At 69.5% G+C, this 96207-nt stretch carries 89 protein-coding genes, 1 tRNA gene and 4 pseudogenes; 49 read left to right on the top strand and 45 right to left on the bottom strand.

Annotated elements, in window-relative coordinates; genetic code table 11:
• The first annotated feature begins 293 nt into the window (after positions 1 to 293).
• The 4 genes from ABZV91_RS05740 to ABZV91_RS05755 all read left to right on the top strand — a co-directional run bounded on the left by ABZV91_RS05740 (position 294) and on the right by ABZV91_RS05755 (position 3929).
• Positions 294 to 977 carry a TetR/AcrR family transcriptional regulator gene (locus tag ABZV91_RS05740; RefSeq protein ID WP_355235954.1) on the top strand — a complete coding sequence of 228 codons (684 nt, stop codon included), beginning with the start codon at positions 294 to 296 and terminating at the stop codon, positions 975 to 977.
• Positions 974 to 1855, top strand: a complete 882-nt coding sequence (locus ABZV91_RS05745; RefSeq protein ID WP_355235957.1) for an alpha/beta hydrolase — start codon at positions 974 to 976, stop codon at positions 1853 to 1855. Before ABZV91_RS05740 ends, ABZV91_RS05745 begins: the two co-directional genes overlap by 4 nt.
• A 56-nt stretch (positions 1856 to 1911) precedes the next feature.
• A complete protein-coding gene (locus tag ABZV91_RS05750; RefSeq protein ID WP_355235959.1) occupies positions 1912 to 2232 on the top strand; it encodes a hypothetical protein in 321 nt (106 codons plus the stop codon).
• A gap of 236 nt (positions 2233 to 2468) precedes the next feature.
• The gene (locus ABZV91_RS05755; protein WP_355235962.1) at positions 2469 to 3929 is read left to right on the top strand and encodes a DHA2 family efflux MFS transporter permease subunit; all 1461 of its coding nucleotides are present in this window, start codon (positions 2469 to 2471) and stop codon (positions 3927 to 3929) included.
• A 65-nt stretch (positions 3930 to 3994) separates the two neighbouring features.
• On the opposite strand, the gene ABZV91_RS05760 is transcribed toward ABZV91_RS05755, so the two are convergent.
• On the bottom strand, positions 3995 to 4582 hold the full coding sequence (locus ABZV91_RS05760; protein WP_355235965.1) for a DUF308 domain-containing protein: 588 nt from the start codon (positions 4580 to 4582) through the stop codon (positions 3995 to 3997).
• A gap of 104 nt (positions 4583 to 4686) precedes the next feature.
• Positions 4687 to 4950, bottom strand: a complete 264-nt coding sequence (locus ABZV91_RS05765; protein WP_355235968.1) for a hypothetical protein — start codon at positions 4948 to 4950, stop codon at positions 4687 to 4689.
• 462 nt (positions 4951 to 5412) lie between these two features.
• Between ABZV91_RS05765 and ABZV91_RS05770 the strand changes: the two genes are divergently transcribed.
• Positions 5413 to 6627 (top strand): phospholipase D-like domain-containing protein, encoded by a 1215-nt coding sequence (locus tag ABZV91_RS05770; protein WP_355235971.1) that lies wholly within the window; start codon positions 5413 to 5415, stop codon positions 6625 to 6627.
• Positions 6628 to 6912: 285 nt separating this feature from the next.
• Positions 6913 to 7434, top strand: coding sequence for an STAS domain-containing protein (locus ABZV91_RS05775; RefSeq protein WP_355235974.1), 522 nt, complete (start codon positions 6913 to 6915; stop codon positions 7432 to 7434).
• Positions 7435 to 7759: 325 nt separating this feature from the next.
• Here ABZV91_RS05775 and ABZV91_RS05780 read toward each other — a convergent pair whose 3' ends face one another.
• From ABZV91_RS05780 to ABZV91_RS05810, 7 genes are all read right to left on the bottom strand, one after another.
• A complete protein-coding gene (locus ABZV91_RS05780) occupies positions 7760 to 8338 on the bottom strand; it encodes a pyridoxamine 5'-phosphate oxidase family protein (protein WP_355236203.1) in 579 nt (192 codons plus the stop codon).
• Positions 8339 to 8420: 82 nt separating this feature from the next.
• Entirely contained in the window at positions 8421 to 9464 is a 1044-nt protein-coding gene (locus ABZV91_RS05785; RefSeq protein ID WP_355235977.1) for an NAD(P)/FAD-dependent oxidoreductase, read from the bottom strand.
• Positions 9465 to 9632: 168 nt separating this feature from the next.
• Positions 9633 to 10619, bottom strand: coding sequence for a glycine betaine ABC transporter substrate-binding protein (locus tag ABZV91_RS05790; protein ID WP_355235980.1), 987 nt, complete (start codon positions 10617 to 10619; stop codon positions 9633 to 9635).
• Positions 10616 to 11353, bottom strand: coding sequence for an ABC transporter permease (locus tag ABZV91_RS05795; RefSeq protein WP_355235983.1), 738 nt, complete (start codon positions 11351 to 11353; stop codon positions 10616 to 10618). The genes ABZV91_RS05790 and ABZV91_RS05795 overlap by 4 nt, the downstream gene beginning before the upstream one ends.
• Positions 11350 to 12636: an ATP-binding cassette domain-containing protein gene (locus tag ABZV91_RS05800; protein ID WP_355235986.1), complete on the bottom strand. Its 1287-nt coding sequence runs from the start codon at positions 12634 to 12636 to the stop codon at positions 11350 to 11352. The genes ABZV91_RS05795 and ABZV91_RS05800 overlap by 4 nt, the downstream gene beginning before the upstream one ends.
• A 64-nt stretch (positions 12637 to 12700) precedes the next feature.
• Positions 12701 to 13345 carry an ABC transporter permease subunit gene (locus tag ABZV91_RS05805; protein ID WP_355235989.1) on the bottom strand — a complete coding sequence of 215 codons (645 nt, stop codon included), beginning with the start codon at positions 13343 to 13345 and terminating at the stop codon, positions 12701 to 12703.
• A gap of 393 nt (positions 13346 to 13738) precedes the next feature.
• Positions 13739 to 14674, bottom strand: coding sequence for a TauD/TfdA family dioxygenase (locus ABZV91_RS05810; protein WP_355235992.1), 936 nt, complete (start codon positions 14672 to 14674; stop codon positions 13739 to 13741).
• A gap of 294 nt (positions 14675 to 14968) precedes the next feature.
• On the opposite strand from ABZV91_RS05810, the gene ABZV91_RS05815 reads away from it, so the two are divergent.
• Together ABZV91_RS05815 and ABZV91_RS05820 are read left to right on the top strand one after the other, a co-directional pair.
• On the top strand, positions 14969 to 16465 hold the full coding sequence (locus ABZV91_RS05815; RefSeq protein ID WP_355235995.1) for an aldehyde dehydrogenase family protein: 1497 nt from the start codon (positions 14969 to 14971) through the stop codon (positions 16463 to 16465).
• Between the two features lie 124 nt (positions 16466 to 16589).
• A complete protein-coding gene (locus ABZV91_RS05820; protein ID WP_355235998.1) occupies positions 16590 to 17483 on the top strand; it encodes an SAM-dependent methyltransferase in 894 nt (297 codons plus the stop codon).
• Positions 17484 to 17795: 312 nt separating this feature from the next.
• Here ABZV91_RS05820 and ABZV91_RS05825 read toward each other — a convergent pair whose 3' ends face one another.
• Positions 17796 to 18650: an oxygenase MpaB family protein gene (locus ABZV91_RS05825; RefSeq protein WP_355236001.1), complete on the bottom strand. Its 855-nt coding sequence runs from the start codon at positions 18648 to 18650 to the stop codon at positions 17796 to 17798.
• Between the two features lie 222 nt (positions 18651 to 18872).
• On the opposite strand from ABZV91_RS05825, the pseudogene ABZV91_RS05830 reads away from it, so the two are divergent.
• Positions 18873 to 20222, top strand: a pseudogene (locus ABZV91_RS05830) (AMP-binding protein); the annotation flags it as partial.
• Between the two features lie 21 nt (positions 20223 to 20243).
• On the opposite strand, the pseudogene ABZV91_RS05835 reads toward ABZV91_RS05830, so the two are convergent.
• Positions 20244 to 20960: pseudogene (locus ABZV91_RS05835) on the bottom strand (lysophospholipid acyltransferase family protein).
• A 46-nt stretch (positions 20961 to 21006) separates the two neighbouring features.
• Between ABZV91_RS05835 and ABZV91_RS05840 the strand changes: the two are divergent.
• Entirely contained in the window at positions 21007 to 21231 is a 225-nt protein-coding gene (locus ABZV91_RS05840; RefSeq protein WP_355236221.1) for a hypothetical protein, read from the top strand.
• Between the two features lie 142 nt (positions 21232 to 21373).
• Here the strand turns inward: ABZV91_RS05840 and ABZV91_RS05845 are convergent, their stop codons facing one another.
• Positions 21374 to 22951: a long-chain-fatty-acid--CoA ligase gene (locus ABZV91_RS05845; RefSeq protein WP_355236004.1), complete on the bottom strand. Its 1578-nt coding sequence runs from the start codon at positions 22949 to 22951 to the stop codon at positions 21374 to 21376.
• Between the two features lie 101 nt (positions 22952 to 23052).
• Positions 23053 to 23679 carry a maleylpyruvate isomerase family mycothiol-dependent enzyme gene (locus tag ABZV91_RS05850; RefSeq protein WP_355236007.1) on the bottom strand — a complete coding sequence of 209 codons (627 nt, stop codon included), beginning with the start codon at positions 23677 to 23679 and terminating at the stop codon, positions 23053 to 23055.
• Positions 23680 to 23749: 70 nt separating this feature from the next.
• Here ABZV91_RS05850 and ABZV91_RS05855 point away from each other — a divergent pair, with 70 nt between their 5' ends.
• On the top strand, positions 23750 to 24676 hold the full coding sequence (locus ABZV91_RS05855) for a MerR family transcriptional regulator (RefSeq protein ID WP_355236009.1): 927 nt from the start codon (positions 23750 to 23752) through the stop codon (positions 24674 to 24676).
• Positions 24677 to 24792: 116 nt separating this feature from the next.
• Here ABZV91_RS05855 and ABZV91_RS05860 read toward each other — a convergent pair whose 3' ends face one another.
• The gene (locus ABZV91_RS05860) at positions 24793 to 25254 is read right to left on the bottom strand and encodes an SRPBCC family protein (protein WP_355236012.1); all 462 of its coding nucleotides are present in this window, start codon (positions 25252 to 25254) and stop codon (positions 24793 to 24795) included.
• Between the two features lie 210 nt (positions 25255 to 25464).
• Here ABZV91_RS05860 and ABZV91_RS05865 point away from each other — a divergent pair, with 210 nt between their 5' ends.
• Positions 25465 to 25611, top strand: coding sequence for a hypothetical protein (locus tag ABZV91_RS05865; protein ID WP_355236015.1), 147 nt, complete (start codon positions 25465 to 25467; stop codon positions 25609 to 25611).
• Between the two features lie 24 nt (positions 25612 to 25635).
• Here ABZV91_RS05865 and ABZV91_RS05870 read toward each other — a convergent pair whose 3' ends face one another.
• The gene (locus ABZV91_RS05870; protein WP_355236018.1) at positions 25636 to 27126 is read right to left on the bottom strand and encodes a sugar transferase; all 1491 of its coding nucleotides are present in this window, start codon (positions 27124 to 27126) and stop codon (positions 25636 to 25638) included.
• A gap of 426 nt (positions 27127 to 27552) precedes the next feature.
• Between ABZV91_RS05870 and ABZV91_RS05875 the strand changes: the two genes are divergently transcribed.
• From ABZV91_RS05875 to ABZV91_RS05890, 4 genes are read left to right on the top strand one after another with little or no spacing between them, the layout of a single operon-like run.
• Positions 27553 to 28800 (top strand): class I SAM-dependent methyltransferase, encoded by a 1248-nt coding sequence (locus ABZV91_RS05875; protein WP_355236021.1) that lies wholly within the window; start codon positions 27553 to 27555, stop codon positions 28798 to 28800.
• Positions 28797 to 29579, top strand: coding sequence for a glucose-1-phosphate cytidylyltransferase (locus tag ABZV91_RS05880; RefSeq protein ID WP_355236024.1), 783 nt, complete (start codon positions 28797 to 28799; stop codon positions 29577 to 29579). Before ABZV91_RS05875 ends, ABZV91_RS05880 begins: the two co-directional genes overlap by 4 nt.
• Positions 29576 to 30226 (top strand): PIG-L family deacetylase, encoded by a 651-nt coding sequence (locus ABZV91_RS05885; protein ID WP_355236027.1) that lies wholly within the window; start codon positions 29576 to 29578, stop codon positions 30224 to 30226. Before ABZV91_RS05880 ends, ABZV91_RS05885 begins: the two co-directional genes overlap by 4 nt.
• A 2-nt stretch (positions 30227 to 30228) precedes the next feature.
• Complete coding sequence (locus tag ABZV91_RS05890) at positions 30229 to 31257, top strand: SDR family oxidoreductase (RefSeq protein ID WP_355236030.1); 1029 nt, start codon at positions 30229 to 30231, stop codon at positions 31255 to 31257.
• Here the strand turns inward: ABZV91_RS05890 and rfbC are convergent.
• Entirely contained in the window at positions 31241 to 31804 is a 564-nt protein-coding gene (gene rfbC / locus ABZV91_RS05895) for a dTDP-4-dehydrorhamnose 3,5-epimerase (RefSeq protein ID WP_355236033.1), read from the bottom strand. The two genes, ABZV91_RS05890 and rfbC, sit on opposite strands and share 17 nt — an antisense overlap.
• Before the next feature lie 14 nt (positions 31805 to 31818).
• On the opposite strand from rfbC, the gene ABZV91_RS05900 reads away from it, so the two are divergent.
• The 19 genes and pseudogenes from ABZV91_RS05900 (at position 31819) to ABZV91_RS05990 (ending at position 53637) form a co-directional block, all read left to right on the top strand.
• Complete coding sequence (locus tag ABZV91_RS05900; protein ID WP_355236036.1) at positions 31819 to 32982, top strand: methyltransferase domain-containing protein; 1164 nt, start codon at positions 31819 to 31821, stop codon at positions 32980 to 32982.
• A gap of 169 nt (positions 32983 to 33151) precedes the next feature.
• A complete protein-coding gene (locus ABZV91_RS05905) occupies positions 33152 to 33988 on the top strand; it encodes a glycosyltransferase (RefSeq protein WP_355236039.1) in 837 nt (278 codons plus the stop codon).
• A gap of 29 nt (positions 33989 to 34017) precedes the next feature.
• Positions 34018 to 35070 (top strand): glycosyltransferase family 4 protein, encoded by a 1053-nt coding sequence (locus tag ABZV91_RS05910; RefSeq protein ID WP_355236206.1) that lies wholly within the window; start codon positions 34018 to 34020, stop codon positions 35068 to 35070.
• Positions 35067 to 36218, top strand: a complete 1152-nt coding sequence (locus ABZV91_RS05915; protein ID WP_355236042.1) for a glycosyltransferase family 4 protein — start codon at positions 35067 to 35069, stop codon at positions 36216 to 36218. Before ABZV91_RS05910 ends, ABZV91_RS05915 begins: the two co-directional genes overlap by 4 nt.
• The gene (locus ABZV91_RS05920; protein WP_355236045.1) at positions 36218 to 37690 is read left to right on the top strand and encodes a lipopolysaccharide biosynthesis protein; all 1473 of its coding nucleotides are present in this window, start codon (positions 36218 to 36220) and stop codon (positions 37688 to 37690) included. Before ABZV91_RS05915 ends, ABZV91_RS05920 begins: the two co-directional genes overlap by 1 nt.
• Positions 37687 to 38691 (top strand): glycosyltransferase, encoded by a 1005-nt coding sequence (locus ABZV91_RS05925; protein WP_355236048.1) that lies wholly within the window; start codon positions 37687 to 37689, stop codon positions 38689 to 38691. The genes ABZV91_RS05920 and ABZV91_RS05925 overlap by 4 nt, the downstream gene beginning before the upstream one ends.
• Positions 38692 to 38718: 27 nt before the next feature.
• A complete protein-coding gene (locus ABZV91_RS05930; RefSeq protein ID WP_355236051.1) occupies positions 38719 to 40137 on the top strand; it encodes a hypothetical protein in 1419 nt (472 codons plus the stop codon).
• Positions 40134 to 41603: a protein tyrosine kinase gene (locus ABZV91_RS05935; protein ID WP_355236054.1), complete on the top strand. Its 1470-nt coding sequence runs from the start codon at positions 40134 to 40136 to the stop codon at positions 41601 to 41603. Before ABZV91_RS05930 ends, ABZV91_RS05935 begins: the two co-directional genes overlap by 4 nt.
• Positions 41600 to 42979 (top strand): glycosyl hydrolase family 28-related protein, encoded by a 1380-nt coding sequence (locus tag ABZV91_RS05940; RefSeq protein WP_355236057.1) that lies wholly within the window; start codon positions 41600 to 41602, stop codon positions 42977 to 42979. The genes ABZV91_RS05935 and ABZV91_RS05940 overlap by 4 nt, the downstream gene beginning before the upstream one ends.
• Position 42980: 1 nt before the next feature.
• Positions 42981 to 43535 carry a YdcF family protein gene (locus tag ABZV91_RS05945; RefSeq protein WP_355236060.1) on the top strand — a complete coding sequence of 185 codons (555 nt, stop codon included), beginning with the start codon at positions 42981 to 42983 and terminating at the stop codon, positions 43533 to 43535.
• 20 nt (positions 43536 to 43555) lie between these two features.
• On the top strand, positions 43556 to 44887 hold the full coding sequence (locus ABZV91_RS05950) for a glutamate-1-semialdehyde 2,1-aminomutase (RefSeq protein ID WP_355236209.1): 1332 nt from the start codon (positions 43556 to 43558) through the stop codon (positions 44885 to 44887).
• 77 nt (positions 44888 to 44964) lie between these two features.
• Positions 44965 to 46053: pseudogene (locus ABZV91_RS05955) on the top strand (glycosyltransferase); the annotation flags it as partial.
• Between the two features lie 180 nt (positions 46054 to 46233).
• Positions 46234 to 46720, top strand: a pseudogene (locus ABZV91_RS05960) (IS481 family transposase); the annotation flags it as partial.
• A gap of 735 nt (positions 46721 to 47455) precedes the next feature.
• Positions 47456 to 48433: an ornithine cyclodeaminase gene (locus tag ABZV91_RS05965; protein WP_355236063.1), complete on the top strand. Its 978-nt coding sequence runs from the start codon at positions 47456 to 47458 to the stop codon at positions 48431 to 48433.
• Positions 48424 to 49770 carry a Y4yA family PLP-dependent enzyme gene (locus tag ABZV91_RS05970; RefSeq protein ID WP_355236066.1) on the top strand — a complete coding sequence of 449 codons (1347 nt, stop codon included), beginning with the start codon at positions 48424 to 48426 and terminating at the stop codon, positions 49768 to 49770. Before ABZV91_RS05965 ends, ABZV91_RS05970 begins: the two co-directional genes overlap by 10 nt.
• A complete protein-coding gene (locus ABZV91_RS05975) occupies positions 49767 to 50837 on the top strand; it encodes a cysteine synthase family protein (protein WP_355236069.1) in 1071 nt (356 codons plus the stop codon). The genes ABZV91_RS05970 and ABZV91_RS05975 overlap by 4 nt, the downstream gene beginning before the upstream one ends.
• Positions 50838 to 50844: 7 nt before the next feature.
• Positions 50845 to 52248 (top strand): MATE family efflux transporter, encoded by a 1404-nt coding sequence (locus tag ABZV91_RS05980; RefSeq protein WP_355236072.1) that lies wholly within the window; start codon positions 50845 to 50847, stop codon positions 52246 to 52248.
• A gap of 336 nt (positions 52249 to 52584) precedes the next feature.
• Positions 52585 to 52797: a hypothetical protein gene (locus ABZV91_RS05985; protein WP_355236075.1), complete on the top strand. Its 213-nt coding sequence runs from the start codon at positions 52585 to 52587 to the stop codon at positions 52795 to 52797.
• Positions 52798 to 52968: 171 nt separating this feature from the next.
• Positions 52969 to 53637: a hypothetical protein gene (locus ABZV91_RS05990; RefSeq protein ID WP_355236078.1), complete on the top strand. Its 669-nt coding sequence runs from the start codon at positions 52969 to 52971 to the stop codon at positions 53635 to 53637.
• A gap of 19 nt (positions 53638 to 53656) precedes the next feature.
• Here the strand turns inward: ABZV91_RS05990 and ABZV91_RS05995 are convergent, their stop codons facing one another.
• Positions 53657 to 53890, bottom strand: coding sequence for a hypothetical protein (locus tag ABZV91_RS05995; RefSeq protein ID WP_355236081.1), 234 nt, complete (start codon positions 53888 to 53890; stop codon positions 53657 to 53659).
• 18 nt (positions 53891 to 53908) lie between these two features.
• On the opposite strand from ABZV91_RS05995, the gene ABZV91_RS06000 reads away from it, so the two are divergent.
• Entirely contained in the window at positions 53909 to 54565 is a 657-nt protein-coding gene (locus ABZV91_RS06000; RefSeq protein ID WP_355236084.1) for a hypothetical protein, read from the top strand.
• Positions 54566 to 54610: 45 nt separating this feature from the next.
• Here ABZV91_RS06000 and ABZV91_RS06005 read toward each other — a convergent pair whose 3' ends face one another.
• Together ABZV91_RS06005 and ABZV91_RS06010 are read right to left on the bottom strand one after the other, a co-directional pair.
• Positions 54611 to 54937 (bottom strand): Lsr2 family protein, encoded by a 327-nt coding sequence (locus ABZV91_RS06005; protein WP_355236087.1) that lies wholly within the window; start codon positions 54935 to 54937, stop codon positions 54611 to 54613.
• 292 nt (positions 54938 to 55229) lie between these two features.
• Positions 55230 to 55604, bottom strand: a complete 375-nt coding sequence (locus ABZV91_RS06010) for a hypothetical protein (RefSeq protein ID WP_355236090.1) — start codon at positions 55602 to 55604, stop codon at positions 55230 to 55232.
• A gap of 67 nt (positions 55605 to 55671) precedes the next feature.
• On the opposite strand from ABZV91_RS06010, the gene ABZV91_RS06015 reads away from it, so the two are divergent.
• The gene (locus tag ABZV91_RS06015) at positions 55672 to 56640 is read left to right on the top strand and encodes an ADP-ribosylglycohydrolase family protein (RefSeq protein ID WP_355236093.1); all 969 of its coding nucleotides are present in this window, start codon (positions 55672 to 55674) and stop codon (positions 56638 to 56640) included.
• An 81-nt stretch (positions 56641 to 56721) separates the two neighbouring features.
• Here the strand turns inward: ABZV91_RS06015 and ABZV91_RS06020 are convergent, their stop codons facing one another.
• On the bottom strand, positions 56722 to 57075 hold the full coding sequence (locus ABZV91_RS06020; RefSeq protein ID WP_355236212.1) for a UBP-type zinc finger domain-containing protein: 354 nt from the start codon (positions 57073 to 57075) through the stop codon (positions 56722 to 56724).
• A 339-nt stretch (positions 57076 to 57414) separates the two neighbouring features.
• Here ABZV91_RS06020 and ABZV91_RS06025 point away from each other — a divergent pair, with 339 nt between their 5' ends.
• On the top strand, positions 57415 to 58791 hold the full coding sequence (locus ABZV91_RS06025; protein ID WP_355236097.1) for a cytochrome P450: 1377 nt from the start codon (positions 57415 to 57417) through the stop codon (positions 58789 to 58791).
• 50 nt (positions 58792 to 58841) lie between these two features.
• Here ABZV91_RS06025 and ABZV91_RS06030 read toward each other — a convergent pair whose 3' ends face one another.
• On the bottom strand, positions 58842 to 59249 hold the full coding sequence (locus ABZV91_RS06030) for a four-helix bundle copper-binding protein (protein ID WP_355236100.1): 408 nt from the start codon (positions 59247 to 59249) through the stop codon (positions 58842 to 58844).
• Positions 59250 to 59366: 117 nt separating this feature from the next.
• The gene (locus tag ABZV91_RS06035) at positions 59367 to 60314 is read right to left on the bottom strand and encodes an AraC family transcriptional regulator (protein ID WP_355236103.1); all 948 of its coding nucleotides are present in this window, start codon (positions 60312 to 60314) and stop codon (positions 59367 to 59369) included.
• Between the two features lie 466 nt (positions 60315 to 60780).
• Between ABZV91_RS06035 and ABZV91_RS06040 the strand changes: the two genes are divergently transcribed.
• Complete coding sequence (locus ABZV91_RS06040; RefSeq protein WP_355236107.1) at positions 60781 to 61602, top strand: SigB/SigF/SigG family RNA polymerase sigma factor; 822 nt, start codon at positions 60781 to 60783, stop codon at positions 61600 to 61602.
• 67 nt (positions 61603 to 61669) lie between these two features.
• Here the strand turns inward: ABZV91_RS06040 and ABZV91_RS06045 are convergent, their stop codons facing one another.
• Both ABZV91_RS06045 and ABZV91_RS06050 read right to left on the bottom strand, forming a co-directional pair.
• Positions 61670 to 62506, bottom strand: a complete 837-nt coding sequence (locus ABZV91_RS06045) for a mycofactocin-coupled SDR family oxidoreductase (protein ID WP_355236110.1) — start codon at positions 62504 to 62506, stop codon at positions 61670 to 61672.
• 298 nt (positions 62507 to 62804) lie between these two features.
• A complete protein-coding gene (locus ABZV91_RS06050; RefSeq protein ID WP_355236215.1) occupies positions 62805 to 63362 on the bottom strand; it encodes a helix-turn-helix domain-containing protein in 558 nt (185 codons plus the stop codon).
• Positions 63363 to 63641: 279 nt separating this feature from the next.
• Here ABZV91_RS06050 and ABZV91_RS06055 point away from each other — a divergent pair, with 279 nt between their 5' ends.
• Positions 63642 to 64937, top strand: coding sequence for a cytochrome P450 (locus ABZV91_RS06055; RefSeq protein ID WP_355236113.1), 1296 nt, complete (start codon positions 63642 to 63644; stop codon positions 64935 to 64937).
• Positions 64938 to 64959: 22 nt separating this feature from the next.
• A complete protein-coding gene (locus tag ABZV91_RS06060) occupies positions 64960 to 65373 on the top strand; it encodes a nuclear transport factor 2 family protein (RefSeq protein ID WP_355236116.1) in 414 nt (137 codons plus the stop codon).
• A gap of 90 nt (positions 65374 to 65463) precedes the next feature.
• Here the strand turns inward: ABZV91_RS06060 and ABZV91_RS06065 are convergent, their stop codons facing one another.
• From ABZV91_RS06065 to ABZV91_RS06085, 5 genes are read right to left on the bottom strand one after another with little or no spacing between them, the layout of a single operon-like run.
• Complete coding sequence (locus ABZV91_RS06065; RefSeq protein WP_355236119.1) at positions 65464 to 65931, bottom strand: OsmC family protein; 468 nt, start codon at positions 65929 to 65931, stop codon at positions 65464 to 65466.
• Between the two features lie 17 nt (positions 65932 to 65948).
• A complete protein-coding gene (locus tag ABZV91_RS06070; RefSeq protein WP_355236122.1) occupies positions 65949 to 67298 on the bottom strand; it encodes an LLM class flavin-dependent oxidoreductase in 1350 nt (449 codons plus the stop codon).
• Positions 67299 to 67326: 28 nt separating this feature from the next.
• Positions 67327 to 68397 (bottom strand): NrtA/SsuA/CpmA family ABC transporter substrate-binding protein, encoded by a 1071-nt coding sequence (locus ABZV91_RS06075; RefSeq protein ID WP_355236125.1) that lies wholly within the window; start codon positions 68395 to 68397, stop codon positions 67327 to 67329.
• Positions 68394 to 69149 carry an ABC transporter ATP-binding protein gene (locus tag ABZV91_RS06080; protein WP_355236128.1) on the bottom strand — a complete coding sequence of 252 codons (756 nt, stop codon included), beginning with the start codon at positions 69147 to 69149 and terminating at the stop codon, positions 68394 to 68396. Before ABZV91_RS06080 ends, ABZV91_RS06075 begins: the two co-directional genes overlap by 4 nt.
• Positions 69146 to 69982, bottom strand: coding sequence for an ABC transporter permease subunit (locus ABZV91_RS06085; RefSeq protein ID WP_355236130.1), 837 nt, complete (start codon positions 69980 to 69982; stop codon positions 69146 to 69148). The genes ABZV91_RS06080 and ABZV91_RS06085 overlap by 4 nt, the downstream gene beginning before the upstream one ends.
• A 177-nt stretch (positions 69983 to 70159) precedes the next feature.
• Between ABZV91_RS06085 and ABZV91_RS06090 the strand changes: the two genes are divergently transcribed.
• Entirely contained in the window at positions 70160 to 70795 is a 636-nt protein-coding gene (locus tag ABZV91_RS06090) for a GntR family transcriptional regulator (protein WP_355236133.1), read from the top strand.
• 168 nt (positions 70796 to 70963) lie between these two features.
• On the opposite strand, the gene ABZV91_RS06095 is transcribed toward ABZV91_RS06090, so the two are convergent.
• The 3 genes from ABZV91_RS06095 to ABZV91_RS06105 form a co-directional block, all read right to left on the bottom strand.
• Entirely contained in the window at positions 70964 to 72142 is a 1179-nt protein-coding gene (locus ABZV91_RS06095; RefSeq protein ID WP_355236136.1) for a hydroxylase, read from the bottom strand.
• Between the two features lie 161 nt (positions 72143 to 72303).
• Positions 72304 to 73146, bottom strand: a complete 843-nt coding sequence (locus ABZV91_RS06100) for an IclR family transcriptional regulator (protein WP_355236138.1) — start codon at positions 73144 to 73146, stop codon at positions 72304 to 72306.
• A gap of 186 nt (positions 73147 to 73332) precedes the next feature.
• A complete protein-coding gene (locus ABZV91_RS06105; RefSeq protein WP_355236141.1) occupies positions 73333 to 74094 on the bottom strand; it encodes an SDR family oxidoreductase in 762 nt (253 codons plus the stop codon).
• A gap of 185 nt (positions 74095 to 74279) precedes the next feature.
• On the opposite strand from ABZV91_RS06105, the gene ABZV91_RS06110 reads away from it, so the two are divergent.
• On the top strand, positions 74280 to 75944 hold the full coding sequence (locus ABZV91_RS06110) for a class I adenylate-forming enzyme family protein (protein WP_355236144.1): 1665 nt from the start codon (positions 74280 to 74282) through the stop codon (positions 75942 to 75944).
• Here ABZV91_RS06110 and ABZV91_RS06115 read toward each other — a convergent pair.
• Positions 75934 to 76554, bottom strand: coding sequence for a TetR family transcriptional regulator (locus ABZV91_RS06115; protein ID WP_355236147.1), 621 nt, complete (start codon positions 76552 to 76554; stop codon positions 75934 to 75936). The genes ABZV91_RS06110 and ABZV91_RS06115 overlap by 11 nt on opposite strands.
• Before the next feature lie 270 nt (positions 76555 to 76824).
• Here ABZV91_RS06115 and ABZV91_RS06120 point away from each other — a divergent pair, with 270 nt between their 5' ends.
• A complete protein-coding gene (locus ABZV91_RS06120; protein ID WP_355236150.1) occupies positions 76825 to 77667 on the top strand; it encodes a mycofactocin-coupled SDR family oxidoreductase in 843 nt (280 codons plus the stop codon).
• Between the two features lie 328 nt (positions 77668 to 77995).
• Here ABZV91_RS06120 and ABZV91_RS06125 read toward each other — a convergent pair whose 3' ends face one another.
• Together ABZV91_RS06125 and ABZV91_RS06130 are read right to left on the bottom strand one after the other, a co-directional pair.
• Positions 77996 to 78562 carry a hypothetical protein gene (locus ABZV91_RS06125; RefSeq protein WP_355236153.1) on the bottom strand — a complete coding sequence of 189 codons (567 nt, stop codon included), beginning with the start codon at positions 78560 to 78562 and terminating at the stop codon, positions 77996 to 77998.
• Positions 78563 to 78954: 392 nt separating this feature from the next.
• On the bottom strand, positions 78955 to 79602 hold the full coding sequence (locus ABZV91_RS06130; protein ID WP_355236156.1) for a TetR family transcriptional regulator: 648 nt from the start codon (positions 79600 to 79602) through the stop codon (positions 78955 to 78957).
• A gap of 61 nt (positions 79603 to 79663) precedes the next feature.
• Here ABZV91_RS06130 and ABZV91_RS06135 point away from each other — a divergent pair, with 61 nt between their 5' ends.
• Positions 79664 to 80611: a TIGR03564 family F420-dependent LLM class oxidoreductase gene (locus tag ABZV91_RS06135; protein ID WP_355236159.1), complete on the top strand. Its 948-nt coding sequence runs from the start codon at positions 79664 to 79666 to the stop codon at positions 80609 to 80611.
• Between the two features lie 298 nt (positions 80612 to 80909).
• Here ABZV91_RS06135 and ABZV91_RS06140 read toward each other — a convergent pair whose 3' ends face one another.
• The 7 genes from ABZV91_RS06140 to ABZV91_RS06170 all read right to left on the bottom strand — a co-directional run bounded on the left by ABZV91_RS06140 (position 80910) and on the right by ABZV91_RS06170 (position 90920).
• A complete protein-coding gene (locus ABZV91_RS06140) occupies positions 80910 to 82247 on the bottom strand; it encodes an NAD(P)/FAD-dependent oxidoreductase (RefSeq protein WP_355236162.1) in 1338 nt (445 codons plus the stop codon).
• Between the two features lie 86 nt (positions 82248 to 82333).
• Positions 82334 to 83620, bottom strand: a complete 1287-nt coding sequence (locus ABZV91_RS06145; protein WP_355236165.1) for a hypothetical protein — start codon at positions 83618 to 83620, stop codon at positions 82334 to 82336.
• Positions 83621 to 83725: 105 nt separating this feature from the next.
• Positions 83726 to 84673: an alpha/beta hydrolase gene (locus tag ABZV91_RS06150; protein WP_355236168.1), complete on the bottom strand. Its 948-nt coding sequence runs from the start codon at positions 84671 to 84673 to the stop codon at positions 83726 to 83728.
• Positions 84660 to 86681 carry a CocE/NonD family hydrolase gene (locus ABZV91_RS06155; RefSeq protein ID WP_355236171.1) on the bottom strand — a complete coding sequence of 674 codons (2022 nt, stop codon included), beginning with the start codon at positions 86679 to 86681 and terminating at the stop codon, positions 84660 to 84662. Before ABZV91_RS06155 ends, ABZV91_RS06150 begins: the two co-directional genes overlap by 14 nt.
• Before the next feature lie 209 nt (positions 86682 to 86890).
• Positions 86891 to 89041 (bottom strand): catalase, encoded by a 2151-nt coding sequence (locus ABZV91_RS06160; RefSeq protein WP_355236173.1) that lies wholly within the window; start codon positions 89039 to 89041, stop codon positions 86891 to 86893.
• A 176-nt stretch (positions 89042 to 89217) separates the two neighbouring features.
• Entirely contained in the window at positions 89218 to 89826 is a 609-nt protein-coding gene (locus ABZV91_RS06165; protein ID WP_355236176.1) for a LysE family translocator, read from the bottom strand.
• Between the two features lie 338 nt (positions 89827 to 90164).
• Positions 90165 to 90920 carry a MerR family transcriptional regulator gene (locus tag ABZV91_RS06170; RefSeq protein WP_355236179.1) on the bottom strand — a complete coding sequence of 252 codons (756 nt, stop codon included), beginning with the start codon at positions 90918 to 90920 and terminating at the stop codon, positions 90165 to 90167.
• Positions 90921 to 90947: 27 nt separating this feature from the next.
• On the opposite strand from ABZV91_RS06170, the gene ABZV91_RS06175 reads away from it, so the two are divergent.
• Complete coding sequence (locus ABZV91_RS06175; RefSeq protein ID WP_355236182.1) at positions 90948 to 91418, top strand: DUF6194 family protein; 471 nt, start codon at positions 90948 to 90950, stop codon at positions 91416 to 91418.
• 897 nt (positions 91419 to 92315) lie between these two features.
• Positions 92316 to 92389: transfer RNA gene (locus ABZV91_RS06180), tRNA-Pro, on the top strand.
• A gap of 99 nt (positions 92390 to 92488) precedes the next feature.
• On the opposite strand, the gene ABZV91_RS06185 is transcribed toward ABZV91_RS06180, so the two are convergent.
• Together ABZV91_RS06185 and ABZV91_RS06190 are read right to left on the bottom strand one after the other, a co-directional pair.
• Positions 92489 to 93742, bottom strand: a complete 1254-nt coding sequence (locus ABZV91_RS06185) for a hypothetical protein (RefSeq protein WP_355236184.1) — start codon at positions 93740 to 93742, stop codon at positions 92489 to 92491.
• Positions 93743 to 93982: 240 nt separating this feature from the next.
• Positions 93983 to 94426 (bottom strand): helix-turn-helix domain-containing protein, encoded by a 444-nt coding sequence (locus ABZV91_RS06190; protein WP_355236186.1) that lies wholly within the window; start codon positions 94424 to 94426, stop codon positions 93983 to 93985.
• Between the two features lie 716 nt (positions 94427 to 95142).
• Here ABZV91_RS06190 and ABZV91_RS06195 point away from each other — a divergent pair.
• Both ABZV91_RS06195 and ABZV91_RS06200 read left to right on the top strand, forming a co-directional pair.
• Positions 95143 to 95595, top strand: coding sequence for a hypothetical protein (locus tag ABZV91_RS06195; RefSeq protein ID WP_355236189.1), 453 nt, complete (start codon positions 95143 to 95145; stop codon positions 95593 to 95595).
• A 64-nt stretch (positions 95596 to 95659) separates the two neighbouring features.
• Positions 95660 to 96010 (top strand): AAA family ATPase, encoded by a 351-nt coding sequence (locus ABZV91_RS06200; RefSeq protein WP_355236192.1) that lies wholly within the window; start codon positions 95660 to 95662, stop codon positions 96008 to 96010.
• 26 nt (positions 96011 to 96036) lie between these two features.
• On the opposite strand, the gene ABZV91_RS06205 is transcribed toward ABZV91_RS06200, so the two are convergent.
• Positions 96037 to 96207, bottom strand: a 171-nt coding sequence (locus ABZV91_RS06205; protein WP_355236218.1) for an integrase core domain-containing protein, incomplete at its 5' end; no start/stop codon positions are given.

A 96207-nucleotide genomic window follows, 5' to 3' on the forward strand; every position in this document is an offset into this window, starting at 1 on the left:
GGCGTCGGCCCCGCTTTCGTAGCCATCGGCGACCCCTCTCGGACATCGCTCCCGTCGCTGTATTCATCGAATCCCCGCCCCTGGCACACAGAAGGCTACCGGCATCCGGTTGCCCGCGGGAGTGACCGGGCGTGCCCCGAAACCGCGTAGCGACCGTCCCCGGTGCCCTGCTTCGAAACGGTCGGCATCCTGTTGGCAATTCCGGGTCGGCACAGTCGGCATATCGATTCTCAGCCCGCAGCGGGTACTTTAGTGACCAGATTGCGAATTTTGGTCACTACAGTAGGAGTTATATGCCCCGCCCCCTGGTCCCCGACCGGCGCGGAAAGATCCTGACCGCGGCCGCCGATCTGATCCTCGAAACCGGCTGGCCGCACACCACGGTCGCGGATATCGCCGAACGCGCCGGTATCGGCAAGGGCGCCGTCTACCGCGAGTTCGCCGACAAAGCGGCCATCCTGGACGCCGTCCTCGGCCGCAGCATGCGCCGGATGACCGCACGGGTTCACCAACAGGTACTCGACGCCGACGGCGTGGTCGATCTACCCGCCGTGTACCGGTTCGGCGTGGAGGCGCTGCTGTCCGAACCGCTCATGCGTGCGCTGTATCTGGGCGACGACGCGGTCCTCGGCGAACACGTCCGCGGGGTCACCGACCAGCGTTACGCCGTGCGTTTCGGCTGGCTCGCCGAGTACATCGAACGACTGCAACGTGCCGGAGTGGTCGTGGACACCGTGCCGAGCGAGACCATCACCCGAATGCTCGGCTTCTTCACCGTCGGCCTGATCAACGCCCCGGGTGTCCTCGACGCGGGGAGCCCGGCGGAGTTCGGCGATGTCGTCGCACTCTTCGCGGATCTGACGGGACGCGGACTGGCCGGCCGCGGGCCGGTGGACGCCGCCGCGGCCCGCCGCGCCCAGCTCACCTTGCTCGATCAACTGTCGGATCAACTCGCTCGGCCGGGGGACCCCCGATGACCATCACCGCTTTCGCCTCTCATACCGACCTCGTCGTTCGCGGCGGCCCGGTCCGCCACTACCGATCCGGCGACCACGGTAGTCCCGTGTTGCTCCTGCACGGCGGTATGCTCGACACCGCCGAAGGCGTCTGGCGCGATGTCGCGCACCGCCTCGCAGCGAGTTACCAGGTCCATGCGATCGACCTGCCCCGGCACGGGGCCAGCAGACCATGGCACGGCCGCCTGGACCGCGGGTTCTTCGACGACTTCCTCGACGACCTGCTCGAGCAACTGGCGCTCCCCCGGGTAGCGCTCATCGGATTGTCGCTCGGGGGCGGGCTCGGTGTCGGATACGCCCTGCGCCACCCCGAACGAGTCTCGGCATTAGTCGCGATCGGACCGGGCGGTATCGGCGCGAAGCGGCGGGCCCAGTTCGTCACCTGGGCGATGATCAATACACCCGGACTGTTGAAACTCACGAGCAAATACCTCGCCGGTAGCCCGAAAACACTTCGGAAGTCCATGATCGGCAGCCTCACCGCCGGAGTGGATACACCCGGCTTCGACACGATTGTCGACCAGGTCCTCGCCGAAGCGCACGCCAAGGCCCGGTACGGCGAACCCGCGCTCGACGACTGGATGGTCGACGCGTACGGCCCCTGGAGCATGCGGCTGAACTATCTCACCGAACTACCCGGTCTCGAGGTGCCCAGCCTCTGGATTCGCGGCGAACACGACACACTGGTCGGCCATACCGAGCTCGCCGCCGCCGCCACGGCGGCACCCGGCGGGGAGCTCGTCACGCTACCCGGTGCCGGTCATATCGTCACGTATGACCAGCCGGCCGAATTCGTGCGCGTGGCCGAACAATTCCTCGGTCGAATCGAACACCGGTGAACCGACCCCCGGTGGCAATTCCGGATCGGAACCGGAGCCCGGCTACGATTCGGCACATGAAACACGAAAAATATTCTCTCGCAGCTTTTCTCGCAATCGCCGCAGTCACCGCGACCGCTCCCGCCGCGACCGCTTTTCCCACCGGATCGGCCGGTTTCGGTGACGGCCGGGAAGTGGTGATCGTCGACAACACCCTGGAATTGTCCGATCTCGATGCCTGCTGGGCGAGCGGTTTCGCGCGTGATATCCGGTTCGACAACCGCAGCACTCGCGATTTCCGCGTCTACAACTCCCCGGACTGCAGCGGCGCACCCGTGGCGACGGTCCCGGCGGGGCGTACCGCGACCCACTACGGCTGGTCGGCTTCCGCTCGATAATCGTCCCCCCGGACGCGGTCCCGGGCCGCCGGAGCCCGGGTACCGCGGGGCCGATATCCGAACCATCTACCGCACCCGCCGAGAACCCCGCACGAATACGCGGGCGCTCGTCTTTCGGCTGTCGCTTTTCTCACACCGGATTGACCTCAATATTAATTGAGGTTACAGGCTTTCGGCAGGGTCCTCCGACCCGGCGCCACCGACGCGCCGACCCACCCGCACCGAAAGCCAGGGCAATGATCACCACCGAGACGACACCGCCGCCACCGGCCGACACCCGCAATCCGCTGACCATCGCACTGGTTCTCGTGGTCGGAGCGATCATGGCGACACTCGATCAGACCATCGTCAATGTCGCCATCAACAAACTGTCCGTGCAGTTCCACGCCGGTCTGAGCACGATCCAGTGGGTGGCCACCGGGTATTCGCTCGCGCTCGGCGCGGTGGTGCCGGCCTCGGCATGGCTGGTCGGCCGTTTCGGGGCGAAAAGGCTGTATCTGGCCGCGGTCGCCCTCTTCGCGGGCGGCTCGGCGCTGGCCGGGCTGGCCTGGAACATCGAGTCGCTGATCGCGCTCCGTGTCGTGCAGGGCGCGAGCGGCGGACTGCTGATGCCGGTGGCGATGACGATCCTGCTGCGCGCCGCGGGCCCGGAGAGGCTGGGCCGCGCGATGAGCACACTGGGACTGGCCGTGCTGGTCGGCCCGCTGCTGGGCCCGGTGATCGGCGGCTACCTCATCGACGAGGTGTCGTGGCGGTGGATGTTCTTCATCAATCTGCCACTGGGCGCACTGGTTCTGCTCCTGGCGGCGAAGATGCTGCCCGGCGATACACCGGAACCGCCGCGCGCTCTGGATGTCGTCGGCCTGCTACTGATGTCACCGGGGCTGGCGCTGCTGATCTACGGAGTCACCGCCGCGGGTGAACACGCCGGTTTCACCACCCCGGCGGTATGGGCACCCCTCGTCGTGGGCGGCGGGCTCGTGGCCGCGTTCGTGCGCCGCTCACTGACCATTCCGGTGCCACTGCTGGATCTGCGGGTGCTCGGCCATCGGACCACCGGCACGGCGGCCGCGCTGCTGGCGCTGTTCGCGAGCGGCTACTTCGGATCGATGCTGCTGCTGCCCCTCTACTTCCAGGTGGTGCGCGGCGAATCGGCCCTGGTGGCCGGTGCGCTGGGCATTCCGTTCGCGCTGGCATCGGGGGCAACCATGCAGGTGGCGGGCAGGCTGATCGACCGGATTCCGCCCGGTCGCTATCTGCCGGGCTCGATCTCGCTGGCGCTCGCCGGTTTCGTGCTGTTCGTGATCCAGCTCGACGCGAACGCGCCGTACTGGTCTCTCGCCGCCACCATGCTGCTGATGGGCGCGGGCGGTGGCGGCACCATGATGCCGGTGCTGACGACCGCGACCCGGCCGTTGCACCGGGACCAGCAGCCCGCGGGATCGACGGTGCTGAACATGATCAGCACCACCGCACTCGCCCTCGGCACCGCGGCGACATCGGTGACCCTGGCCGCATTACTACCGGCGGACGGCGGGCTGCAGGCCGTGCACAGCATGGACCCGGCGCAGCGGGCCGCGCTGACTCCCGCCTTGGCGGAAGCCTTCCGGCACACCTACCTGATCGCCCCGGTAATGATCGCGCTGGCCCTGATCCCCGCGCTGCTGCTGCCCCGGCGCCGGGCAGTAGGGCGGTGAGCACCGGCCCGGCCGTATCCGGCAGGCCGCGGTAGCGATTGCCGAACGATTGCCGCAGGGCGAGATCAGAGGACATTCGGCGTGGCCTTCGCCCGGCCACGCACCTGGAACGCACCGATGACCTCCACGACACCCGTGAAGATCAACCACCAACCGGCCACCAGGGTCAGGACCGCGACGGAGTTGAACGGCCAGACGATCAACATCCCACCGCCGATCAGCAGCACGATGCCGAAGAAGACGTTCCAACCGCGCCCGGAGGTACCCGAGGGCGCGTCGGCGGCGGCGACCAGCACCGTGACACCGCGGAACATCCAGCCGATACCGATCCACAGGGCCATCAGCAGAATCGCATCGCCGAGATGGCGTAGCGCGAAGAAACCCAGGATGAACGACAGCACCGCGCTGACGATCAACATGGCCCGCCAGCCGCCCGACACGTGACCACCGAACGCGGCGACCAATTGGAAGACGCCCGAAACCAGCAGGTAGATACCGAACAGTACGGCCAGGACCACGATCGTCGGACCGGGCCAGACCAGCACCATCACACCGACGACCACCGACACCACGCCGATGACCAACATCGCCTGCCACGCGCTGCGGGCCAGTTGATGCAACGGCCCCTCGTACTGCGTATCGCTGGATGTCATACAGGCATGATATGACGCCACCGGACGATTGCTGATGATTCGCCGGAAACGAAACGCTACGGTGACGACCTGACCGGCACGGACCGTCCACTCACCCGCGAGTCCTACAGGCCGGGCGGCCGGTGGTGCGGATTCGGCCGGAGCCGATGGGAGGCCGCCAGCCGCTGCCGGTGATATTCGAGATCGTCCTCGTCGTGTCGGACCCCGCGGGCGACGGCGATGCCGAAGTAGACCGCTTCCCGGCGCAACCGGTGGCGCATGAGCTGGGCGAGCACGATATCGTCACCTCCACCGTCGATCCGTCCGCGCGGGGCAGCGGCGCCACGACCTCCGGGACGGCGCGCGCGGCGGTGGCGATCCCGTGGCACCACTCCACCTCCCGCGGGTCGCGCCGCGGCGATCCGATTCGCACGACCACCTCACCCACACGGTATGCGGCCGATTCCTCGCCACCGTGGAGTCGTTCGCTGTCGCCTTCGTACCCCCAGGACGCGGCGACCGCGGCCCGGATGTCCTCGGTGAGCGGCAGATCGATGTAGACCACACTCTCACTACTACCGGGTGGGCCGACCGGCCGTCGGCTCGGCCCCGGACCGCACCGGCCCGGCGGGCACGCGCGACCGGGAACCCACACCGGGCCTGGATGTGATTCCCGTCGGCGGCGATACTTCGCCGAAGTGATCGGGTATCGCCCGCGTAGGTGGTTCCGCGCACCTGTGATCACCCCAGGGCACCGCGTAGCGGAGGCAGTACCACCGGTTAAGGTCGGAGCACACCGGGAAGCGCCCCTGCCGGGTGCGGGCGGTGGTGTGCAGGCAGAGGAGTTCATCGTGACCAGTACCAGAGATCTGCGCGAGCCGGCCGAGTCGGCGCCGCCATCAGCGGAGTCCCCCACCGCGGCGGTCCGGATGCGCAGGCGACTGGAACGGCTCCTCGGGGTCGCCGCCACCGAGGGGAACGCGCTGGTCGCGCTCCGCAACGGCGACGAGATCTTCCCGGCGATGCTGGGCGCCATCCGGGACGCCGAGCACACCGTCGACATGATGACCTTCGTCTACTGGCAGGGCGATATCGCTCGCCAGTTCGCCTATGCGCTCGCCGAGCGCGCCGAGGCCGGCCTCCGGGTGCGACTGCTGCTGGACGGTTTCGGCAGCCGGTCGATCGAGAAAGACCTGCTGACACTCATGGAACGCGCGGGCGTCCAGGTCGCCTGGTTCCGGAGACCGTTGTCCCTGTCGCCGCTCAAGCAGAACCACCGGTGTCACCGCAAAGTGCTCGTCGTCGACGAACGGACCGCGTTCACCGGCGGAGTGGGCATTGCCGAGGAGTGGTGCGGCGACGCGCGCAACGAGCACGAATGGCGCGACACCCATGTGCGGATCGAGGGCCCGGCGGTGGACGGCGTCGCGGCCGCCTTCGCGCAGAACTGGGCGGAATGCCACGACGCCCTGTTCGACGAGCGGGACCGCTTCGCACCACAGCAGCACCACGGTTCGGCGGTCGTCCAGGTGGTTCGCGGGTCGGCGAGCCTCGGCTGGCAGGATATGCAGACCCTGCTGCGGGTGGTCATCGAATCGGCCGAGCAGCGGCTGCGGCTGGCCACGGCCTACTTCTCGCCGGACGCCTACTTCATCGAACTCCTCTGCGCCGCCGCGCGACGCGGGGTGGAGGTCGAGATCCTGTTGCCCGGCCCGCACACCGATAAACGCGTCTGCCAGCTGGCCGGGCAGCATTTCTACAGCGACCTGCTCGCCTGCGGGGTGACGATCCTGCAATACCAACCGACGATGATGCACGCCAAGGTCATCACGGTCGACGGGATCGCGGCCCTGGTGGGATCGACGAACTTCAACCGGCGCTCCCTGGACCACGACGAGGAGATGATGCTCGTGGTCCTGGACGAACAGTTCACCGCCACGCTCGACGAGCATTTCGACGCCGACGCGGCGGTCAGCGAACTGATCGAGGAAACACGCTGGCAGCGCCGATCGCTCACGCAGCGCGTCCGGGAGGTCGCGATGTGGCCGATCCGCCGATACCTGTGAGGCACCCACCGGCGACTCGCGAACACAGCCAGGAAACGAAGGCAGTGGCTTCGCTTCCGGACCGGCTCCGTCGGGGCGGAGGCCGGACCAGTAGGCGGCCCGGCCCGGCCGGAACGCGGTCGGTATCGCACAGCGGGTAGGTCCACGAAACGAAGAGTTCGGCGGGGGCACTGCCGCTACCGGCCTGGACGCCTAGGCTGCGAGGGGGGTCATGAGCCGGCGTTGAGAGCACAGGGCCGCTCCCATCAGGACGCGCCACGCGTCCCGAGCCGATTCGAGTGCAGTATGAACCGTCCCTATGCTCACCGCCCGCCGCCTTCCGCCTCGGCACCCTGGCGGTCGCCTCGTGATCAGCTGAGTTTCCGGGTCCGCCGCCGTGGGGACGTCGTCCTGCTGGCCGTCCGTGGGCAGGCGGATGCCTTCACGCTGGCGTTGTGGCGGCAGCAGGTGCGTGCCGCCGCCGATACGGTGACCACGTCCAGGGGTGCGCTCGTCGTCGACGCCACCCGACTCGATTTCCTGTCGGTGCGCAGCCTCGCCGCGCTGTCCGAGGCGGCGCGGGAATACCGGCGCGACGGGATCGAGATCTTCCTGGTCACCGCCGAGCTGGCCATCGCCCGGATAGCCCGCGCCGATACCCGCACCGCGCGGTTGCCGGTGCGCTCGACGGTGGTGAGCGCGCTGACCGCCGTTCACCTCCGGGACCGGACCCCAGAGGTGGTTTCGGAGAAACCGGGGAAGGAGCGGACGCGCGACCTGACCGGCCCGGGCGCCACCCCGGCCGCAGCGATCGCCCGGACGCCCTGACGGACGTCCGGGCCCGGCCCGGCGCGGTGATCGGCCACCACCCCCCGCCGGCGTCACGGCTGCGGCGTGCAACCGATGCCTCACCCGTGGTGCCCGCATCGGATACCGCCGCGCGCAGGCTCGCCGGACCGTGACCCGCCACCTTGGGGGGCGAGATCCGCCCGGGCCGGTGCGGTGAACCTCCCGGCAGGGCAACTACTTCACCGCGGGAGGTGTCCTCCGGCCGCATTCCGGGTCGACCGGGCTCGCCCGGACGGCGCACCGCCGCAGGAGCGGGGCACGCGGGGTTCGGACGAGCGTGTCACCGCGGGAAGCGCGTCCTGGTTCAGCGTGGCACCTGGGAGGGCACCGGGTGGTCGAGGTCCAGCGCCGGTAGTCCGTCGATACTGTGGCCGTTGTCCCCGGTGATCCGGCGCGCGAACTTCTCGTCCGGTTGCCGGGCGTGGTGTGCGTCCAGTACCGGCTGTTCGCCGACGAGTTCGTAATACGGGACGGCGTACCCGCACGAATCGGCGATACGGTCGACGGCCACCACGATCACCGCCCGGATCCCCGGATGCCCGAGACCGAAATGCTCTCGGAGACCGGCGAACTCCGGATCGTCGGGACGCACGACCCGGCCGGTCCCGTACAGGCGCAGGATCCGGGAGTTGCGGGTGAAGGAACAGAACATGAGGGTGATCCGCCCGTTCTCGCGCAGATGCGAGATGGTTTCGACGCCGCTGCCGAACAGATCGAGGTAGGCCACCGTGTGATCGTCGAGGACGGCGAAGGTGTCCTGGTATCCCTTCGGCGACAGATTGACCCGCCCGCCGTCCGCCGGCGCCGTCGCGACGAAGAACATCGCCTGCGCTTCGATGAACTGTCGCAGTGGCCCGTCCAGCTGCGAAAACTCCTTGGCCATGGCTTCCTCACCGTCGATCGCCTGTGTTCTCAGCGTATCGACGAGACCGACGGTCACGAGGTGAGAAACCTCTCGGCTTCGATCACCCGCGCATTCTGCGGGCCACCCGGGCGCGCTCCTCGGCTATCGCGCGGCGGCGGGCGATCATGGCCTCGGCCGGAGAGCCACCACCGACGATCGCGTGGTGCACCGCTTCGATGTCCTCGATACCTTCTCGCGCGCCCACGCCGGCCGCGGGTGTGATGGCGTGGTCCGCGTCGCCGACCAGGATCACCGGAGCGACGGGCACCGCCGCGGTCCCGAGTGCGACATTGCGCGCATTGGAAACATGGACCTGTTCGGTGGCCGCGACCAGTGTCGCGGTCTGTTCCCGCACGGAGCGGGGTGCCGCCTCCACCACCGCCTCGGCCCAGCGCCGCACCGGAACGATCCCGGTATCGGCGACCGGCAGCGGTTCCCGTTCGATGCGCAGGAACCACAGCGCCGAATCCGCCCCGGGCCGCCAGATATGGCCGAAGGTGGCCGCCGGGCGGGTGCCGGCGGCCGACTCGGCATCGAAGTGCAGGACGAACGGGTCGGTGGGGCATTCGACCGGGGTCGCGGTCATTCCGTAGATCACCACATCTCCCGCGTACTCCGGGGTCCGGCCGGGTTCGGTGCCCGCGCGCGCCACCGAGTCGATACCGTCGGCACCGATCACCAGATCCCGCGCCGTCACGGTGCGGTCGCCGATACGCAGGGTGGTGTGCCCGGTCGTGGCGTCGACCACCACCTCGGCGACCGGGCTGCCGTAGCTGATCTCGGCGCCCGCGTGTACCGCGAACCGTTTCAGCACGGCGATCAGATCGCTGCGCAACCAGAACCGGTGTCCCTCGCTGGGCCGCCGGCGCGTCACACCGTCATCGGGGGTGTATCGCAGTTCACTCAGCGGGTACGAGGCCGCGTGCAGTTCCGCCTCCGGCACGCCCAGCGAGATGAGACTGCGGTGGCCCCGGCCGTCGAGGATCAGGAACGCGCCACCCCCACCGCCGTTGCGCTGCTCGTAGACCGTCACCGGCCGCCCGGCCCTCGCCAGCGAGCCGGCCAGCGCGGTACCGGCGATTCCGCTTCCCAGGATGGTGATCATCGGATCTCCTTCGGCGAGTGGACGCGCACGTAACCGATCGGTGGGCGGCAGCCGACCGCTGCCACTCTCCGCCGGGTGATACTCGGGGTCCCGCTCCTACACCCGCTCGGACACAGGCGGGCATTCGGTCTCCGGTGGCCAACATACAAGACGGGCAACGCATCCGGTCTACTCGACGAGGTTCTCGCTCTTCAACCAGTCGTAGGCCACATCGGCGGGATCCTCGCCGTCGATATCGACCCGGCCGTTGAGGTCCTGCATCAGATCATCGGTCAGACGTTCGGAGATCGTGGCGAGCAATGGCGCCAGCTGCGGGTAGCGGTCGATGATCTCGCCACGGACGACCGCTGTGCCGCTGTAGGGCAGGAAGAATTTCCGGTCGTCGTCGAGCACGACCAGGTCCAGGTTCTTCACCCGGCCGTCGGTGGTGTAGATCATGCCGAAATTGCAGGGCGCGCTCTTGGCCGTCGCCGTGTAGACGACGCCGGCGTCCATCCGCGTGACGTTACCCGCCGGAACTCCGTTGGGGTCGTTGTAGGGAATCCCGTACTTCTGCAGCATCGGAATGAAACCGTCGGAGCGACTGAAGAATTCGTCGTCGACGCAGAACGTCCGATCCCCGACGGGAAGCGCCGCGACCTCGGACAGCGATGTCACGCCCAGCCGTTCGGCGGTGGGAGTCGACGCGCCGAACGCGTAGGTGTCGTTGAAATTGGCAGGGGGCATCCACTCCAGGTCGTAGTCGCGCTTCTCGATATCGTGGACGCGCTGCCACAGTTCCCGGGGATCGGAAATGGTCTCGGTCTGGTTGTGGTAATTGACCCAGCCGGTACCCGTGTACTCCCAGAGGATATCGGCGTCGCCGTTGAGCTGGGCCTGACGGGAAGAGGCCGAGCCCGGCGCCCCGGTGAGATCGGTGACCTGCGCACCGGCGGCGGCGAGATAGGTCGCGGTGATCTTGCCCAGCAGCACCCCCTCGGTGAAGCTCTTCGAGGTCACCACCAGCTTCGCCCCGTCCAGCGGTCGCTGCCCGTCCGGCAGGCGCGCGTCGTGGAAGGTGCCCGAAGAACTCACCAGGCCACAGCCGGCGAGTAGCGAGATGGCCGCGAGGAGAACGGAGACCGTGGTGGCCAGTCGTGCCGGTGCCGGACTCATGCCACACCTCGCGGGGTCGCGGCCAGTTCGACGAGTCGGCCCAGCCAGTCGATGGTCAAAGCCAGGAGTCCGACCAGGATCGCGCCGGAGATGAGCAGTTTGGGCAGGAACAGCGTGACTCCGGTGGTGATCAGGGTGCCGAGGCTGGTGGCGCCGATGAATGTGCTCAACGTGGCGGTGCCGACCAGGATGACCAGCGCGGTGCGCACACCGTTGAGGATCACCGGCACCGCCAGCGGTAGTTCCACCTGGAGCAGGGTCCGGGCGCCGGAGTAGCCGATTCCGCGGGATGCCTCGATGGTGCGCTGATCCACCTGGCGCAGTCCGACGATCGTGTTCTGCAGAATCGGCAGCACGGCGTAGACGACGAGACCGACGATCGCCGTGCGGAATCCGGTGCCCAGCCAGAAGGTGAACAGCACGAGCAGGCCGACGGCGGGCGCGGCCTGACCGATATTGGCGATATTCACCGCGATCGGCTCGAACCGCTTCAGCGCGGGCCGGGTCAGCGCGATACCCAGCGGAATGGCGATCACCACCACGATGACCGTGGCCACCACGGTGAGTTCGATATGCGCGACGATCGTGTTGCGCAGATTCTCCCAGCCCAGCGAGGCCTGCTCGGTCGCGGTGAACGTCGTCGAGCGGTACCACAGCAGGTATCCGATGCCGATGACCGCGATGATGAGCGGTTCGAACCACACATCGAGCGGGAGCCGGCGTAGCCGTTTCACGACTGCTCGACCGATCCGGGTTCGTCGTCTGCGGCGACCACCGGAGTCGGCGCCGGATCGGTGCCGTCGACGTAGGTCACATAGGAGGCGTCCGGCTCGTCGGCGCGGGCCTCGGCGAGCTTGTCCCGGATCAGCTCGGTCACCGAGTCGATGCTCAGCGAGCCGACCACCGCGCCCCGTCCGTCGGTGACCAGCGCGGCGCCCTGGCTGGTCGCGAGCATGGCGTCGAGCGCGTCGTTGAGGGTCGAGGAGCGCGCGACCACCGGCAACCGCCGATCGAGGAAATCGGAGACCTCGGGCTTGGTCTCCAGTTCGGTGAGCGTCGGCCAGGATCGCGGCCGCCCGGCGGCGTCCACCACGACCACCCAGCTGTGCCCGGCAGCTTTCGCGCGGTCGATCACCGCCGGCGCGGATTCGCCGATACGGGCGGTGACCACCTTGTCGGACGGCACATCACGGACCCGCGAGACGGTCAGATACGCCAGTTTCGCACCGGAACCGACGAATTCCTCCACGAACGGTGTGGCCGGATCGGTGAGAATGTCCTCCGGGCTCGCGTACTGCTCCACATGCCCGCCCTCGGAGAGGATGAGCACCTTGTCGCCGAGTTTGGTGGCCTCTTCGAAATCGTGGGTGACGATCACGATGGTCTTGCCCAGTTCGTGCTGGATCGCGATGAGGCTGTCCTGCAGGCGGGCCCGGGTGATCGGGTCGACCGCGCCGAACGGCTCGTCCATCAGCAGCACCGGTGGATCGGCCGCGAGGGCGCGCGCCACACCGACGCGCTGCTGCTGGCCGCCGGACATATCCTTCGGGAGCCGGTCGGCGAAGGTGGCGGGGTCGAGGCCGACCAGATCGAGCAGGTATTCGGTGCGTTCGGCGATCCGCTTCTTGTCCCAGCCGAGCACCCGCGGGATGGCGCCCACGTTCTTGGCGACCGACCAGTGCGGGAACAACCCACCGGACTGGATGACATAGCCGATCGACTGCCGCAGCTTGTCGGGGTCCTCGCGGGTGACATCGCGACCGTCGATGAAGATCCGGCCCTCGGTGGGTTCGATCAACCGGTTGATCATCTTGAGGGTGGTCGTCTTCCCACAGCCCGAAGGCCCGACGAACGCGACGATCTCGCCGGCGGGGATGTCGAGGTCGAGGCGTTCGACCGCGGGCTTGCGCTGACCCTTGAACCGCTTCACGACCGAGTCCAGCGTGATCGAGGCGCCGGTGACCGTGCGCTCGGTTGTCGCCGTGGCCGTATCGCTATCGGTCACATCGCCGGTCATGGGGCCTCCTTCGAAGCGAATTCATGCGGTCCGCGGAGACCGGAACGAAGGCGAAGGTATCGCATTACGACAGTCCCTTCGCGATCGTGAGGCGTCCGAGCAGGACGAGGAGCGCGTCGAAGACCAACGCGATGATGACGATGAGAATCGTCCCGGTGAGCGCCATTTCGAGGGCGTTGGCCCCACCGAGCCGGGACAACCCGTTGAAGATCAGCGAGCCGAGTCCCGGGCCGAGCACATAGGCGACGATGGCCGCGACACCGACGATCATCTGGGTGGATACTCTGATCCCGGTGAGAATCACCGGCCAGGCGATGGGCAGTTCCACGGTGAGCAGAATGCGCAACCGCGAAAAGCCTATTCCCCGGGCGGATTCGACGACCGAGGCCGGTACCGACCGCAAACCGACAATGGCGTTGCCGATCACCGGCAGGGCGGCGAAGAAGGCCAGCATGATGAAAGACGGGACGACGCCGAGTCCGAAGGGCACCAGCAGCAGCGCCAGCAGCGCCAGCGAGGGGATCGTCAGCGCGACCCGGCTCGAGGTCAGCGAAAGGGCCGACAGCAGCGGCAACCGGTAGACCGCGACGGCGATGAGGACGGCGACGACGGTCCCGGCCAGGACCGTCTGGAACGCCAAGGAGGCATGCTGATACGTCAGGAACGTCAGCAGCTCCCCCCGACCTCGGATATAGCTCCACAAATTCACGGGATTCCCATCGTCGGCCGGAAATCGTTCGGCGCCCATCCGTGCGGAGTCATCGGACGCGCGAGCTGTAAAAGGTTAATCGATACCACCCGGTCGAATAGGGAAGGCGCGCGACGGAAACGACGCCCCGCCGCCACCACCGTGCGTGTCCGGGACCGCTACCGGCGGCGATACGAGACGGCGCCGCGTTGTCCAGGGTTTCACTCACCGGGAATCCACAACAATCGCGGCGGTGCGCGGCCGAACGGGAAGACATTCGGCGTACCGGTGATCCGCCGCGACCTCCCGGGCCGGCCGATGTCACCGGACCGGATATCGGGCGACGTCCGCGGCCGATACCGTAAATACTGTGCGGCAACGTCATTCGGCGACCGTCCGGCCGGGCGAGCGCGGTTACGCCGCGCGGGCCGGTGCGCCGACCGCCGAATAGTATTCGGCGTCGCCGGAGATCACGGTGCTGCGTCTCCCGTCGACTCCCACCGGGATATCACCGGCCAGTGTGATCCGGGTCAGCCGGCGGTGTTCGGCGCCGTTGTAGTCGTCGATCGCGTAGTGCTGGGTGGCCCGGTTGTCCCAGATCGCGACGTCGCCCAGCGCCCAGTTCCAGCGAGTGGTGTGCTCCAGGCGGGTGATCCGGTCCTGGAACAGCCGGAACAGCGCCTGCGATTCGGTGCCGGACAGGCCCACGAACCGCTGCACGAATCCGCCGAGCAACAGGGCCCGCTCCCCGGTCTCCGGGTGCACCTCCACCACCGGGTGCTCGGTCTCGAAATAGCTCGACTCGAATTCGCGCCGGTAGGCGGTGGCGCCCTCGTCGGGGTTGTCCTCGGCGGTCGCGGCGTAGTCGTAGAGATTCGTGTGCCGCGCCCGCAGGGTCTCGGCCAGCAGCCGCAGCGGCTCGGGCAGCGAGTCGTACGCGGCGACAGTGGAGGCCCAGGTGGTCGACCCGCCGTAGCTCGGCAGAACGACCGCGCGCAGGATGGACGCCTTCGGCACCCGGTCGACGAAGGTGACATCGGTGTGCCAGCTGTTCGAACGGCCGTGGCGCGAATCGATGGCCAGGCTCTTCACCCCGGCCGATCGGACAGTCGGATGCGGGGTCGTCGGGGTGCCGAGCAATTCCGCGAACTCGTACTGCCCGTCCTCGGTGAGGTGGTCCTGGCCGCGGAAGAAGATCACCTTGTGTTCGGCCAGCGCCGCGCGGATGCCGGCGACGGCCTCCGGGGACAGGTCGCCGCCGAGCCGGACCCCGTCGATCCGCGCGCCGATATGGGTACCGAGCTTGGTCACCTGCACGGTGGTAGCAGTGTCCACAGTGTCGACGGGCATATCCGGGGCCTCTCGCTCGAATCGGACGATCGAGTCGGATGAAACCAGCGCGGGACCGCCGCGACCAGGGTTTCGGTCACCGGGATCGCAATGGACAACCCTGCGGCGAACCGGCCGCCGCCCCTGCCGGGGAAGACCGCGCACCCGGTCGGACCGTCCCCTGCGGCACCCACCGCACCACCCGGCCGGGCCGACGGCCCATAGAATGCGGGCCGCGGGCGGCGGCAGCCGTCGCCCGGTGCGCACCCCGCCGGCGAACTCCGTCTGTGCCCGGAAGGAGAGGGAGATATCGAGATGATCCTCGCCGAGGAGCCGCTGTTCAGCGCGCCCCACCTCTATGTCGACGGACAGTGGGTCGAACCGGTCGCGGGCGGGATCCGGGAGATCCGCGATCCGGCGGACGGCGCGGTGATCGCCACCGTCGGTGAGGGGGACGCGGCGGATGCGCGGCGTGCGGTCGGCGCGGCCCGGGCCGCGTTCGCCACGGGCGGGTGGCCGAGGACTCCGGTCGCGGAGCGGGCCGCGCTACTGCTGCGCACGGCGGAACTGCTCGCCGAGTATCGCGACCCGATCGCCCGCATCGAGACCCTCGACACCGGCAAGACGCTGCGGGAGAGTCATCTCGATATCGACGACGTCATCGCGGTGTTCCGGTACTACGCGCAACTCGCCGGCACAAGCGGCGACCGGCTGGTCGATACCGGTGATCCGGTGGTGATCAGCCGTATCGTCCGGGAACCGGTGGGAGTGTGCGCCCTCATCACGCCGTGGAATTATCCGCTGCTGCAGATGTCGTGGAAGATCGCCCCCGCGCTGGCGGCCGGCTGCACGGTGGTCGCCAAACCCAGCGAGGTCACTCCACTGAGCACGATCGCCCTGGTACGTCTGCTGGAGCAGGCGGGAGTGCCGCCGGGCGTGGTGAACCTGGTACCGGGTGCGGGACCGGTGGTGGGGTCGGCGCTCACCGGTACCCCCGAGATCGATGCGATCTCCTTCACCGGCGGTGCCGCCACCGGGGCGGCCATCGCCGCGCGGGCCGCCCCGCACATCACCCGGGTGGCCCTCGAACTGGGCGGTAAGAATCCGCATATCGTCTTCGCCGACGCGGACCGCGACAGCGCGATCGACGCCGTACTGACCGGTGCCTTCCTGCATTCGGGTCAGGTGTGCTCGGCCGGTACCCGGCTCATCGTGGAAAAGTCGATCGCCGACGAGTTCGTCGCCGAACTCGCCCGGCGCGCCGCCGGAATCCGGGTCGGGCCCGGGATCGATCCCGACTCGCAGACCGGACCGCTCGTCTCCCCGGAGCATCGCGCCGCGGTGGAGGCCCGGGTGGCGGACGGTCTGGCCGAAGGCGCGGTCCTGGTGGCCGGGGGTAACCGGCCGGACGACCCAGGGTTGGCCGCCGGTAGCTACTACCTGCCCACCGTGCTGGACCGCTGCCGGCGCGATATGCGGATCGTCCAGGAGGAGACCTTCGGCCCGGTACTCACCGTGGAGCGGTTCGCCACCGAGGCCGAGGCCGTCGAACTCGGCAACGACACGTCCTACGGCCTCGCGGCCGGCGTACGTACCGACGACGCGGCCCGCGGTGAACGGATGGCCCGCGCGCTCCGGCACGGCACGGTGTGGCTCAACGATTTCGGCCCCTACACCCCCGCGGCCGAATGGGGCGGATTCGGTCGTTCCGGTATCGGCCGGGAACTCGGTCCGAGCGGCCTGGCCGAATACCAGGAGATCAAGCACATCTGGCACAACACCGCCCCGGGAGTGGGCGGCTGGTTCGCCTGAATCCCGGTGCGGCCGGATCCGGTATGTGGCGCCGTGCCGCGCGAGGATCGTGGCAGGTCGAGCCCGGCCCTCGACACTCGCGCGGGTCCCGCGACAACCCCGGAAGCCGTCTTAAGCTGACACCGTGACCACTTCCGGTTCCTCCTCCAGCGGGCCCGGCGAACCCGGACCCGTGGCTCCCACGGGCGTCGGCCGCACCGCACTGATGGTGGCCGCCGCGCGGGCCGCCGAGTCGGCACGCGCGGATCATCTGTTCGTCGACCCCTACGCCGCCGATTTCCTGGCCGCCGCCGGAGGCGAGGAGTTCGCCGGCGGCACCGACGCGGCCAGGATGTGGGATTCGTTCAGCAGCTACCTGCCCATCCGCACCCGTTTCTTCGACGACTACATCCTCGATGCCACCCGCACCGTAGGGCAGGTCGTGATCGTCGCGGCCGGACTGGACACCCGGGCCTTCCGGCTTCCGCTGCCGCCGGAGGTCGTCGTATACGAGCTGGACACCCCGGAGATGCTCACCTTCAAACAACAGGTCCTCGACGCGCGGGGCGCGCGTCCCGCCGCCCGTCGCGTGACGGTGCCGGCGGACCTGCGCGAGGACTGGGGCGGCCCGCTGCTCGCGGCCGGGTTCGACCCGGACGCTCCCGCGGCGTGGCTGGTGGAGGGACTGCTCAGCTACCTGAGCCCCGAGCACAACGACCGGTTGCTGGCCGGGATCAGCGATCGATCCGCCGCCGGGAGCCGACTGTCGATCGAGTACCTGCACGTGGACGCGGTCGCGCTCATGGCCGCGGCGGCGGCCGGCGAATCCGGGGCGGAGATCACCGCCATGTGGCAGGGCGGCGGCGTCGCCGAGCCCGTCCAGCCCTGGCTGGCCCGGCACGGCTGGGACGCGGAGGTCTCCGACACCTACGAGCGCGCCGCCGCCTACCACCGCGACCTCCCCACGCTCGGCGACACCGTCATGGAGCGTTTCGCCGAGGCGGCCCGCAACGGGCTGGTCACCGCCCGGCGACGCTGACGGTCCGGCCGGGCCGACACCGGACGCCCGACCGCGGCACCCGAGGCGGTGCCGATCCGACCGAAGGGATTGGACACGGCTGTCGCCGGTCCGGGTCGATCCGGCGGCGGCGCGCGCACCACCGCACCGGCCACTGCCGCGGTCACCGGCCCGGCGCCGCCTCCCAGAACAGCGAAACGCTCTGACAGTTACGGCCTTCCACCGTCGGCCACCCGCGCGAGCAGCGCACAGCCGGCGAGCCCTACGCCTGTCCGATGCGGGCGCGGGCGCTGCACGGTGTGCCGGGGTCGATCCGCCCAGCGGCTGACCGGCTCAGACCAGCGGCTTGCCCAGCGCCCGGCGCCGCCGCATATCGGCCAGGTGCTTGTCCAGCGGGTACATCCGCCAGCGCTCGGGGCCGAGCCGCATCACGGTGCCGATCCCGCGCATGATCAGCTCGAACGCGCGTTGCCGCCGCGGGCTCCAGGCCAGCTCCAGTTCGTCCCGGTACCGCTGGGGCAGGAAGCCGGTGGTGAAGAAGCGGTTGACGGGCCGCAGCAGCACCCGCTCGAGACGCCCGTACGGACCGAGATCCACCACCTGCTCCCGCAGATAGCGCTTCACTTCGTCGTCGATCGAGAGCTGCGCGGATCTGCGCTCCCAGTATTCGGCGAACGCGGCTCGATCGGGCGGCCACATCTCCGGGCGCATCTGCAGCGTGGTCCCGAATCTGCTCGACTCCCGGTACAGCGCGTCGGCGTACTCGGTGTCGAGCGGACCGTACAGGTATTCCAGCGAATCGACGACGCCGCGATAGATGCAGGCGGCGACCCCCAGCTGCAATTCCGGGTCGAACGCGTTGTATTTCACCGCGCTACCCGGCTGTGACCGGACCTGGCGGTGCGAGGTGTCGGTCGCCTCGCGGTAGGCGGCGCGTTCCTCGTCGGTGCCCAGCATGGCCACCGCGAGGTAGGTCAGCGTCGTCCGGCCGCGTTTGCGTGGATGCAGATCGAACCGGCCGCTGTGCACGGTGCTCTCGACGACACCGCGGCCCACCGGCGCCTGGCTCAGCTGCATCACGACATTGGCCGGGCCTCCGAGCAACGCGGCGGGGCCGGCCAGATATTTGCGGCGTGCCACCTCCTCGGGCAGGTCGGCGCTCGAAACAGGTGACACCGGGCGCGACATAGGACCTCCATGCAAGAATGATAGAAATTGCCTTTCTTTCTCTCACAGAGTAGCGCGCGGATGTGAATCGGCGCTACGCGGTCCGCACAACTCGCACGACCGGAGATCGCGCGATAAGTGAACGCCAATTCTGCTGTTGGGCTACCCTTGCCGAACCCCTCGGCCCCGGCGGCGCGCGCCGTCACCGCCCCGGTCGGACTGTTCCACTCCTGGAGGTGACCCATGCCGACGAACCTGCCCGCACCGCGCGCGGCGCTGCGTTCGGTGACCGAATCGCTGGGCGCGGTGAGCGTGCTGCGCCGACGCGGAATGCTCGATCCGACGCGCCCCGGCGAACTGCTCCGCACGATCCGCGACGCGCGGATACACGGGCCGTTCGTGACGGTGCTACGGGCCGCGACCCGGCGCGACGGCTCGGCCGACGCCCTCGTCGACGATCGTGGCGCGCTCACCTTCGACGAGCTCGACGCGCAGTCCAATGCGCTCGCACGCGGCCTCGCCGCGAACGGTATCGGCGCCGATTCCGTGGTGGCGGCGCTGTGCCGGGACCACCGCGGCATGGTCCTGACCCTGCTGGCGGCGGGCAAACTGGGCGCTCGCGTCGTCCTGATGAACACCGGGTTCGCCGGGCCGCAGCTCGCCGATGTCGCCCGGCGTGAGAAGGTCGGCGCGCTCCTGCTCGACGCCGAGTTCACCGGTCTGCTCGCGGCGATCCCGGCGGCTACCCCGCGTTTCCTCACCTGGGGCGAATCCGGTGACACCACCACGATCGACGCCTTGATCGCGGCGCACTCCACCGCGGCGACCACGCCGCCGCCGCATCCGGGTAGCACCGTGATCCTGACCAGTGGCACCACCGGCACACCCAAAGGCGCACCGAGGGACAAGGTTTCGCCGCTCCAGTCGGCCCAGTTCCTCGATCGGATCCCGATCCCCCGCGACGATACGATGGTGATGGCCGCGCCGATCTTCCACGGCACCGGACTCTCCCAGTTCGCCCTCGGCTGGGCACTCGGCAACCGGATCGTGTTCCGGCAGGGCCGGTTCGACCCGCGCGCCACCCTTTCCGCCGTCGCCGCCCATCGCGCCGCGAGCCTGGTCGTGGTGCCGACGATGTTGCAGCGCATCATCGACCTCGGCCCCGAGGTGCTCGCCGAGTACGACACCTCCTCGTTGCGGGTCGTCTTCTCCGCCGGCTCGCCGGTCTCCCCGGACCTGAGCCGCCGGACCGCGGAGGCGTTCGGTGACGTGCTCTACAACCTGTACGCCTCCACCGAGGTGGCCGTCGCGGCGGTGGCGACGCCGGAGGATATGCGGGAGGCACCGGGCACGGTAGGCAAGCCGCCGGTCGGCTGCCGCGTCGCCCTCTACGACGAGTAGCGCAACCGGATCACCGAGCCCGGGACCGTGGGCACCATTTTCGTGTCCAGCGGACTGAGCTTCGGCGGATATACCGACGGGCGGCACAAGGAGATCGTCGACGGCCTGCTGTCGAGTGGCGATGTCGGGCATTTCGACGCCGCGGGGCGGCTGTTCATCGACGGCCGGGACGACGACATGATCGTCTCCGGGATGCGCCCCGGGCACGGCACATCACGCCGCCAGGTCGTGGTCCACGCTGCGGCGGGCGTACTCGTCGACATACTGCCGGCCGGTCCGGGCGGCGAGGGTCCGCATCAGCGCGTCGGTCGCCCGCCGGGCCCCGTGCGGTCCCGCGGCCCGGTGCCCGGTCATATCGAGTGCGGGCAGGATCTCCAGCGTGACCCGGCGGCGCCACCACGCACGGCCCGGCTCGGGACCGGTGCCGGTGATCGCCACCGGGAGCAGCGGCACCCCCGTGGTCATCGCGACCCGGGCCGCGCCGGTATGCCCGCGGTAGAGCCGGCCGTCCGGCGATCGCGTCCCTTCGGGATGGACACCCCAGACGCCGCCGCGTTCGATGATGCCGATCGCGGCGGTGAGCGCGGGCGCGGCGCTGGGCCCGCCTCGCCGATCCACGCGGATCTGGCCCACCCCTTGGAAGAACCATCACTGGAGCAGGCCCGAGAGGCCGGGGCGATCGAAATACTCGGATTTGGCCAGGAAGAACACCTGGCGGCGCAGCGCGCGGGTGAGGTAGAAGGAGTCCAGCACCGCCAGGTGGTTGGCGGCGACGATGTAAGGGCCGCGCCGCGGGAGGTGTTCGCGTCCTTTCACCTCCGGCCGACCGAGCAGCCAGAGCGCCGGCCCGATCAAGACATACCGGCACAGGCGGTAACAGACCGCACTCCACAGAGACATAGACATAGACATAGACATAGACATAGACATTGTCCGGCACGATCTGCTCGAGGGCTCCGGCGCCGGCCTGCGCTCGGTGTCCACACCCCTGTTCGATCGGCTGCTGACCCGGGTGCGGACCGCCCACCCGGCCCGCGACCCGCTCACCACCGCCACGGCGCTGTGGGCGGGCGTGCACGGTATCGCCCGCCGTCCTGTCCACCACCGGCGCGCTCACCCTGGCCGCTCCCGGCGTGGATATCGACGAACTGATCCGCCGGATGGTGCGGGACGCGCTCGGATGACCCCCGCCGCGGCGTGATCCGGAGACCCCGCCGCGGCCGCGATCAGTCCGACCGGGTCATCCGGAACTCCGCGCGCTCCCCATACGAGCAGGCCGTTAGACGAGCAGGCGCATCGGCGTCGGACCGCGTGGACAGAGCATCGGTGCTCGCCGCGAAGCGTCAGGGCGGCGGGGTGGGCGCCGCATACTTCGCGCGGAGTTCGGTTTTGAGCACCTTGCCGCTGGCATTGCGCGGGAGTTCGGCGACCACCGCGATCTGCCGGGGACATTTGTAGCCGGCCAGTCGCGTCCGGGCGAAGGCCTCGATCTCCGCGGCGGTGGGCGGGGCGGCGGGGTCGGCCGGTACGAGGACCGCCAGCGGTGTCTCACCCCAGGTGCTATCCGGCACCCCGATCAATGCGATATCGGCGACCGCGGGATGCCCGGCCAGCACGTTCTCCACCTCGGCGCAGTAGATGTTCTCGCCACCCGAGATGATCATGTCCTTCTTCCGGTCGACCACGTACAGGTAGCCGTCCTCGTCCTGGCGTACCAGATCACCGGAGTGGAACCAGCCGCCGGCGAAGGCCTCCGCCGTCGCCTCCGGTTTGTTCCAGTACTCCCGCATCACCGTCGGTCCGCGATAGACGATCTCACCGACCTCGCCCGGCGCGACATCGTTCATCTCGTCGTCGACGATCCGGGCCTCGACGTTGAGGATGGGGGTGCCGATCGAACCGATCTTGCGGAGGGCGTCCTCCCCACGCAGCGTGCAGGTGACCGGACTGCATTCGGTCTGCCCGAACGCGGTGGACACCGAGGCCTGCGGGAAGGTTTCGATCAGCGTGCGCAGCAGGGTCGTCGACGCCGGGGCGGCACCCCAGGAGATCTGCCGCAGCGCGGACAGGTCGTGGTCCGCGATCCCCGGGAGCGCGCAGATCGCCTGCCATTGCGCCGGGACGAAGAAACAGCTGGAGACCCGTTCACGCGCCAGCAGTTCGACCGAAGCCGCCGGATCGAAACCACCGGAGGGGGTGATCACGAAGGTGCCGCCGGGCAGCAGGCACGTCAGGTAGCTCGACAGACCCGCGATATGGAACAGCGGTGCCCCGTTCAGCGCGACCCGGTCGTCACCGGAAACGCCCTGGTGCAGGGCGACGCTGAAGGCGTGCAGCAGCAGGTTGTCGTGGGTCAGTACCGCGCCCTTGGGGCGGCCGGTGGTACCCGAGGTGTACATGATGTACGCCGGATCTCGCTCGTCCACGGCCGCTGCCGCGAACTCGGGGTCCGCGTCGCGCAGCGCCGTCTCGTAGTCCTCCCCCGCGTCGTCACCGCCGCCCCCGATCACCAGACAGGACCGCAACTTCGGCGCCTCCCGGCGGGCCTCGGTCAGTACGGTGGCGAACCGCGCGTCCACCACGGCCACCTCGGCACCGGAATCCGCCAGCAGGTAGGCGATCTCCCCGGCCACCAGCCGGAAATTGATGGGCACCCCGATCGCTCCGAGCCGGTTCGGTGCGAGAAATGCTTCCACGATCTCCATCGAGTTGAGGCCGAGCACGGCGACCCGATCCCCCGGGCCGACACCGCGGGCCCGCAAGGCATCGGCCAGCCGGGAGACGCGCTCGTCCAGTTCCCGGTAGCTTCGGGAGCCGCCGGCGAACCGCAGAGCCGAAGTGTCCGAGATCTTGCGGGCATGCCGCGCCAGCTGCTCACCGGCGGTCATTCCTCGGGATATCGGGTGTGAACTACTGGCCATGGCGGGCTCCACATTCCGGGTCGATCGAAGCGAAGCGTACGCCGGTCACGCCGCGCCCGTACCGCATTCGCCGGACCGGCCCGGACCGCCGTTCTCCTCGATCAGGCCGACGCAGGCCGGCCCACCGAATCCACCGCTGTCCGGCCGGTGACCAGCAGCAGTAACTCGGCGATCGGCGCGGACACCGGAGCGCCGGCGCCGGCCGACCACTCCGTGTCCGTGGCGATCAGACGCTGACCGGCCAGTACCTGCCGCGCGCGAAACGGCCGCCCCATCCGCCACACCCGCTCGACCGACCACCGCGCCGCGTCCACCGGCATCTCGCGCCGGATCCCGAGTGGGACCGCGATGTCCTGTCCGTGGACCAGCAGATCCATCAGCCGATCCAGGGCTGTGGTACCCACCGGCGTGTGACGCAGTTCGGCCACGGCACGCAGTTCGGCGACGAGGGCCTCGGATGATCGGTTGTTCGCGGCGCGGACAGCGGTCGCGAAACTCATCCGGTCCAGGTTCCCCCGGGCCCGGAGCAGTTCCCACAGTATTTCGCCGACTCCGGCACGTGAGGTGAGCAGGATATGGGCCACCACCTCGCGGATCCGCCACCCGTCACACCACGATTGCCGATCCCACTGCTGTTCGGTCAACCCGTCCAGCAGATCCGCCAGACTCCTGCGTTCCGCGGCAACGGCCGCCCAGACCTGTTCGTCGGAAACGATCTCGGTGCTCACTGTCCTACCTCCTGTGCTCGATCGCCTCCGATACCGTAGGAACTCCACCCGGGTGGAGGTTCCAGTAGAAGTGACTCAGATCACAGCACCGCGCGGCGCGGTGACCATCGGAGAAGCGTCGCGGCGCACCGGCGTCCCCGTCCGGACCATCCGGTTCTACTGCGACGAGGGACTGCTGCCGGCCCACCGCACCGGCGGCGGCCACCGGGTCTTCACCGGGGACGCTCTCACCCGGCTGACGTCGATCCGGCGGTTGCGCGCTGTCGGACTGGGCCTGGCCGCGATCGCCGCCGTACTCACCGACGAGGACGCCACGCGCGGCGCCGTGGCCGCCGAGCGGGTCGCGGTGGAGGCCGAACTCCAGGCGCTGGCGTGGCGGCACGCGGCGCTGCTCGCGCTCGAACAGACCGGCGACGAGGACCGTACGCAGGTGCTCGCACGGCTTGCCGGGGTGGCCGAACGGGGTGCGGCCCGCGATGTACTCGTCGGATTCTGGCGCCGCGTCCTGGTCGCGATGCCACCCGGTCTCTTCGACGAGTTCGTGGCGATGGACATACCGGTGGCGCCGACGGCGCCCAGCCCCGGTCATGTCCTGGCGGTCGCCGAGCTGGCCGAGCTGGCACGGACCCCGGAGCTGGGGCGGGAGATATCGCGTCAGCTGTGGCTGTCCGACCGCGAGTCGATCCGCGACGAGCGGGCACTTGTCGCGGAGTTGGCCCCCGCGCACACGGGCGCCGCGCAGCGTGTACTGGCCGGCTCGGACCCCGGCCCCGGGCCGGAGCTGGACCTGTTCGTCGCCGCCCACGCCGCGGCCCGGGGCCGCCGGGACACTCCCTCCTTCCGCCGCCGCTTGGCGGCCGAGGCCACCGGCCACTACACGGTCAGCCGGTACTGGGCGCTGACCGCCGCCGCGCTCGGCACCCCGCACACCACCGGCGCCACGCAGGATTGGCTGCACACCGCGCTCCACCGCTCACTCGAGCCGCGCGACGGATGACCGGAACGGCCCGTGGCCGGGACCTCACGATTCGACGCTTCGGCACGGGCCGACAGCACCGCGCCGCACGAATCCGGTGGTTCGCGCGGCGCGGTACAGGACGGAGCGGACAGGCGTCAGTTGCCCGGACGCGGAACATCGCCGCGCCAGCTCCCGGTCTCCTGGGGCCGGGATTCGATGAATTCCTTGAAACGTTCCAGATCACCCTTGACCCGGCGATCCAGTACGCCCAGCTTGTCGGCGGCGCTCTCGGCGAAACCCTCCGGATCGATATCCATCTGAGTGATCACCCGGGTGGTCGAATCATCGATCCGGTGGAATGTCACGACACCGGCGTGCTCGGGACCGCTGTCCGAACGCCAGGCGACCCGCTCCTCCGGATGCTGCTCGGTGATGGTCGCATCGAATTCGCGATCGGCGGGGCCGATCTTGATCTTCCAATGCGTATGCGTGTCGTCGATCTGGTCGACCCGTTCCACGCCCTCCATGAAGTTCGGGAACGACTCGAACTGCGTCCACTGGTTGTACACGGTGCGAATCGGCACCTTGACCTCGGTCGACGCGGTAACAGTGCTCATGGGACAACAACCTCCCTCGGGTCCGGTGACCGCCGCGGCCGCGCTTCGGCCGCACCGGCCGGCCGGACAGTCGGCTTCGGTACATCGAGCGGCTACCCGGGCCCCGGCGGCACAAACACCGCCACCGGAGCTCGATTCGGCGGATTGGCCGGGCGGATTCGGGGAAACCGGATTTCGACAGGTACACAAACTCTTTCGAGGAGGTGGACCGTGAGCACCGTCGCCACGACACACAGGAACCACCGGCCGGCCGCCGTTACCACCGTTCGGTCCGGGCGTCCGGGGTCCGCGCGCTCACTACTGATCGCCTGGATGGCTCTCATGGCGTTCGTCAGCCTGGCACTGGCCCTGCTCTGACCGACCCGGCACCTGCGGGCCGGATCAGTAGGCGCCGTCGCCCCTGGCCACGGCCCGCAGGGTGCGGGCGATGATGCGCAGGTCCAGCAGCATGGACCAGTTCTCCACATAGGAGATGTCCAGCTCCACCGATTCCTCGGGGGACAGATCCGAACGGCCGCTGACCTGCCACAGTCCGGTGATCCCGGGCCGCACCAGCAACCGGCGCCGCATTACGCCGTCGTAGGAGTGGACCTCGCGGCGAACCTGCGGCCGCGGCCCTACCACGCTCATATCGCGGAACAGCACATTGAAGAACTGCGGCAGTTCGTCGAGGCTGTACCGGCGCAGGAACCGGCCCACCGGGGTCACCCGCGGATCGTCCTTCAGTTTGAAGAACAGCGGGTTGCCGCCGTGGGCACTGATCAGGGACGGGGCTTCCCGGTCGGCCCGCACGTACATACTGCGGAACTTGATCATCCGGAAGGGCTTTCCATCCATCCCGATCCGCTCCGACAGATAGAACACCGGCCCGGCACTGGTGAATTTGACGGCGGCGGCCAGCACCAGCAGTAACGGCGCGATGGCGGTGAGGACCAGGGCGGAGAAGCACAAATCGAACACCGCTTTGCCGAACGAGAGCGCCCGATCGTATTGGGGCCGTTCGATATGCAGCATCGGGATACCGGCCAGCACCTGGCTCGACATCCGGGTACCGGAGATGTCCACGATGCCGGGGGCGACGATGAGTTCGGTGCCGAACGCGTCGAGGTCCCACGCCAGCCGGCGGATATCGCGCGGGCCGAGCCGGTCGGTGGCCATGACGACGACGGTATCGGCGCCGCTGCGGCGTACCGCGCTGCGCACCGAGCGGTCGTTGCCGACAATGGGAATATCGCGCTGCCCGACGCGCAATGCGGCGGGTTCGTCGAGTGCGTCACCGGTGGGAGTGCAGACCCCGACGACGTGATAGCCGTGCAACTCCTGTGCGGACAGCGCGGCGGCGACCGCACGAGCGGCTTCCGGGCTGCCGACGACCAGGACCGAGCGGCGATAGCGACCGAGCGCTCGGCGCCGCGCCGCGTGTGCGCGCCACAGCGCCCGGGTCGACATCAGGCCCAGCAGACCGAGCGGGAGCGTTATCACCAGGTGGGCGTGCGCGATATCGACGCGCAGGATCAGCGAGACGATCGCGATCGTGCCGAACAGCTGAAGGGTGGCCGAGAGCAGTCGGCGGTATTCGTCGGCGCCGGCACCCACAGTATGGGGGGAACGCGAGCCGTTCCAGCCCAGGAGAATCGACCATCCGGCGGCGATGCCGAGCGTGAGGGCGGTGGTGCGCGGCTCGAATTCCCAGCCCAGGGAGTACCCGGGCGCGATGCTGAACAGTTGCCCACACAGGGCCGCGACAGTGACAACTGCGATATCCGTCCGGGCGAGCCGGCGGATATATCCGGCGCGCCAGGAGTCCCGGTCACCGGGATTCGGCAGGTGCAAATCGACAGCGCCACCGGCCACACGGAGATCCAGAACCATGAAACGTACCCGCTTGCACTTCGAACGACCGTGCCTCGGCTGCCGTGCGCGACAGCAGACCACACGCTTTTTCCAGGAATACCGGCATTCATGACAAGAAGGCCGGGCCATTCTTGTTGCAGAAGTATTGCCCCCATCGACACCGGGCACAAGTGCCGGAATCGAAATCCCCACCGAAGACAGTTCCACGCCGGCGCCGAATACCGGGAGAGGGCCTATTTCGGTTCTCCACCATCGCTATTCGGTCACCAATCGTTACATGGTTTGCCTAATATTTGCTACAGGTCACTTCAGCGCGAAAGTCCGCCCGGACCGTGTCGCAGATGTGCCGGATTGGTGCTATTTTTTCGTCGATCGGCAGAGAGAAGATGCTTCTCGGGGCTGCGGGGCGCCGCCGATGTAGTTGACCGTTCGAGTGGAGCCCGAGTGCATTGTCGTTTGTGTGAGTCGTCCCGGCTGGCCAGTGTCGTCGACCTGGGTGCGACACCTCCTTGCGAGAGTTTCCTCTCCGAGGATCAGCTAAACCTGCCGGAAGCCACCTATCCGCTGCATCTCCGGGTGTGCGCGGAGTGTCTCCTACTGCAGATTCCCGCGCTCGTCACGCCCGAGGAGACGTTCACCGAATACGCCTATTTCTCCTCGTACTCCGAGTCCTGGTTGCGGCACGCGCGCGAGTTCACCAGCGCGGCAGTGGACCGGCTGGGCCTGGGCCCGGACTCGTTCGTGGTGGAGGTCGCGAGCAACGACGGCTACCTGCTGCGCAATATCGTGGCGGCAGGAATCCCCTGCCTGGGCATCGAGCCCTCGGCGAACGTCGGCGCGGCCGCGCGGACGGCCGGAGTGCCGACGCTGACCGAGTTCCTGACCGAGGACTCGGCCCGGCGGGTGCGCGCCGAATACGGTGCCGCGCACCTGGTGGTCGCGAACAACGTGTACGCCCACATCCCGGACCTGCGCGGTTTCACCCGCGCGCTGCGCACGCTGGTCGCCGAGGACGGCTGGATCTCGATCGAGGTGCACCACGCGCTGAACCTCGTGCGGCACGGTCAGTTCGACACCATCTATCACGAGCACTTCCAGTACTACACTCTCGCCTCCGCGCAGCGGGCGCTGGCAACGGCCGGGCTGGCGGTCGCGGATGTGGAAACACTGCCGACCCACGGCGGATCGCTGCGTATCTGGGCGCGTCCCGAGGCCGTCGCCGAACCGTCGCCGCGGGTGGCGGAACTGCTGGCGATCGAAGCGGATACCGGTCTGCACTCGCTCGACGGCTACCGATCCCTGCGCGATCAGGCCGAACAGGTACGGCAGGATCTACTGCGCTTCCTGCTCGACCAGAAGGCGGCCGGACGACGGGTGGTCGGTTACGGCGCGCCCGGTAAGGGCAACACCCTGCTCAACTACTGCGGTATCCGCCCCGACCTCCTCGAGTACACGGTGGACCGCAATCCCTACAAGCACGGCCGGTACACCCCGGGCACCCGCGTACCGATCCATCCCCCGGAGCGGATCGATGCCGACCGGCCCGATTTCGTGCTGGTGCTGCCGTGGAATCTGGAAACCGAGCTCACGGCGCAACTGCGTCATATCGAGGAATGGGGTGGGCAACTGGTGTTCCCGCTGCCCACCGTGCGGGTGGTCGCGCCGAGTCCGGTGGAGGTCGTCGCGCGATGAAGGTCGTGTTGTTCTGCGGCGGGTACGGAATGCGGATGCGCAGCGGAGAGAACGACAGCCCGCCCAAACCGATGCAGATGGTGGGACCACGTCCGCTGATCTGGCATGTCATGCGCTACTACGCGCATTTCGGGCATACCGAATTCATTCTCTGCCTGGGCTACGGCGCCCACCACATCAAGAACTTCTTCCTGACGTATCAGGAGACGATGTCCAATGATTTCGTCATCCGCGACGGCCGGGTCGAATTGCTGCACTCCGATATCGCCGACTGGACGATCACGTTCGTCGATACCGGCCTGGAATCGGCCATCGGGGAAAGGTTGCGCCGGGTGCGTCCCTATCTCGAGGGCGACGAGATGTTCTTGGCCAACTACTCCGATGTGCTCACCGACGCGCCGCTGGACCGGATGATCGACCGGTTCACCGCGTCCGGCGCCGCCGCATCGATGATGATCGTGCCGCCGCAGTCGTCGTTCCACTGCGTGGATGTGCTGCCCAGTGGCGAGGTCAAGCAGATCACCGCGGTCGGCAAGCTCCCGATCTGGGAGAACGGCGGCTATTTCGTCCTCACCCAGGAGATATTCGATCATCTGCCGGAGGGCGGGGATCTGGTGGAGGACAGCTGCGGGGCGCTGGCCGCGCTCGGCCGGCTCTACGGTTACCGGCACGACGGCTTCTGGAAACCGGCCGATACGTTCAAGGAACGCGCCGAGCTCGACGCCGGATATCACCGCGGCGACCGCCCGTGGATGGTCTGGGAGCGGGCCGCTTCGTGATCACTCTCGCTCCCGCGCGACTCACCGAGGTCGCGGTGCTCGGCGCGCACTGCGACGATATCGCCATCGGGATGGGCGCCACCCTGCTGACCCTGACCCGCGGGAATCCGGGACTCCGCGTGCGTGCGCTCGTCCTGTCGGGCGGCGGCACCGCCCGCGCCGCGGAGGAGAGCACCGCACTCGAGCGTTTCTGCGCGGACGCCGATCTGGACCTGACGGTGCTGGACGTGCCGGACGGGCGGGCTCCGGCGCACTGGGATCGGGTCAAGAACGCGATCGCCGACTTCCGGCGCGACACCGACCCTGAGCTCGTCTTCGCCCCACAACGCGGCGACGCCCATCAGGACCACCGCCTCCTGGCCGAACTGGTGACCACGGAGTTCCGTGATCACCTGGTGCTCGGCTACGAAATCCTCAAATGGGAGACCGATACACCCCGGCCGGCCGTCCTGCATCCGGTGGCGCCGGAGATCGCCGCGGAGAAGGCCCGGCTGCTGGCCGAATGCTATCCCTCCCAAGCGGACCGCGACTGGTTCGACGAGGCGGCCTTCCTCGGTCTGGCGCGAATCCGTGGTGTGCAGTGCCACCGGGAGTACGCGGAGGGATTCGAATTGACCAAAGCTGTCCTCGATCTGGGAGGTGTGTAGGAGTGCGTGTTCTCGTCACCGGTCATCAGGGTTATCTCGGCACCGTCATGGTTCCGGTGCTGCGGGCCCGCGGGCACGAGGTGATCGGACTGGACGCCGGCTGGTTCGCCGACTGCGTTCTCGGCCCCTCACCGCAGGACCCACCGCAGCTGGCCGTGGACCTGCGGGACGTGACGATCGAGCAGCTCACCGGCTTCGACGCCGTCGTGCATCTGGCGGCGCTGTCCAACGACCCGCTGGGCTCCCTGGTCCCCGAGATCACCCACGACATCAACCATCACGCGTCGGTGCGGCTGGCCCGGCTGGCCAAGGAGGCCGGGGTGCGCCGCTTCCTGTACGCCTCCACGTGCTCGGTTTACGGAGCGGCCGGCGACGGACTGGTCGACGAGAGCGCACCGCTGCGCCCGCTGACCCCCTACGCCGAGAGCAAGGTGCGGGTGGAAGACGATCTGGTGGCGATGGCGGACGACCGTTTCGCACCGGTGTTCCTGCGCAATGCGACGGCGTTCGGCTTCTCGCCGCGGCTGCGCGCCGATATCGTGCTCAACAATCTGGTCGGCCATGCCGTCCTCGACGGCGTGGTCAAAGTCCTCTCGGACGGCACACCGTGGCGGCCGCTGGTGCACGCCGCCGATATCGCCGAAGCGTTCGCGGTCTGCCTGGAGGCGCCGGTCGCGGCGATCCACGCCCGGGCCTACAACATCGGCACCGAGACCAACAACCGCACGGTCGCCGAGATCGCGCAGGCGGTCGCGGATGTGGTGCCCGGCTCGAAGGTGATGATCACCGGCGAATCGGGCGCCGATCCACGGTCCTACCGGGTCGATTTCGGCGCGGCGCGCCGGGAACTGGGGTTCGAGGCGCGCTGGACCATCCCCGAGGGAGCCGCGCAGCTCTACACCGAGTACACCGCCGGTGGACTGACCGCTGCCGATTTCTCGGGCCGGTTCGTGCGCCTGGCGCGGTTGCGGCAGCTGGGTGAAACGGGTGCGGTGGACGCGACGCTGCGGCGGGTCAGGACCGGTGTGTGAGGTGTGTTGTCAGCAGTTCCCGCCAGCTGCCCGCGGCCCGGTCGCGGGCGGAGACCATGGTGACCTCCTGCGGCCAGCTCAATGCGAGCTCGGGATCGTCGTAGGCGACGGCGAGATCCTCGGCCGGATCGTGCGGGCGGTCGATGCGGTAACACACATCGGCGGTGTCGGTGAGCGCCTGGAACCCGTGCAGGAACCCCGCCGGCACATAGAGATGCCGGAACTCCGTGTCGTCGAGCAGGAATGCCTGGCTGCGCCCGAAGGTCGGCGAATCGGGCCGGATATCGACGAGGATGTCGTGCACCGCGCCGTGCGCGCAGCGCACCAGTTTCGCCTCGCCGCGTCCGCCGCGTCCGTGCATACCACGCACCACACCGCGCGCCGACCGCGACTGCGAATCCTGCACGAACGACGCGGACGCGCCGGAACCGAGATGGGCGTCGAAGATCTCGGCGTCGAAGGTGCGGGTGAACAGGCCGCGGGCATCGCGGAAGGGGTCGGGCACCAGGATCAGTACACCGGCGAGGGCCGTCTGTTCGATTCGCACCGGGTGATGGTGTCATGAGCGGACTCGGCACGACGCGCGGCGGCCGCACGGCCCTGCTCGATCCGCGCCCGGCCGACCCACCGGGTTGCCGGGCCTGCCGCGGCGCGGCGCTGGTGACGGTGCTGGATCTCGGGGCGATGCCGGCGGCGGACCACTTCCCGCCCGCCGACACCGCGCCGCGGCCCGACGAGGCCGCCCACCCACTGGCGATGGTGATCTGCCGCGACTGCGGGCTGGCGCAACTGGCACAGGACGACACGGTCACCGCCGAACCGCGCGGCGTGGAACCGCGCGCGCTGCGCGAACAGGCCGCCGACGCGGTGCGGCGGGTCGCCGCCGCCGACCTGCTGCGGGGCCGGACCGTGCGCGAATTCGCCAGCCCGCACGGGGGCAGCTGGCTGGGGTTGCTGGCCGAGCGGGGTTTCGCCGTCTCCGGCGGGCCCGCCGATGTGGTGCTGGATTCGTTCGGTCTCATGCACGACCGCGATCAGGCGGCGGCCGTCGCGGAACGGGCGGCGGCCACCGCCGCCGGGGGTGTGCTGCTGCTGCAGTACCACCCGCTGCACACGATCGTGACCCAGGGTCAGTGGAACGCGCTGCGGCACGGCCACTTCGCGTACTACTCCCTGGCCGTCCTGCGCGAGCTGCTGCGCGGCGCCGGGATGTCGGTGGTGGACGCCTGGGACTTCGACCTGTACGGGGGCACGGTGCTGCTGGCGGCAGTGCACGGCGCCGCCGCACCCGGCGACGCGGTGCGGCGCATCCTGACCAGAGAGGACGAGGCGGCCGATCCGGTCGTCCTGGGCGGGCTGCAACGGTCGGCCGACCGGCACGCCGGGAGTCTGCGGGCGACGCTGGAGACCGCGGCGGCGCGCGGTGAGCGCGTATACGCCTACGGAGCGGCCTCACGCGCGGTGGCGTTGTTCTGCCGCGCGCGCCTGAGCCGCGACCTGCTGGCGGGAGTCGCCGACGCGTCGCCGGCCAAACAGGGCCGGCGGATGCCGGGTACCGACGTGCCGATCATCGCCCCGGCCGAACTGGTCGCCGCCCGGCCGGACCGCGTGCTGCTGACGGTGCCGGACCTGCTCACCGAGGTGTCCGAACGGTTCCCGGAACTGGCCGGACGCTGGTTCGTGGACGAGCCGGCCGATCCGTTGCGGGAGCGGCCCATCCGGTAGGACCCACCGCTCGCGGGCGTGCGGACCACTGCTCCTTCGCACCCCGGATCCACTCCGCTTCCACACCTCGGTGATCGGCTCGCGCCGCCGCACCGACAGCACACCGTCTCCTCGGATACGCCGGGACCTGCCCGGCGTATCCCCTCCCATTCCATCGAAAGGATCACCAGTGGTCAGCGTGTCGATCTGTGTCCCGGCCTACGAGGCCGCGCGGACACTCGAACAGACGCTGCGTTCGATTCTGAGTCAGGACGTCGACTTCGAACTGGTGGTGCTCGACAACGCGAGCACCGACGCCACCGGCGAGATCGCCGCGTCCTTCCACGATCCGCGGATCCGGGTGGAACGCAATGCCACGACGCTGGCCATCGGCGACAACTGGAATCGCGCGATCGCGCTGTCGACCGGTGATCTGGTGAAAGTGGTGTGTGCCGACGATATCCTGCTGCCGGGTTCGCTCGCCGCGCAGCTCGAGGTGATGGCCGATCCGGCGTTCGCCCTCAGCTCCAGCCGTTTCCAGGTGATCGACGAACAGGGCGAGCTGGTGGAAACCGGGCTCGGCCTGCCGGGACTGGACGGCGTCCGCACCTCCCGCGCCCTGGCCCGCACCATCGTGCGCCGCGGTCCCGCCGATTTCGGTCCCACCGCGGCCGCGATGTTCCGGCGCGAGCATTTCGACCGGGTCGGCGGCCTGCGCGGGGACCTGGTGTTCCCGATGGATGTCGACCTGTTCGCGCGGATCGGGCAGTTCGGGTTGTTCTTCGGTCTGCCCCAGGTGGCGGCGGCCTGGCGGGCGTCGTCGTTCAATCTCTGCGCGCGGACCTCGACGGTGAGCAAACTCAGCGAGACGCTGCGCTTTCACCACCGCCTGGCCCGGGACTGCCCGCTGCTGCTCTCGCCCCTGGACGTGACCATCGGCGATCTGCGGCTGGCGCGGACGGCGCTGGAGCGGCTCGGGGTACGGGTGGGACAGTTCGCCCGGGCCCGGATCGGGTCGCGCCGATGACCGCCACGACCGCGCCGCCGCGGGTCCACATGACCGGCTCGGAGTGGTTCGGGGCCGCGGCGGGCGGGCTGAACCGCTATTTCACCGATCTCTTCGGAGCACTCGCCGGCCGGAGCGAGGTCGAGGTCTCGGCCTCCGCGTTCGGCGACCCGCCGCCGGGCGGGCTGTCCTGGGGACCGGTCGGGGGCTCCACCTGGCGTCGCGCGCGCACCGCGTTCCGGGACTCGGGGGCTCTCGCCTCCGGCCGGGCGACCGTGCTGGACCGGCATTTCGCGCTGTACGGACCGCCCGACGCCCGCACCCGGCGTCTGGTCGTGCACTTCCACGGGCCGTGGGCGGCGGAGAGCCGGGCGGCCGGCGGCAACGCGCTGGCCGCCGGAGCGAAATACGCGCTGGAACGGCTGCGCGCCCGGCCGGCCGACCGGTTCGTCGTCCTGTCCGAGCACTTCCGGGATCTGCTGGTGCACGACTATCGGGTACGACCGGACACGGTGGCCGTGATCGCGCCGGGTGTCGACCTGGACCGGTTCCGCCCCGCTCCCCTGCCCACCGGAGCGCCACTGGTCCTGTGCGTGCGGCGGCTGGAACACCGGATGGGTATCGATGTGCTGCTGCGCGCCTGGCCCGAGGTGCGGGCCGCGCATCCGGAGGCACGGCTGGTGCTGGTCGGCACCGGGACGGCCGAGGCATCGCTGCGGGAGCAGGCCCGCGGTCTGGGATCGAGCGTGACCTTCACCGGCCGCGTCGACGACGCCGAGCTCACCGGATGGTACGGGCGGGCCACGGTCACCGTGGTGCCGTCGGTGGCGCTGGAGGGTTTCGGACTCATCGCACTGGAATCGCTGGCAGCGGGCCGCGCCCCGGTCGTCACGGCATGCGGCGGCCTGCCCGATTCCGTCCGGGGCCTGGACCCGTCGCTGATCGTCGCCCCGGGCGACGCGGGCGCACTGGCCGCCCGGCTGGCCGCCGCGCTCGACGGCGCGGTCCCCGCTCCGGACCGCTGCCGGGCGCATGCCGAGACCTTCTCGTGGTCGGCGGCCGCCGACCGGCATATCGCCCTCTACCGGGAGCTCACCGGATGATCCGCGCTGTGTTCCTCTCCCATACCGCCGCACCCTCCGGCGCCGAGCTCGCGACTTTGCGGCTGCTGACCGCGTTGCGCGCGGGCGGCGCGGTGGACGCGTCGATGCTGGTCACCACTCCCGGCCCGCTGGTCGACCGGTTCCGCGCTCATCGGATACCGGTCACGGTGTGCGGCAACGCTTTCGACGGCCGCGCGCTGACCGTCGACGGCTCCGGGCCGCTGCGGTTGCTCACCGGGGCGGCCGGCCTGGTGCGGCTGGGTGCCCGGCTCGGGGCGATCGTCCGGGCCGAGGGCGCGGAGGTGGTGGTCGCGCAGAGCACCAAGGCCCTGCTGATGGGCGCGGTGGCCGCCCGGCGCGCCGGGGTACCGCTGGTCTGGCAGGTCCACGACCGGATCAGCGGCGAATATTTCGGCCGGACGCTGGCGTTGGCGCTGCGGGTGCTGGGGTGGACCGTCGCCCGCGGCATCGTCGCCAACAGCCGGTCCACGCTGCGCACCCTCTACACCCGGGGCCGGGTCGCGGTGGTCGCCCATCCCGGCGTCGAACCGCTACCGGCCCCGCACCGGGCGGCCCAGCGCGACCCCGGCGCGGTCCGGATCGCCATGGTCGGGCGCCTCACCCCGTGGAAGGGGCACGAGGTTCTGCTGCGCGCACTCACTCTGCTGCGCCACCGGCCCGCCGTCGTCCAACTGGTGGGCGGCACCTTCTTCGGCGAACAGGACTACCGCGCGCGACTGGAGCACACGGCCACCACCCTGGGCCTGCCCGTCGAATTCACCGGGCACGTCGACGATCCGGGGCCCTGTTTCGCTCGGGCCGATATCGCGGTGCACTGTTCGGTACTCGCCGAACCCTTCGGACAGGTGGTGGTGGAGGCCATGGCCGCCGGATGTGCGGTCGTGGCGGCCGACGCGGGCGGTCCGGCCGAGATCCTGCGACCCGAGATCGACGGCCTGCTGACTCCGCCCGGCGACCCCGCCGCACTCGCGGCCGCGCTGGACCGGCTCATCGCCGACCCGGCACTGCGCACCCGCCTGGGCGCGGCGGCGCGCGCACGCAGCGCCGATTTCGGGATCGCGACCACCGCTCGCGTGATCACCGGGCTGCTGGAACAGGTCACCGGCCGGCGGGCGGTGCGCGCGTGATGACTCCCACCGACCCGCAGACGATCCCGATCCGCATCGTCCACCGCCACTATCCGGTGTCGGTGGACGGCCTGCGGGTGCCCGACTACGACCTGCCCACCGAGATAATCCCGGCCTTCGCCGACTGGCCGACCGAGAAACTCCCGCTGATCACGACGGTCCCGCCGGCCGAGACGGGGCCGCGGACGAGAGCGGCGCGTTTGCGCGAATCGGCGACGATCCTGCGCGATATCGCCTATGTCAGCTTCGGCAAGTACGGCCAGTATCTGGTGACGGTGGCGACCCTGCCGCTGATCGCCCGGCTGCTCGGCGCCTCCGGGATGGGATTGCTGGCCATCGGGATGTCGGCGTACTTCCTCGGCTCGCTGATCGTGGACCTGGGTATCACCTCGTATCTGGCCGCGCGCGTGCAGGAGTCGGGCACCGACCGGAGCGTGGTGAACCACACCCGCGGCACCTATCTGGCGATCCGCGGCGGCATCCTCGGCGTCCTCGCCGTGGCGCTGGTGGCGGCGGTATCCGCGGGCGCGCCGGACTACCTGGGCATGGTGCTGCTGGGATTGTTCGTCGGCGGTTTCTGGTCGATGTCGGAGGACTGGGTGCTCATCGGCCAGGGTCGTTTCGGCGCCTCCACGCTGTACCAGTCCATCGCGCGGGTGGGATATCTCGTCGCGCTGCTGACCCTGCTGCCCCGGTTCCCGACCGCCGCCATGGCGATGCTGTGCCTGCTCGCCTCCTCGGTGATCAGTCTCGCGCTCACCTGGTGGGACACCTGGCGTACATTCGGGCCGCCCCGCCGCCCGCACGGGGCGTGGAAACTGATCCGCGCGGCACTGCCGGTGGTGACGGGACGGCTGCTGACCACCAGCTACGGGCAAGGGGCGGCCGCCGTGTACGGCGCGGTACTGAACGCGGCCTCGCTCGGGCTGTACTCCGCCGCCGACCGATTAGTACGGGCAGTGCAGTCGCTGCTGGACCCGATCGGCTTCGCGTTACTGCCGCGGATGGCCAAACGTAGTGGTGAGGAAAGGTTCTGGCCGGACGCGCTGCGCGCGCTCGGCGTGTGCGTGGCGGCGGCGTGCGTGGCGACCACGGCACTGTGGGTGGCGGCGCCGTTCATCATCGGGCTGGTGTTCGGCGACGAGTTCGGCGGCGCGGCCGGCGTACTGCGCCTGGAGGCGCTGATCCTGCCGGCCACCACCGTGACGTCGTTCGTCACCACCGCGGTCCTGCCGGTCCGGCAGGACACCGTCGGGGTGCTGATCGGTTCCGCCACCGGCACCGTCGTGGCGGGGTGCGCACTGCTGCTCACCCTGCGCACCCATTCGGTGTGGACGCTGGCGGCCGGGATCGTGGCCGCGGAGTTCGCGGTGGCGATCTGGTATCTCGCGCGGATGCGCGCACTGATCGTGCGGGAACGCACCGCGGGCGCTGCGCTGCCCGCCGGTGCGCAGAGGAGAGGGACGCGATGAGGATTCTGTTCATCGGCGACGACTGGCTGGGCAGCAACGCCCGCTCGCTCGCGGAGGGGTTCCGCCGGCTCGGCCACGAGGTGATCGTGGTCGACTCCACACCGGTGACGCTGCCGCCCCGGCTGGCGCCGTCGTGGCTGTACGCGAAAACCGGTGAGCGCCGGGCGCCGTGGACGGTGGACCGGGTGCACACCCGGCTGGAGCGGGCCGCCGCCGAACTGCATCCGGACCTGGTGTTCGGATTCAAATCGGTGTATCTGGACCAGGCCCGGCTGCTGGAGATCCCGGCCGCACACCACGTGCACTACAGCCCCGACGATGTCTCCAATCCGGCCAACACCACCGCGGACTATCTCGCGCACGAGACCGGATGGGACATGGTGGTCACCACCAAACGCCACAATCTGCCCGAACTCGCCGACCGCGGTGTCTCCCGGACCCTGTTCGTGCGCAGCGCCTACGATCCGGCCTGGCATCACCCCGCCGCCCGGCGCGGAACCCGTCAGTTCCTGGTCGGTTTCATCGGCGCCTGCCGCCCGGACCGGCGGCCCGGCATGGTGTCGCTGGCCCGCACCTACGGATCCCAGCTGCTGGTGCGCGGGCCGGGGTGGCGGCGGGTACGCCAGTTGCAGACCACCCGCGCCGAGGTCGCCGGACCGGTGTACGGGGAGGATTTCGCGATCGCGGTGGCGTCGGTGACGGCGAACCTGGTGTTGCTCAACTCCGCCAACCGCGACACCCACACCTGCCGGACCTTCGAGGTACCGGCCTCGGGTGGGTTGTTCGTCGGCGAACGCACCGACGAGCACGCCGAACTGCTCGACGACGGCACCGAGGCCTTCCTGTTCTCCAGCCGCGACGAACTCGACGAGATCCTGGAACGCTGCGCGCTGTACCCCGAGCAGGCCGCCAAGACCGCCGAGGCCGGGTACCGCCGGATCGTCGAAGGCGGTCACACCTATACGGATCGGGCGAAGGAGATCCTGCGTGCGCTGGACTGAACCGCCGACCGCGCGTGGGTGCCGACGGTGATCCCGGACCTGATCACCTCGAACGGGCCGCTGCTGGCCGTCGTCGCGGCGCTGGCGGCCATGGTGTGCGCCGCCCTGCTCACCCACGGTGTGCTGCGGGTGCTGCTGATCGCGCAGGCCGTGTACTGGGCGATGTCCTATGTCGCACGCCCGGTGGTGCTGCTGACCGTGCGCCCCGATCCGCATTTCGGTGACAATGTCGCCGATCCACGGCTGGCCGAGATCGGGTACGACGTGGGGATCGAGGCCGCGTTGCGTCCGGTGGCGTTCGGTCTCACCGTCTACGCGCTGATCGTGCTGGTCTTCGCCGTCTGGACCCGGACCCGGCCCAGGCCGGCGCACGCGCCGCTGGCCGGCGATCCCGACCTGATCGCCACCCTGTGGGTCCTCTACGTCCTGGGCACGTTCGCCCGCCTGCTCAGCGTGGCCACCGGCGCCGCCGGGCAGGCCGGCGACGTGCAGAGCGCCTCGCCGGTGCTGAGCCTGCTCACCATGCCCGCCATTCTGGGCGCGATCGGCTTGATCGTCTTCGCCCGCCCACCGGGGCAGTCCGGCACCATCGCTGTACTGGGCGTACTGATGGCCGGGGAACTGTGGTGGACCACGGCCACCGAATCGAAGACGCCGATCCTGGGTGCCGCGCTGGCGGTCGCGGTGCGTTTCGCGCTCACCGGCTGGACCCGGGGCAAGGTACTCGGCATCGGCGCGGTCTCGGTGACCGGTATCGCCGGCTTCGACTGGCTGCAGTCGCTGAAGACCTCACCGTATCTGCGCGCCGAAGCGGCCGCCGTGGACGGCGCCTACCCCGAAGGGGTGCGCCCGTTCCTGAGTCTGCTGCGCCGGTTCGACCTGCTCGAGGCCGCCACCGACGCCTATTACATCGGACCGAACTCGTGGTCGAGCCCGGGTGAGGTGGTGGGGCACCTGGCCCGCAGTATGGTGCCGGCGCAACTACTGGCCGAGGAGAAACTGCACGCCGGAACCGCCTGGGCGAGCGAGGTACGCGGCGCCTCGGTGGATATGAGCCAGGTGTCGGTCTCGCTGGCGGAGGGCAATATCAGCGAAGGCTATGTGATCGGCGGTCTGCCGGGGGTCGTCGTGGGCGTGGCGTTCACCGCGGTCGTCCTGGTGGGCTGGGCACGGTCGCTGTACGCGCGGCATCCGGTGCCGGTGCTGTTCGGTATCGCGCTGATCGAGGTGCCGGTCGTCTTCGAACGCGGCATGCTCGGCAGCGCCGAAACTCTCGGAAAATATCTGCAGGTCGTGGTACTGGCCTGGCTCGTCCGGCTGGCCGTGGGCCAGTGGCGGCGCATGCACGCGCCGCCCGGGCCGCCCGGTGCGACCGATGGACAACCACCGGCCGGACCCGTCGCGGTACCGGTCGGCGCAAGCGTGGGAAGTGAAGGAACACGATGATGGAACTGCCCGACTACCTGCGCCTGCTGCGCCGCTACTGGGCGGTGCTGCTGGCGGGTGTGGCGCTGGGCGTGGGACTGGCGGCGTATCAGGTCCAATCGACGCCGACCACCTATACGGCCACCAGCACTCTGTACGTCTCGATGGCCACCGGTACCTCGGTGGCCGATTCCTATCAGGGCGGGCTGGCCGCCCAGCAGCGGGTGCGCTCCTATCTCGAGCTCGTCACCAGCGACCGTGTGGTGGACCGGGTCATCGGCCAGCTCGGGCTGAACCTGGACCGTGACGAACTCCGCGCCGCGATCGCCGCCGACACCCCGCCGGCGACCTCGCTGCTGCGGGTCTCGGTGACCGACGAGGATCCCGAGACCAGCCGGGTGCTCACCGACCAGGTGGTCGCCCAGTTCCGCGCGCTGGTCGACGAATTGGAGACCATCGAGGTCACCGCCGCCCCCGCCGCGCGGGTCGCGGTCGTGGACGCGGCGCAGGCGCCCGCCGAGGCGAGCGGTCCGGGCGGCTCCCGGCTGTACGCGGTCGGCGCGCTCGCCGGCCTGCTGCTCGGCGCGGTGCTGGCCTTCCTGCTCGATCGGCTGAACACACGGATCCGCGACAGCGCGGAACTCGCGGCACTGGGACAGCCGGTGCTGGGCACGGTCGCACCGGGCACCGAGCGGGAGCCGGCCGAGCTGCGGGCGCTACGGGCCCGCCTGCCCGAGGCGAAGCCGCTGATCTTCACGGCACCGGACGCGAATCCGGAACCCGCCGTCGTCCTCGGCGCGGCCTCGGTACTCGGCGCCACCGGCGCACAGGTCCTGGTGATCGACGCGAACACGACCGGCCACGGCATCTCGACCCTGCTGCCCGAATCCGCGCTCCAGTCGCCCGCGACGACCGGCGACTGGCCGGTCCGGGACGGGACGCAGGCCCGTGAGCTGGTAACCGCCGCGTCCGGCCGCACCTCCGCGGCGATCCGCGGGGAGATCTTCGACCCGCCGACGGTCAAACTCGATCTGCGGGGCAAGCCGGCCGCCGCGCTCGACGAGCCGCCGACGCCCGCGCCGGCGGTCCCCACCGAGACCGGTGCGCGGGCGGCGGACGGACTGGCCGCCGTCCTGCGGGCGGACGTCCGTCTCGACGAGGCCTTCGTGGCCTGGCCGCAGCGATCGGTGGTCGTGCTGGCCCTGGGCAGCCCCGACGAACGCACGCCGGATCTGCTGGCCTCCGCGCGCTTCGACACGCTGCTCGGCGAGGTCGCGAAACGCTTCGACCGCGTGATCGTCGACGTCGCCGCCGCCGACGCCCCCGCCGTCGCGCCCAAGGCCGCGGGCACCGTCGCGGTGGTGCGGCTCGGAAGCGGCCGGCGCGACCGGATCGAGTCGGCACTCACCGCGCTGATCGCGGCCGGTGCCACGGTCTCCGGGGTGGTCGCGGTGGCGCGCCGCCGGACCTGGTGGCGGCGCTCGTGAGTGAACATCGAGCGCGCCACGACGACGGCAAACGCCGGATCCAGCGGCGCGATCTGCTCGCGGCGAGCCTGGGCGCCGCCGGGATCGGCGCCGTCACGATCCCGTTGGCCGCGTCCGGGCCGCCCGCGCCCCTCGTGCTGGCGACCGGCACCGCCTCGCCGACCGTGCGCGATATCCGGGCGTTCGGCGCGGTCGGCGACGGGGAAGCCGACGATACCGAGGCGCTGGCCGCCGCGTGCCGCACCGACGGCACCCCGCCGGTGGTGTACCTGCCCGCCGGCGAGTACCGGATCACCGCGTGGCCCGACCTGCCCGACCACTCCGTCGTGTACGGCGACGGCGCCGATGTGACCACGGTGTTCTGCGACCAGGACACCGTACTCGTCGATCTGGAGGGCAAGCAGCGGGTCCGGTTCGCGCGCATGGGGTTCTACCTGTCCGGGCCCGAAGCCACCGCGGTCCGGCTCACCGAATGCTTCCGCTGCAGTTTCGATACCGTCCTCATCCGCGGCAACCATCTCGCCGACAATTATCCCCGCTATGCCGCGCAGACGGGCGTGGTGCTGGAGGCGAACACCGGCGGCACCTCGCTCATCGACTGCGATATCAACAATTTCGGTGTCGGACTGGCCACCTCGTGTATCCAGAACTACGTCACGTCCTCGAAGTTCTCCGGTAACCGCATCGGGGTGCTCGGCACCGGCAACGACCACAACGCCGGACTGTCGCTCACCAATGTCGAATTCGTCTCCGACAACGACCCGGCGACCACCGACCGCCATCTGTTCGTCGACGGCGCCGCCAACAACTGGTGGCTCACCAATGTGTGGTTCGAGGGCGCCGATATCGCGGTGCAGGTCGGCGCCGCGGACAAGGGCGGGCCGTCCCAGTTCGGCATGGTGAACTGCAAGGTCGCGGCGCGCTCGTGCGATATCGACCTGATCTACTGCCGGCAACCGTATCTGGCGAATATCGCCTTCGACGCCGACCCCGGCGGCAGCCCGGTCGAATTACGGATCGCCGAGGCCGGCTGCCCGGAGGGGATCGCGGTGAACCTGATCTCCGGCGCGGGCACCGAGATCGCCCCGCGGGTGTTCCCCAGCAACTGGCAGGTCCTGGGCCGCGGCCAGACCCACCGTCCGACGTTCACCGGGCCGGTCACCGCCCGCGCCGAGGGCGCGGAGGAGATCCTGCGTGCCGTCGCCCCCGACGGTGCCGGCCTGGCCTCGGTGCTGGCCAGCGGAGCGTGGTTGTCCGACCACGCCGACGCCGGTGTCGTCCTGCGGGACCCCGAGGGCGGGTACTGGCGCCTCGTGGTCGCCCCCGACGGCGCCCTGCGCACCGCGCCGCTGGGCCGCGACCGCCCGGTTCGCTGAGATGGCCGCACAGATCCGCGGAAGGTGGCGGTGGCGGGTGGCGGCCGCCCTCCTCGTCCTGGCGAGCCTGGCGGCGGTCGCCGGGTGGCCGGTGTTCGTCCGGCCGCAGGTGGACCCGCTCCGTCGTGCCGACGCCGTCGTGGTCCTCGGCGGGACGCCGTACGAGCGCTTCGACGTCGGGCTCGAGCTGGCCCGGCAGGGGTGGGCTCCGGAGTTGCTGATCGCCGCGTCCACCGGTCTCGACGATCCGCGGATGAACCGCTACTGCCACACCGGCTACCCGTTCCGGGTGTCCTGTTTCGAACCGCACCCGTGGACGACCCGCGGAGAAGCCCAGGAGATCCGCCGCCGTGCCGAGGCGGGCGGCTGGCGGCACATCATCGTCGTCACCTTCACCCCGCATATCTCCCGGGCCCGCTATATCGTCGGCCGCTGCTTCGACGGTGAACTCACCATGGTCGCCAGCCCGAGCCGTACCGACCCCGTGTTCCAGGCCTGGATGTATGTCCGGCAGAGCGCCGGATATCTGAAGGCTTTCACCGAATCCGGCTGCTGAGCCGCGAAGGAGCGAGTGTGATCACCGATTTCGGCCGCAGCGACAGTGCCCAGGCGCGGCTGCACGACCTGGTGCCCGGCGGCGCGCACACCTACGCCCGCGGCGCCGACCAGTACCCCGAACACATGGCACCGGTGCTGGTGCGCGGGCAGGGTTGCCGCGTCACCGATTGCGACGGCAACGAGTTCGTGGAGTACGGGATGGGCCTGCGGTCGGTGACGCTCGGGCACGGCTACCGCCCGGTCGTCGACGCGGTGACGGCCGCCATCGCCGACGGCGTCAGTTTCTCCCGGCCCACGGTCACCGAACTGGCCGCCGCCGAGGATTTCCTGGCGCTGGTGCCCGGCGCGGACATGGTGAAATTCGCCAAGAACGGATCCGACACCACCACCGCCGCGGTGCGGCTGGCGCGCGCGGTGACCGGCCGGGTCGCCGTCGCCGTATGCGCGCAGCCCTTCTTCTCCGTGGACGACTGGTTCATCGGCACGACCGCGATGTCGGCCGGAATCCCACCCCAGCCGACCGTCTCCTTCCCCTACGGTGACCTGCCCGCCCTGGAACAGGTGCTGGCCGGGCGCGAGATCGCCTGCGTGGTCATGGAAGCCGCGACCGCGCTACAGGAACCGCCGCCCGGCTATCTGCCCGGCGTACGAGAACTGTGCGACCGTTACGGAACCCTGCTGGTGTTCGACGAGATGATCACCGGGTTCCGATGGGCGGCCGGCGGCGCGCAGCAGGTGTACGGGGTGGTGCCGGACCTTTCGTGCTGGGGCAAGGCGATGGGGAACGGTTTTCCGATCGCCGCTCTCGCCGGACGCCGGGAATACCTGGAACTCGGCGGTCTGCGGACCGATGCCGCCCGGGTGTTCCTGCTCTCGACCACCCACGGCCCGGAAACCGGTGCGCTGGCCGCCTTCCGGGCCGTCGTCCACGCCTACGCCACCACCGACCCGGTGGGCCGGATAGAGGCCGCCGGGCGGCGACTGCGGGCGGGTGTCGAGGAGATCACCGCCGAACTCGGCCTCGGCGATCGGCTGTGTGTCGCCGGGCGCCCGTCGTGTCTGCTGTTCCGGACGCTCGATCCGGACGGCAATCCGTCCCAGGAATACCGCACGCTCTTCCTGCAGGAACTGCTGCGGCGGGGCGTCCTCGGGCAATCCTTCGTCACCTCCGCCGCACATACCGACCGCGATATCGACCACACGATCGAGGCCTGCCGCCACGCCGCCGCGGTCTACCGGCGGGCCCTCGACCAGGGCACGGTCACCGGTCTGCTCGAAGGCCGCCCGGTGGCCCCCGCGCTCCGCGCCCACGCCGCGCCGCGCCGACTGTTCACGGAGGTCGCCCGGTGACCACGAACGCGGCCACCCCAGCACACCGAGACTCCGGCGGACGCCCCACAACGGCCGGCCGACCGGGCGGCCCCCGGCTGGCGATCGTGCACGAACGGTTCACCGAATACGGCGGATCGGAGGCGGTCGTCGGTGAACTGTGCCGGACGTGGCCGGACGCCAAGGTGTTCGCGCCGATCGTCGACCCCGCCGCCGCCCCGGCGATCGCGCATCCACCGTGGGACACCGTCGCCGGCACCCGGCTGTCGCGCCTCTACGCGCTCACCGGCAAGCGGTCACACGCACCGCTGCTCCCGCTGGTCCCGCGCGCGCTGCGCCGGCTTCCCCTGCGTTCGGACTACGACGCGGTGGTGGTCAGCCATCATGCCTTCGCGACCCAGGCGGTCTTCGCCACCGACGCGCCCGTGATCGCCTACGTCCACAGCCCCGCCCGCTGGGCCTGGGACCCCGCGTTCCGGACGCGCGAGGCCGACGGACCCGCCGGGCGCGCCGCGCTCGCCGCGCTCGGCGTGCTCGCCCGGCGCACCGAAGCCGCCGCGGCGCCCCGGCTCGCGGCGGTGGTCGCCAATTCCCGCGCGGTGGCCGACCGGGTCAGGGACTGGTGGGGCCTGCCCGCCACGGTCGTCTACCCCCCGGTGCACCTGGACCGCTTCGCCGCGGATCCGGCGATACCGCGCGAGAACTTCCTGCTGTTCGCCGGCCGCCTGGTCCCGTACAAACGTCCCGACCTGGCCATCCGTGCCGCCCAGCGGGCCGGTCTGCGCCTGGTCGTGGTCGGCGACGGCCGCTACCGCAGCCGGCTGGAAGCGATGGCCGGTCCGGAAACCACCTTCTTGGGCGCCGCCCCGGACGCGGTCCTGGCCGATATGTACCGCCGCTGCCGCGCCCTGCTCATGCCCGGGGTGGAGGATTTCGGAATCGTGCCGGTGGAGGCGATGGCCTGCGGGGCGCCCGTCCTCGCGGTGGGAGCGGGCGGCGCCCTGGATACCGTGCTCCCCGGGCGCACCGGCGCACATATCGCGAGCGGATCCGACGAGGAAGTGATCGACGGATTCGCGGCCGCCCTGCGCGACTCGTCCACCACCGACCTGGCCCCGGCCCGGATCCGCTCCCACGCGGAATCGTTCGCTCCCCCGGTGTTCCGGGCCCGTATGGCGGACACCGTCGGGCGAGTACTCCGAACGCCGCCCACCACTGCGGTGGCGCCGGACGGCCACAGCTCCGGCCGCCTGTCGGGCGCTACTCGGCGACTCGATCACGAAACGGCGCGTACCGATCCCGGGGACGCCCCTGGATCTCCCGTGTCTCCGCGACCGAATCGTTGACGATCGCGAAACTGGTGAAGGTTGGACCGGTTCTCGGTGCCGCGCCGGCAGCCGAGCGCGACCGCGCCAGTGGTCCTCCCCCGGATCGAGCGGATGCACCGGGACAACAAGTGGTCGGCTCGGCGGACCGCGTTCGAACTCGAAGCCGCCGGGGTGGACATCGCGGTGCGAACGGTGACCAGGCAGTTGGCGCATCTCGGGCTGAATCGCCGCAGGTTCATCGACTCCTGTGGTGACAGCAACCGGGCACCACGCCGTATTCGTGGCCCGCTGGCCAGGACATATGGTGCACGTCGATGGGAAGAAGGTCGGCCGGATCCCCGACGGTGGTGGCTGGCGTGTTCACGGCGCGGGCTCCGAGCAGGCCAAGATTGTCGCCCGCGCCGAGAAACGTGGCGCCCGTACGGGTTATGTCTTCCTGTATTCCGCGGTTGATGGCTTCTCCCGGCCGGCCTACACCGAAGCTCTCGAGGACGAGAAAATGTCCACCGCTGTAGGTTTCGTGCACTGAGCGAGCGCTCCGATTCAGCGATAAGCCGCATAACAGACGAGACGGCCCCCTTGTCCGGGAGCATCGCATCCCGCCGGCCCGCCCAACTCGCCGATCCGTGACCGCTGTTGACGGCAGCTTCCGCGGACCGGACAGCGCGTAACAACAGGTTTACTCCGAGCCCCTTGTCGCGCAACCCGCCCGCATCGCACCCTACGACCATGCACCACACTCCCGAACACCACGAGCGCCTCTTCCCCGCCGCGGCCGCACACTACCGACCGGTTTCGGGGAACAGATCCGCCGCCTGCTGCCGACCTCGCCGCAACTCACCGCCGGCCGCGACAGCGACTCGGACACCGGCTCCCGCCCGCCATACGTGTTCCACATCACCACCTCCAAACACTAACGAAAACCATTATCATTAGCGTACGATGCTGGACATGCTGATCGTGCGGACCCGAAAGCTCTCGGCCGCAACACTTCTGGTCTCCTTTGCCGGTTTCCGCCCACCTCGGCGGCCTACCAGGGCTTCTCCCCGGCGCTCGACGACGAGGGATCCGGCGCTACCGGAGACGACCCGCGCCCTCGGGCGCGCGCCCCCGGTAGCCCCACCCGGCGTCATCGCTGTGAGCGCGTCTCCGTGGTACCGGCCCCGGCTCCCGACTCGGGTATGCCGTCGCTGTACCGCGTTCGGACGACCGCCCCGCGCGCCGGCCCCCGCCTCGTCGAACCACACGACATCGGAGTTCCATGAGCAACGCCCTGCACATCCTGACCCGGACCGATCTGGCCGATATCGATATCACCCCGGACGAGGTGATCGAACTCGTCGAGGAGGGATATTCGGCCTTCGCCCGCGGTGAATCACGCTGTCCGGTCAAACTCATGATGTCGCTACCGGATACCGCACGCGACGCCGTCTCCTATTCCATGCTCGGCTACGACGGTTCGCTCGAGCATCTCGGCTTCAAGACCTCCTACCGCCAGGGCAGCACCAGCGCGGAGAAGTACTACACGACCATCAGCCTGTACGACGACACCACAGGTCTGCCGTTCGCGCTCATGGACTGCCAGCGCGTCGGTGCCGCCCGCACGCCGGCCACCACCGCGATCACCGCGAAGCACGCCGCCCGCGAGGGCGCCACGAGCGCCCTCATGATCGGCACCGGGATCCAGGGCCGCAACACACTCCCATACCTGCTCACCGCCCTGCCCGGTCTCGAGCGGCTGTGCCTCTACGGCACCCATCCCGAGGGCATCGCCGAGAGCCGGGCGGCGCTGCGACGCTGGTTCCCGGACCGGGAACTCGAACTCGTCGACGAGGTACCCGCGGCGGTCGCCGCATCCGACATCGTGGTGGTGGCTTCCGGACGCGCCGCGCACCCGAAGGTGCGGACCGAGTGGCTGCGTCCGGGTGGCCTGCTGATCTCGGTGGCCAGCAAGGGCGTCGAGAGCGGCGCCCTGCGTGCCGCGGACTACACGATCGCGACCAGCACCGGCCAGCTGGGCGTCACCGGGACCCGTCTGGCGGGTGCGGACGGCGAACCGGTCATCGATGCCGAACTTCCCGAGATCGTGGCGGGCCGGGCCCCGGGCCGGCGGGACGCGGACGACCGGGTGTTCGCTTTCTCCAGCGGGATGATCATCACCGATATCCCGGTGGCGCACGCCCTGGCGACCCGGGCGGTAGCGGCCGGCCGTGGACAGCAGGTGCGATTGTGGACCTGACCGCGACGGCCACCCTACCCACCCTGCCCGCGATCGAACCCGGCTGGCAACGTGCCCTGCGGACCGACCCGCGGCCGCTCTTCGATATCCACCACGCGACCGGCGGACCGTTCCATGTGGTCCATCCCCCGCGTTTCGCCGCCAACCTGCGCGGGTTCCATGACGTACTGACCCGGCACGCGGTGCGCGGCCGGGTGTACTACGGCAAGAAGGCCAACAAGGCCGGATGCTGGCTCACCGTCGCTGCCGACCTCGACGCCGGAGTCGATGTCGCCTCCGAACCGGAACTCGTCCACGCGCTGGCCCACGGCGTGCGCGGGCACGATATCGGCGTGACGGGTGCGGCGAAAACCGACGCGCTGCTGCGGTTGGCGGCCCGTCACGGCTGCCTGGTCGCCATCGACGCCCTCGACGAACTCGAGCGCGCCGCCGAAATCGCCCGCGCGGCGGGCCGGCTGCGGATCCTCTTGCGGCGATTGCCGCCGGGCGCACCGCAGAGCCGCTTCGGGTTGTCGGATCCCGATCTCGAGCGTGCCCTCGGTCGTTGCGTGGAACTGCGGGAACACCTCGAGTTCGCCGGGTTCTCGTTCCATCTCGACGGGTACGCGGTCGCGCCGCGCGCGGAGCTGGCCCACGACATGATCGAGTGGTGCGCCCGGGCGCGAGCGCGGGGACTCCCGGCCACCGCGATATCGATCGGTGGTGGGTTCGCCTGCCGCTATCTGCGGGACGAGGATTGGGCCGCCTTCAACCGCGACCGGCGCGACGACTGGTTCCACGCGGGCAGACAGTTCGAGAAGTTCTATCCGTACGCGCAGCGGCCCACCGGTGCGGCCATGCTCGACGCCGTCCTGACCGCGCGGTCCCGGGGCCGCAGCCTGGCCGAGCGGTTACGGGCCGCCGATATCGCGCTGCTGCTGGAACCCGGCCGCGCGCTGCTCATCGACGCGGGTTTCACGGTGTTCCCGGTCCTCGGTTTCAAACAGCACGCCGATTACGGCATCACCACCGCGCACGGGCTGAGCATGAGCGTCTCGGAGCAGTGGAAGGGTAGCGAGTTCCTGCCCGATCCGATCCTGATCCCACGCACCGCAGATCCGGAAGCCCGGCCGGTGGCCTCCTGTGTGGGCGGGGCCAGCTGTATGGAATACGACGTGCTCACCTGGCGCAAGGTGATCCTCCCCCAGCAGCCGCGCGCCGGCGATCTGTTGTTGTACCCGAACACCGCCGGCTACCAGATGGACAAGAACGAAAGCGAATTCCACCAGCTTCCGCTGCCGCCGAAGATCGTGGTGACCGAAGCGGAGGATTGCTGGCTGTGGAGACTGGACCGATGACCGCCGCGCTGCCGCTCGGGGGCGAGAACGTCGTGCGCCGTGCTTCCGACCTGATCGGCGCCACTCCCCTGTTCGAACTGGTGCGTACCGGGTCCGGCAGCAGACTGCTGCTCAAACTCGAACAGTTCAACCCGACCGGTTCGGCCAAGGTGCGGATGGCCCGGCAGATGGTCCTGGCGGCCGAGCGCTGCGGAGAACTCGCCCCCGGCGGCCATATCGTGGAACCCACGTCCGGCAATACCGGCACCGGCCTGGCGCTCATCGCCCTCGAACGCGGCTACGCCTTCACCGCGGTGGTCGACGGTCACGCCGCGACGGACAAACTCCGGGCCATGCGCGCCATGGGCGCGCGGCTGGTGATGGTCGACAGCGACGGCAGCGCGGGGCCCAGCAGCGTGCGCCGACGGCATATCGCCGCCGAGATCGCCGCCGCCACCGGCGCCTACCGGCCCGACCAGCACAACAACCCGCACAACAACGCCGGCTACCGGGAATTGGCCGGCGAGCTGCGCAAAGATCTGGCGACCGATATCGACTACCTGGTCGGCGCGGTGGGCACCGGCGGATCGCTGTGCGGCACCGTGGAGGAGCTGCGCCGGCTGGGTTCGCGGGTGTACGCGATCGGCGTGGAGCCGGTGGGTTCCATCATCTTCGGCGGCGAGCCGGGCGCCTACCGGCAGACCGGGGCGGGCAGTCCGGCCGGTTTCCCGGTGGGCGGGAATATGCGCTACGACCTGATCGACGAAGACTGCCGTGTCGGCGATATCGACGCCTTCGCCACGGCCCGGGTGGTGGCGCGCCGCACCGGCATCCTGATCGGCGGCACGGCCGGTGCGGCCGTCCACGTGGCATTGCGCCGGTTGGTCCGGCTGCCACCGGGCAGCACCGTGGTGGTGCTGGTGTGCGACGCCGGCGAGAAGTATCTCGACACCGTGTACGACGAGGACTGGTTGACCGCGCGCGGCCTCTACGACCGGGCCGCCCAGCAGCGGATCGCCCGGCTCTGCCGCGCCTACGACGAGTCGGTGCGACTCGCGGCCCTCGATTCCCGGCGACAGGGAGCGTGAGCATCCGATGACATTTCGATGGCAGCCCTATCGGGCGATCCTGGCGCTCGCCGCCCCGATCGCCGGTATCCAGCTGGCCCAGGTCGCGCTCACCACTGTCGATCTGGCGATGATGGGATTTCTCGGCGTCGCGGCCGTCGCGGCGGGCGGGCTGGCGCTGTTGCTGTACAACCAGGTGCGCACCATGTGCGTCGGTATGGTCACCGGCGTCGGGAACCTGATCGCGGCAGCGGCCGGAAGGGGCGAGAAGCGCACCGGCACCGGCGAACTCGACGAGGCGGCGCGCACCGAGATCCACCGATACCTGCGCGCCGCGCTGCTCGTCGCCACCGTGTCCGCGGTGGCCGGCGCGTGCGTGCTGGTCGCGCTCGGTGACGCCCTGCGCTGGATGGGGCAGGACACCGCGGTGCTCGAACTGGCCCGCCCGATCATCTGGACACTCGCGCCCGGGTTGGTGCCGATGCTGTGGCTGAACGTCCTGCGGCAGTTCGCGGTGGGGATGCGCCGGGCGGGTTCGCTGCTGCGGGTCACGCTGTGGTCGGTCGGGGTCAACGCCGTACTGGACGCGCTGTTCGTCTTCGGCTGGTTCGGCCTGCCGAAACTGGGACTCGCGGGGATCGGGCTGGCCACCACCCTGGTCCAGTGCTGGACGTGCGCCGTCTATCTCCGCAGCGTCCGGCGTGATCCGGTGCTCGGTGGGCTGCTGTCGCTGCGCGCCTGGCGGGCCGACCGGGCCACCGTGGTGCGTATCGTGCGCATGGGGACACCGATCGCGCTGACCTACGGCGCGGAGGCGGCGATCACGTCGATCGCCACCGTCCTGATGGGCGGATTCGGTGCGGTCGCGCTGGCCGCGAGCAATATCGTGAACCAACTCGCCTATATCGTCTACCAGGTCAATATCGGTGTGTCGCAGGGGTCGTCAATCCTGGTGAGCCGCACCGTGGGCCAGGGCGACCGGGACGCGGTGGCCGCCATCGCGCGCCGGACGTTCACCATCGGTCTCACCTTCATGACGGCGGTCGGCCTGCTCTACGTGCTGGCGCCGCATCTGGTGCTCGCCCCGTTCCTCGGCGCGCACCGCGCGGACCCCGCGGTGATCGCGGCCGCGTCCACTCTGCTGTGGTTCGCCATCGTCCAGCAGTACTGCAAGGGTTCCCAGAATCTGTGTATCGGCCTGCTGCGCGGGATCGGGAACACGAAGGCCGGTATGCAGAGCACCCTCATCGGATACTTCGCCCTCGGCGTACCCGCGATGGCGGTGTTCGGGATCGCGCTCGGCTGGGACGGTCCCGGTGTCTGGCTCGGCCTGTGCGTGGGCTTCGGGGCGACGGCGCTCCTGGTCCAGCGCAAATTCCGGCGCGAACTCCGGGACAGCGTGCCGGGCGGGCACCTGGCCGCCCGGACCTGACCGGGTTCCCCGGCGACACCGGACAGTCGTCGCGCGCCCCGGCCCGGGGCACCGACCCCACGGGTACCCCGGCGTTTCCCCACGTCGGGTACTAGGGCATCGCCCGTACGAAACGATCGAGCAATCGCGCGCGTCCGCTGCGCTCTCCCGCGGTCCAGCCGGTCATGGCGGTCGCGAAGGCGGCCCGGCGGCGGGTGCGGGACCGCTCGAGGACCTTCCGTCCACGCTCGGTGAGACCCAGAACCGAACGCCGACCGTCGGCCCGGCCGGCGACGCGGCACTGACCGACGCTCTCCGTCCGTTCTGGGAGGTCGAGAAGGACGATCCCGCGAGGTGGTGGCCGCGCTCACCGAGCGCGGCTGGGTCGGCCTGGACGGGGACGGGCGGTACATCCTCACCGAAGCCGGACGGACCGCCCGGGCGAGAACCGCCGATTCCGTGGGCCGGATCCGTGACCTCGCCGCCACCGGTGTGAGCGACCGGGAGTTCACGCAGATGATGGACGTCATGGCGCGCATCATCGGCAACCTCGAACGGGCCACCGCCTGAACTCGCGCGTGGTAGGACGTGCCGCGTTTCGCGGCGCTTCCGCCCGCCGGCGAGATCTTCGCGGCCGACCGGTACACCGCGACACCCCACACCGCCCGGCCGCACCCGGGAAACCACCGCCGGGCAAACCGCGGGCGACAGCGTGTCGGGGCGAATCGATAGTCTGCCGGGATGGTCAGACCGGATCCGGCACTGCGGCGTCTGCTGCGCGAAACAGGAAAGTTGCTACAGCCGTATGGTTTTCACGGCACCGACGCGCCCTGGGTGCGGGTCGAGCCGGACGGTATCGCGTCCGTCGGCCGCACCCGGGTGTCGCGGACCTGGGCCGACGGTCAACAGGTGCTCCGATTCGGTCTGCATCTCGACGCCACGCCGCGGGCCTGGTGGGAATTCGGCAACTGGCGCAACGAACGGCTGGGTCTGGCCCCGGTCCCGCTGGAGGAGGCCACCGGCCCGGACCTGATCGACGACCACGGCCTGCCCGAGAATCTCACCCGGCCGTGGTCGCTGCGGGTCGACCCGGAGCAACCGGGCGGGCACGCACTACAGACCGATCTCGACACCATCCGCGCCGAACTCCCCCGCCGGGTCCACGCCTACGCGCGCCGGGCGATCCAGCTCGCCGACCCGGACCGCTATCTGACCGAACTCCAGGCGCAACCCGGTGACCGGATCGGGACCCGGGAGGCGATCGTCGTCCTGCTCGCCGACCGTGGGCCCGGACCCGAACTCGACGTGGCGATCCACCGGCTGCGGACCTGTTTCGCCGACCGCCGGGCGTCGGAGTTCGCCGAGGAGGTCATCACCTACGCGCAGACCCGGGCCGCCACCGTCGTCTGAGCGGTGGCCACCCCGGTCGTCAGCGGCGGAGGAGTCGGCGCACCCGGGCGCGGGCCCGGGCCGCGCGTGATTCGGTGTCGGGGGTCTCCACCGCCTGCTCGGCGGCCACGGCCTGCGCGAACCGGGCATGCAACTGCTCGCGGACCTCGTCCGGAGTGTAGGCGCGCCGACGGCGCTCGGCGCGCACCACCACCACACCGGTGGCCACCACACCGGCCGCTCCCGCCAAACCCAATACCTTCCACCACCTCATAACGCATAGGCTACGTCCATGGCGGGTGCGGATCTCGATCTCGACCGGGCTGTCGAGATCACCAGGACAGGCGATATCTGGTTGTTCCGTGGACATTCCACGGCCGACCGGATGATCCGGATGACGACGAACAGTCCGGTCAACCACGTGGGGATGTCGGTGGTGATCGACGATCTCCCCGCGCTGATCTGGCACGCCGAACTCGGCCGGTCCCTACCGGATATGTGGTCGGGCACCGCGCACCGCGGTGCTCAACTGCACAACCTGCGCGACGCGGTGTCGACGTGGGCGAATCGCTACGGTCAGCAGGCGTGGCTGCGTCAGCTCGAGCCGCCCGCCACCCGGGAGATGGAAGACGGCGTGCTGCGCACGGTGGCGCGACTCGACGGCACCCCGTTCCCGTCCACCGCGGCGCTGGCCGGACGCTGGTTCCGCGGCCGGATCCGGCTGCCGCGCCGCCGTTCCCGACCGCCCGCCGCCCGCGAGGTGGAGAACGCCTACTGCGCGGAGATCGTGGCGGCCACCTACCAGGCGATGGGTCTGCTCCCGGAAACCCGCAGCCCGGACTGGTACGACCCCGGCCGATTCTGGAGCGGGGATCGACTGCGGCTCAGTGGCGGCCGCACGCTCAGCGGCGAGATCGCCGTCCACGCCCCGCCCGAGCCGGCGAACTGATCGCCGGCCGGGGACAGCCACGGCCGCATACCGTGCTGCCCGGGCTCAGCCGGCGGCGCGCTGATACGCCTCCAGCACGACACCGGGGATACGACCGCGGTCGGGTACCTCGTGCCCGTTGCGCCGCGCCCATTCCCGCACCGCTTTCGCCGATTGCGGGCGGTCCGGTGTCTGTCCTTTCACCCGGCGCGGTTTGCCGACCCGGCGGGCGAACGGCACCCATTTGTCCAGTGCCGCGCGGAATTCCCGCGCGTTCTCCTCGGAGAGGTCGATTTCGTACAGCGAACCGTCGACTCCGAACGACACCGTCTCCGCTGCGACGGAATCCCCGTCCAGGTCATCGACCATCGTGACTACTACCCTGCGCGCCACACCCACGTCCCTTCACTCACTACCACCACCGGCCGACCCGGCACGCGACACCGTACTGGTACCACCCTGGAATACCGCCTCAGAAACGCTGAGAAACCAATGAGAAAGAGCCACTTGGACTCTCGTCCGATTTCGCGGGGGGACCGTCGCGGGTCCGGGCGGGTGTCCCCGCCGCCCCGGAAAAGCTTCCGCAGCGCCGGCGCCCGGGCCCGCGCCGACCGGCCGACGGCGGGCGCCACCTGGGCAAACAGCGTCGGCGGGGACGCGCCGCCGGGGCGGTGCGCCGCACCGATCAGCTCATCGGCGTATCACCGGAGCCCGGTGACGGGGGTTCCCGCAGAAATCGGAGCATACGCTCGGCGGCCTCGCGCGCACTGTGCCCGTCCCATACGGCGGGCACCCGCCGTTCCGGGATTCGGAACAGCCCCCAGTGCCGCATCCGGTAGTGATTGGCGATCTGCCCGGTCGGCAATGTCGCGTAGACGACGAACCAGCCGCCGCCGAAACACAGTTCACCGTCGCTGTGCCGGATACTCTTGTGCACGTCGTATCGGTCGCCGCGCGCCCATTCGTTGAACACGAGCGCGTTGTACAACATCCGGTAGTGGTACAGCTCGGCAAACGTGTGGACGCCGTCGCTGATGTTCTCGTCCGCCTCGCCGGGCACGCCGCCTCCAGGTCGCTCGCTGTGGTGGTGTTCGGCCGAATACCCGATCCGGATACCATTCGACGCGATGCACATCGACTCGATGCTCGATTCGCTGGACGGATTGTCCGTGGGGGATGCACTGGGGCAGCAGTTCCCCGTCATGCGCCGGTCCCTCGACGACCTGCGAGCAGGTGCGCTGCCCACCGAGCAGCAGTGGGCCTGGACCGACGACACCGAAATGGCCTGCAGTGTGGTCGCCGAACTCCTGCGCAACGGCGCGATCGACCAGGATCGGCTCGCCGCCGCCTTCGCGCGCCGGTTCCGGCCGCACCGCGACTACGGATTCAACACGGTCGGCGTGCTGCGCCGGATCGGCGCCGGTGCGCACTGGCGGGACGCGGCCGGGGAGTTGTTCAAGAACCAGGGCTCGCGCGGTAACGGCGCGGCCATGCGCGTCGCCCCGTTGGGTGCCTGCTTCGCCGGGGATCCCGCACGGATCGTCACCGAGGCCGCCCGGTCCGCAGAGATCACCCATACCCATCCGGAGGGTATCGCCGGCGCGGTGGCGGTGGCGCTCGCCGCCGGACTGGCCGCCCACTCGCGACGCACCGGCATCCGGCCCGCCCCGGCGGAATTCGTCGGCGCCGTCGTCGACCGACTGGCCGACAGCGAGACGACCCGCCTGATCCGCCGGGCCGGGTCCATGACGAACGTCTCCGCGGCGGAAGCCGCGCACGAGCTCGGCAACGGCGCGCTGGTCACCGCGCAGAACACCGTCCCGTTCACGATATGGGTGGCGGCGACCACGCTCGCCGACTACCCGGCCGCGGTCACCACCTGTATCGAGGCGGACGGCGATATCGACACCACCAGCGCCATCACCGGCGGAATCGTCGCCGCACACACGGGCACCGGCACCGGCCGGGCCGGCGCCGTGCCGGGGCCGTGGCTCACCGCCCGGGAACCGCTGCCCCACTGGTTCGACCCGGATCGCCGACCGCCCCGGCCGAAGGTGTTCGACCGCCTCCGCCGCCGGCTGTCCGGCAGCGCGTGACGGCCGGGCCCGCGCGCATTCGTCGACCGGTGCCGCGGGTGCTCGGCGGCTCGGGACCGCGGGCCGCTGCAGGCCGCGATTTCAGTGGATATGGTCCTGCCAGTCCGCCGGGACCCGCTCCCGCGGTCCGGGCACCGTCTGCGAACCCGGATGATCCCGCGGCGGAGCGAGTTCCGGCCCGGCGCCGTACATCTCACCGGACCGGTAGTCCCAGAACCAGTCCTCCCCCGGTTCGTAACTCTGCACGAAGGGATGCCCGGTCGCCTGGAAATGCGCGGTGGCGTGCTGGGCCGGAGACGAATCACAGCAGCCGACGTGCCCGCACTGGGCACACCGCCGCAGATGCACCCACCAGCCCCGCGCCTGTTCGCATTCGACACATCCCGGGCCGCTGGGCGGCACGGCCGGGTCGATGCCCTCGATGGCCTGAGACATCATGTACCTCCGCATATGCCGATGTGGACGAGTGCCGCGCCACACGCGGCGCGGGCCGGTAGCGGGAATCCCGACGCCGATCCGGCCGCATCAGAACCCTACCGCGTCCGCCCGCCCGATCGACCCACCCGCGCACCGCGCGCGACCGGTACCGGCCCGGGCCGGCGCCGGTTCCGCCGGAGCGGGCGGCTGTCGCCGCCGCCGGCCGAGCAGCCGGGCGTCCGATCCGGCGAGATGGTCACGATCCCGTCGGCGCGCCGTGTTCCGTTTCACCGGCTCGCGCCCGGGTACGCGCCGGTCACCGGCTGTTGCCGGCCACAGCAACGGGAGGAGAGCGGCATGGCGGATGTGCACGGGCACCGGCTCACCGGAATCCGGGCGGCCACCACCCTGGTGGATCTGGGTTTCCCGGCGATCGCCGCGGGGGTGATCGCGCGCCGGCGGCCGATGCTCGGACTGCTGGAACGTCTCCGCGCCGACGAACGCGCGATCGAGCGGATCCGGGCCCTGCGCGCGGAGTTCGGCCGCGGACCGGTCGAACTGGTGGTGCCCGGCCGCCGGATCGTCGTGGTCCTCGATCCCGAGGATGTCGGCCGGGTACTCGACGAGGCGCCCGTCCCGTTCGACCCGGCGAACCGCGAGAAGCGGGCCGCACTGGGCCAGTTCCAGCCGCACGGCGTGCTGGTGTCCCAGGGGCCGGTCCGCGCCCAGCGGCGCGCGGTGAACGAGGCGGCGCTCGACACCGGCGCACCGCTGCACCGGCTGGCGGTGCCATTCGCGGCGAAGATCGCGGACGAGGCGCAGGATCTGCTCACCCGCGCCCGGGGGCGCGGGGTCCTGGACGCCGGAACCTTCACGGCCGCGTGGTGGCGCCTGGTGCGGCGGATCGCGCTCGGTGAGCGGGCCCGGCACGACGACGCGATCACCGACGAGTTGTGGCGGCTGCGGTCGGCCGCGAACTGGTCTTTCCTGGCACCGCCGCAGCGCAGACGACGCGACCGGTTCCTCGCCCGGTTGTACGACTATGTGGAAACGGCGGAGCCCGACAGCCTGGCGGGGGCCCTGGCGGCCGTCCCCGCTGCCGGAGCGACCGACCCGGTGGGCCAGATGCCGCAATGGCTGTTCGCCTTCGACGCCGCCGGGATCGCGCTGTCCCGGACCCTCGCCCTGCTGGCCGACCATCCGGACCAGCGGGCGCGGGCCCGCGCCGAATCCGAGGACCCCGGTTCCGCCGAGTTGCGGCCCTACCTGCGTGCCTGCGTGCTCGAATCGATCCGGTTGTGGCCCACCACTCCGGTCATCCTGCGTGACACCACCGAGTGGACCCGGTGGCGGTCCGGCTCCGCGGAGTTCGCCCTGGAGCCCGGCGCGGCACTGGTGATCGTGGTGCCGGCCTTCCACCGCGATCGTGACACGCTCCCGTTCGCCGACCGGTTCGAACCCGAGATCTGGCTGGACGGGCGTGCGCAGCAATACCCCCAGCTGGTGCCCTTCAGCGCCGGGCCCGCCGAATGTCCGGGACGGAATCTGGTCCTGTTCGTCACCAGCGCGCTGCTCGCGCATCTGATGGCGGGGCCCGAATTCCGCCTGCGCTCTCATCCACGGCTCGGCCCGGGCGAACCGCTGCCCCCCACTGTGAACAACTACGGACTCGAGTTCGCGGTCGTGCCCGGCGCCGGCGCGGCGCGAACCACGGAGACCGCGCCGCCGCGATGAGCGCGCGCATACCGGCCCGCCGACCGGGCCGGTACGGTGTCCGCGCCCCGTCAGCCGAGTGTCGCGAGCAGGGTCCGGCAGGCCTGTTCGCAGCGGCGGCACGCCTCGGCGCACACCTCGCAGTGCTCGTGCATGCCGGCATGCCGCAGGCATTCGTCCCGGCAGGCCGCGCAGGCGGCGGCGCAGGCCTCGAGCAGCGGCCGGGTCGGCGCGGTGCCGCCACCGGTCCGCCGGGTGAGCACGCGCCCGGTGGTGTCACAGATATCGGCACAGTCCAGGTCGGTGCGGATGCAGGTCACCAGGTCGGCGACTCCGGGTTCCCCGAGGCAGGAGTCCGCGCAGGCGGTGCACACCTGCGCGCAGGAGAAGCATTCCTCGATACACCGGGTCAGGGCGGTGCGGTCGATTCCGTCCAGGTCGTGGGGGTACAGGTCCAGCATCTCGGCCGCGTGGGTCATGGTGGGCTCCTCGGTCCGGTCGACGGATTACCCCGGCGTGCTACCCAGCGGCCGGAGCCGCACACCCGCGCCGCCGAAACGGTCCCCGGCGCGATACCGCGGACCGCACCACCGGGCTCAGGCGTGCAGGACCTCCGACGGCGGGCGCCCGTAGTGATGGCGGTAGGCGATCGCGAAGCGGCCGGGGTGCGCGAAACCCCACCGGTAGGCGATGGTCGCGACGGTCTGCCCGTCCCCGCCCACCGCGGCCCGCAGATCGTCGTGCGCACCGGCCAGCCGCAGCCTGCGCAGATACCGCAGCGGTGTGGTACCGAGATGACGCCGGAACGCCAGCTGCAGTGCGCGCGGTGTCACGAAGGCTGCGGCGGCCACCTCGGCGATCTTCACGTCCTCGTGCAGATGCGATTCGAGATAGGCCACGGCCCGGCGCACCGTCTCCGGATGCGCGTCGCGGCGGTCGGCGGCCGCGGCGTCGGTCACCGCCGTGGTCGGCATGGTGGCGAGTACGGTCGCGGCGAGGTAATCGGCCCCGGTCGCGGCCAGCAGTGGACTGTCCGCGGTGGCGGGGTCGGCGGCCACCCGTTGCAGGTGGGTGATCACCGCCGTCAACTGCCGGTTCCCTGCGAGGCTCACCGGCCGGTGGCCACTGAGCCGGACGGGTTCGGCCGCGTCCGTGGTGGACGCCAGCCGGTCCAGCAACTGCGGATCGAACATGGTGATGTCGTAGCGCGCGGAGCGGATCACCCCGCTGTACGGCAGATCGTGCGGCGTGAGCAGACCGGAGTCGCCAGGGGTGAAGGTGTCGCGGCCCACACCGTGGTAATCCTCTTCGACCGTCCCGGTATGCACCGTGACCAGGCAGACCTTATTGAGTGGCTCGGCGTCGTAGGCCATATCGAAGCCCAGGCTCAGCCGGTCGAGACTGACCGGGCCGAGGACGTCACGGCGGATACGGGTGCGCACCCCGCGCGGACTGTCGTTGCCGATCTGCATCTGGGTATAGGCGTCGTTGAGGAATGCCTCGGTCGCACCGAGGTCCTCGCTGTCGAACGCCAGACTATGCATGAACAGCCTCTCGTCGGGTCGAACGCACCACCGGCCGGCACACAAGTGGAACGACGGTCGTTCTCTTCTACGACACCATGTGTACCCGCCCGGACCGAACCGGCCGCCGAACGCGGTGGCCCCGACGCCCCGCCGATTCCCGGCGGACGACTCCCGGGAGGAGCCCGCACCACGCTCGTGACCGCCATGCACCGGCCGAGCGGCCGCCACAGTGCCGGTCGCGCTGTCGCCTCCGGACGGGACGCCCGGAGGCGTCCAGTATCGGCGACCGGAGCCGCTCGCATGCGCCCGGTGCCCGGCCGACCGGCGGAACTGTCCGGAAAACGAAGCCGGTGAACCTCGAGTGTTCACAATACGAAGAAGGCGGGCCGATCTTGATTGCCTGCCCCGGACGGCGGTAGCCGGGGATCGTGTCGCCCTCCGACGGCGCCGATCGAGGCGGAGGCAACCGAAAGCGAGGTTTTCGATGACGACTGTGGCCGCATACGACTCCCCCACCACCGCGCGGCGCGCCAGCCGCGGTACCGACAGCTACGACGGGATCGAGCCGCTGCTGGAGCGGCTCGCGGGAATGGAGGCCGACGACCCGGGGCGTCCGGAGTTGCGCGAGGAGATCATGCGCCGCTGTCTGCCGCTCGCCGATCACATCGCGCGCCGGTTCACCGGCCGCGGGGAGACCTATGACGACCTGCACCAGATCGCCTCCCTGGGTCTGGTGCTGGCCGTGGACCGTTACGACACCACCCGGGGCACCAGCTTCCTGGCCTTCGCGGTACCCACCATCATGGGTGAGGTCCGCCGCCATTTCCGCGACCACACCTGGGCGGTCCGCGTCCCGCGGCGACTGAAGGAGACCCAGCTCGCCCTCGGTCCCACCATCGAGCACCTCAGCCAGGAGCTCGGCCGCACCCCGACCGCGCTCGATATCGCCGTGGCGATGAATCTCGACCTCAACGAGGTCACCCAGGCACTGCTGGCCGGTAACGCCTATCGCACCGATTCGCTGGATGCCTCGGTGGAGCAGAACGACAGCAGCGGCGCGGCGGCCAAGAGCGCCGACACACTCGGTGACGAGGATCCGTCCTACGAGATCACCGAGAACGCCCTGACCGTCGCACCCCTGTTGCGGGAGCTGCCGCCACGCGACCGGCGTGTGCTGCACATGCGGTTCTTCGAGAACCGCACCCAGGCCCAGATCGCGGCCGAACTGAACGTGTCGCAGATGCAGATCTCCCGCATCCTGACACGGACGCTGGCGGCCCTGCGCGCCCGCGCACTACGCGACTGACCGGGCCGGGGACGCGAGCGCCGCCACCGCAGTCGCCGAGGGCCGCGGGGTGATCACCCCGTGGCCCTCATTTCAGCAGGCTGCCGGCGTCGACCGGTAACGGCAGCCCGGTGACATAGCGTGCCTCGTCGGAGGCCAGGAAGAGCACCGCGTTGCTGATGTCGACCGGATCCACCCAGCCGACCGGCAGCACGTGCATGAGCTGGGCGACGGGCGCGAAATCGGCCGGTCCCGGGTTCTCCAGATCCGGCCGGAACAGTTTCATGGTGCCCTCGTTCATGAACATCGGTGTATCGACATTCGTCGGCAGCACCGAGTTCACCCTGATGGAATGCGGTCCGAGTTCCACCGCGAAGCTCCGCATCAGCCCGATCACCCCGTGTTTGGCGGCGATGTAGTGGCCGGTGTTGGGATAGGCCTTGAGCCCGCCCACCGAGCTCGTCAGCACGATCGATCCCGCGCCGGCCCGCAGCAGATGCGGCACCCCGGCTTTCACGGTCTTCCAGACACCGGAGAGATTGATATCGATCATCGTCTGCCAGTCCGGTTCGCTGGTCTTGTCCAGCGTTTCTCCCCCGTTGCCGATACCGGCATTGGCCACGACGACATCCAGTCCGCCCAGCTGTTCCACACCCCGGTCGAGGGCCGCTTTCAGCCCGTCGTAGTCGCGGACATCGACCTGTTCGGTCACGATCCGGCGGCCCTGCGCCCGTACCAGTGCGGCGGTTTCGGCCAGATCCTGCGGTGTGGACGGCGCGATCTCGTCACTGCCGCTCACCGGCGCGCACACATCGACCGCGATGATATCGGCGCCCTCCTGCGCCAATCGCACCGCGTGACTGCGCCCTTGTCCCCGTGCCGCCCCCGTGATGAAGGCGACCTTGCCTTCGACTCGCCCCGTCATCGAACCACCTCGTTCTGTCGCAGGCCGGGCGCGGACCGGAGATCAGCGCGCCCCGAACCGATCGAATTTGACCGATCGATCAAACTCTGACAGCAACAGGAACGGGTGTCAACGACGAGAGCGGACTCGGCCGCCGGCAGAGCTGCCGATCACCGAGAACCCCCGCCGGCCCGGGAAAGCGCGCCGCCACGAGACCGTCGAGCGACCCGCACGCCGCGACAGTGCCCCACCGGCGCGATTCACGAATCCGCCGGGCGCCGGGCCGAGTTCGGACCGAGGCCGGTCCGATCCCCGCCGGTCACTCGGCGTGGTTTCGCCCCGCGTCGGCCGACGGCAGCGCGTACTGCTCCATGAGCCCCTCGACGAACGCGCGCAGTTCGGCGTGCCCCTGCCGAACCCCCACGGCCCCCTCGTTGCAGAGGATGCGCGCCGCGCCGGTGAGCAGCATCGAGACCACCACGGGCGGGAATCGATCCAGATCGACTCCGTGCGTGCGCAGTACGAGGGTCACGGCCGCGGTCTCGATATCACGAACCCGCTCGGCATACGCCTTGAGCTCCACCCCGACCGCTTTGCGATGGTTGGCCAACGCCATGAACTCGGTGTTCAACTGGGTGAACCGGTCGTCGGTATTGATCTCCCACAGCGCGTGGAGCGGGTCGGCGGCGGTGAGCACCTGCCGCATCCGCTCCAGCGCGCGCTCGGCACCCGCCCGCATGACGGCGACGAACAGATCGTCCATCGTGGGAAAGTAGTAGTAGACCAGCGCGGATCGCACCCCGGCCTGCGCCGCGACCCGGCGCGAGGTCGCCGCGGCGTATCCCTCTTCACGAATGATCCGGGCGGTCGCCTCCATGAGACGAAGCCGCGTTCCGGCCTCATCGGTCCTGGTCGCACGTTTCGTGGCCACTCAGCGACACCACCCGGACACGCTGCCGGACAGCGGGTTCGCGTGCGCCGCCGCACTCCTTGACCGGCCTGAGCGGCACATGGTAGTCATGGTGCACCTTAACATTTATCGATCGATCAAATTTCGGCGGCTTCCGATGCGCCGATCCCGGTCGACCGGATCGACGAGGCTCCGCGGCATCCCGGCACCGGCCCGCGGGGACCGGCACGAAAGGCCCGCGAGCGCATGACCGACCTTGCCGCCCTGGACTTCTTCTCCGACGAAGCTCTCGCCCAGGACCCCTACGAGTACCTGGCCTTCCTGCGCAGCCGGAACCCGGTGTTCCGCGAACCCCACCACGGCGTCGTCGCCGTCACCGGTTACCAGGAAGCCAACGAGGCTTTCCGCGACACCGAGTCGTTCTCGGCCTGCGTATCGATCGGCGGACCGTTCCCGCCGCTGCCCTTCGTCCCCACCGGAGACGACATCACCGGTCAGATAGCCGCGCACCGCCACCTGTTCCCGATCTTCGAGCACATGGTGACCATGGATCCGCCGGAGCACACGCGCGCCCGGTCACTGTTGAACCGGCTGCTCACCCCGCGCCGGCTGAAGGAGAACGAGGACTACATGTGGCGGCAGGCCGACCGCCAATTCGACGAGTTTCTCGCCACCGGCCGTTGCGAATTCCTCGCCGAGTACGCGAAACCCTTCGCCACCCTGGTGATCGCCGATCTGCTCGGCGTTCCGGAGCAGGACCGCGAGGCCTTCCGGCAGACCCTGGCCGGGCACGACCACCCCGGCAGCCGGGTCGGCGCGCTGGACCACGAACCCGTCGGCCTCAATCCGCTGGAATGGCTGGACGAGACCTTCGGCGCCTATATCGCCGAACGCCGGCGCGCCACCCGCCCGGATGTGCTGAGCGCCCTGGCTTCCACCACCTACCCCGACGGGACTCTGCCCGAGATCATCGACGTGGTGCGGCCCGCCACCTTCCTCTTCGCGGCGGGCCAGGAGACGGTGACCAAACTGCTCAGCTCGGCCGTGCGCGTCCTGGCCGAGAAGCCGGAGTTCCAGCGGATACTGCGGGAGCAGCGCCACCTCGTCGCCGGCTTCCTCGAGGAGTCGTTGCGCATCGAGAGCCCCACGAAGGTCGACTTCCGCCTGGCCCGCAGGTCCACGACCCTCGGTGGGGTGGATATTCCCGCGGGGACGGTGGTGATGCTGTGCATCGGCGCCGCCAATCGCGATCCGCGGAAGTTCGACGATCCCGACGAGTTCCGCCCCGACCGCAAGAACGCCCGCGAGCACATCGCTTTCGGCCGCGGGGTGCACACCTGCGCCGGGGCGCCCCTGGCCCGGGTGGAAGGACGCGTCACCCTGAACCGAATGCTGGACAGGATGTCCGAGATCGCCATCGACGAGAACGCGCACGGCCCCGCCGAGCAGCGCGACTACCGATACGAACCGACCTTCCTGCTCCGCGGGCTCCGCGATCTGAACATCACCTTCACCCCGGCCGAGCCGCCGCGAGCCGGGTAGCCGCGGTCCGGGGGAAGGCGCTGTGTCCACCGATGGCTCGATCGCCGACCGCATCGAAATCGCCGATCTGTTCACCCGTTTCGCACGACTACTCGACGAGGGAAGGTACGGGGACGCCGCTACCGTCTACACCGACGACGTGACGGTCCACTCGCCGCGCGGCGGTACGCTGCGCGGCATCGACGCCGTCGCCGACTTCATCCGCCGGTCCGCCGTCGACGGCGAGTACAGCCAGCACACGGCCACCGATCTGCTGGTGGAGGTGTCCGGCGACCGGGCCGCGGCCTCGGCGAACTCGCTGGTCCACTACTACCGCGCGGGACGACCGCCACACCGGACCGGGGGCCTGCGGCTCACCTCCACCGTGATCCGGACACCGGCGGGCCGGCGACTGGGCGAACTACGGATCGCACCCGCCTGGATCCGAGAGGAGTGAACGCGGCGATCGCCCGCACCCCGCGTCCGCCGGCCGCGCAGCACCTCGCCCCGACAGTATCTGTCGTCCGCCGTCCCGGCGTACCGGCCCTCAGGTCCGCGCACGGTCGCCGTCCGTCCCGTCCCGGCGCACCGATCCGGCGGTCTCCGGCCGGCCGCGGCCGTTGAGGGTGACCTCGATACCGCTGCCGCGGCGCACCGTGTTGTAGATCGGGCAGGTGGCCACGAAGTGGTCCACCAGCGCCCATCCGTCCGCGTCGCCGACCCCGGTGATGCCGATCTCGAGTACGGTGCGGCGATAGTAGGTCGGATCGTCCTCGTCACGGGTGCGCGACGCTGTCGCCGTCACGCGCACGGCGGGCAGACCCGTCTCCCCGGCACGGTTCTCGATATTCGCCAGAGCACACGACGCGAGCGCGGCGAGCAACAGTTCGCCCGCGTGGATCGCCTCACCTTCGACCAGCCGGGAATCGCTGACCAGGTGGTTGGCCCGCGCCGAGACGATGAACCGGCCCGGTGCCGCGATCTCGGCTGCCACCACCACATCACCACGCGTCACACCGGTTTCCGGACCGGTCACGCCACACCGCCCGCGCGCGTGGTCCATTCGCCCCGGACCGGGCGGTCGAGCCCGAGATTCTCGCGCAATGTCGCGCCCTCGTACTCGGTCCGGAAGAGGCCGCGCTTCTGCAGCTCCGGCACCACCTGCCGGGTGAAGGTCTCGAACCCGCCCGGCTGATACGGAACCTGGAGGGTGAATCCGTCGGCGGCGCCGTCGGTGAACCACTCCTCGAGCCCGTCGGCGACCTCGGCGGCCGTGCCGATGAAATTCCCCTCGGTCCGGCCACCGTACTGTTTGCCCAGTTGACGCAGGGTGAGACCGTCGCGCTCGGTGATCTCCCGGACCTCGTGATAGTGCCCTTCCACGCCCGGGACCTCCACCTCGGGCAGGCGTTCGTCCAGCGGGAAGGTGGAGAGGTCGACGTCGAGGTGATAGGCGAGCGTGGACAGACCACCCAGCGGCGGGACCAGTTCGAAGATCTCCGCGGCCAGTTCCTCGGCCCGCGCCGTGGTGGGGGCGACGATCGGGGTGATCGACGGCAGGATCTTGATCCGGTCGGGATCGCGGCCGAAAGTCGCCGCCCGCTCCTTGATCTCGGTGTAGAAGGCCTGCGCGGATTCCTTCGACGCGTGGCTGCAGAAGATCACATCGGACCAGTGCGCGGCGAAATCCTTGCCCTTCGACGAGGCGCCCGCCTGGATCAGCACCGGATACCCCTGCGGCGGCCGCGGCACATTGAGCGGACCCTGCACGGTGAAGTACTGCCCCTGATGATCGATCCGGTGCACGCGGTCCGGATCGGCGAACAGCGGGGCCCGCTCGTCCAGGACCAGCGCGTCGTCTTCCCAGCTGTCCCACAGTTTCGCCGCCACCTGCAGGAACTCGTCGGCGCGTTCGTAGCGGGTCGCGCGGTCGAACTGCGCGTCGAGGTCGAAGTTCCGGGCTTCGGATTCCTGGAACGAGGTCACGATGTTCCAGGCGGAGCGGCCGGCGGTGAGGTGGTCGAGGCTGGCGAAGGTCCGGGCGACGCTGAACGGTTGCGCGTAGCTGGTCGACACGGTCGCCGCGATACCGAGATGGCGGGTCACCGCGGCCATCGACGCCATCACCGGTAGCGGATCCACCCGCAGCGAACCCAGCGCGCCGTAGCGCAACTGTGAATCGGTACTGCCGCCGAAACGGTCGGGGACCGAGAGGATATCGGGGAAGAACGCCAGGTCGAACCGGCCGTCCTCCAGGGTCCGCGCGATGTTGTGATAGTAGGAGGCTTCCAGCCAGCCGGGCACCGATCCCGGATACCGCCAGCCACCGGGCCGGCCCGGGCCCGCGGTGACGAACGCGGCGAGGCGCATTTTCTTGCTCATCGAATGGTCTTCCGATCTCTTTCGATCACTACTCGGACAACTCGGCGCGCACGGCGTCGGCGACCGGCGCGAACCGGTCGTCGGCGAACCAGCCGCGCACATCGACCGCCTCCGGGTACACACCGAGCTGGTGGAAGTTGTCGGCCAGGTCCTGGGTGCCGTCGACGGCATCCGGTCCGACCACGCCGAAATCTCCCGCGCCCGAGTACGAGAGACGCTTCTGCTGGACCAGGTCGTAGTAGACGTCCTTCTCCAGGGTGGAATCACCGAAGCCGCCCAGCGCCGCGAATTCGGCGACCGCGGTCTCCGGGTTCGCCTCGATCCAGCGCTGTGCGTCGCGGACATTGCGCACCAGCGTCGCGACCTCGCGCGGGTGGTCGAAGGCGAACCGCTCGGAGGCGACGAAGAACGCGTAATCGTAGGTGCGCACTCCGGGCAGCACATCGGCATCGTGTTTGCGCCGGGCGAGTTCGATGGTGGGCTGCCAGTTGATCCAGGCGTCGACGTGCCGCTGCGCGAACGCGGCTTCCGCGTCGGCGGCGGTGAGGTTGACGTACTCGATATCGTCGAGCGTCAACCCGGCGGACTCCAGATATTCGACGAGACTGTAGGTCCCGGTGGTGCCCTGGTGATCGGCTACCCTGCGGCCGGCGAGATCGGCCGCGGACTTGATGTCGGAACCCTTGTGGACCAGGATGTCGACCTCGTTGGCCGGCAGCGGATAGGCGACCAGCGGCACCACCGGCACCCCGCCGCCGATGGCGTAGATGACCGCGGTCGCGGTGGCGAAGGAGAACTCGATACTGCCGGCCTTGATCGCCTCCATGACCGGGAGCGACGCGGGGAACCCGGTCGGGAACGAGACCGGCAACCCCACCTCGGCGGCGACGTCGAAACCGCCGAGCCGGTGCGACAGGATCGTGCCCGGTTCGGCCTTGCCGTCGCCGATCAGGGCGTACCGGATCTCGGTCAGCGCCGCCGGGGTCGAGGAACCCGGCCCGCAGGCCGACAGGGCCGCGGCGCCGGCGATGCCGAGCGTGCCGAGTCCGGTGGCCTTGAGGAATCCGCGTCGGTTCAGCGATAACGGTGACGTGCTCATACGGTGGTGCCTTTCGGGGATTGCCGCGCCGAACGGTCGGCGGCGAGAAGGTCGTCCAGGAGACGTTGTTTCAGATCGGCGAGTTGCGCGTCGCCGCGCCGTCGCGGCCGAGGCTGCTCGACGGTGAGATCGGTGGTGATCCCTTCCGCGGTCAGCAGCAGCACCCGATCGGCCAGCACCAGCGCTTCTTCGACATCGTGGGTGACCAGGACGACGGTGCGCGGATCCTGCGCCAGCAGCGATTCGACGAGTTCGTGCATATTCACCCGGGTGATGGCGTCCAGGGCGCCGAACGGCTCGTCCAGCAGCAGGATATCGGGATGGTGCAGCAGCGCCCGGGCCAGCGCGACCCGCTGCCGCTGGCCGCCGGAAAGCTCGGCGGGCCAATCCTTTTCCCGCCCCGCGAGACCGACCCGGTCAAGCAACCGGCGTGCCGCGTCCTCCCGGCGCCGGGTCGCCAGCGTGACATTGCCGAGCACCGATTTCCACGGCAGCAGACGGTCCTCCTGGAACATCATCCGGGCCGAGTAGGAGGACGCGCCGACCGGTGTCACCGACCCCTCGGTGGGCGCCTCGAGTTGCGCGAGCAGGCGCAGCAGACTCGATTTGCCGACACCGCTCGGGCCGATCACAGCGACGAACTGACCAGGTTCGACCGTGAGATCCAGGTTGCGCAGGACCCAGTTGTCGCGGTACCGGATACCCGTCCCGCGCAGCGTGAGGCCCACTCGCTGCTTCGCCCGCTCGCTCACGATCGCACCTTCCGCATCGTCGGATTCCAGCGCAGGGCCCGGCGCTCGACGAGCCGGGTGATCTGATCGGCGAGCAGACCGGCGAAGGCGTAGAGCACGATCGCCAGCACGATCCGGTCGGTGCGCAGCATCTCCCGGCCGTTCTGCGCCAGATATCCGATGCCCTCGCGGGTCGCGATCGTCTCGGCGACGACGAGTGTGAGCCACGCGACGCCCAGCGCGTACCGGATCCCGGTCAGGATCATCGGCATCGCGCCCGGCACCACGACGTGGCGGATGAGCCCCCAGCGGGTGAGTCCGTAGGAGCTGCCCAGCTGGATGAGTTTCTCGTCGACCGTGCGGATTCCGCTGACCGTGTTGAGGTAGACCGGGAAGATCACCCCGAGGGTGACCAGCACCACCCGCGGTGTCTCGCCGATACCGAACGCCGCGATGAGCAGCGGCACCAGCGCCAGATGCGGCAGTGCCCGCACCATCTGCAGACTCCGGTCGAACACGCCCTCCGCCAGCCGGGACAGTCCGACCGCGAAGCCGAACGCCAGGCCGATCACGGCGCCGAGACCGAAACCGATCGCGACCCGGCGCAGGCTGACCAGGATGTGCTCCGGTAGTTCGCCGCTGCGCCACAGCGTGCCGGCGGTGCCGAGCACCACCGACGGTGCGGGCAGGATCGCCGGCGAGATGATCCCGGCGCTCGACGTCCACTGCCACGCCGCGACGATGAGCACCGGCACCACCCAGGGCAGCAAGGCGCGTGGATTCCAGCCGAACCTGCTGGTCAGCGCCCGTCGCCGCGGGGTGGCCGGAGCGGCCGCGACCACCGATCCGGTCATCGGCGGTCTTCGTTCACTTGCGGGTACATGACTCTCCTGTCGTGCTTCTCCAGGCACGGTAGAGCCGACGCACGCAACTGTCGCCAGTTGTATACAGCTGCGTTCAGAAGTCTGTTCTTCGCGCCGCGACTGTGGTATCGGTGGACGATCGCGTCCCCCGCTCCGAGGAGAATCCCCATGCCGGAATCCCGTGATCCATCGGATTCGCCGTACCGCCGGCTGCGTGCCCGTATCGTCGGCGGGACCTACCCGCCCGGCACCCTGCTGGTCCCGGCGAATGTCGGTGCGGATCTCGGTGTCTCCCGCACCCCGGTGCGCGAAGCGTTGATGCGGCTCGAGGTCGAGGGGCTGATGACCAAGGAATCACGCGGTTTCGTCGTCCGGGTCCGCACGCCGGAGGAGATCCTCGATATCTGCGAAGCCTGCATCGCGCTGGAAGCCACCGTCGCCCGCAGCGCGGCCGCCCGGCGCACCGAGTTCGATCTGGCCAAACTCCGCCATCTGCTGGACTCCGCCCGGGGACTCAGCGGTCAGGAACGACTCGACCGGCACGCGGAATGGCATGTCGCACTGCGTCATGCCGCCCACAACACGACCGCGCTGGAATTGATGGCCCTCCTCGACGCTCGCCTGCGGGTCTACGACGGGGCGGTCTCGCGCACCAGCGACAACCTCGACCTCATCGAGGACGAGCACACCCAGATCTTCGAGGCGATCCGCGACCGCGATCCCGAACGCGCGGCGAAAGCCATGGAGGCCCACCAATCCCGCACCCGCGACCTACGCCTCGCCGAGATGACCCACCGGCAATAGTACGGCGGATCCGGTGGTCGATGACCGCTCCTGTCACGACCCGTGCACGGCGCCGCGGAAACCGGTCGGAGGTCATCACGACAGGGCTGTTCGACCGGGCCGTCGGCGATCAGGCGCACGCCCTTCGGTGAGCGGCGCCGTCACTCGGCCGACATCGATGGCTCGTCCTCAGATCATCGAGCGGTGCATACCCTGCGGCTCCCCACCCAGCTGCGTCAACGCCGAAGCGTGGAAGATCGAGCCGGGCACATGGATAGCGTGTGCCAGCCCGGCGTGCGCGTCGCGGAAGAACCGCTGCATGGGGAACCGGTAGTGCAGCGCCCCGCCACCGGATCTGGCGAAGATCTCGTCCACCGCGCGGACCGCGCGCCATGCCGCCGCGGTCTGGGTGCGCCGGCCGATCGCGCGTTCTTCGAAGCCGACCTCCCGGCCCTTTTCCGTGCTGTCCCAGAACCGGTCCACATTCTCGAGCAGCGCCGCCCGGGAGGCGGCGATCTCCGCGGCCGCCTCGCCGATCGCGAACAGCACGTACGGGTCTTCCTTGATCGGGATACCGGTCACCGCGACCCGCTCGCGCTGGGCCGCGATATGGCAGGCCAGCGCTCCCTCGGCGATACCGATGACCGCGGAGGTGATACCCAGCGGGAACATACAGGAGAACGGCATCCGGTACAGGGTCTCGGTACGGCCCGCCCGGCGCACGGCGGTACCGTCCATCACCTCCGCGGCCGAGAGTGTGCGATAGGCGGGAACGAACGCGTTCCGCACGATCAAATCCTTGGATCCCGTACCCCGTAAACCGATCACATCCCAGGAGTCCGCGACGATCTCGTAGTCCGACCGGGGCAGGATCACGTGCAGCGAATCCGGCGGCAGCACCGGTTTCCCGTCGGCATCGCCGACCAGCGCGCCCAGGAACGCCCACTGGCAGTGGTCGGTTCCGGAGGAGAACGACCAGCGTCCGTTGAGCAGGTAGCCGCCGTCGACGGGGGTCGCCACGCCCATCGGGGCGTACGGTGACGCGACCCAGGTGTCCGGATCGGTGCCCCAGATCTCCTCCTGCACTCGGGGATCGGCGAAGGCGAGCTCCCACGGGTGCACGCCGACGATACCGGTGACCCAGCCCGCCGCCCCGTCCATCGCGGCGATGGCCATGGTGGTCTCCGCGAATTCGCGGGGATGGCATTCGAGTCCGCCGTGCGCCTTGGGTTGCAGCATTCGTATCGCACCGGATTCGCGCAGCCGGCGCACCGAGGTGTCGGCGAGGCGCATGAGCCTGTCGCCCTCGGTACCCGCGGCGCGGATCTCTTCCGCGTACTGCTCGATCCGGTCCGTTACCCGACCCATGGCTCCCGCTTCCTGTTCGATATTCCGCCGCCGGGCGCGCCGGCCGCGGTGCCGTGGAGACGCGGTGCGTCCACGCCTTCCCGGTGCCGAGGCTGCCAGCCGGTTCGCCGTTCTGTCACAGAGCCTTCCGATGAGCGAGACGTTCACCGGAGTCCGCCGGCTCAGCGCGATCCCAGCGTCTCCAGCGGTCGGACGCCGGTGTTCGGCTCCGCCGGGCCGCCCGGGCCGGGGAACAGGGTGCGCGAGATCTCGCGGGACAGGTTCATGACCAGCGGCGCGACCCGGTCCAGCCGCGCGGTACGCGCGTCGCCGCACAGCGAGACCGCGGCGACCGGTCCGGTGTCACCGCGCACCGCGGCGCCGACACAGGCCACCCCGGGTGCCGATTCGCTGTCGTCGAAGGCGAGCCCGCCGCGCAGCCGGATGCGGCTGAGCTCGTGGTGCAGGGTCGCGCGCTCGGTGATCGTCTTGCCGGTGCGGCGGGGCAGGGACGGGCGGTAGAGGCGGTCGACCGACTCCGGTTCCAGGGCCGCCAGGATCGCTTTTCCACCGGCCGTGGCATAGGCCGGGGCGGAGCCGCCGACCCGGGAGGGCAGCCGGGTGGCGAACCGCCCGCCGACCTTGTCGAGGTAGACGGTGTCGCCGCCGTCGAGCACCGTCAGATGCACCACCAGGCCGGTCCGCAGGTGCAGTTCGTGCAGCAACGGGGCCGCCGCCGCCCGGATCCGGTCGTGCCCGTCACCGCCGAGACCGCGGGCGCGGCGGCCGAGCGCGTAACCGAGGGAGGTGTGCTCGACCCAACTGGACTCGGTGAGCTGGTGCAGGATGCGGTAGACGGTGGAGCGCGGCAGTCGCGCGCGCCGCGCGACCTCCTCGAGGGACAGCCGCGAACTCCGATTGTCGAACGCATCCAGGATCCGGGTCATCCGCTCGACCATGGACAGCGGCAGGCCCGGCTCGCCGGTCTGCTCGGCGGTACCGTTCCCCGAATCAATGATGGTCATCGACTTCTCCAAAAGAGCTGTTCAGAAGCCTTTCATAGGCAAAAACTGAAATTGATTCTCGCACCACAGTAACACTCGTCGACTCCCACGGAGCGGAAACGACGAGTTACCCGCGAGCACAGCTCGTGACCCGGCCCGGACCGGCGACCGCCGCGTGTCCTTCTCCCCCGAACACCCGGCGTTCCCTCAGGACCAGCGTGCCTGGCCACCGTCCAGCGGAATCGTCGCCCCGGTCAGGTAGCCCGCGTCCGGTCCCACCAGGAAGGCCACCGCCCGGCCGATATCGTTCTCGCAGTCACCGATCCGGCCCAACGGGATGGTGGCGACGAATTCGGCCGCCTCCTCGGGATTGTTCTCGGTCCACCATTTCAGGCCCGGTGACAGCGCATGCGGGGCGACCGCGTTCACCCGGATACCGTCCCGGCCCCATTCGCTGGCGGCGGTCCGGGTCAGCGCGCGCATCGCCTCCTTGGTGGCCGCGTACAGGCCGTAGCCGCTGGTATCCCAGCGCACTGCCGCCGAGGTGACCATGGTGACGATCGCCCCGCCGCCGCGCGCCTTCATATAGGGGTGGCAGGCCTGCATCAGCCGCAGAGTGGCGACCGGGCCGGTGGTCAGCGCCTCGTTCATACGTTTCGGCGTGATGTCGAGTAGTCGCCCGGGCGCGGTCTGGTTGGCGTTGTTGATCAGGATGTCCACCCCGCCGAAGAGCTCGGCCACCTGTTCGACCAGAGGTTCCAGCCGATCGGTCTCGCCGATATCGCACACCACCGGCGCGGCCCGCCCGCCGGTCACGTGGATGTGCTCGGTGGTGGCGAGGAGTTTGCTCTCGGTCCGTCCCACCACCGCGATCGCCGCGCCGGCGGCGGCGAGCGCGTAGGCGATCCCCTGTCCCACACCCTGCCCGCCGCCGGTGACGATGGCCACCTTGCCGTCCAAAGAACCCATTGCCGATCGTCTCCCACTGCTCGATGTGCCGCGAAACCATGCGCCCCGCCCGAGCCGGGACGCTAGCCTCGGGGCCGGACGAGTCGCGGACGGTGGTCTCGCTCAGTGGCAACGACCGCCGGACTTCCCGGCGCGCCGTGAGAGGTTGTCAGCCGCTACGCACCGTGAACGAGAGGGTCGCCACCATGACGACACCGGCAGACGCACAGCAGCGCCTCAACGAAGTCATCACGCGGCTGACCGGTCCGGGCGGCCGGTTCGAGATCAGCACGGAAGAGGTGCTCGGCGCCACCATGCCCGTGATGCGGCATCGCGGGCGCGCGGTCGGCGACCTGGTGGCCGCGTCCCGGGCCTGGGGAGACCGCGACTACCTGGTGACCACCGACCGCCGTCTCTCCTATGAACAGCACGCGGAGGCCGTCGCCGCGCTGGCCACCGCGTTACGCGACGAGTACGGCGTGGGCCGGGGCGACCGGGTCGCGCTGCTGGCCGCCAACTGTCCCGAATGGGTGACGGCGTTCTGGGCCGCGCAGTGCCTGGGCGCGGTCGCCGTCGGACTGAACAGCTGGTGGATGCCCCGGGAAATCGAGTACGGACTCGGGCACAGCCGGCCACAGGTGCTGATCGTCGATGCCAAACGTGCCGCGCTGCTGGCCGATATCGATACCGCGGAGATCGCCGTGCTCACCGTCGAGGAAGACCTTCCGCGGCTCGTCGCGGCCCACTCCGGCGCCGAACTGCCCCGGCCCGAGGTCGACGAGGACGATCCGTCGGTCATCCTCTACACCAGCGGAACCAGCGGACGGCCCAAAGGAGCACTGCATTCCCAACGCAACCTGCTCGCGGTCGTGGACTACCACCGATTCTCCGACGCGTTGGCGGCCGCGTTCACCGGGCGCGCCTACTCCGACACCGAGCCGAGCCCCCTGCGCTATCTGCTGACCTCACCGCTGTTCCATATCGCCAGCCTGCACAATCTGGTCGTGCCACGCCTGGCGACCGGGAGCACCGTGGTGATGTACCAGGGCGCCTTCGCCGCGGATACGGTGCTGGAACTGATCGAACGGGAACGGGTCACCAACTGGGGAGCGGTGCCGACCATGGCCGCCCGCCTGCTCGAGCACGGCGATATCGACAACTACGATCTCTCGTCGCTGACAGCGTTCGCGCTCGCCTCGGCCCCGTCGTCGATCGCCCTCAAGGACCGGCTGCGCCAGCGGTTCCCGTTCGCCCGCGACGCCCTGGTCGACAGCTACGGGCTCACCGAATGCAGTACCGCGATAGCCGTCGCCACGACCGCCGAGCTCGAACAGTACCCCGGGACGCTCGGCCGGCCGATTCTCACGGTCTCGGTGGAGATCCGCGACCCGTTCGGGGAGCGGGTCCCCGACGGCACCGAGGGCGAGGTGTGCGTGCGCAGCCCCTTCGTCATGCTCGGCTACTGGGCGGACGAGGCGGCCACCGCCGCCACGATCACCCCGGACCGCTGGTTGCGCACCGGTGATTTCGGTGTCCTCGAGGACGGCCGGCTGCGGTTGACCGGCCGCCGCTCGGATCTGATCCTGCGCGGCGGCGAGAACGTCTACCCCACCGAGATCGAGCAGTGCCTGGACGAGCATCCCGCCGTCGCGGAGTGCGCCGTCGTGGGAGTTCCGCACGAGGATCTGGGGCAGGAGGTGGCGGCGATCGTCGTGGTACACCCGGGGGCGGCCGTCGACGCGGCGCGACTGCACGAGTACGCGGCCGCGCGGCTGTCGTATTACAAAGTGCCCAGCCGCTGGCGGATCACCACCGACCCGCTGCCGCGCAACGCGACCGGGAAGGTGATCCGGCGCGGTCTCACGGCCTGAACGACTCCGGCCACTCCGCGAGCAGCAGATCACACGCCGTCCGCAGATCCGCTTCGGCGTCGGCGATGGTGATCCGGCCGTTGAGGCACGACTGGATGATGCCGAAGACCGAATGGATCAGTACCCGTAGCAACCGGGCATCCCGTTCGGTCACCTGCTCGATACCGGCGGCGTCGTAGAGCAGTTGCCGGAAATTGCGGTCCACCCCGGCGGTGTCCGGCACCGCGGACGCGCGGGCCGCGCTGTTGGACTGGATCATCGCGGTGGCCAGCAGCGGCCGGCCCAGTAGTACGCGAACCACCTGGAGCAACCGGTCGTGGACCGCGTCCCGGGCGCTCAGCCCCGAGTGGGGCCGCCGGGCGTACTTGGCGCGCATCCGGTCGATCTGATCGAGCATGACGGCCACGAACAGATGGGTCTTGGACGGAAAGTACCGGTACAGGGTGGCGACCGCGACCCCCGCGAGTTTCGCCACCTCGTGCATCTGGACCCGTTCGAGTTCCTTGTCGGTGGCCAGCGTCGCGGCGGCGTCGAGGATACGGACCACCCGGGCACGCTGCTCGGTGGAACTCGGTGCCGCGGCATCGCGCGTCTCGGCGATCCTCGGCATGACTCCCCTTCCTCGTCCCACCACCCGGTATCCGTCGCGTCGGCACCGGCCACCCGCGACCGGCGGCGGACCACTTCCTCGGGTGGGACCGCCCGCCGCGGAGTCGACGCTACCCACCCCGCACCGACGCCCGGTGGTCGCGGTCTCGGCCAGTGAGAGCGCCGGCCGCGGCACCGGCCGCGCACGCCTACCGTGAGCGCCGCGGACCGCGCGCAGGTCGTGGCCGAACCCACTGCTGTGCGCGGGGCGCGCACCCCGAGGAGGATACCGATGTCACAGGAATTCCAGGGCCGGGTCGCGTTGGTGACCGGCGCCGCACGCGGTCAGGGTCGCGCGCACGCACTCGCGTTCGCCGAGCGCGGCGCCGATATCGTCCTGTGTGATCGTTGCGAGGACAGTGCCGCCCTGGACTATCCACTCGGCACCGGTGCGGACCTCGCGCACACCGAGGAACTGATCACCGCGCTCGGCCGGCGGTGTGTGAGCGTACGGGCCGATACCGCCGACCGGGCCGCGATGGACGACTTGGTGCGGCGGGCCGAGGACGAACTCGGATCGGTGGATATCGCGGTCGCCAACGCGGGGGTGACCGGGGTGGCGCCGATCGGTGAACACACCACCGAGCTCTGGCACGAAGTGATCGGCAGCAACCTCACCGGGGTGTTCAACACGCTGGCCGCGGTCACCCCGGGCATGATCGCCCGTGAGTACGGCCGCATCATCACCACCTCGTCGATGATGGGACGCGGCGCGAGCCCGGCCATGGCCTCCTACGTGGCGTCCAAATGGGGTGTGATCGGCCTGACCAAATCGCTGGCGATGGAACTCGCCCCGCACGGCATCACGGTGAACTCGGTGGCCCCGGGCAATATCGCCACCCCGATGGTGCAGAACGACGCCATGTACCGCCGGTTCCGGCCCGACCTCGCCGAACCCGCCTGGGAGGATGTGGCGCCGATCCTCGGCGGACTGACCCACCTGCTGCCCGTCGCCGCCCTGGAACCGGAGGAGGTCTCCCGGGTCGTGCTCTTCCTGGCCGCCGAGGCGAGCGCCCATCTCACCGGCATGGTGTTCCCGGTGGACGCCGGAGCCGGCGCGAAGGGCAACGCCTGAACCGACCGGAACACACGCGTCACGCAGCCGAACCGGACTCTCCGCGGGAGGACATCGTTCGCGCGGGTCCGGACGGGCCCGCAGAGCGTCAGGAACAGAAGCGGGACCGCCGGCCCGCACACCCGCTTCGACAGAGACGGTTTCAATGCCGCCACCGACATCGTCGACGCGCACGTCGATACGGTGCGGCTGATGGCGCCGGCCGCCGTCGTCGACGCGATCCGCTCGGTCGCCATCCGCGAAACCCGAACCGGCCGGACCGTTCACACCGAACGCGCCGCGGGACGTCGGCACCGGAAGCGGGCCGGGCGGCCGCCGGTCTGTGAAATCAGCGGCCGAACACCGTGTTCAGCACCTCCGCCGCGGCCCGGTTCAGCGGCGCCAGTACCCGCCGGTTCAAGAATCCGAGCGGGCGCACGACGACGAAATCCCACACTGCCGCGAGCGCGCGAAGCACCGGCCGCAACACGGTCCGATAGACGAGAACACACGGCACCACGACCAGCACCCGCACCACAGCGGTCGCCCCTCGCCAGCCGTAGGACACGATCGTCGCGAGGAGCAGCACGCACGGCCGTAACACCCAGCGCCACAGCTGCCGCAGCGGCCACACCACACACCACCGCCACAGCCCCTGCACGGTCGACGCGATCGCACCCAGCACCGGTCGTAGGACCCAGCGCCACAGCAGTTCGAGTCCGGGGAGCAGCAGCCGCTGCCAGAGCCACCGTTCGATCGCGTGCCGCAGCGGCCGCAGCAGCCAGTCCATCAGCAGCGCCCCCAACGGCGTGAGCACCATGCCCCACAGCACATGCTGGAGTGCCCACCCCCACACCACATCCCTGACGAACAGCCACAGCGGCCGCACCACCCAGTACCAGAGGAACCGGCCCACCGGCACCAGCAGCCGTTCCAGTACGTAGACGCCCGCCGCGACGACCGCCCGCCCGCACAGCTTCCCAGAGCATCCGCACCGGCACCAGCAGCACCACCGCCAGGGCTCGCGCGACCCATCCGCCGATCGACACCGGTGGCCGGGGTTCCCGTGGATCTGTCGTAGACATCGAATCCTCCTCCCGCCCGCAATGATCGCACCGCGGGGGACCCACCGTTAACGGATGGCTCCCTCGGGTCGTGGCCGAGTGCAGACCAGCACCGGAAACCTGGGAAAAGGATTAGGCGCTCGTCGGCTACCGGATCAGGCCGATCGCCGGGCGCGGACCGGCGGATTACGCGGAAACGCTCGTCGACCAGAGGATCTGGTTCTTCCGCCGGCCCCGACCCGCGTCAGTGACCGGCCGGGCGAGGTGGGCGCAGCGTCCGCGCGAACCCTTCGGCGAGCAGTTCGAAGGCGCGGTCGGCCTCGGCGACCGCGACCGGGTGCCGCTGCGCCGCGGTGCGCCCGGCAGCCATCTCGCGCCAGTTGGCCTCGCACAGGGTGCCGCGCACCGCGGTGATCGCGCTCGCGGCCAGTCGCGCGTCCAGATCATCGGGTGGGCCGAGGGTTCCGGCGAGCGCGATCTCGCCGCCGCCGAGAAAGTGGGCGAGCCGCGCGGTGAGGGCCGGGGTGTCCAGCATCAAGCGGTAGCAGGCCACCACTTCGGGTGTGTCACACAGGCCGGTGGCGGGTTCGTGGGTGTCCAGACCGGCGCGGAACGCGGTGTGGAGCGCCTCCAGTGGGGTCTGCCCCCGAGCCCGATCCCGAACCACGCGCGCCGCATCGTCGATGTGGTCCGCGAATCGGTGCACGACGAGGTCCTCTTTGGACGGAAAGTACTGGAACAGGGTGCGTTTGGACACCTCCGCGGCGGTCGCGATGTCCACCACCGATACCGCGTCGAAACCGTCGGTCAGGAACAACCGGAGGGCGGCATCGGAAATGGCCGCGCGAGTTCGACGCTTCTTGCGCTCACGGAGGCCCGGCTCGGTGTTCATACGGACAGTCTAGCCGCAAGGTAAACCTGGTAAATAAGTAGACTTGGTATACATTCAGCACATGCGAATCGGCGTTGCCCTCCCCACCGACTACTACGAACAACTCACTCCCGGCGTGAATCCGGTCGAATACCTGCTCGATCGGGCCCGCAAACTGGCCCACTTGGGCGTACCCGCGGTGTGGCTGACCCAGCGTTTCGACTACGACGCGTTGGCGGTCGCCGCGGTGATCGGCCGGGAACTGCCCGGCACCACGGTCGGCACCGCGATCGTGCCCATCCACCCCCGCCACCCCAACGCGCTGGCCATGCAGGCCCAGACGGCGCAGGCCGCCGCCGGCGGCCGATTCGAACTCGGCCTGGGCCTGTCCCTGCCCGAGATCGCCGCCGGCTACGGCAATACGCACCCACGCATCCGATACCTGCGCGAATACCTCACCGCGCTCCGGGAATTGCTGCACACCGGCGCGGTCGACCACGCCGGCGAGACGCTGGTGGCCAGGTCGCCGACCCGCAGCACCATGCCGCACCTCCACCCGGCGACGCCCATCCTGCTGGCCACCTCGGGCCCGTTGACACTACGGGTCGCGGCCGAGCTCGCCGACGGGGCCATGCCGCTGCTCACCGGGCCGAATACCCTGGCGGACTTCACCATCCCCACCCTTGCCCGGCGAGCCGCGGCGGCCGGTCGGCCGAGGCCCCGGGTACTCGGCATGGTGGGTGGTGTGGTGACAGCCGACGTGGCAGGCGCGCGTGCGCGAGCGGCACAGCAGATGGACAGATACGGCGAGATGCCCGCATACCGGGCGCTACTGCACCGGGAGAACATCACCGAACCGGCGGAACTGGCCGTGATCGGCGACGAACAGACCATGGCCGACGCGGTGGCCCGCTACGCCGAAGCCGGCGCCGACGAACTCATCTTCGCACTCACAGCCCTGGGTTCGGCACGTGACGAGGAACGAACCTGGGCGCTCCTCGGCGAGCTCAGCAGCACCCGCAGCCACTGAACACCCACTCCGGTCAGGGTTCGGCGCCGGAGTGCGGGCCCGGCCGGTGCGCCGCGCGTGGCGCGGTGCGGGCATCGATCCATCACTGGACCGCCGGTCAGCGATTGCGGACCCGGACCAGTGTGCGCGGCGCCACGGCAGCCATATGGCTGGACAACACCATCAGCGTGAGCACTGCGAACCCGGCGGCAGCCGTCGCGTAGACCATCATGGGGAACCTCCTCGTACGGTTTCCCGGTCCACCTTTCCCGCCGAACCTGGCAACAACCTGTGCGCCGCTCGGTAATGCCGTGTGTGTTCAGTGGCGGATGCCCTCACTGCTGCCGAAGCTCGCCTCCTCCGGGCTCACCAGGCCCAGCAGGGTGAGCGGGCGCGAGGCGAACGCGTTGGTGAGATAGGTCAGCGTGATCGCCCAGCGGTTGATCCCACGCGGTAGCGCGTAGGTGTGATACGCGCGGGTCACCGCCTTGGCGGGCAGACCGGAGAGCCGGATACCCACCGGATTGGCGACCGCGAACCCGGGTCCCAGGTCCACCACCAGCCCCATATCGCGGTGTTTGTACACCGTCTGCGTGCCGATTCCCAGACTGGCGGCCACATTGCGGGCCAGGACCTTGCCCTGCCGGGTGGCGTGCTGCGCGGTCGGCGGGGTGATCTTGCCCGGTTTCGTCAGGTCCGGGACGGCGGCCGCGTCGCCCCCGGCGAACACATCGGGGTGGCCGGGCACGCGCAGATCGGCGTCGACGGTCACCCGCCCGCGTTCCATCGGCAGCCCGAGGGTGCCCAGCACGGGCGCGCCGGTCACGCCCGTCACCCAAGCGACGGTGTGGGTCGCGATCCGCGTGCCGTCGGTGAGCACGACGTGGTCTTCGGCGAGCTCCTTCAGCGACATTCCGAGCCGGATATCGATACCGCGGTCGCGCAGCACGGTCAGTACCTTGTCGCTGAGTTTCTCGCCGACCTCCGGCATCACCCGGTCGGCCATGTCCAGCAGCACGAAACGAACCTCGGCGGGGTCCAGACCGCGGCGCTTCGCGTAGGTGTCGGCGAGGGCCCGCAGCTGCGCGACGAGCTCGGTACCGGCGTAGGAGGCGCCGACAACGACCACGGTCCGGCGCGCCCGGCGCAGCTCCGGGTCGTCCTCCTGGTCGGCCAATTCCAGTTGCCGCAGCAGCTGCTCACGCAGGTACAGCGCCTCGGCGACCGTTTTGAGGCCCCGGCCGTGCTCGGGGAGACCGGGAATATCGAACAACCGGGTCACCGACCCCGGGGTCAGCACGAGCCGATCCCAGGACAGCTCCCGCGGTGCATGGTGCTCACTGGACACCGTGACCGTCTTGTTGTCCAGATCGATCGATTCGGCCGTGGCGACGACCAGCCGGACCCGGGGCAGGGCGTCGGCCAGCGACACCGCCACGAAGCGCGGGTCGATGAGCCCACCGGCCACATCCGGCAGCAGCGGCGTATACAGCATGTAGTCGTTGGGCGTGACCAGCACGACCTCGGTATCGCGGTCCTGCTTCGCCAGCAGCCGGCACAGGTTCCGCGCACAGGTGAATCCGGCGAATCCGCTGCCCACGATCAGCACCCGCCGCGGTCCGGCACTGCGGTCGACGGCGCTCTCGACGTCCGGCACGGCCACCTCCTCCTTCGTCTCGGTTCCCTCGGCGGTTCCCGGAAGATCGCCGCCGAAACATGCGGCGGTGATCCCGGCGGCGGTTCTCAGTCGGTCTCGGCGAATTCGAACGGCAGCGCGTCGATCACTTCGCGGTACCGCCGCTCCAGCTCGTCCGCGTCGGGCGCACCGATATAGAGGGTCGCCAGTTTGTACCGGTAGGTGTCCTGGTTGGGCAGATCGGAGAGACGATCACCGGGCTCGACCTCGATATGCACCACGGTGCCCGGAAAACGACGCTGCAATGCGGCGATATCGGCTTCGCCGGGCACCGCGCGCACGATCCCGTCCTCGTACCGCGGCACCATGCACTGCGCGGCGACCGCGAACTCACCCTTGCGATGCGGCATCCGGGGCCGCTCGCCCAGCGCGATATCGATGGCGACACCGTGGTTGGAGCTACCGTCGACCTTCGCGAACAGGTCGCTGTGCGACTGTGAGATACGCGTGTTGACCTCGATCAACCACAGCTTTCCCGTCTCGGCGTCCCACATGAATTCCGAGTTGAAGCAGCCGTTGTCGTACCCGGTGTGCCGCAGATAGCGTTCGGTGACATCGATCATTCGCTGCTGGACGTCCGCGGGGACGGTCCGCGCCGGATAGTCCAGATGGTCGAAACTGTGCCCCGCCGCGTCCTTGCGCATATCGAACAGGCCGTGCACGTGATATTCACCGCGGAACATCGTGCCCTCCGGCGCGGCCTGGGTACCGGTGACCATCTGCTCGGCGAGGCAGGTACGCCCTCCCGCCACGCGGATCTCCTCCGGCACGTCCACCCGTTCGAGGGCGCGGTCGAAGGGGTCGGCGATACGGCCGATCTCGGCGCGGATCTGTTCGATGGCCGTGGCGAACACCTCGGCGTCGGTCACCTCGAATCCCAATTGCGAGGAATGCGATTTGATCGGTTTCACCCAGAACGGGAAAGGAATATCGATCTTGTCCAGCGCATCGGGGTCGAACGGATCGAAAGCGCAGAAATCCGGCACACATTCCGGCACCGATTCCCGCTGCAATACGCGGCTCCAGTATTTGTGTTCGTTCTTCAGCACGCTTTCCAAACTCGGTGAGGGCAATCCGAATTCGCCCGCCAGAATCGGCACGAGCACACTGGTCGGGAAATCCCAGTGCGCGATGATCGCATCCACCCTGCCGTCGAAGGCACGCAGCTCGGCGCGGGCCCGATCGAGCAGCTCGTCGAAGTCGAACTCGTCGGCCGTGATCAAGGTGTCGTAATCGAGCAATCCGTGCAGTGAAAGTCCACCCGGAACTTCGACGGTCGCGATCTCATCGCGCTGGGAATCGGTCAGAGCAGGTACGAAAACATTCTTCTTCACACAGACCGGCTAACCATATGTCACGGACTCAAACATTCGGTCCGGCGAACGAAAATCCCGCCCCGGGACCGTCCGGGAAGCGAAGTCCCGGGGCGCGAAAGATCATCACGCCGGCGGACGATCCACGATGCGCACCAGATCACGCAGCACCCGGCGCGCCTCCGGAATATTCGCCAGCGGCCACGCGTGGAACATTCCCGCGAATTCGTGATACTCGAGTCCGACGCCTTCGGCGGCACAGCGCTCCCGGAACCGGCGCGCGTCCGCGAGCAGGACGTCGCGGGTGCCGATGAACAGGCTCAGCTCCCCGGGCGTCGCGGCCGGGGCGTACAGCGGACTGATCACCGGATCGGTCCGGTCGAGGTCGCCCGCGTACAGCCGGCCGGCCTCGGCCAGGCCCGCGACACCGAGGTAGGGGTCGCTGGGATCCAACTCCCGGGCCACCGGGTCGGTCATGGTCACATCGAGCCACGGGGAGATCAGCACGACCTCCTTCGGTTCGACCCCGCCCGCCGCCCCGAGCGCGCGGGCCAGCACCAGCGCCAGCGCTCCCCCGGCCGAATCCCCCATCAGCACCGTGTCACGCGACGCGGTACCGGCGAAGGCCGCGTCGTGCGCGGCGAGCACCATGGCGACGGTGTCGCGCGGATGGTTCGCCGGGGCCAGCGGATAGAGCGGAACCGTCACCGTGCAGCCGGTCTCATCGATCAGACGCGACAGGAACTTCCAGTGGTCGCGCTGGATCTGGTGCACGTAGGCGCCCCCGTGCAGGTACAGCACGTGCCGGGAGGTGCCCGTGGCGCGCGGCCGGATCGTGTAGACCGGTCGCCCGTGGATCTCCCGGCAGGTGACCCGGTGCCGCCGCCCCAGCGCGGCCGGCGAGCGGTCCCGTGCGGGCTGCTGGCTCTTGCGGATGCTCTCGCGCAGCGCCTCGGCGCTGGAGAAGGGGCGACCGGCCCGTTTCAGCCGCAGGGCGGCGATCAGCAGCCGGCCGCGCAGACTCGTCGCGGCGGATTCCCGGGGAACCGCCGACCGCACCTCAGACGTGGTCACGCGGGATCCTCCTGTCCCAGTTCCGCGAGAAGGTTCGCTGCTCCCCCTCGAACCCGTCCAGTTCGGCGTGCACCACGAAATGGGTGGGCGTACAGGTGACCCGGGTGCGGGTCTCGGTCCTGGTACGCCACTCGCCCCGGGCGAAACTCATCGACCACCAGGTCTCCGCGGTGGCGGAGCAGAAGTCGTCGGCCTGCCAGCCGTAGCGTTCCCGGACCTTCCGGTCCACTTCCAGTTCGTGTTCCTCGTAGCGGACCAGACCGGCGTCCTTGACGATCTCCAGGGCGGACCGGTAGTCGACCAGGTCGCGGGATACGGTCCATTTCTGGTCACCGGGACTGATGTGGGTCACCGCCATCGGTTCCGCACCCTCCGGCTCGCCGAACGGCTGCACCGAGCCTTCGTCCGCGCCCGCCGCCGGCCGTATCGGCAGCCGCAGACTGCTCCCGGCGGTATGCACGGTGACCTGCGCCGGCTCCGGCGGCGGCCAGGCCAGCGGCCAGTAGGACGTGGACAGCGACAGGCGGATCCGGTGGCCCGCCGGGAACGCCTGGGCCACGGCGTTGAGCTGCACGGTGACGCGGTAGCGGGCGCCGGGGTCCAGGGGGCGGGGATCGTCGTGACCGTCCCGATGGGTCAGATTGAGCAGACCGTAGGTCACCCGGGTCGCACGGCCGTCCGGGGCCACATCGGACAACCTGGCCGCGACCATGGCGACCGGTTTGTCCGCCGAGACCTCCAGGGTCACCGTCGGTGCGCCCAGTATCTCGCACCGCTGCGCGAGGGCGTCGGTCTCGAAGACCAAGGAGCCGCCGTCCTCCTCGCGCTGGTCGTAGGGCAGATCGGGCGGGGCGTTGTAGGACGCCCACTTCCCGGCGAACTGCCCCACCGACAGCGGCGATTCGACCGGCAGCGCCACCGGGGCCACCTCCTCGCCGGGCTCGGCGATCCGGTACCGGCCCAGCGGATATTCGGTCAACTCGATATTCGGCGAGGGCCATTCGGGCTCCCCCACCCACCGGCCGGGCCGGTCCTCGTAGGCGGTCGACGGTGGCACGCTCTCCTGCATCCAGGTCTGCAACACCGGCCCGTCCAGCACGCCGTTGTCGACGTCCTTCAGCCAGTGGTCCCACCAGCGCACGACTTCCTGGAGGTACCCGATCGCGGGGCCGGGCTCGCCCAGATGCGGGTACTTGTGCGACCAGGGACCGATCAGTCCCTTGCGCGGCACGTCCAGGTTGGCGAGAAGCCGGCCGACCGCGTTCGAATAACCGTCGGCCCACCCGCTCGAGGCCAGCACCGGCACCTGAACGGCCGCATAGTCCTCACATACCGAGGCACGGCGCCAATAATCGTCTCGGCGCTGGTGTTCGAGCCAGTTGGCCGCCCACAGACTGCAGTTCTCCAGCCGCTCGAACCACATATCGCGCCAGCGGTCGCCGACCAGCGCCGGATCGGGTGGCAAGGTGCTGTAGGCGAACATGGTGGCGGATTCGGCGATATTGTCCGACAGCAGCGCGCCACCCATGTAGTGCATATCGTCGGAATAGCGGTCGTCGGTGAACGAGGAGATGACGATGGCCTGCAGATGCGGTGGTTTGCGGGCCGCGATCTGCAGCGAGTTGAACCCGCCCCAGGAGATACCCATCATCCCGATCCGGCCGTCGCACCAGGGCTGCGCGGCCATCCACGCCATGACGTCCTCGGCATCGCGATGCTCTTGCTCCAGGTATTCGTCCACGAGTACACCCTCGGATTCCCCGGTACCGCGCAGATCGACCCGAACGCAGGCATATCCGTGGCCCGCCATATAGGGGTGGTGGATGGAGTCCCGGACCGCGGACAGATCCCGTTTCCGGTAGGGGATGTATTCCAGGATGCCGGGGACCGGACGGTCGTCGGCGACCGGCCGCCACACCTTGGCCGCCAGTCTGGTCCCGTCCGACATCGGGATCCACAGGTGTTCGTCCACGGTGATCTCTCGGGGCAGCGATGTCACTGTCCGCATCGATCCTCCTCGTCGTGCTCACGATCCGCCCGGCCGCACCGGAACGCGGCAGCCACCACACGCGGACAGCGTCCCCGTGCGGTGGCCGGCGCGGATCTTCACTTCTCGTCGAACCCGCACACCGTCTACCCCCTCACGCCCCGGTTACACCGGGACGCCGGCGCGGCGTGCGCTGTGCCGGTGCGTCCGGGCGGACGGCACCGACGGCCTCAGGCCGGAATGCTGTTGGTGTCCCGCTCCCAGATCCGGTGCCCCGCCAGCAACGTGGCGAATGCTTCGGCGAAACGGTCGGACACCGTGTCCCCGCTGCGCAGCACCCCGTCGGCGGGGGTGTCCGGCTCCGGCGGCTCGGCGATACCGCCCGCCCGCAGGACCTCGGTGCCCGCCCCCAGCGCGGCGACCGGTTTCGCGTGCTTGTACGCCTCGGTGACGAAATGCACCGCCGGGCCCGCCGCGGCGAGAGTACGCGCGCACTCCGCGCCACCGCTCACCACGACCGCGTCGTAGAGAACGGAGGCCATGGTCGCCAAGGTCCGGTCCACCGGCAGGGCGTCCCCGCCCGAGCCGCGCAGTTCGCCGCCGTGCGGTGCGAGAACCTCGGTAACGGCGCCGCGATCGGCGAGCGCGCTGCGCAGCTGTTCCACGCTCGCGGTATCCACGCCGTCAGCGGCCAGGACGGCGATCTGACGGGTGGCGATGGTCTGCGGAGGATCCTTCAGCTGGGACAGCGCGGGCGACAGCGTGACCTCGGACACCTCCCGCGCAGCCGGGGCCGGCAGGCCCAGCTCCCGCGCCACCCGGTCGGATAGATCCGGGTCGACCTGTACCAACTCGTCCAGCACCCGGGTCCTGACCTCGACCTCCCGGCATTTACCGAGTTCGAACGCGAACGCCTCGACGATATGGGTGGCCTCCGGCTCGGTCATGCTGCGCCAGAACATCCGCGGCTGCCGGTAGTACTCCTTGAAGCTCTCGCTGCGGGCCCGGATCGTCTCCCCCTCCACCCGGCGGGTGTAGTGGCGGTAGACATCCTCGTCGGCCAGCGCGGGGCAGCCGCCACCGAGCGTGTTCTTGGTGTAAAAGGCTCGGCCATGCGGGATATCGTGGCGGCTGTAGCCGTCCTGCTGGTGGGTACGGACATCGGCCAGCGGACGGTTCACCGGCAGATGCGCGAAATTCGGTCCGCCCAACCGGATCAGCTGAGTGTCCAGGTAGGAGAAATTGCGCAGCTGCAGCAGCGGATCGTTGGTGAAATCGATACCGGGCACGATATTGGCCGTGTGGAAGGCGATCTGCTCGGTCTCGGCGAAGAAGTTGTCCGGGTTACGGTCCAGGACCAGCTCGCCGACCGGGCGCACCGGCACCTGTTCCTCCGGGATGATCTTGGTGGAGTCGAGCAGGTCGAAGTCGAAGTCGAATTCCTGCTCCTCGGGAACGAGCTGCACGCCCAGCTCCCAGCGCGGGAAGTTACCGGCCTCGATATTGTCCCAGAGGTCGCGCCGGTTGTAGTCGGCGTCGCGGCCCGCCACCTGCTGGCATTCGTCCCACAGCAGCGAGTGCACGCCCAGGCTCGGCTTCCAGTGGAATTTCACGAAGGTCCCGCGCCCCTCGCCGTTCACCAGCCGGAAGGTGTGCACGCCGAACCCCTGCATCATCCGGTAACTCCGGGGTAGCGCACGGTCGGACATGAGCCACATGATGGCGTGCAGGGTTTCCGGCTGGGCGGCCACGAAATCCCAGAGTGTGTCGTGGGCCGACTGGGCCTGGGGGATCTCGTTGTGCGGTTCGGGTTTCACCGCGTGCACGAAATCGGGGAATTTGATGCCGTCCTGAATGAAGAAGACCGGGAAGTTGTTGCCTACCAGGTCGTAGTTCCCCTGCGGAGTATAGAATTTGGTGGCGAAACCGCGCACGTCACGGACCGTATCGGAGGATCCCCGGGATCCGGCGACCGTCGAGAACCGGACGAAGACCGGCGTGCGCAACTGCGGATCGGTCAGGAATTTCGCGACCGTGAACTCGGCCAGCGAATCGTCGTACGGACGGAAGTAGCCGTAGGCGCCCGCACCGCGGGCATGCACCACCCGTTCCGGAATTCGTTCGTGATCGAAATGGGTGATCTTCTCCCGGGCGTGGAAATCGTCGACGAGGGTGGGGCCGCGCTCCCCGACGGTCAGCGCATCGTCGGTGTGGTCGACGCGCACACCTTGCTGTGTGGTGAGGTACCCGCTCTCCCGATCCTGGCGCAGCGGGTCGAGCTGTCGCTGTTTCGGGTCGTCGCCCCCGCGCCCTTCGCCGATCACCTGTTGCTGCGCACCGGACGCGGCGGGATCGGCGGATGGCTCTGGCCTTCGGTCCATACTGTCCTCCTCGCTGGCGGGCTGACCTGGTGTCCCCGGTCCGGGCGCACGCACCCTGGTGGGGCGGCTTCCCCGCCCGCGCGGCGCTAAACAGTGCCCGGTGAGCACCCGGATCGGGCGGCTCCGATGATCGGATCTCGCACCGGCCCGGGGCGCCGCGCACCGCCCCGGAGAGGTCAGTCGCCGGCCAGGCGCGCCCCGAAGGTCACCAGCGCCGCCCCGGCGACGACGTCCAGCAGCCGTCGCACCGCTCGGCGGGCCAGCCAAGGCCGGACCCGGTGTACGAATACCGCGAGGCACAGCAACCACAGCGACCCGAGCACTGCCACGGTGTAGGCCAGCAGCAAGGCGTGGGCGATACCGGAATCGGCGTGCAGGAACTGCGGGAGAACCGACAGATACAGGGCCAGGATCTTCGGATTGGTGATATTGCTGAGGAACCCGGCACGCAACGCACGTTCGCCACCACCGTCAACCGCCCATCCGGCACCGTCACCGCGACAGGCCGACCACAGCGCCCGCGCCCCCAGAGCACACAGATAGGCCGCGCCGAGCCACCGCAACGCCGTGAACACCGGTTGTGATCCGGTGATCAGCACTCCCACGCCCAGTGCCGCCGCACTCCCCTGCACGAGACTGGCGGCGCAGATACCCGCCACCGCCCGCGCACCGCCTCGGAGCCCACCCAGTACCGAGTGCTGAAGGGTGATCACCGTATCCGGCCCGGGGGCCAGCACGACGAGGACCACGACCCCGAGGTAACCGGCATATTCGTGAACTGTCACCTCGCCGGACTACCCGCCGGCGGCACACCGAATCGGCGCTCCGGGCCCCTCCCGCACCAGCAGGTCGAACGGCGCGCCCGCAGGCAAGCCCGCGATGGAGTGAAGGACACCGATACGACCACCACGACCGCCCCCGGTCCCGAGACCCGGCACGCCCGTGGAACCCGGCGCGGTCTTCAGAGAGGCGCTGGTGACGGCCCGGGACGACGATCCCGCCAACTGCGCCGGTACAGCCTTGTCGGCCTCCCCGAAGACGGACGCCTCACCCGTCCGGACGGATCCGCACCGAGCAGTTCGGCCCCACCGACTGGCGGGACAGCACCGGGTAACCGGACGAATCAGCCGTACTCCCGCGTCCGCAACAGCATATGCAGTGCGGCACCGGCCTCGAACAACGCCGCGGACCGGGCGTCGAGACCGGAGTCCCGCGCCGCCAGGGCTCGTCCGATCTCGTCCCAGCCGTGGGCCCCCCGCAACCACGGAATCAGTTCCCGCAGCGCGGAGATCCCGTACCCGGCGAGGCGGAGCTGATGGACCAGCCGCGCGATCCGGACGTCATCGGGCAGATACCGGCGGGACGCGCCCTCGGCACGCTGTGGCACGACCAGCCCCTCGGCGTCCCAGTGCCGCAGCGTCGAGGGCCGGACCCCGAGCGCGCGGGACAGTTCGGAGATGCTCATGGCATCGTCCGGCCGGATATCGCCGAGCGGCTCGCCGGCGATCGCCCGGGCCGCCTCCCGCGCGAACGCGAGGTCCCGGCGCTCCCGATCCACGTCGGCATGTGCGCGATCCAGCAGCGCGAACAACCGGGACGGGCCTTGCTCGCGCGCCTCGCGCAAGATTCGCTTCGCCTCGACCGGACCGGTTCCGGCCGCCAGCGCGCGATAGGCACGCACCGCCCACAGATGCGCCTCGCCGTACATCCGGTAGCCACCGGGCGTACGCGACACCCGCGGGAGCACACCGTCACGTTCGAGGTTGCGGATCTGCTGGACCGAGTAGCCGGTGGCCCGGGCGATATCAGCGGTCCGCAGACCTGCGGAGTTGCGACTCGGGATGACGCTTTCCGGCCATTTCTCGCCATAACTCTCCACAAGCACTTCAATGTAACGCTCGAACACATGACTTTCGACGAGATCATCGAATTCCTCGGCGCCCGCGACGGCGTACTCATCCAGCAACCCCGTCCCGGCGACGGGACCCCGGAGATCGCCTGGGGTGACGCGTTCTTCTTCTACGCGCCCGACGGCGCGGTCCCGGCCAACACCCAGCCCTTCGCGACCCTCGTCACCAAGAACTACCCCGGCGACGAACGGTCCCGGCTCGACCGGCCCGACGTCTTCCGGGTGAACATCCACGTCGGTAGGGAGTTGTTCACCACCTGGACCGGCCGCGCTCCCCGCGACCCGGAACCCGCCGGCACCGACCCCGCCGCGACCGACACCGTGATCGCCCATCCGGTGTACGGCGAGCTCGGCTGGCTGGCGGTGGTGGCGCCGGGCCCGAACACCGCCGGAACCGTCCGGGAACTTCTCGGTGTCGCTTACGACCGTGCCCGGGCACGGAGCCACCGGCGGTCCGGGCACCGGTGACCCGGCCCGACCGGCTCGGAGGTGAGATCGTCGTGAAGGTCGGCGGCGCAGATCTCGCGGCCTGATCGACGAGCACCAGTTGTCTCGGCCCGGTCGGCCCGGAGGCAGGCTCCGATAGCTCGATATCAGCTCACGACCGGGCGTTGTGTGACGCCCACGTATTCACTCAGCGGCCGGATCAGCGCATTGGAACCGACACCCCACGGCAGGCTTCGACATTCCGCCGGGTACCGAAGTAGAACGGGACGAACCAACTCCACACGCCAGGATATGTGCCCCGCTCGGAATCGCCCTCCAGTGGGGCGGCGGACGCCACGGCGCCACGGCGCGCGGGCGGCCCTTCGATCGAATGAGGACAGAGACAGGGAGCGGACAACGAAACGCCGCCGGGCGTGCGGCCCAGCGGCGTTCGGTCGGGGTGTCGGCGTCCCACAAGCGCCTCTCGGCGAGTGGTCGCTCGTAGCGACGAAGGGATGCGGCCCGGGGCTGTCCGGACGCCGACACCGAGTTCAACAGGGCGGGCCGGGGAGCTATTCCACCGGGTGCGTGATGTCGGCCACGGGTATCCCGTCGCACAGTAGAGCAGCCGCCCCCGACCGGAATCGCTGTCGGCGACCGCCGAGCGCCGCGTCGTCCGGTACATCGACCACGGCTCGAGAGCGGCCCCGGTTCCGGCGATCAAACAAGGCCCTCGCCACCGTGGGAATCCGCCCCGAGTCCTGATCCGTGAAGTCGCGCCCGGGACTCCGACCGCAGCGAGAAGTAGCCGAGCCACCGGCGGCGCAGCAGACGCCGGGTGAGTGGGTGGATATCCGACAACACCCCGCTCAACCTGCCGATTTCCTCTCTCGAACACCTCTGGGGTAATCTCATCGAGCGCCGGAACACACGGCGCAACGGGCTGTGGCGCAGTTTGGTAGCGCACTTGACTGGGGGTCAAGTGGTCGCAGGTTCAAATCCTGTCAGCCCGACAACGAAAACCCCTCCTGACCAGCGGTCGGAGGGGTTTTCTCGTTCTAGTGACCCTGAGCGTATCCCGCACGATCTCACAAAATCTCACGTTTTCGCCCCTACTGGCCCCGCGCCCAGCGCTCCAGAACCTCCCGATTGTCGGGCACGGTCTCGGGGATATCGATGTAGTGGGCCTTGGCCACCGCGCGAGTATTGCCGAGCTGACGGGCCGCACGCTCGGGATCGCCGTAAGCGTGGTCGACGGCGGTCGCCGCGCCCTTACGGAAGGTGCGCGGGGTGACCCAGGCGAAGTTCTCCCCGCGCGCGGCGCGCCAGGTACGTCCGAAGTTGTTCGGGTTGCGTAGCGAGCCGTTGCGCGCAGGGAACAGCAGGCCCCGCGGGTTGGGGCAGGCGGTCACCTCGAGGTCCTTGCAGGCTTCCCGGATCGCTTCGACGGTGTGCTCCGGGAGGAGGATGCGGCGCCATCCGTTGTCGGATTTCGGAGCGGGCTTGCGCACCCAGCCACCGGTACCGGCGCCCTTGGTTTCGACGAGGGTGCCGGTGATGTCGAGGTAGGGGTCGCTGGCGTCGATGTCGATATCGTCGAGCAGCAGAGCGAACACCTCGTGCGGGCGCATCCCGGTCCCGGTGATCACATCGACGATCCACACCACCGACCAATCACGCGCCGGACCGCTGGTGTAGGCAGGAGTACCGGGAATGGCCTCCCCACGCGCCCACGCGCGGATCTGGGACCGGAAAGCGGGCAAGGCGTTCTGGTCCTGGATCTTGCCGCGAGCCTGAACGCGGCGGCGGGTGAAGGCACTGACCCCGTCGACCGGGTTGGTGTCGATCGCACCGTGGCGCACCGCGATCTGCATCATCGCCCGCAGGATGATCTTGTGCTGCTTGGCCTTGCGGCGCAGCCCGAGTGCGACGAGCCGTTTAAGATGGCGGTCCAGCTCGCCGGGGGTCGCCTGCCAGATCTGCAGACGCCCCAGCGAATTATCGATCTTGATCGTCGCCGAGTTCGCGCGCGGATCGGTCGAGACGACGATCTCGCGGCGGTAGTCCTCGATGTTGCCCTCGGTGTAGTTGTCGTCCTGCCCCATCTCCCGAAGCAACTCTGTCGCGAGCTCGCTCAAGGAAGTGTTGCGGGTGATCCGGCCGTGCCCGAGCTGCTCCCGGTAGTCGCGCATCGGTTCGGCGAGCCGGTTGCTCGCATCATCGGCGCTCCGCCCCATACGCTCGATCTGGTGCGGCGCACCCGAGCCGTAATAGCGGACAGTGGTGCGCCAGCGTCCGTTCTTCTGCTTCTTCGGTTTCGTCGGCACACCGAATGTGCCCACGGGTTTGGGGAGCCTGCCGCCCACCGTCGTTCCCTTCTCGCGCCGACTCTGACGACCTGCACACCGCTCACCGATGTTGCCAACAGTAAGCTGCTGGCCAGCGCCGACCACTTCGATCGAGCAATGAATACCTACATCGGCCGATAGATTGCCTCCCTCAGCAGGTAACAGTCAAGGGAATTAGATTGCCGCAAGATAGCTATGAGACGCCGAAGCGGTGCGACTATACAAGCCGCCAATGAGCGCAGTAGTGGCCACCGGCGCTCAGCCGAGGCTGGATCCACCGCCGCCCTCCGCAAGTCGCTCTTGTTCCCAAGCCAGGAGATCGGCCAGCCGGTACCGGCGGTACCTGCCGATCCGCGCGAATCGTGGGCCACGGCCCGCCGCAGCCCACGACGACAAGGTTTTCACCGGAATCTTCAGTCGCTGTGCAACGTCGCGAGTGCTGAGCCAGGTTTCGTCGTTGACCACGGAAGCGGGTGGGTCGCTCAATCCGGGCTGGTCCCGGTGAGATGGAGCCGCAGAACGTGATGAGGGAATAGGTTTCGATCGCATCGGTACACCTCGGGTCGATCCCCTATCACCGACGCACCCACATCCATTGAACCGCACCGCCTCCCTGACCGCCACCGTGCAGGCAAAGGTCGCCACGTTGGCGACGCCGGAGAGCGACGCGGCATGACCACCCTCGCCCCCGGGCCGGCACATGCGGCACCGACGCCGAATACCACCGCCACCGACGCCGCTGCGAACCCTCCTGCCAGCAGTGCCGCGACGCGCACGGTATGGAGGCCCTGACCACGCAGTGAAATCGAGGACCAGGACGTCGGTAGCGGTCCAGCCCTCGGGTCAGTATGGCTGCCTGGACGATGGCGTGACCCGTTTTGTCCGCCCGAGTAGCTAAAAGCCGTACAGCCATCCCCGCATTCCTGCGACCCGCTGTATTTTCTGTACAAATCTGAAAGGACGATCCTTCGTTGGCTCAACAGTTCGGTAGATCCTCGTCATATCGGGCCGGCTCCGCTGCCCCCTCGGACCGGCGACGGAACGGATCGAAACGCAATACCTGGGTCGTGGTCGGTGTCGTCGGTGCGGCGCTGTTGTGCTGCTGCGGGGTCGGTGTCGCCTCGCAAGACTCGGCAGCGCCGGAGAATGCCACCGAGGAAGCCGCCCGGGAGCCGGAGCCATATACGGGCACCTCCAGGAGCGCGATCTTCATCGCGACGGTGGAGTCGGCCGGCGGTTCCGGGGTGTGGGTCTCAGTCGACGGCACCCGACTTCTGTTGTCGTTGGCACAGATCGGGTCGGGTTCGGCGTGTCAGCCGGATTTGGCGCACGTACTGCCCGACAGGGTCAAAGCGATGGTGCCGGCCCACAGTAGGGTGACAGTAGTTCGCGCTGACCCGGCCACCTCGAGCAACCTCGTGTTCTTGCATCCGGCGGCCTCGTTCGATATCAGCGATCCGCCGCCGGGCCCCAGCGTCAACGAGCGGCTGGTCGCCGAAGGTAGTGCAGTGATGGAGCCGGAATTGCAGCGGGAGCCGACATCGGCTCCGGTCGCCGACCAGGTGACGGCGATGCAATCCGCCGCCCATCGGGCCGCTGTCCCTTATCTCGCTGCAATCGCGCACGCGGATGTCGCCGCATGGGACGGTCGGCTCGGCGCGATCGGCGCGTGCCGGGCCCGACTGGACCTGGAAGCGGCTCAACGGGAGACGCGTGAGAGGGAGTGGTGGGGGCCCGACAGGCTACCGGGCACCGATGACGACCCGCGCCGCCAGACCACACCCGACCTCGACTACCCGTCGACGGGCGGCAACGGTGACAACGACAGTGGTGGTGACGGGTGGTTCTGTCGTAGACACTGGTGGTGCTAAGGCGCACATCGACAGCACGCCACCGACCTCGAGAACGTTTCACCGCGAACGCTAGCGTGAGGCTATGCCCGGCCCACTCTCCCACAGCCCGCGGAACGGAACACTGCTTGTGCTGCGCGGCAACTCCGGCTCCGGCAAATCCACCGTCGCCCGCGCCCTGCACCAGCGATACGACCACGGCCGATCCACCCTGATCGCCCAAGACAACATCCGACGCACCATCCTGCGCGAACCCGACACTCCCGGCGCATTCAACATCGAGCTGATCGAACTCATCGCCACCACCTGCCTACCCCGCCGACAACTGGTCATCGTGGAGGGAATCCTCGACGCCGACCGCTACGGATCCATGCTCGAAACACTGGCCACCCGGGCACGGCGCGCCCTCTTCTACGCCTGGGACCTGACATTCTGACTGGGCCCCGATGGCGGATCCACCGATCATGCGAGTTGCGGTTGGTTGAACTCGGTCGGTGTCCATCGCTGCCGGAACGCTTCGGGAGTGAGAAAGCCCAGCGATCCGTGCGGCCTGTAGGTGTTGTACTCGATGCGCCAGTCCTCGGCAAGGACTTGGGCTTCGGTCAGCGAGCAGAACTGCTCACAGGCCAGGAA

The sequence above is a fragment of the Nocardia sp. NPDC004568 genome (assembly GCF_040609955.1).
GTDB lineage: Bacteria > Actinomycetota > Actinomycetes > Mycobacteriales > Mycobacteriaceae > Nocardia.

What these genes read in the sequence shown, in the direction of transcription:
- ABZV91_RS06015 (WP_355236093.1), top strand. Translation starts at nt 55,672, where the DNA reads ATGCACATCGACTCGATGCTCGATTCGCTGGACGGATTGTCCGTGGGG.
- ABZV91_RS05755 (WP_355235962.1), top strand. Translation starts at nt 2,469, where the DNA reads ATGATCACCACCGAGACGACACCGCCGCCACCGGCCGACACCCGCAAT.
- ABZV91_RS06110 (WP_355236144.1), top strand. Translation starts at nt 74,280, where the DNA reads ATGACGACACCGGCAGACGCACAGCAGCGCCTCAACGAAGTCATCACG.
- ABZV91_RS06115 (WP_355236147.1), bottom strand. Translation starts at nt 76,554, where the DNA reads ATGCCGAGGATCGCCGAGACGCGCGATGCCGCGGCACCGAGTTCCACC.
- ABZV91_RS05810 (WP_355235992.1), bottom strand. Translation starts at nt 14,674, where the DNA reads ATGCCCGTCGACACTGTGGACACTGCTACCACCGTGCAGGTGACCAAG.
- ABZV91_RS05800 (WP_355235986.1), bottom strand. Translation starts at nt 12,636, where the DNA reads ATGACCGGCGATGTGACCGATAGCGATACGGCCACGGCGACAACCGAG.
- ABZV91_RS06075 (WP_355236125.1), bottom strand. Translation starts at nt 68,397, where the DNA reads ATGAGCACGTCACCGTTATCGCTGAACCGACGCGGATTCCTCAAGGCC.
- ABZV91_RS05915 (WP_355236042.1), top strand. Translation starts at nt 35,067, where the DNA reads ATGATCCGCGCTGTGTTCCTCTCCCATACCGCCGCACCCTCCGGCGCC.
- ABZV91_RS06200 (WP_355236192.1), top strand. Translation starts at nt 95,660, where the DNA reads ATGCCCGGCCCACTCTCCCACAGCCCGCGGAACGGAACACTGCTTGTG.
- ABZV91_RS05880 (WP_355236024.1), top strand. Translation starts at nt 28,797, where the DNA reads ATGAAGGTCGTGTTGTTCTGCGGCGGGTACGGAATGCGGATGCGCAGC.
- ABZV91_RS05910 (WP_355236206.1), top strand. Translation starts at nt 34,018, where the DNA reads ATGACCGGCTCGGAGTGGTTCGGGGCCGCGGCGGGCGGGCTGAACCGC.
- ABZV91_RS06050 (WP_355236215.1), bottom strand. Translation starts at nt 63,362, where the DNA reads ATGGAGGCGACCGCCCGGATCATTCGTGAAGAGGGATACGCCGCGGCG.
- ABZV91_RS06175 (WP_355236182.1), top strand. Translation starts at nt 90,948, where the DNA reads ATGACTTTCGACGAGATCATCGAATTCCTCGGCGCCCGCGACGGCGTA.
- ABZV91_RS06000 (WP_355236084.1), top strand. Translation starts at nt 53,909, where the DNA reads ATGGCGGGTGCGGATCTCGATCTCGACCGGGCTGTCGAGATCACCAGG.
- ABZV91_RS06035 (WP_355236103.1), bottom strand. Translation starts at nt 60,314, where the DNA reads ATGCATAGTCTGGCGTTCGACAGCGAGGACCTCGGTGCGACCGAGGCA.
- ABZV91_RS05980 (WP_355236072.1), top strand. Translation starts at nt 50,845, where the DNA reads ATGACATTTCGATGGCAGCCCTATCGGGCGATCCTGGCGCTCGCCGCC.
- ABZV91_RS06155 (WP_355236171.1), bottom strand. Translation starts at nt 86,681, where the DNA reads ATGCGGACAGTGACATCGCTGCCCCGAGAGATCACCGTGGACGAACAC.
- ABZV91_RS05900 (WP_355236036.1), top strand. Translation starts at nt 31,819, where the DNA reads ATGAGCGGACTCGGCACGACGCGCGGCGGCCGCACGGCCCTGCTCGAT.
- ABZV91_RS05945 (WP_355236060.1), top strand. Translation starts at nt 42,981, where the DNA reads ATGGCCGCACAGATCCGCGGAAGGTGGCGGTGGCGGGTGGCGGCCGCC.
- ABZV91_RS05815 (WP_355235995.1), top strand. Translation starts at nt 14,969, where the DNA reads ATGATCCTCGCCGAGGAGCCGCTGTTCAGCGCGCCCCACCTCTATGTC.
- ABZV91_RS06025 (WP_355236097.1), top strand. Translation starts at nt 57,415, where the DNA reads ATGGCGGATGTGCACGGGCACCGGCTCACCGGAATCCGGGCGGCCACC.
- ABZV91_RS06030 (WP_355236100.1), bottom strand. Translation starts at nt 59,249, where the DNA reads ATGACCCACGCGGCCGAGATGCTGGACCTGTACCCCCACGACCTGGAC.
- ABZV91_RS06190 (WP_355236186.1), bottom strand. Translation starts at nt 94,426, where the DNA reads ATGTGCCGGCCCGGGGGCGAGGGTGGTCATGCCGCGTCGCTCTCCGGC.
- ABZV91_RS05965 (WP_355236063.1), top strand. Translation starts at nt 47,456, where the DNA reads ATGAGCAACGCCCTGCACATCCTGACCCGGACCGATCTGGCCGATATC.
- ABZV91_RS06020 (WP_355236212.1), bottom strand. Translation starts at nt 57,075, where the DNA reads ATGTCTCAGGCCATCGAGGGCATCGACCCGGCCGTGCCGCCCAGCGGC.
- ABZV91_RS06120 (WP_355236150.1), top strand. Translation starts at nt 76,825, where the DNA reads ATGTCACAGGAATTCCAGGGCCGGGTCGCGTTGGTGACCGGCGCCGCA.
- ABZV91_RS05760 (WP_355235965.1), bottom strand. Translation starts at nt 4,582, where the DNA reads ATGACATCCAGCGATACGCAGTACGAGGGGCCGTTGCATCAACTGGCC.
- ABZV91_RS05780 (WP_355236203.1), bottom strand. Translation starts at nt 8,338, where the DNA reads ATGGCCAAGGAGTTTTCGCAGCTGGACGGGCCACTGCGACAGTTCATC.
- ABZV91_RS05870 (WP_355236018.1), bottom strand. Translation starts at nt 27,126, where the DNA reads ATGGTTCTGGATCTCCGTGTGGCCGGTGGCGCTGTCGATTTGCACCTG.
- ABZV91_RS05775 (WP_355235974.1), top strand. Translation starts at nt 6,913, where the DNA reads ATGAACCGTCCCTATGCTCACCGCCCGCCGCCTTCCGCCTCGGCACCC.
- ABZV91_RS06100 (WP_355236138.1), bottom strand. Translation starts at nt 73,146, where the DNA reads ATGACCATCATTGATTCGGGGAACGGTACCGCCGAGCAGACCGGCGAG.
- ABZV91_RS05825 (WP_355236001.1), bottom strand. Translation starts at nt 18,650, where the DNA reads ATGTCGCGCCCGGTGTCACCTGTTTCGAGCGCCGACCTGCCCGAGGAG.
- ABZV91_RS05920 (WP_355236045.1), top strand. Translation starts at nt 36,218, where the DNA reads ATGACTCCCACCGACCCGCAGACGATCCCGATCCGCATCGTCCACCGC.
- ABZV91_RS06160 (WP_355236173.1), bottom strand. Translation starts at nt 89,041, where the DNA reads ATGGACCGAAGGCCAGAGCCATCCGCCGATCCCGCCGCGTCCGGTGCG.
- ABZV91_RS06105 (WP_355236141.1), bottom strand. Translation starts at nt 74,094, where the DNA reads ATGGGTTCTTTGGACGGCAAGGTGGCCATCGTCACCGGCGGCGGGCAG.
- ABZV91_RS06090 (WP_355236133.1), top strand. Translation starts at nt 70,160, where the DNA reads ATGCCGGAATCCCGTGATCCATCGGATTCGCCGTACCGCCGGCTGCGT.
- ABZV91_RS05935 (WP_355236054.1), top strand. Translation starts at nt 40,134, where the DNA reads ATGATGGAACTGCCCGACTACCTGCGCCTGCTGCGCCGCTACTGGGCG.
- ABZV91_RS05860 (WP_355236012.1), bottom strand. Translation starts at nt 25,254, where the DNA reads ATGAGCACTGTTACCGCGTCGACCGAGGTCAAGGTGCCGATTCGCACC.
- ABZV91_RS05975 (WP_355236069.1), top strand. Translation starts at nt 49,767, where the DNA reads ATGACCGCCGCGCTGCCGCTCGGGGGCGAGAACGTCGTGCGCCGTGCT.
- ABZV91_RS06095 (WP_355236136.1), bottom strand. Translation starts at nt 72,142, where the DNA reads ATGGGTCGGGTAACGGACCGGATCGAGCAGTACGCGGAAGAGATCCGC.
- ABZV91_RS05990 (WP_355236078.1), top strand. Translation starts at nt 52,969, where the DNA reads ATGGTCAGACCGGATCCGGCACTGCGGCGTCTGCTGCGCGAAACAGGA.
- ABZV91_RS05785 (WP_355235977.1), bottom strand. Translation starts at nt 9,464, where the DNA reads ATGATCACCATCCTGGGAAGCGGAATCGCCGGTACCGCGCTGGCCGGC.
- ABZV91_RS05995 (WP_355236081.1), bottom strand. Translation starts at nt 53,890, where the DNA reads ATGAGGTGGTGGAAGGTATTGGGTTTGGCGGGAGCGGCCGGTGTGGTG.
- ABZV91_RS06040 (WP_355236107.1), top strand. Translation starts at nt 60,781, where the DNA reads ATGACGACTGTGGCCGCATACGACTCCCCCACCACCGCGCGGCGCGCC.
- ABZV91_RS06055 (WP_355236113.1), top strand. Translation starts at nt 63,642, where the DNA reads ATGACCGACCTTGCCGCCCTGGACTTCTTCTCCGACGAAGCTCTCGCC.
- ABZV91_RS06130 (WP_355236156.1), bottom strand. Translation starts at nt 79,602, where the DNA reads ATGAACACCGAGCCGGGCCTCCGTGAGCGCAAGAAGCGTCGAACTCGC.
- ABZV91_RS06135 (WP_355236159.1), top strand. Translation starts at nt 79,664, where the DNA reads ATGCGAATCGGCGTTGCCCTCCCCACCGACTACTACGAACAACTCACT.
- ABZV91_RS05750 (WP_355235959.1), top strand. Translation starts at nt 1,912, where the DNA reads ATGAAACACGAAAAATATTCTCTCGCAGCTTTTCTCGCAATCGCCGCA.
- ABZV91_RS05740 (WP_355235954.1), top strand. Translation starts at nt 294, where the DNA reads ATGCCCCGCCCCCTGGTCCCCGACCGGCGCGGAAAGATCCTGACCGCG.
- ABZV91_RS06085 (WP_355236130.1), bottom strand. Translation starts at nt 69,982, where the DNA reads ATGACCGGATCGGTGGTCGCGGCCGCTCCGGCCACCCCGCGGCGACGG.
- ABZV91_RS06070 (WP_355236122.1), bottom strand. Translation starts at nt 67,298, where the DNA reads ATGAGCAAGAAAATGCGCCTCGCCGCGTTCGTCACCGCGGGCCCGGGC.
- ABZV91_RS05845 (WP_355236004.1), bottom strand. Translation starts at nt 22,951, where the DNA reads ATGGCCAGTAGTTCACACCCGATATCCCGAGGAATGACCGCCGGTGAG.
- ABZV91_RS05925 (WP_355236048.1), top strand. Translation starts at nt 37,687, where the DNA reads ATGAGGATTCTGTTCATCGGCGACGACTGGCTGGGCAGCAACGCCCGC.
- ABZV91_RS06045 (WP_355236110.1), bottom strand. Translation starts at nt 62,506, where the DNA reads ATGACGGGGCGAGTCGAAGGCAAGGTCGCCTTCATCACGGGGGCGGCA.
- ABZV91_RS05790 (WP_355235980.1), bottom strand. Translation starts at nt 10,619, where the DNA reads ATGAGTCCGGCACCGGCACGACTGGCCACCACGGTCTCCGTTCTCCTC.
- ABZV91_RS05745 (WP_355235957.1), top strand. Translation starts at nt 974, where the DNA reads ATGACCATCACCGCTTTCGCCTCTCATACCGACCTCGTCGTTCGCGGC.